The organism is Curtobacterium sp. MR_MD2014, assembly GCF_000772085.1.
Classification (GTDB): domain Bacteria; phylum Actinomycetota; class Actinomycetes; order Actinomycetales; family Microbacteriaceae; genus Curtobacterium.
Genome location: NZ_CP009755.1, coordinates 224950 through 337308, shown reverse-complemented (window position 1 = coordinate 337308; position 112359 = coordinate 224950). Strand labels below are relative to the sequence as shown.

The following is a 112359-nucleotide window of genomic DNA, read 5'->3' as shown; positions in this document are numbered from 1 at the left end:
CAGCACACGGACCGTCACCCGGGTGGAGACCAGGCGCAGGGCGCCCGCGTCCGGCCCGTCCGCGTCGACCTCCGCCCGGAGCAGGGCGCTGACGCGCCCACGGCGACCGAGGTGGTCGACGAGCCCGTGCGGTTCGGCGGTGATCGCGTCCACCATCGTGCGGGGTCCGGTCCGGAAGCGGAAGGTGCGGTGCGCGCGGACGGCGACCCGTGCCTCCCGACCGTCCACGGCGCCGCGGCCGACGTGAGCCGGACGGTTCTCGACCGTGAAGGGGACGTCCCGCTCCCACACGGGGAACACCACGGCGTCCCGGGCCAGGACGGCCAGGAGCGGCCAGATCCAGCGCCGCGGCGTCCCGACGACCGCGAACACGCCCTCGCCGCGGCCGACGTGACCCACCGGGACCGCACCGAAGTACGTGCGCAGTCGTGGGTGCAACCGTGCGAGCACGGCCGACGGTGTCGTCAGCTCGTAGGGCGACCGGGTCACGACGCCGATCCTGGCACGGTGTCGGCCTCGTTCCCTACGATCGAGGCATGGGACACGACCACGCGCACGGGCACGCCGGCGCCTCGGAGCGCGCGCTGCTCGTCGCGTTCTGCATCTCGGCGGGCATCCTGCTCGCCGAGGTCGTCGGGGCGGTCGTCACCGGCTCCCTCGCACTGCTCGTCGACGCCGGGCACATGGTCGTCGACACCGGTGGCCTCGGCATCGGCCTGGTCGCCACCCGGCTCGCGCGCCGCTCGCCCACGGCCCAGCGGACGTGGGGCTACCAGCGTGCTGAGGTGCTGGGCGCCACGGCGCAGGCGGCGATCCTGCTCGCCGTGGGGGTCTTCGTCGTCGTCTCGGCGGTCCAACGACTGTTCGTGCCCGCCGAGATCCACGCCGGCCCGCTGCTCGTGTTCGGTGTGGTCGGGCTCGTCGGCAACCTCGTCGCCTACACGGTGCTCGCGCGGGCCTCGGGCGGCGGCTTCACCTCACGGGCGGCCCGGCTCGAGGTGCTGAACGACACCCTCGGGTCCGTCGCGGTGATCGCCGCCGCCGTCGTCCTCGCGCTCACCGGGTGGGAGCGGGCCGACTCGATCGCCGCGATCCTGATCGGGCTGCTCATCCTGCCGCGGGCCGTCCGGCTGCTCCGCGAGACCGCGAACGTGCTGCTCGAGTCCACACCGCCCGGGCTCGACCTCGACGACGTGCGCGCGCACATCCTCGAGCTCGACCACGTGATCGAGGTGCACGACCTGCACGCGACGCTCGTCGCCACCGGCGTGCCGAACCTGACGGCGCACGTCGTCGTCGACGACCACTGCTTCTCGACCGCGCACGCGCCCCGGATCCTCGACGCGCTGCAGCAGTGCGTCGCGGAGCACTTCGACGTCCCCGTCGAGCACTCGACCTTCCAGCTCGAACCGGTCTCGCACCGGCGGCACGAGCACGAGGTGCACGCGTAGGCACGAGGTGCACGCGTAGGCACGAGGTGCACGCGTAGGCACGAGGTGCACGCGTCGGGACGGGTCGGCCGGGCCTGCGCACCGGTCCGGTGCGGTCAGCAGCCGCCGTCGTCGGTGGGGAACGCCGTGATCACCCGGTCGGTCGTCTCCGACACGATCACCCGCACGTTCGGCTCCGCCGACGGACGCGAGCCGTCGTCGAAGCGGACCGGCGCGGCGTAGCAGACCTTGCCGTCCCCGGCGTCCTGCGGGTAGCCGGCGGGCGGTGCCTCGAGCACGGACCGGACGGCGGTGAGCATCGCGTCGTCCCAGTCCCGTGAGCCGTGGCCCCGGACGACGTCCTGCCAGTCGGCGGTGTGCCGGACGCGGATGTGCTCGTAGCCCTGGCCGGACGTGCCGCACTGCAGCTCGACCCGTCCGAGCGCGGCGGTCTCGTACCGGGCGACCACGGCCCGGCGATCGACGTCGCAGCGGTCGAGCACGTCGCCGCCGGGCAGGTCGGGGCCCGTCCGCTCGATGGTGACGGTGCCGTCGCGCGTCGTCCCGTCGGCGGCGGTCGCGCTGGGCGAGACGGTGGACGCTCCGCCGCCGATCACCGGGTCCTCGCCGCTGCGCTGCGCCGTCAGGGCGAAACCGCCGGCGACCAGGCCGGCCGCGATGACCGCGGCGACGACGGTGACGGCCGGACGTCGGCGCTGCTGGGGCATGCGCTCCAGTATGCCGGGAGACGACCTGCCGAACGGCTGGCCGGGTGGTCGGCTGGTCGCGGCGGACTACGCCGCGCGGGCGGCCAGACGCGGGCCGGCGACCAGTGCGAGTGCGACGACGAAGGCCACGTACGCGAGCAGCACCGGGAGCGTCGGCACGACGAGGAGCGCGGCGCCGACCGCCACGACGGGCACGGTCAGTCCTGCGTACGCGACGAGGAACGTCGCCGCGAGCACCCCGCCGCGCTGCTCCGGCCCGACGAGCGACCCCGCGCGGGCGATCGCGGCCCGGAAGAGCAGCCCGACACCGGCACCCGCCACGACCCCGCCGCCGATGAAGCCCGCGACCTGCAGGAGCACGGCGGCGATCGCGAGCACGACGAGACCACCGACGAGCAGCACCAGGCCGAGCCGGATCTGCCGACGCTGGGACAGCCTTGCGAAGACGATCTGCGACACCGCACTCGCGGCGAAGACCCCGAACGTCGTGGCGCCCGCGGCGAGACGGTCGGTGACGTGGAACGTGGTGCCGAGGAAGGTCGGGGCCACCGAGGTGAAGAGTCCCTGCACGGCCAGGGCGGCGAAGGCCGCGGCACCGGCGGCCCAGAACACGCCGGCCTGCCCCTCGGGAGCGGCCATCCGCTGCGGTCGGTACGGCACCGGCTGCTCGGGACGGTCGACGGTCTCCGGCGCGGCGAGGACGACGACGAACGCGACCGCCAGGGCGACGACGAAGACGACGTACGGCACGACGAGCGGCTGCCCGACGAACTCCGCGAGCGCGCCCCCGACCAGGGCGCCGAGCGACAGACCGCCGAGGTTCACGGCGCCGGCCGCGACGCTCGCACCCTGGGCGGACGCGGACGAGCCGGTCGCCCGGACCCGCAGTTCACCGAGGTGCGCGGTCGCCGTCGCGGTGAGGAGCCCGACGCCGAGCCCGGTGACGAACCGCGCCACGACGAGACCGGCGACGTCGGACCACAGCAGGAACAGCACGGCCGCGACGAGCTCGAGGGCGATCGACACCAGGATCAACGGGCGTCGTCCGTGCACGTCGCTGAGGTGTCCCGCCAGGAAGAGCGAGGCGACGACCCCGACACCGTAGGCGGCGAAGACGACCGTGGTCGTGAACGTCGGGAAGCCGTCGCGCGCCTGGTAGATCACGTAGAGGGGTGCCGGGACGGTCGCGAACGCCATCACCGCCAGGAACGCGAAGGCCACGGCCCAGAAGCCGAAGCCGTGCCGGCGACGGGAGTGCGTGCGCCGCCCTCGCGGAGCGGGGACGGGACGGGAGCCGGTCGTCGGGGCCGGAGCCGCGTCGGTGGTCGAGGTCATGCTCCGATGGTGCCCTGGCGCCGTCATCGAGTCCAACGGGTGTTCTTGATGAGTGTCATCGATCTGGTCGATACTCGGACGATGGAGACCCGCCTGCTCGAACAGTTCGTGGCCGTCGCCGCCGAGGGGACCGTGACACGCGCCGCGGAACGCCTGTGGGCCGCCCAGTCGACCGTCTCCGCCGGGATCGCCTCCCTCGAACGCTCGCTCGGCGTGCGGTTGTTCGACCGCACCGGTCGGCGACTCGTGCTGACCGCGGCCGGCGAGGACCTCCTCCCGCACGCCCGCGCGGTGCTCGGTTCCCTGGAGCGCATGCGGGACCTGGCGACCGTCGACGACGCCGACCTCCGCGGCCGGGTGCGGCTGGGCATCTTCACGAGCATGGACGTCGTCGACCTGACGGGGGTGCTTCGGCGGTTCCGGCGGCGGCACCCGCTCGTGGCCGTCGAGCTGATGACCTCGCCCTCGGGCACCACCGGCCTGGTGCAGGACCTGGTCGCCGGGCGGCTCGACCTGGCGTACACGGGCCTGCCGTCCGTCCCGCCCGGGGTCGTCGTCGAACCGCTGCGCGAGCTGCCCTTCCGCGTGTACACCGCCGCGGACCACCCGCTCGCTGCTCGCCCGTCGGTGTCCCTGGCCGAACTCGCCGGGGAGCCCTTCGTCGACACCGCGCACGGCTTCGGCAACCGCCTGATCCTCGACGCCGCGTTCGAGCGCCTCGGCCTCCGACGCCGGGTCGTGGCGGAGATGAACGACATGCCGGCGGTGATCCGGTTCGCCTCGGCCGGGCTCGGCGTCGGTGTCGTCCCGGACCCGGGCGTCCGGTACGACGGCGCCGTGCTCGAGCTCGAGGACGAGGTCGAGCCGCTCCGCATCGGGCTCGCGATGCGGTCGGACACCGAACCGAACCGCGCCACGCGCACGCTCGCTCGCGACGTCGTGGCCGCACGGGTGGGGTGAGGTCCGGGGGCCGTGTGGGACGTGTCCCACCGGCGGACGGGAGGCGCGGGACGGTCCCGCACCGCGCCTCCCGGCCGTCAGTCCCCCCAGATCTCCCCGACGACGGCGTCCAGCAGGCCGTCGGTCGGGAAGTCGGCCTGGTCGATCTCGACCCAGGTGTCACCGCGCGAGTACCAGGTCCGTGCCTGAGCGGCACCGGTCTCGACGTCCGTCGACGACGCTCGGCAGACGCGGGCGGGGCCCTCGACCGAGCAGACGGTGTCCTGGTCGCCGAAGAAGCTCGACTCCCGGGAGGCGAGCTGCTCGCCGTTCGCGGTCCCGACGGTGAGGGCGAGGCCCGGGCCAGGTCCGTCGCTGCCACCCCAGAGGCAGTACAGCTCGGTGACGACCCCGGATCCGGACACCGACGGAACCACTCCCCCCGGCGACGGGAAGACCTGGATGGCCTCACGCCCGCCGAACAGGCGGTCGTACGCACCCGCCGGAACAGCACCCCGGCACGACGTGGGGATCGACGCGACAGCCGTCGGATCCGCTCGGTCGGGCGGCGCGGCACCCGTCGTCGGGACCGGCGTCGGCGTCGCCGTGATCGGCGCGGAGGTCGGGGTGGTGACGGACGGCGCCGGCGCCGGCTGCTGCGTCTGCACCGGGGCCGCCACGGGACGGTCCTGCTGCGACAGCGTGAGCGCCACCGCCCCCGACGCGGTGCCCAGCGCGAGCAGGGCGACCACACCGACGACGATGCCGGTGTGTCCGCGACGCCGCTTCGGACGCGGGGTGGCGCGCTCGAGCACGCCCTGCTTCATCGTGACGAGCATGCGCTGCAGCTCGTCGCCCACGGGAGGTTCAGTGTCCATCGTGCATCACCACCTTCTTGAGTCGTCGACGGTTGCGGGAGACCCGTTGGGTCACGGCGCCCACCGTCAGCCCGAGCGCCTCGGCTGCCTCGGTGTAGGAGCGCCCCTCGAGCAGGCAGAGCTCGCAGATGCGCCGGTCGAGTTCGGGCAGGGCCGCGATCTCGGCACGGACCCAGCGCAGCGTCTCGGCGGCCTCGGTGTGGTCGACCGGTGCCGTGAGCGTCTCCGGCAGCTCGTCGGCACGGTGCCGCGTGCGCTTCCGCCCGGCGTTGCGCGCCAGGTTCCGGCACACGACGAGCAGCCAGGGCAGCAGGCTCTCCGCCGGCAGCTCCAGCGTCTCCGCCCGCTGCCACAGCACCAGGAACGCGTCCTGGACGACCTCCTCGACGTCGTGTCGATCGTCGACGATCGCCCACACGTACCGGGTCATCGTCGCGGCGTAGCGGTCGAAGACCTGCGCCAACGCGGCCTGGTCACCGGCCGCCAGTGCGCGGACGATCGTCTCGTCCGTCGTCGTGGTCGCGTCCATCGCTCACCCCCTTCACCCAGCGGTGTCGGACGGGGTGCCGATCCTGACGACGCGGCCGCGGACCGCTCCGCCCGGGCGTGTCGCCGGGCACGACGGTCGCCGGAGCGGGGTCAGTGGAAGTCGTCGCCCTCGGACCGCTCGCCCGGCGTCCTGTGGCCGCCGAGCATGTCGTTGTCGTCCTGGTCGCTCGACGCCGCGAGCTGGAGCATCGCGAGGACCACCACGACGACGATGAACGCGACACCGAGGAACACCAGGGCGAGTTCGAACTCACGCGTCGAGAAGAGCACGACCGCTCCGGTGAACACCGCGACGACCGCCGAGATCACGAGGAGCTCGGCGGGGCGCAGACGGTCGCGACGGCTGGGGGTGCTCATGCGTGTGGTGCTCCGTCCGGGGCTGCGGCAGGCGCCGTGGTGCCCCACTTGTGCGAGAGTCCGGCGATCACGTGGAAGACCGCCGCGATGGCGAGGTAGGCGCCGAGCAGTCCGACCAGGACGACGGCGGCGTCCAGGGTGCCGGTGACCTGCTCCACGCCCCCGAGCTGCTGGGAGTAGTCCGGCGGTGTCAGCAGGAACGCGACGGCGAGCAGCAGGGTGAGTCCACCGATCGTGGTCCAGTCACGGGCGAACGGCGACCGGCCGCGCGCTCGGAGTCCCTGTGCGAGTTCGAGGGCTCCCGTCAGCACGGCCCACCCGACGACCACCGTGATGAACGCGCCGAGCCCGACGCCGTTGGTCGCCAGGGCGGCGACACCGGCGACGAGGGAGACGACCGCCTGCACGAACGTGGTCGGACGCGAGCGCTCGTCGGAGGGCATGCGGCGCAGGGCGGCCCACCCGAGCACGAGGGCGTCGACGATCACGAACCCGCCGAAGAGCAGCAGGCCGTAGCCGGCGGCGTGGTTGGACGAGAAGGTGATGACGAGGGCCACGACCGCGGCTGGGACGGCCCGGAGGACGGGGATCGGCCAGTACCGCGCGCGCTGGCCGGCGTCGTCCACGGAGTCGGACACGGGACCTCTTTCGGGCATGCGGATCGTGGTCCGAGTCTACCGCCGGCGCCCCGGGCGTCGGACCGGAGCCCGTGCCGACGGGAGCCACCACCGCCGACCGGGGTCCGAGCGCCCCGACCGGCGGTGGCGCGCTCCCCGTCAGTCGGGGTCGTCGGCCGCGCGCCGGCGTCGTGCGACCCACCAGCCGCCGGCCCCGAGCCCGACGGCGGCAGCAGCCAGGGCGGCGAGGAGCCCGAGCCCCTCGGCGCCGGTGTACGCGAGGGCCCCGGCGCCGGCCCCTCCGCCGCCCGTCCGCCCGCCGCGCGCAGCCATCGGAGCGTCCGGCGTCGGCGAAGCGCTCGCGGAGCCGGCCGGCGTCGGGCCGCCCGTGTCGCCGTCGCCCTCGTCACCGCCGTCACCCTCACCGTCGCCGTCGCCGTCGCCGTCGCCGTCGCCGGGCACCGTGACGCCGATCGTGACCTCCGGGGACGGGTCGCCCCCGTCCGGATCGGTGGGCGACGTCGCGGTCGCCACGTTGACGACGTCGGACCCGTCGCCGGTGTAGCCGGGGTCGAGCACCGCCCTGATGCGGAAGGAGCGCGTCCCACCCACCGCCAGGTCCCCCTCGGACCGGCACGTCACGTGCTGTCCCTCGGCCGAACAGTCGTCCTCGGACCCCGTGAAGCGCATCGCCGCCGGCAGGTCGTCGACCACGCCCACGTCGTGCGCGGGGTCCGGACCGCGGTTCTTCGCCGTCACCAGGTACTCGACCTCGTCCCCCGGTGCCACGTCGACGGACGGGGACACCGACTTGTCGGTCTCGAGCTGCGCCTCGAGCGCCGGCGCCGCCTCGATCGGACTCGTCTCGACGGACCGGTTGTCGGACTCGTCGACGTCGGACAGCGACGCCGGAGGCGCGATGGTGGCGGTGCTCTCGAGCGCCCCCGAGGCGTCGTCCGCGACGGTCCCGGACACGGTGACCGTCGCGGCGCCGCCCGGGATCAGGTCGAGCCCGGCGTCCACGTCGCCGGTCCCGCTGGCCGTTCCGCAGGAGGATCCGTCGGTCGCGGTGCAGGTCCACGTCACGTCCCGCAGACCGTCGGGGACGTCGACGTGCAGCGCGCTGGGGTCGGACCGGTTCGGGCCGGCGTCGGACGCGGTCACGGTGTACGAGAACGGCTGCCCGGGCCGACCGGACGCGGGGAGCTCCTGGGTGACGCCGAGGTCGACGGGCTGGGAGACCCGGAGGTCGTCGACCTCGTGGACGTCGGCGAAACTGCCGGTCGCGGCGGAGAAGCCGAGCCGGAGCGTGTCCGGGAGCGGAGCCTGGGCGTCGCCGTGCAGCGGCACGCGGTCGAGGACGGTGCGGAGCAGCCCCCCGTCCTCGAGGCGCACGGTCATGAAGAGTTCCCCCGACGCCCCCGGCACGAGACTGACCCGGACCTTCCGCTTCGTCGGCCCGTCGGTCAGGGTGCCGCCGGGAGCCTGGACCCCGTCGACGTACCGGTAGCCGGTGGTGCCGTCACCCGATCCCCGGACCACGACCGAGTCCGGTCGGCGCCCGAGCCCGGACAGGTTGATCTCCTGCGAGAAGTTGCCGTAGTGGTCGACCGCCACCGCCGCGAAGCCACCCGGCACGCCGGGCAGGTCGCAGGGCCGCCCGCCGCCCTCGGTCTCGCTCGACCGGCAGGCGTACCCGAGCGCTGCGCCGTACGCTCCGACGCCCTGTGGTGCGCTGCCGTCCGCCAGGAAGAGCAGCAGCCCGTCGGCACCCTGGTCGCCCACCGTGTTGTACATGGCGTACGAGAACTCGATGTCGAGTCCGAGGTCCGAGCGGAACGTGTCGTCCGTCGACCACGCTCCGGCCTGGTCCTTCGTCTGGTCCGTGAGCCGCAGCCGCCCGTCGACGACCTGCGCGTCGCCGCTCAGGGTGCCGCCCGCGGCGGAGTCGAAGCCGTTGCGGTAGGGGAACGCGAGGTCGTCCGCCGAGGAGCTGGAGGGCAGGAGCGCCGGCGCCGCCAGGACGGCAAGGGCCACGAGTCCGGCCGTGATCGCACCCCGCGGGCGTCGACACCGTCGGGGGTGTGCGACGCGGTGGGTGGTTGTCGGGATCGAGGTGTCTGTCATGCCCCGATCGTCGCGAGCGGGACCACCCCGTCAGCGGCCGTCGAGCCCTTCTGGGGAGAACAGTCCCGAGACCAGCCGCTGTGCAGGGATGTGCGCAGCCACCCCGGCCGTACCGAACTCACCCGAGCCACACCGTGGTCTCGCCCGGGAGCATCCCCTCGCCCGCGTCGAGCGGCCCGGACGCCAGCACCACCGTGCCCGACGGCATCGGCACCGGGGACGTCCCGAGGTTCGTCACGGACCGCCAGCCCTCGTGCCGGGCGAACGCCACGACGTCGTCACCGGCGTCGAGCCACGTCAGTTCCTCGCCCTGCTGCAGCCGTCGTCGAGCCGCCGTCGCCTGCCGGTAGAGCGACAGCGTCGAAGCGGGGTCGCCGTCCTCGGCCTCGACCGACGAGTCGCCGAAGTCCTCCGGCTGCGGCAGGTGCGGTGCGACGTCGCCGAAGCCGAACGACGGCCCCGTCCGGGTCCAGGGGATCGGGACCCGGCAGCCGTCCCGCCCCTTCACCGTGTGCCCGCTGCGGATCCACTTCGGGTCCTGCAGGAGCTCGTGGGGGATCGCGGGCGCCTCGTGCAGGCCGAGCTCCTCGCCCTGGTACAGGTAGGTGGACCCGGGCAACGCCAGGATCAGCAGCGTCGCCGCACGCGCCCGACGTCCACCGCGCCCACGGTCGAGCTCGGGCTCGGTGCCGTCGGTGAGCAGCCAGGCATCCGTGTCGGTGCCGTCGGGCAGGCCGTAGCGGGTGGCGTGCCGCACGACGTCGTGGTTCGACAGCACCCAGGTCGAGGAAGCGCCGGACTCGGCCGACATGGCGAGGTTCCGCTCGATGATCTCGTGGAAGGCCCGTGCGTCGTACGGTGCCTCGAGCAGGTCGAAGTTGAACGCCTGCCCGAGCTCGGTGGGCCGGGCGTAGAGCACGCGACGCGGGGCCGGCGCCCAGGCCTCGGCGATCGCGGCGCGGGGCGGGTCGTACTCGTCGAGCACGGAGCGCCACGTCGCGAAGATCTCGTGCACCTCGTCGCGGTCGTACAGCGGGTCGGAGCCGTCCAGCGGCAGCGCCTTCTCGTTCGAGGGACGGTACGGCGTCGACAGGTCCTTCGCGAGCCCGTGCGCGACGTCGACCCGGAAGCCGTCCACGCCGCGGTCGGACCAGAACCGCAGGGTGTGCTCGAAGTCGGCGCGCACCTCGGGGTTCGACCAGTCGAGGTCGGGCTGTTCGGGCGCGAACAGGTGCAGGTACCACTGGCCGTCCGGCACCCGCGTCCACGCGCTGCCGCCGAAGTTCGACACCCAGTCGCTCGGCGGGAGCTCGCCCGACTCCCCCGCTCCGTCACGGAACACGTAGCGCGCCCGCTCGGGTGACCCTGGCTCTGCGGCGAGCGCCTGGCGGAACCACTCGTGCTGGTCGGAGGTGTGGTTCGGCACGACGTCGACGATGACGCGCACGTCGTGCTCGTGTGCGGCGCGGACGAACGCGTCGAGGTCGTCGAGCGTGCCGAGGCGCGGGTCGACGTCGCGGTAGTCCGCCACGTCGTACCCGCCGTCGGCGAGCGGCGAGGGGGTGAAGGGCGACAACCACACCGCGTCGACGCCGAGCGACGCCAGGTACGGCACACGGCTCGTGATGCCCGCGATGTCCCCCAGGCCGTCCGCGTCGGTGTCGGCGAAGCTCCGCGGGTACACCTGGTAGACGACGGCCTGACGCCACCAGTCCGGGTCGGTGGTGCGCGGGCTGCTGGCGGGCGTCCGGTGGCTGCTCACCCGGCCACCGTACCCATCGGGACCCGAGTGGTGGTCCGATCGGGAATGGCGCACCCAGCGAGCACATTGGTTGTCCCTGACACCATTCCGTGACCGAACGGTCAGGGACAGAAGGGATCCACCATGACGAACGTCCTCGCCCTCGTCGGCAGCCTGCGCGCCGGCTCGATCAACCGGAAGCTCGCCGAGGCTGCCGAGCAGCACGCCCCCGAGGGGATCACCCTCACGACGTTCGACGGCATCGTCGACCTGCCCTTCTACAACGAGGACATCGACGGCGACACCCCGCCGGCCGCCGCCGTCGCCTTCCGCGACGCCGTCGCCGCATCGGACGCGGTCCTGCTCGTCACCCCCGAGTACAACGGCACGATGCCGGCCGTGCTGAAGAACGCGCTCGACTGGGGCTCGCGGCCCTTCGGCTCGTCGCCGCTGTCCGGCAAGCCGCTCGCGGTGATCGGCTCGGCGTTCGGCCAGTACGGCGGTGTGTGGGCACACGACGACGCCCGCAAGTCGGCGGGGATCGCGGGTGCGAAGGTCCTGGAGGACGTCAAGGTCGCCATCCCGCAGTCGGTGGTCCGGTTCGCGGAGACCCACCCGCGCGAGGACGCCGAGGTCGTCGAGCTCGTGCAGGGCGCGCTCCGCGCCCTGGCCGGTGCGGCGGACGAGCGCGTCGCCGCCTGATCCGCCCGGTCGCCGTCAGGCGACCAGGAGACGGTCCGGAGGCGCGGTGCCGGCTGGCACCGCGCCTCCAGATCGTCCGGGGCAGCGCCGAGGACTCGTCCACAGCACGCGGATCCGCTAGGCAGGCGAGATACCAGACGGGTTACCCTGAACGGCATGTCGACGCAGGAGATCACGGAGGCGTCGGGGTACTGGTTCCCCGACGACGACGCCACACAGCGCGGCGTCGCCGTGCTGAACGCCCTGCGTCGCTACCGCGCCGCCGAGACCGCGATGCGGCGACGGACCCGCGACTCGATGGGCATGGGCGAGACCGACCTGCTCGCCGTCCGCTACCTGCTGCAGGCACAGCGTGCGGGTCGGATGGTCAAGCCGAAGGACCTGGCCGCCTACCTGAAGATCTCGTCGGCCTCGACGACGATCCTGATCGACCGCCTGGTGAAGTCGGACCACGTCCGCCGCGAGCCGCACCCCACCGACCGTCGCGCACTGGTGATCACCCCCACGACCGAGACCGACGACGAGGTCCGCGCCACCCTCGGGACCATGCACCGGCGGATGATGTCGATCGCCGAGGGGCTGTCCGCCTCCGACGCGCGTGTCGTCGCGACGTTCCTCGAGCGGATGCGCGACGCCGTCGACCAGGTGGACCCCGCGCTCGAGCACTGACCCCGGTGCCGTCCGCGCGTCCGACCACCCCGCGGGGGACGCCAGGGTGCACGCGCACTGGGAACGCCGAGCACGCGACCGCGTAGACCAGAAGGGTCACCGACCGCGAAAGGAGCCGATCATGCACGCATCGGACAAGCTCGCCGCCAACCTCCAGGCCGTCCTGGTGGACCTCGTCGACCTGCACCTGCAGGGCAAGCAGGCCCACTGGAACATCCTCGGACACAACTTCCGCGACCTGCACCTGCAGCTCGACGAGATCGTCGACGCCGCGCGTGAGTTCGCCGACGACACCGCGGAGCGCATGCGCGCGCTCTACGCGATCCCGGACGGCCGCTCGGCCACGGTCGCCGCGGGGACGCACCTCGACGCCTTCCCGGACGGGGAGATCGACACGCACGAGGCCATCGACGCGATCACGCTCCGGCTCTACCAGGCCACCGGCACCATGCGCGACGTGCACGACGAGGTCGACGACGAGGACCCGACGACCGCGGACCTGCTCCACGGCTTCATCGAGCGCCTCGAGCAGCTCGCCTGGATGGTCTCGGCCGAGAACCGCGAGCCGCGCACGCCGCTCGCCGCCGCCACGACCCCGGCCGTCGCCGAGGCCTCCGAGCACGAGTAGGGGACGCGACGTGGACCTCGGCATCACCGGCAAGGTCGCGCTCGTCTTCGGTGGCGACTCCGGCATCGGCTGGAACACGGCTCGCATCCTCCTGGCGGAGGGTGCGACCGTGGTCGTCACCGACCTCGACCAGGGACGACTCGACACGAGCGCCGACCAGCTCGAGGCGCCGCACGGCAAGCTCTTCGCCTTCGCCGCGGACGTGACGGAGGCCGAGTCCCTCGCCGCGCTGCACGGCAAGGTGCGCGACGCCGTCGGCGAGATCGACATCCTGGTGCAGTCCTCGGGCATCACCGGTGCGCAGGGCATGTTCCACGAGATCGACGAGCAGGGCTGGCTCGACACCATCGACGTCGACCTGATGGGCCCGGTGCGGATCACGCGCGAGTTCATCGGCGACCTGCGCAAGGGCGGCTGGGGTCGCATCGTCTACCTCGTGTCCGAGGACGCCTCGCAGCCCTACGACGACGAGCTCCCCTACTGCGCCGCGAAGGCCGGTGTCCTGTCGTTCGCGAAGGGCCTGTCGCGGTCGTACGCGTCCGAGGGCCTGCTCGTGAACACCGTGAGCCCGGCCTTCATCCACACCCCGATGACCGACGCCATGATGGACAAGCGCGCGAAGGAGCAGGGGACCTCGTTCGACGAGGCGATCTCGAGCTTCCTCGACGAGCAGCGTCCGTACATGGAGCTCGGCCGCCGCGGGGAGCCCGAGGAGGTCGCGAACGTCGTCGCCTTCCTCTGCTCCGACCTGGCGAGCTTCGTCAACGGGTCGAACTACCGGGTCGACTCCGGCTCGGTCGCCACCATCTAGGAGGACCATGAGCGACTTCCGCTACCTGATCGTCGGAGGCGGGATGGTCGCCGACGCTGCCGCCCGCGGGATCCGCGAGATCGACGCCGACGGCTCGATCGGCATCGTCAGCGAGGAGACCGAACGTCCGTACGCCCGTCCGGCCCTGTCGAAGAAGCTCTGGACCGACCCGGACTTCAGCTGGGACGAGAAGGTCGACCTGCACACCGAGGAGACCGGGGCGACGTTCGTGCTCGGGACCGTCGTGACGGCGGTCGACCGCGAGGCGGGGACCGTCACGACGGACGACGGCCAGACCCACGGCTACGAGCGCCTGCTGCTCGCGACCGGTGGGAAACCGCGCAGCCTGCCCGGCCTGTCGCCCTCGTCGCGGGTCCTCGACTTCCGCAGCGCGGACGACTACCGCCGACTCCGCGCCCTCGCGGACGCCGGAGCGCACGTCGCCGTCGTCGGCGGCAGCTACATCGGCACCGAGATCGCCGCGGGCATCGTGCAGAACGGCGCCCGGGTGACCCTGGTGACGCCCGACGAGGTCCTCGGCGGGCACATGTTCCCGGACGACCTCGCCCGGGCCTTCCAGCAGCGCTTCGTCGACCACGGCGTCGAGCTCCGCACCGGACGACGGGTCGACCAGGGCACGGAGTCGGAGGGCGGCGTCAGCCTCACGCTCGACGACGGGTCGGTCCTCGAGGCCGACGCGGTCGTGGCCGGACTCGGCATCGAGCCGCAGACGCAGCTCGCCGCCGACGCGGGTCTGACCGTGCGCGACGGCATCGTGGTGTCGTCGACGCTGGTGACGGACGACGAGTCGGTGTTCGCCGCCGGCGACGTCGCCGAGTACCCGGACCGCATCCTCGGCACGCGCCGGGTCGAGCACGTCGACAACGCCAAGCAGCAGGGCCGGCAGGCAGGCCGGAACCTCGCGGACGCGGACGAGACGTACGACCACACGCCGATGTTCTACTCGAACGTCTTCGACACGGGGTACGAGGCCGTCGGCCAGGTGTCCACCGAGCTGCAGACCGTCGAGGACTGGCAGGAGCCGCTCACCACCGGCGTCGTCTACTACCTGGACGACGACGACACGGTCCGCGGGGTCCTGCTCTGGAACGTCTCCGACAAGACGGACGAGGCCCGCGGGGTGCTCGCCGACGCCAACGGGCTCACCCGGGACATGCTGCCGGGCCGCATCACGCCGTGACCCGCGGATCCTGACGCCGGCGGCCTGGAGGCGCGGCTCGACCTGACGGGGTCGGGTCGCGCCTCCAGGCCGTCGCCGTGTGCGCGGTGCCCGGGTCAGGACCGGTCGCGCACCTCGGGTGCGACGTCGTCGACCACCTCGCGGCGGTCGTCCGGGTCCACGGGGATGTCGTCGCCGTCGGCCATCGCGACCGCGTGCGCGGACTTCGCCCGCTCCAGCTGCTCGTCGTCGCCCTTCGCCATGCCGAAGAGCTCGATGAAGCGCGACTTCACGACCAGCCAGGCATCCTTCGGACCCAGCCGGGCCAGGTCGGACGAGGTCGTGTCGTCGCGCACCCGCTGCAGCGAGCCGACGCCACGGTCGGTGATCCGCCCGTCGACGAGGGCCACCGCGAGGCGGGCCACCGCGTCCGCCTGCGCGTGCATGACCGAGTGGGCGCCGCCGACCACCTCGCGCAGGACCGCGTGCGGGAACACCCGGGCGAGGGACCGCACCCAGTCACGGGGCACCATCGCGTCGTGCTCACCGCGGACGATCAGGGTGCGCGCCCGCACCTCGGCGGCGCGGTCCTCGATCGGGAACGCGATCATCTCCGGCAGCACCTTCCGGAACCAGTGCCAGCCGCAGAGCGCGTAGGCGGTGACCCCGTGCCAGCGGACGGCCGCGGGCTCGTGCAGCGCCGACCGCAGGAAGCGGAGCGCCGAGATCGGGATGCTCCGGGCTCGGCTGTCGACGACCGGACTGATGAGCACGAGGTCGCGGATGTGCGGGTTGCGCGCGGCGACCTCGGTGACGACCTGGGTGCCCATCGAGTGCCCGACGAGCACCGGGTCCTCGAGCCGCAGCTCGCGGATGACCTGCTCGACCGCGTCGGCGTAGCGCTCGATCGACACGGCGCCACGGAAGCGCGGGACCCCGGCGAAGCCCGGCAGGTCGAGGGCGTGCACCGGGCCGTTCTCGTTGAGGTGCGGCGCGAGCCGCTCGTAGTAGGTGGCGGCGATGCCCAGACCGGCGACGAGGACGAACGCACGGTCACCCGGCTGCCCGATCGAGCTCACCCGGACGTAGGTGCCGTCGACGGCGATCCGGTCGACCTCGACCTGCACGTCGGCGTCCTCGGCACGCGCGAGCGCACCGGCCGGGTCGGGTGCGGGCGACGGGGTCCGGTCGTCCTGGTCGTCCTGTTCGGTCACGGGGCCTCCTGGGATCGGCGACCTCTCACGATACCCGCCGTTCAGCCGCCGAACGCGGAAGCGGGTGCGCCGTGCACTCGGGTGGGGACCGCGAACACCGCCCCGGAGTGCGGGTACTGCTCGAGCTGTTCCTCGGTGCTGTTCTCGCGCGCCGTGGCGACGAAGAGCGTCGACGTGTCCGGTCCGCCGAAGGCCACGGAGGTCACGTTCGGCGCGGGCACCTCGACGGTCTCGAGGTGTCGGCCCTCGGCGTCCCAGCGCTCCACCCGTCCGGCGCCGTAGACCGCCGTCCAGAAGCAGCCCTCGTCGTCGCGGACCAGCCCGTCGTGTGCGGCGCCGCTGACGAAGGGCTCGAGTTCGCCGAGCACGCCGTCGGGGCCGTACGAGCCGCGGTAGATCGTCGAGGTGCTCGTGTCCGTGACGTACATCACGCTGCCGTCCGCCGACCACTCGATGCCGTTGGTCACGCCGAAGCCCCCGCGGAGCACGCGCGTCGTACCGTCGGGCTCGACCGAGTACAGCGCTCCGGCCGGGTCCTGGTCGGAGAGGTCCATGCTGCCGACGAGGAACCGACCGAAGGGGTCGCACTTGCCCTCGTTGAACCGCATCTCGGCGGTCGCGTGCTGCACCCGCACCAGCTCGCGCTCGACGACGCCGCGCTCGTCGGTGAGCACGACCGTGTCGCCCAGGGCCGCGACGAACCCGCCGGCGGCGCGTGGCTGGAAGCTCGCCAGGGGCGGCGGCAGTGCGACGCTCGACTCCACCGTGCCGTCCGCGCGGGCGGTGGTGAGCAGGCCCAGGGTGATGTCGGTCCAGCGGAGCCGCTCGGCGGTCGGGTCCCAGACGATGCTCTCGGCGAGGACCGCCTGCTCGTCGCAGAAGACGGTCACGGGCCCGGTCACGGCGTCGGTGTGCATGTCCTCCCGTCTACCGGGGCCGGCGTGCACGGCCTGCCAGCGAGACGCGGCGGACTCGGTCGGACCGCGGGCGCCGGAGACCGCCCGAGACACCGGCGTCGGACGGAGACGCCTTCATCCCGGCGAGACGCCGTCGGATCCGGCGGCGTCTCGACGACTCGGGTGCGTCCGGTACCGACGCCGGCGTCTCACAGCGGTCCTTACGGACCGACGCCGGCGTCTCGCGCGAACCGCACCGACCGACGCGGGCTCGGGTCAGAGGCGCGCGAACCGGGCGCGGAAGAAGCTGTAGACGCCGTACGCCAGGAACCCGATGCCGACCGCGACGAGCACCACCGATCCGGCGGGCAGGTCGCGCAACGCGTCGAACGCCCCGTCGAGCCCCGTCGCCTGGTCCGGGTCGCTCCGGACGCCGGCGACGACGATCAGCACCCCGACGACCGCGACGGCGATCCCCTTGCCGACGTACCCGACGGTCCCGAGCACGGTCACGGCACGGTCGAGGGGCTGCCGCGGCCGGACGAGCTGCTTCCAGAAGGAGCGACGGCACCCCTGCACGACCAGGGCCGCACCGATCGCGATCGCCACGGCACCGACGGCGATCAGCAGGAACACCCCGCCGGGCGTCGCGAGGGCCTGGGCCGCCGCGCTCCGGGTCGACCCGCTGGAGCTCGTGCCGGCCCCGAGCGCGAACGACCCGGCCGAGTACGAGACGACGCCGTAGACGACCGCCTTGCCGACGTCCTTCGCCCGTGCCGCCCACCCGCGGGCGCTGTCGGACCGGCCGCCGACGACCGCCTCGAGCAGGAGCCGCAGGGCCAGCGCCGCGGTGCCGACGGCGACGACCCAGAGCAGGGCCACGCCTCCGGGGACCTCGGCGAGCTGCCGCAGCGCTCCCGACTGGTCCGTCTCGCTGCCCCCGGACGCGTTCCCGATCCCGAGGAGCACGACGAGGTACCCGATCAGCAGGTGGACCACACCGCTGCCGACGTACCCGGCCCGCGCCGTCAGCTCGAACCACCTGCTGTCGGCGACACGCTTCGCCTGTCGTCCGGTCTCGCGTGCTGCTCGTTCCGCCTGGTCGCTCATCCCTCCGAGCGTGCCCGACGCACGGACCGCTGTCCGCAGCGGGGCGTGCCGCGTGTCGGGACGAGCGCCGGACGGGGAGGCACGTGGCGGACGGCCACGCGCCTCCCCGTCCGCCGGACGGGGAGGCACGTGGCGGACGGCCACGCGCCTCCCCGTCCGGTGTCAGTCACCCTTGACGTTGACGACCTGCCGCAGCGTGTGCCGGACCGTCACCAGGTCGACGGCATCCGCCATGACCTGGTCGATGGGCTTGTAGGCCGCGGGGATCTCGTCGAGGAACGCGTCCGTGTCGCGGTACTCGATCCCCGCCATCGCCTCGCGCAGCTGCTCGTGGGTGAAGGTCCGCCGGGCAGCGGACCGCGAGAACAGCCGACCGGCGCCGTGCGGCGAGGACTCGAGCGACGGCTTGTCACCGAGCCCCTCGACGACGTAGGAAGCGGTCCCCATCGATCCCGGGATGAGACCGGGCTGCCCTGCCTTCGCCTGGATGGCACCCTTCCGGGACACCCACACGCTCTTGCCCCAGTGCGTCTCACGCTGGGTGAAGTTGTGGTGGCAGTTGATCCGCTCCTGCTCGTCCACCGGCTGGCCGAGCACCTCGGACAGCTGCCGGACGACCCGGTCCATCATCTCCTCGCGGTTGAGGAGCGCGAAGTGCTGCGCCCACCGGAGCTCGGCGATGTAGCGGTCGAACTCCGGGGTGCCCTCGACGAGGTAGGCCAGGTCGGGGTCCGGCAGCTCGATCCACCAGCGCTGCATCATCCGCTTGGCGACGGCGATGTGCCGCTGGGCGATCTTGTTGCCGACGCCGCGCGACCCGGAGTGCAGGAAGAGCCAGACCCGGTCCTGCTCGTCGAGCGAGACCTCGATGAAGTGGTTGCCCGAGCCGAGCGTGCCGAGCTGGTTCCGCCAGCCGCCGTGTGTTCCGGCCGGGTCGAACCCGGCGGCCGCGGCCATCGCCTCGAGCTCGGCGATCCGCGGCTCGGCGGTGGCGACGACCTTCCGGTTCGACGCCCCGGCGGACAGCGGGACCGCGCGCTCGATCTGCTCGCGGAGGGGCTGCAGGTCGGCGGGCAGGTCCGCGGCAGCGAACTGCGTGCGCACCGCGATCATGCCGCAGCCGATGTCGACGCCGACGGCCGCCGGCATGACGGCGCCGAGGGTCGGGATCACGGAGCCGACGGTGGCGCCGAGACCGAGGTGCGCGTCGGGCATCAGCGCGAGGTGCGGGAACACGAACGGCATCCGGGCCGTCGTGCGGGCCTGCTGCTCGGTGTTCTCCTCGAGCATCGAGGCCCAGCTGAGCAATCGGTCGTTGATCTTCTCCACGGTGTTCGTCCTTCGTCGTGACGGTCATCGACGGCCGGGCGGCCGTCGTGGTGACGGCCGGGTGGCCGTCGTGGTGACGGCCGGGCGGCCGTCGTGGTGACGGTCCGGGGCGGACGGATCCTGCGCCTCCGGCTCGGTGCAGTGCACCTGTGGAGGAACGACGGGAGGGACGCCCCGGGCCGGGTGGGCACGGGACGTCGGGGACGGCGCGTGCCTACGCGGGTTCGCGGAGGGACGGGTTCGCGTACTGCACCGCGGGCAGCACGACGAGCGCATCGAGCTGGCGCTCGAGGCGGCTGCTGTGCTGCTGGGCGTGCATCGCGGTCCCTCCGTGGGTGCCCGGGGCGGGCGGTCCTGCCCGACGGGCAGGAGGACCGACAGTAGTGCGACACGCCCGGGCCGCACAACTCACCCGGGCGTGTCGCGGTTCTCTCAGCCGTTCCTGCACGGTCGGGAGGCACACCACGACCGTCCACAGCGGGGTACGCCCGGCTGATGGTCGCCCCGCCGGGCCGGGCAGGCTGGTGGTATGACCGAACGGACCCGCGACACCCCCGACGCGAACGACAACGAGGAGCGCACCGACGGCTACGTGCCGCTCCGCTCCTACGGAGCCATCGGTGACGGCCGCACGGTCGCGCTCGTCGCACGCGACGGCCGGATCGACTGGCTACCGATCCCCTCGATGGACTCCCCACCGGTCTTCGCGAGCATCCTCGACGCCGAGCACGGGGGGCACATCGCACTCCGTCCCACCGGCGACGCCAGCGTCGAGCGCGAGTACCTGCCGGGCACGAACGTGCTCGTCACGACGTGGACGACCGACAGCGGGTCCTGCACGGTCACGGACGCGATGGTCACCGGCGTCGCCGGTCGGCTGCCGTGGGCCGAGATCGGCCGCTGCGTACAGGGTGTCTCCGGCACCGTCGAGATGGAGTGGGCGGTCGTCCCCGGCACCCTGCTGAACACGGCGGAGCCGCGACGCATCGACACGGCCAACGGCACGGTGATCGGTATCGACGGCGTGACCATCGGCATCGTGCAGCACGGCTTCGAGCCCGTGCACGACGACGGGCCTCGGTTCTCCGGACGCTTCACCACGAACGAGGGGTCGAAGTCGATCCTGACGATCGTCGGTACCGAGAACGAGCCGATCTTCATGCCCGAGCCGGAGCGCACGCTCGACGCGGTCGACCGGACGATCGAGAACTGGTCGACCTGGTCGGAGACCTTCTCGTACGACGGCCCGTGGGCCGACGCCGTGCAGCGCAGTGCGCTCGCGCTGAAGCTGCTCATCTACTCGCCCACGGGTGCGATCGCGGCGGCGCCGACGACGAGCCTGCCCGAGGACCGCACGGGCGGCAAGAACTGGGACTACCGGTTCGCCTGGGTCCGCGACCTGTCGTACACCGTGCACGCCCTCACCCGCTTCGGGCTCCGCGAGGAGACGCACGCGGCGGTGTCCTGGGTGATGCGGACCATCGCCGAGCACGACGAGACCATGCCGATCTTCTACGACCTGAACGGCGAGAAGACCGACGGCGTCGAGGAGCGCGACGTCCCCGGGTGGAACGGCATCGGTCCGGTGACGATCGGCAACCGTGCGGGCGACCAGCTGCAGCTCGGTGTCTGGGGTGACGTCTTCGAGATCCTCCGTCAGTACGTCAAGGCGGGCAACGTGCTCGACCGCCAGACCGCGAGCGTGCTCGAGCGGCTCGCGGACGACGCCTGCCACCGATGGCCCGAGCAGGACTCCGGTATGTGGGAGCTCCAGGAGGCGCAGCACTACGTGTCGAGCAAGGTCGGGTGCTGGCAGGCGCTCGACGCTGCGGTGGAGCTCCACGACGCCGGCATGATCGACGGACCGCGCGAGAAGTGGATCGAGAACCGCGAGCTCATCGAGCAGTGGGTCGCCGAACACGGGTGGGACGAGGAGCGCGGGTACTACGTGATGTACCCGGGGTCCGACGCGATCGACACCTCGATCCTGCTGCACGCGATGTCGTCGTTCGACCGCGGCCCGCGCATGGCGTCGACCATCCGCGCGATCGAGGAACAGCTGCAGCACGGCCCCCTGGTCTACCGGTACTCCGGCATGGACCAGGAGGAGTCGCCCTTCGTCGCGTGCTCGTTCTGGCTCGCGGCCGCCATGGCGTGCACCGGTCGGGTGGACGATGCCCGTTCCCTGATGGACGACATGGTGGCGCAGGCGAACGACGTCGGCCTGTTCAGCGAGATGCTCAGCGCCGAGGACGGGGCGTTCATGGGCAACATCCCGCAGGGGCTGTCCCACCTCGCGCTCATCCAGGCGGCGCTGACGATCGAGGAGGTCGCCGCCGAGTCGTGAACCGGGCGCGGACCCGGTCGGGCGGGTCGGTGGTGCCCGCCTGACCGCGACGGTCGTACGCTGCTCAGCCCAGGGTGATCGCCACGAGGCCGGCGACCCCGACCAGGTAGAGCACGACCACGACGAACGAGTCGACGCCCATGCCGATGATCCGCCGCCCCGGCCGGAACACCAGGCCGACCGCGTAGACCAGCGTCAGCAGCGCGGCGAGGGCCGTCAGGTACACATCACTCGCGTTCGCCTGCGGCAGCACCGCCTTGCCGGACAGCACCGTGGCGACCAGGAACAGCACCGGCAGGAACGCGTTGCCGCCGAAGATGTCCGACATCGCGAGGTTGTCGTCGCCCTGCCGGACGGCCTGGATGCCGGTGGAGATCTCCGGCAGACTCGTGGCGAGGGCCAGCACCGTGGCGCCGAAGAGCACCCCGGACAACCCGATCTGCTCCGACGCCGCATCACCCGCACGTTCGAGGACGACACCGGCGACCAGCGTCGCGAGGGCCGACACCGTGAAGACGACCGCCGCCTTCCGGGTGCTCATCCGCGGTGGGTCCTGCTTCCGTGTCCGGTGCCCCGACGCGTGCGGTGACGCGTCGGGCGCCCGGCCGTCCTGGTGCCACGGCAACCCCTTGCCGGCGCGCTGCACGAGCAGGAGCCCGACGACCCAGATGGCTGCGATGAGCACCACGTCCGGTGTGAGTCGTGCGACCACGAGGTCGGGCGGGAGCTGACTGCCGGCCACGACCACGGCGAGCACCGCGACGACGACGACCGCCTCGAGCACGAGGGTCAGCGACGCAGCACGGTAGGTGAGCGGCCGCACCCCCTTGCCCCGTCGGCCGAAGGCGTCGAGGATCGCGATCACGACGGTCTGCAGGGCGATGCCACCGAGGATGTTGCCGGCAGCGACCTCGATGTTGCCGGACAGGCCCGCGCTGACCGTGATGGCGATCTCGGGCAGGTTCGTCGCGACGGCCAGGACGATGAGCCCGCCGAGCGCGCTCCCGAGGTGCAGCCGGTCGTCGAGGACGTCGGTGGTCTTCGAGAGCTGGATGCCTGCGACCCAGATCACCGCGGCACCGGCCACGAAGATCACGACGAGCATCCAGAGCGGCAGGGATCCCATGCCCTCACCGTGGCCCCCGACGGCCGCGACCGCTCCGAGGTGTGCGCCGAACGGCTCGACGGCGACCGGCCAGCGTGGACGGCCGCTGAGCACACCGTCGGCGGTGCGGCGCATGATGGACGGGCGATGAACGACGTCGATGCACGGATGGACCGGCTGCGGCGAGCCGCCCGGTACCGGTACCAGCAGCTCGTGGACAGCGAGATCGAACGCGGCTCCCTCGACCCGGACGAGGTCCGCGAGGAACGACGCCTGCTCCGGCTGCAGGACGTCGAACGGCACGCTCGTGCCCGCATCGAGGAGGCCGAGCGCCGCGGGGTCTTCGAGGGGAACCCGTACCACGGCAAACCGCTGCCGGGGAACGACGGACGGCACGACCCCGACTGGTGGATCAAGGCGAAGATCGAGCGTGAGGACATCCGCGGCATCGCCCCGCCGGCGCTGGCGCTGCGGACCGAGGACGCCGAGCTCGACGACCACCTCGACGCGCTCACGACCGAGGACGACGTCCGCGCGGTCCTCGTCGACTTCAACGCCCGCGTCAAGGAGGCCCGACGGCAGCTGCTCGGCGGACCGCCGGTCGTCACGCCGATGCGCGACGTCGACGTCGAGGTGGAGCGGTGGCGCGAGCGGCGGGACGCCCGCCGCGCCGCGGACGAGCGGGCGACCGCCGACCGTGCGGCTGCGGAGCAGGCGGCACGGCCGCGTCGGTGGTGGCGTCGGGCGTGACCTGGGAAGCACGAGGCGCGCACCGTGTCCTCGTCCGCCGTGCCGGACCGCGGCCGGTGTCGCGGCGCTGGGCCGTGCCTCCAGGCCGACCCGATCGACCGCACCCGCCTGCGCTGCCGGCCCGGACGTGCAGAAGGCGCCGCTCCCGTGGTGGGGAGCGGCGCCTTCTCGTGGTGGTGCCGGTGCGGTGGTGTGCCGCGGGGTGTTACTTGATCTGCGCGGTGATGGTCGCGGTGCCGACGAGCAGCCCGCCCTTGACGGCGTCGGTCTTGAAGGTGCTGTTGAGCAGCTTCGCGGCGTCGTCGGAGACGTGGACGGTGGTGCCGGTCAGGATGGCGTTGTCACCCTCGAGCTGCAGCGGCTTGAGCGTGCCACCGTGCAGCGAGAACAGGTAGGCGTTCGAAGCGGCGACCTCGCCGTTGACGAGGACGTCACCGTAGAGCTTCGACGAGCCCGGGTTCACGACGAAGTTCTCGAGCGTGACCGTGGTGTCGCCGGCCTTGAGGGTCAGACCCGAACCGTTGTGGTCCAGCAGGCCCTGCACGTAGGGGCGGTAGTTGCCGTCCGGGCTCCAGTAGGTGACCGAGCCGGCGGTGATCGGGAACGACACGGAGCCGTCCTCGAGCTTCGCGTCGCCGGAGACGCCCGGGGTCAGCCCGAGGGAGGTGAGGGCGTCGGTGAAGCCCTTGTCGAGTGCGACGGCGGTGTTGCCACCCTTGACCTCGGGGACCGATGCGACCGGGGCCGGGATCTTCGAGGCCTCGGACGAGGACGAGACCGTCTGCACGTTCGGGGTCGCGGCGTTCGCCGTGCTGATGCCGAACGCGGCACCACCGAGGACGAGGGCGCCGGTGGTGGCGAGGGTGATCGAGGTCTTCATGGACTTGCGCATGAGTGGGTTCCTTCCGTTGTCGCGCTCGGCGCGATTCCCTGTGTGCGCGCCGAACACACCCCGAAGAGGGGTGGAGAACCAGCTACTTGCGGCTGGTGAGCGCTCCGGGTGTTTCCCGGCTGATGCAAGGGATTCGGGGCCCTCGCCCGATCGGATTGGACGAAGTTCCTGGGGAACTCCGGCCCCCTGCTCCGTAGCGTGGAGACATGGCCCCCGTACACATCCCGAGCACCGACCGGATCCGGGCGATCGACGCCTGGTGGCGCGCCGCGAACTACCTCACCGTCGGGCAGATCTACCTCCTCGACAACCCACTGCTCACCCGTCCCATCGACCCGGACGACGTGAAGCCGCGCCTGCTCGGGCACTGGGGCACCTCCCCCGCGCTGAACCTCGTCTACGCGCACTGCAACGCGCTCATCGCCGAGACCGACCGCGACCTCCTCTACGTGTGCGGGCCCGGGCACGGTGGCCCCGCGATGAACGCGAACGCCTGGCTCGAGGGGACCTGGGGCGAGCTGTACCCGGACATCACGCCGGACCCCGAGGGGCTCCGGAAGTTCTTCAAGCAGTTCTCGTTCCCGGGCGGCATCCCGTCCCACGCCGCCCCGGAGACGCCCGGATCCATCCACGAGGGCGGCGAGCTCGGCTACTCGCTCGCGCACGCGTACGGCGCGGCGCTCGACAACCCGGACCTCGTCGTGGCGTGCGTCGTCGGTGACGGCGAGGCCGAGACCGGTCCCCTGTCCGGCTCCTGGCAGGCGCACACCTTCCTCGACCCGGTGTCCGACGGAGCCGTGCTGCCGATCCTCAACCTCAACGGCTGGAAGATCGCGAACCCGACCGTCCTCGCGCGCATCCCCGACGAGGACCTCACCGCGTACTTCCGTGGCCTCGGGTACGAGCCGATCGTCGTCGACTCCGCACGCGTGGACCACGACCCGTTCGCGGTGCACGCGCTGTTCGACGGTGCCCTCCGCCGCGCGCTCGCGAGCATCGACGACATCCAGGCCGCCGCTCGGGCCCAGGCCGAACGGGCCGCAGCCGGACAGCCGGCAGGCGCAGCCGACCTGCGTCCACGCTGGCCGATGATCGTGCTCCGTACCCCGAAGGGCTGGACCGGCCCGCAGGAGGTCGACGGCGAGCGCGTCGAGGGCACCTTCCGCGCCCACCAGGTCCCGCTGCCGGCCGTGCGCGAGGACGCCGGACACCGCGAGCAGCTCGAGGAGTGGATGCGGAGCTACCGCCCGGACGAGCTGTTCGACGCCGACGGCCAGCCGACCGGGATCCTCACGACCATCCGGCCGCAGGGCGACCTCCGCATGAGCGCCACGCCGCACGCCAACGGCGGGCGCATCCGCACCGCGCTCGACCGTCCGCCGCTCGAGCCGTACGCGGTCCCCGTCGGCGAGGACGCCAGCTCGACCGCGACCCTCGGGCCGTGGCTCGCTGAGCTGACCTCGCGGAACGGGTCGTCCTTCCGCCTGTTCGGTCCCGACGAGACGGTGTCGAACAAGCTCGACGCCGTGTTCGACGTGACCTCCCGGGTGTGGCGTGCCCGTCGCGCGGCCGGTGACGAGCACCTCGGCGCTCGTGGCCGGGTCATCGAGGTCCTGTCGGAGCACCTGCTCGAGGGGATGCTCGAGGGCTACGTGCTCACCGGCCGCCACGGACTGCTCAACACCTACGAGGCGTTCGCGCACATCATCGACTCGATGGTCGGGCAGTACGCGAAGTGGCTCGAGTCGTCGACCGACATCGACTGGCGCGCGCCCGTGTCGAACCTGTCGATCCTGCTGTCGTCGCACGTGTGGCGGCAGGACCACAACGGCTTCTCGCACCAGGACCCGGGCTTCCTCGACGTCGTCGCCTCGAAGCAGCAGGACCTCGTGCGCATCAAGCTCCCGGCGGACGCGAACACCCTGCTCGCCGTGGCAGCGCACGCGTTCGAGACCACGGACCGCATCGAGGTGATCGTCGCCGGGAAGCACCCCGAGCCGGTCTTCCTGTCCCTCGAGGACGCCGTCGCGCACGCGGCTGCCGGGCTCGGCGTCTGGGACTGGGCCGGAACCGAGCAGACGGTCGGACGCGCCGACGTGCTCCTCGCGAGCGCCGGTGACGTGCCGACGGTCGAGGCCGTCGCCGCCGCGGACATCATCCGGAAGCACGCGCCCGAGGTCGGGGTCCGCTTCGTGAACGTCGTGGACCTGCTGTCCCTCGGCGACCCGCGGAAGCACGAGCACCCGGTCAGCGACGAGCGCTACGACGAGGTCTTCCTGCCCGGCACGCCGACGGTGTTCGCCTTCCACGGCTACCCGTCGCTCGTGCACCAGCTGACGTACCGCCGGAACGGCCACGACGACCTGCACGTGCACGGCTTCCTCGAGCAGGGCACCACCACGTCACCGTTCGACATGCTCATGCTGAACGAGATGGACCGCTTCTCGCTGGCGCACGACGCACTGTCGCGGGTCGACGCCGACGCGCACGCTGACCTGCTCGCGAAGCTCACCGAGGCGCGGGACACCGCGCGGACCTTCGCCTACTCGAAGGGCGAGGACCACCCGTCGCTGTCGGGCTGGGAGTTCCGAGGGTGGCCGCAGGACGAGCCGACCGACGGCGGGACCGGGGGCGACCCGGGCGCCGGCGAGACGGAGGGCGCCGCACCCGGCAACTGACGTCCCGCGTCTCCTGCACGCTCCTCCTGCACAGCCTGGAGGCGCTGCACACCGTCCACAGGACCGGTCACGCCCGTCGCGTGGCCGGCCCTGTGCCGTGAGGCTCGGGGCACGGACGTCGGATGGGTCAGCGCGGTGTCACCGACGAACCCGACGACCTGTTCAAGCGACGGCTCGCCAGGGTCGAGCGGGCTGTCGAGATCCTGCTCGCGGACCCGCACTACGGCCCCCTCGTGGAGCCGGAGGGGCGGCTGGAGTTGCTCGAGGACCTCCGGCAGGAGTCGCGGGAGCGCCAGGAGCGGGCACGCGCGCGGGAGCAGCACGATCTCCACGAGGACGCCTCGCTCGCCGAGAGTCGACGTGCCAGGCTGGGCACGTGCAGGACCTCGTCATCCCCGCTCCGGACCAGCCCACGCTGCCGACCACGGCCGGCGGTCGGTTCCCCGTCCGTCGGGTGTACTGCGTCGGTCGCAACTACGCAGCCCACGCCCGGGAGATGGGCCACGACCCTGACCGCGAGCCGCCGTTCTTCTTCACGAAGCCGGCCAGCGCCCTGGTCACCGACGGCGCCGACACCCCCTACCCGCCGGGTACGGACCGCCTCGAGCACGAGGTCGAACTCGTCGTCGCGCTCGGTCGTGGCGGGTCGGACGTCGCCGTGACGGACGCCCTCGACCTGGTGTGGGGCTACGGCGTGGGCATCGACCTGACGCGTCGCGACGTGCAGGCCGAGGCCAAGCGGCTCGGTCGGCCGTGGGACCTGGCGAAGGGCTTCGACGCCTCGGCCCCGGTCGGGACGCTCGTCCCGGCCGCCGGGGTCGACCCGACCACCGGCGCGATCGGCCTCCGCGTGGACGACGCACTGCGACAGTCGGGCGACCTGGCCGACCAGGTCTGGTCGGTGGCCGAGACGATCGCCGAGCTCTCGCGGTGGGTGACCCTCGCCCCGGGTGACCTGCTGTTCACCGGGACCCCGGACGGCGTCGGGCCGCTGCAGCGCGGCCAGGTCGTCACCGGCTTCGTCACCGAGGTCGGAACGGTGACGACCCGTATCGTCTGACCTCCGGGCGCGGTCGGACGGTGCGCGACCACGCACCGCTGGGAACGTCCGCAGGCCCGAGGCGTACACCGGTCGGTGACGCCGGGGGACCATCGGCGCCAGACCACGGGACACCGCGAGCGTGCTCGACGCCGAGCGCGCCGGGGACGGGTGCGTGTCCCGACCGAGGAGGTGCGCCGTGCAGGAACACGACCTGCTCGCGACGTCCTGGACCTGGGCGGGCGACGAGCCGATCGCCGACCGGGTCCGAGCCGTCGGGGATGCCGGGTTCTCCGGCCTGTCACTGTCGCTCGACGACCTCCACGAGGTGCGGGCGACGACCGGGTTCACGGCACTGCGACGTGCCCTCGACCGAGCCGGGATCGTCTGGGTGCAGCTCGGCCCCCTCGACCGCTGGTGGAGCCACGGCGGACGCTCGACGGACGACGAGGCCGACCGTGGGGTCGTGCTCGAAGCGGCAGCGACCCTCGGCGCCTGGCAGGTCGTCGTCCGTGCCGACACCGGTGTCCACCCGGTCACGCCAGCGGCGATGACCGCGGACTTCGTCGACCTCGCCGCGCAGGCCGAGAAGGTCGGTGCCCGCCTGGTCCTCGAACCGGAGCCCTGGTCGAACCTGCCCACCGTCGAGCGGGCATCGCGCTTCGTCGCCGCGGCCGGCCACCCGAACGCCGGGCTGCTCCTGGACGCCATGCACACGCTGCGCGGCGGCTCCACACTCGCCTCGATCGCCCAAGGCGTCGCGCCGGAGGTGCTCGCCGCGGTGGAGCTCAGCGACGGCCTGCTGCACACCCCGTCCGGACTCACCCTCGCCGAGGAGTCCCGCAGTGCCCGACACCTGCCGGGATCGGGCGCATGGGACCTGCCCGGGCTCGTCCGCGTGCTCCGGGGGCTCGGACACGAGGAGCCCTGGGGTGTCGAGGTCCGGACGGCCGCGCACCGGGCGATGCCCCTGGCCGACGCGCTCCGGACCGCCGTGGCCGCGACCCGGGCCGTGCTCGACGCCGCGGACGCCGCGGACGAGCCCGCTGCCCCGGCGATGCCGACCACGCCTGCCCCGACCTCCGCCGTCGACTTCGACGCCGCCGCACCTCCGCTCGATCGACCGGTGCCCCGGACCGACGCGGGTACAGGCGCACCCGCGTAGCGTCGGGCGCATGACGGATCACGCAGCAGACGACGACCTCCTCCGGCGCTCGCAGGAGTCCATCGACGAGGCCAAGGCGGCAGCCGCCGAGGTCGACCTGCCCGAGCAGGAGGACCTGATCGACGAGGACCTGCCCGCCGCGGACACCGCGAAGCCCGCCGACGGTCCCGCGCCGGCCGCCTGAACGGGCCGACCGAGGACCACCGGAGACCGTCCGGGAGCCGAGCTCCCGGACGGTCTCCTCGTGTCCGCAGCGGCTCTGCAGGAAGAAATCCGACGAACAGCGTGACGAACCCCGGAGTCGACCCGTCACACCAGTGGGCCCCGGAACCGTGGGGGTTCCGGACGCCCGGGCTCTGGTGATCCCGGGCCGTGGACGCGCCGTGGTCGGCCACCCCTGATCGCCGACCGCGGTGCACCGGCGGCGGTCCGTGCGTCCCCTGATCCGGCGCACGGACCGCCTCTGCCCGTGATCGCCGAGGCCGACCAGGTCAGGACTCGCGGACGACGTCCTCGGGCCCCTTGTCGGGCCGCCACCCGCGCCACGACGGCTGCCGGAGCCGACCGTCCGCCGTCCACTCGGCGAACTCGACCTCACCGACCCGACGAGGTGTGACCCAGTGGGCGTCGCGGGCATCCGGGCGAGGGACCTCGACGAACGGCGAGGTCTTCCGCTCCGTCTTCCCGAGGGCCTCCCCGATCTCGTCCAGGTCGCGGTCGCTGAACCCCGTCCCGACCCTGCCCACGTACTCGAGTCCGTCCGGGCCGGGTACGCCCAACAGCAGCGATCCGACGCCACCGGCCCGGCGCCCCCTGCCGGGCCGCCACCCACCGACGACGACCTCCTGCGTGGCGTGGTGCTTGATCTTCACCCAGGCCTCGGAGCGGCGGCCCTCGGCGTACCGCGACGACCGTTTCTTCGCGACGACGCCCTCGAGCCCCCGCTCACGCGACGCCGCCACGGCATGGTCCAGGTCACCGTCGACCGCCTGGGGCACGTCGATCACCCCACCCGGCTCGACGACGGTCAGGAGCGCCTCGCGCCGGGCGTCGTAGCCGAGCCGGGTCAGGTCGTGTCCGTCGGCCTCGAGCACGTCGAAGAGCAGCAGGCGCACGGGTGTCCGGCGCCGAGCAGCCTCGACGTCACGAGCCCCGGTCAGTCCCATGCGGTCCTGCAGCAGGCCGAATGACGGACGCCCGCGCTCGTCCAGCGCCACGACCTCGCCGTCGAAGACCCCGTCGACCCCGGCCCGCTCGCCCAGCTCCTGCAGCTCCGGGTACTGCGCGGTCAGGTCGTTGTCGTTGCGGCTGCGCAGGGTGACCCGTCCGTCGCGCACGGTCGCCAGGGCACGGACGCCGTCCCACTTCATCTCGAAGGCCCAGGCCGCCGGGTCGAGACGCGGCTCCCCCTGCACGGGGCTCGCGAGCATGGCCCGACGCTCGGCGGGCGGCGTCGTCGCGGGCGCGGCACGGCCGATCCGCTGCCGTTCCGCAGTGCTCGGCGTCGGGGTCGGTGTCCGGGAGGCTCGAGCCGCATCCGCCTCGCCACCCCCGTCGGCGAGACGGTCCGGTTGGTCCTTCGTGCGGTGGATGAGCCAGTTCTGCTCGTCGCCGTCCTTCCCGCGGCCCCGCCCTCGGGTGTGCAGGAGCGCCAGCCGACGGACGCCGTTCGTGCGGCCGTGCAGCGTGACGATCACCTCTTCGCCGTCGCGCCACTTCTCGAGCTCGTAGGTGCCGTCGTCCCAGATCGTGACGGTCCCCCCGCCGTACTCGGCCTGCGGGATCGTCCCCTCGAACGAGCCGTACTCGAGCGGGTGGTCCTCGGTCTGCACCGCCAGGTGGTTCTTCCCGGGGTCGGTCGGCTCGCCCTTCGGCAACGCCCAGCTCACGAGCACACCCTCGTGCTCGAGCCGGAAGTCGTAGTGGTCCCGGGTCGCGTGGTGCTCCTGGATGACGAACGTCGGCGTGCCGTCCTTCCGCACGGTCGGTGCGCCCTCGGGCACCGGCTCCGGCGTCCGCGACGCATCGCGCTTCGCGCGGTAGGCCGCGAGGCGGTCGCGAGCCGGTTGCTCTGCCTCGTTCGCACGCTGGGTCCGGTCGCCGTCCCAGTGGCCGTGGTCGGTCCTGCCCACCGCCAGCGAGGCGGAGGCGACCGGGTGCAGGAGGTCGCCGTGGGCCTCCAGGCGGTCGAGGACCTCCTCGAACTCCAGCTGGGCGAACCCGCGCTCCTCGAGCTCCCGCCAGGTCCGCGGCGCGGCGACGGTCGGCCGGTCACGGCCGCGCAGGGAGTACGGCGCGATCGTCGTCTTGTTGCCGTTGTTCTGCGACCAGTCGACGAAGACCTTGCCCCGTCGCTCGGCGCGGCTCATCGAGGAGAGCACCAGGTCGGGCAGGTCCTGCTCCAACGCCCGGGCGAGCTCGTGCGCGACGTCGGACACCTGTGCGGTCGTGGCGCGCCCGTCGAGCGCCGCGTACAGGTGGATGCCCTTCGAGCCGCTCGTCACCGGGTACGGGTCGAGCCCCATGCCGTGCAGGATCTCGCGTGCGGCGAGCGCCACCTCGACGCACTCCGGCAGCCCGACACCCTCGCCGGGGTCGAGGTCGAGCACGAGCCGGTCCGGACGTTGCTGCGCGCCGCGGGGACCGAACCGCCACTGCGGGACGTGCAGTTCGAGCGCCGCCTGCTGCGCCGTCCAGACGAGCGTCGGCAGGTCGTCGACGATCGGGTACTCGGTGTCGTGCTCCTTGTGCGCGATCGTGTGGTGACGGACCCAGTCGGGCGCCGAGTCGGGCAGGTTCTTCTCGAAGAAGACCCCGCCGTCCACGCCGTTCGCCCAGCGCTTCCGCGTCACGGGGCGGTCCTTGACGTGCGGGATCATCCACGGCGCCACCCGCTCGTAGTAGGCGATGACCTGGCCCTTGGTCGTCCCGGTCGCCGGGTAGAGCACCTTGTCGGTGTTCGTCAGGGCGATCCGACGGTCGCCGACCGTGACGGTGGTCTTCCGGGCGACGGGGCTCACAGCGCGACCCCGGTCGCTCCCGCCACGGTCAGGGTGCTGCCGGACGTGTACGAGGACTCCGGGCCGGCGAGGTGGACGTAGGCGCTGCCGAGCTCGACGGGCTGCGCCGGACGGCCGAAGGGGGTGTCCTGACCGTAGGCGGCGATCTCGTCACCGGGGTAGCTGATCGGCTGCAGCGGCGTCCACACCGGCCCCGGCACGACGCAGTTCGCCCGGATGCCCTTCGCCGCGAGCTGGCGGGCGAGACCGTTCGTGTAGGTGATGATGGCGGACTTCGTGGCGGCGTAGTCGATCATCCGGTCCTGCGGTTGGTACGCCGAGACGGAGCTCGTGGTGACGATCGCGCTGCCGGGCGCCATGTGCGGGACGGCCGCTCGCACCAGCCAGAACATCGAGTAGAGGTTGACCTTGATGGTGCGGTCGAAGTCCTCGGTCGACTGCTCGGTCACGTCCTCGTGCACCTGCTGGTGTCCGGCGACGAGCACGAGCGCGTCGAGGCCGCCGAGCTCGCTGACGGCGTCGCGCACGAGGGTGTCGCAGAACGCCTCGTCGGTCAGGTCGCCCGGCAGCAGCACGGCCCTGCGCCCGAGGTCGCCGACGACGTCACGCACCTGTTCCAGGTCCTCGCGTTCCTCGGGCAGGGCGTTCAACGCGACGTCGGCCCCTTCCTTCGCCATCGCGATCGCGGCAGCTCGCCCGATGCCGGAGTCGGCTCCGGTCACGAGCACCCGGTACCCGGGCATCCGCCCCGTCCCGAGGTAGGTCGTCTCGCCGTGGTCGGGCGCCGGGTCCATCGCGCTGGCCAGCCCGGACCCCTGCTGGGTCTGCGGCGGGAACGGCGGCCGGGCGTACTGCGAACGCGGGTCCTGCTTGTCGAGCTGGCTCATGGGCCCATGGTGCTCGCCGTGGCGGCACGACGGTTCAGGACCGGGCTGTTCCGTGGACGGGTCGTCCTGACACAGGAGCTGTGCAGGGACCGGCGGCCGTCAGGCCGTCGTCCGCACCGGGGCGGCGAGCAGCTGCTCCGCGCCGACCCGGTCGCCGCGTCCCTGCACGAGGGTGCCGACCCCGAGTACGGCCCAGACGACCGCGACACCCCAGTCGCCCGCGGTCCCGGACGCCGCGAGGATCGCCCACAGCGCGGCCAGCCCGACGAACACGCACCCGCTGGTGCGTCGCTGCCGGGCGTCCGCCAGCCACCGTTGCACCCGCGGACGCCAGACCGCGTCCGGGACCTCGGCGGGGACGCGTCCGTCGTCCACCCACCGTCGCGTCGCGACGACGGCGGCACGACCGCCCCGTCGCGCCCAGGACCAGACCTGCAGCGCGGGGAGCACGACCGCCAGCGCGAGGCCGAGCACGACGACCGCGACCCAGGGGACCGGTCGCGGTTGCAGCGCGAAGAACACCGCCGGTGCGACCGCCCCGCCGACCGTCAGGGCGACGAGCTGCCACCACCCCGACGCGCCGATCCGATCGTCGTCCGTTGTCGCCGTCGCCGTCGCCTCGCTGGCCGTCGTCGTCTCGTGGTCCCCCGTCATGTGCGGCACGATACGCCCTCCGGTGTCGTGCGCGGCTGGCGATCCGCCCGGAACTGAGGGCCCGTCGCCGCACTCGCGGGCATCATGTGCCCATGAGGTCGATCTGGAAGGGCTCCATCGCGTTCGGGCTCGTCAACGTGCCCATCAAGGTGTACGCGGCGACCGAGACCCACGACGTCTCCCTGCACCAGGTGCACGACGAGGACAAGGGCCGCATCCGGTACAAGCGCGTGTGCGAGTTCGGCCACGAGGTCGAGTACGCCGACATTCAGCGCGCCTACGACGACGGCGACAAGACCGTCGTGCTGACGTCCGACGACTTCAAGCAGCTCCCCGAGGAGCAGTCGCACGAGATCGAGGTGCTCGAGTTCGTGCCCGTCGACCAGGTCGACCCGATGATGTTCGAGAAGTCGTACTACCTCGAGCCGGACTCCCGCTCGCCGAAGGCCTACGTGCTGCTCCGCGAGACGCTGTCGAAGACCGACCGGCTCGCGATCGTGCAGTTCACCCTGCGGCAGAAGACCCGGCTCGGCGTGCTGCGGGTGAACGAGGACGTCATCCTGCTGCAGGGGCTGCTCTGGGGCGACGAGGTCCGGGCTGCTGACTTCGCGGCTCTCGACGCGTCGGTGAAGGTCAGCGCGAACGAGCTCAAGATGTCGTCCTCGCTCGTCGAGAGCATGTCCGCCGACTTCGACCCGGACCGCTACACGGACTCCTACCAGGAGGAACTGCAGCAGCTCATCGACGCGAAGCTCGAGGCCGGCGACGACGTCGACACCGCGGAGACGTTCGGCGAGCGCTCCGAGGACGAGGAGGACGGCGACGGCGGGGACGTCATCGACCTGATGGCGGCCCTGCGGGCCTCGGTGGACAAGAAGCGGTCCGGTCCATCGGGGTCGTCGCGGTCCTCGTCACGGTCATCATCACGGTCCGGAGGCTCTGGGTCGCGCTCGTCGTCCGGCGCACGGTCGTCGTCCGGTTCCGCTGGTGCGGACGACGAGGGGGACGCGGAGGCGGCACCGGCCGAGAAGGCACCGGCAGGCAAGGCGCCGGCGAAGAAGACCCCCGCGAAGAAGACCCCCGCGAAGAAGGCTCCGGCGAAGAAGGCTCCCGCGAAGAAGACCGCTGCGAAGAAGCAGGCCAGCTAGCCGTCGCGTCGGGTCCACCGCCGCCCACCGTGGGCAGCGCACCACGGTGCCGTCACGAACCGGAAACACGACTCCGCGAGACTGTCCGCATGACTCCACAAGAGCCAGGGAGCCTGCAGTCGTCATCCGTGACCGCAGGCCCGCCCGTCACCGTGTCCATCACCCGCCTGGTCGAACCCGACCGCATCCCCGACGCCACCGCGTGGGTGCAGTCCGGCGTCAACCTCGCGAACCGCTACCCGGGCTTCCTCGGCTCCGGGTGGGTCCGGTCGCACGCCACCAGTCGGGAGTGGCACATGCTCTACCGGTTCGCCGACCACGAGCAGCTCGCCACGTGGGAGAACTCCGACGACCGGCTCCGCTGGCTCGACCAGGGGCGTGACCTCGTGGTGGAGTCCCGGGTGGAGAAGCGCACCGGCATCGAGGGCTGGTTCGACGCCCCGCAGGACGCCCCCGCGTCGAGCGCCCCGCCCCGCTGGAAGCAGGCCGTGAGCATCTGGCTCGGGTTCTTCCCGGTCAACCTCGCCTTCACCTACCTGGTCGGCTGGCTCGTCCCGGCGTTCGGGCACCTGGCCGTGCTGCCCCGCGTGCTCGTCACGACGCTCGTGCTCACGCCGATCATGACGTTCTGGGTGCTGCCCGTCGTCACGGGGCTGATCCGCCCGTGGCTGCTCGCTCCCCCGCGACCCGCCCGGCAGCGCTAGGCCCCGTCCGAGCCCGACCGCCCGGCCGGGTCCGGTCGGGTCTCAGCCGAGCACGGAGAGCTGGTCGAGCCGCTCGAGGATCACGCCCTCGCGCAGCGCCCACGGGCAGATCTCGAGCGCCGGCAGGTCGAAGATGTCCAGGCAGGCCTCGGCGACGAGCGCTCCCGGGACGACCTGGTGCGCCCGGCTCGGCGAGACGCCCGGCAGCTCGGCCAGCTGGTCGAGCGACATCGTCAGGAGCGACGGCAGCCGCTCGCGGAGCACCGTACCGTCGAGGGACCGCGGCACGAGCGGTCCCGCGGCCGAGGGCGCGGCACCGCAGATCCGGGCGATCGACCGGAAGGTCTTCGAGGTCGCCACCGCCCGGTCGGGCCGCCCGGCGCGCAGCAGCAGTCCGGCGTCGCGGGCGATCGCGACGCGGATCTCGTGGCGGATGCGGCGGACGTCGTCCTCCGAGGGCGTGCCCGCGGCGAAGTACCGGCGCGCGAGTCGGGCTGCTCCGATCGGCATCGACCACGCGACGTCGGGGGCCTCGTCGGCACCACCGGCGATCTCCAGGGAGCCACCGCCGATGTCGAACACCGCGAGGCGTCCGGCGGACCACCCGAACCAGCGTCGGACGGCCAGGAAGGTCAGCCGCGCCTCGTCCTCGCCGGACAGCACCGCGAGCTCGACACCGGTCTCCCGCTCGACGTGCGCGAGCACCTCGTCGGAGTTCACGGCGTCGCGGACGGCCGAGGTCGCGAAGCCGAGCATGTCCTCGCAGCCGCGCTCCTCGGCGACGCGGACGGCGTCGGCGACGAAGGTCGTCAGCGCGTCGACCCCGACCGCGGTCACCGCGCCCGACTCGTCGAGGTGCTCGGCGAGCCGGAGGGCCTGCTTGAACGACGACGCCGGCAGGGGCGCGGCTCCGCCGTGGGCGTCCACCACGAGCAGGTGGCCGGTGTTGGACCCGATGTCGAGGACTCCGACGCGCATGCACCAACGCTAGCGGCCGATGTCCCCCGTAGGACGCAACCCCGGCGACACCTCGCAGCGTTACAGCGCTGCGAGCAGCCGCCAGGGTTGCGTTTCGCGGGACGGGACGGGACGGGCGAGCGGGAGGCCCGGGCTACGGCCGCAGGAACGACTCCAGGTCCGACGTGGTCGGGTAGGAGGCCTGCGCACCCGGCTTCGTCGCGGCGTACGCGCCGACGCCGACGGCGAAGCGCGCGGCCTCGAGCAGGGAGTCACCGGCGTCGAGTCGGAGCGCCACCGCCCCCATGAACGCGTCGCCGCAGCCCGTGGTGTCGACGGGCTCGACCCGCACGGCGTCGACGTCGACCGCCGCGGCATCCCCGTCGTGCACCGTGCAGCCAGCGCCGCCCCGGGTCACGATCGAGCGTGCGACGCCGTGGTCCCCGAGCTCGGCGGCCTCGTGCTCGTTGACCAGCAGCACGTCGGTCAGGTCGAGGAGCTCCTGCGGCACGGCGCCGAACGGCGACAGGTTCGTGAGCACCGTCGCTCCGGCGGCCCGGCCGGCCCGCGCGGCGGCGAGCACGACGTCGATCGAGACCTCGAGGCAGAGACCGAGCACCCCGGCGCCGTCGAGGGCGTCGGCGGGTACGTCGTCCGGGGTCAGCGTGGCGTTCGCGCCGCCCGAGATCACGATGGTGTTCTCCCCCGCGGCGTCGACCGTGATGACGGCCGTCCCGGTGGCGACGCCCTGCCGGACCGACACGTGCGTGGTGTCCACGCCGGCCGATGCGACGGACTCGCGCAGCAGTGTGCCGTTCCCGTCGTCGCCGACCGCACCGATCATGCGGACGGTGCCCCCGAGCCTCCCGGCTGCCACCGCCTGGTTGGCGGACTTGCCACCGGGCAGGATCGCGAGGTCGGACCCCTGCAGGGTCTCCCCGGGCTTCGGGAAACGCTCGGTGCGGACCACCAGGTCCGCGTTGAGGCTGCCCACGACGACGATGCCGCTCATGCGGTGGCTCCTGTCTCGGCCGAGGCCGGGCGCGGGATGAGGAAGGACGTGGCGAGTGCCGCGCAGGTGATCGCGGCACCGAGGAGCATGCCACCGGAGTAGCCGGCGGTGCCCGCTGACCCGCCGGTGCCGAGTGCGATCTGCAGCGCCGGGAGGACCGCGAAGCTGATGCCCGCACCGAGGTTGAACGCGCCCGCGTTGAGGCCCGGCAGGAAGCCCGGGTTCGAGTCCGGCGAGAGCACGATGCCGAGCCCGTTCAGCACGATGTTCGCGATGCCCGCGTAGGTGATGCCGATGAGCACGGTGGCGGCGACGAGCACGGGCAGCGAGTGGACGCCGACGAACGCCATGACGAGCGTCGCGACGATGCTGCCGACGAGGCCGACGCGGAGCACGGCGCGGTAGCCGAGCGTCGGCGCGAGGCGGCCGGAGAAGGGTCCGACGACCCAGCCCACCAGCGCGTACGGCACGAGGAACGCGAGCGATGCGACGTCCGCCTCCATGCCGAAGCCGACCTCGTCGTTCTGGGCCAGGCTCGTGACCAGCCCGTTCACGACGGCGAAGACCCCCGTCATGGTGAGCAGCGTCGTCACGAGGAGCGCCCAGGTCCCGCGACGCCGCAGGTACCGGGTCTCGACGAGCGGCTCGCGGACCCGCGACTCGACCGCCCAGAAGACCGCGAACGCGACCAGGGCGACGACGATCCCGCCGACGACGAGCGCCCGGTCGGCCTGGGCGAGCTTGCCGGCCTCGTTGAACGCCGTGAGCAGTGCGCCGACGCTGACGACGAGCGGGAGCACGCCCCACCAGTCCATCCGGGTGCCGGCGGACGGCTTCGACTCGACGCCCCACACCGCCACCATGAGCGCGGCGAGGACCGTGACGACCGCGATCACCCAGAAGATGCCGCGGAAGCCGAAGTGGGTGGCGATCCAGCCTCCGGCCAGCGCGTCGACACCGGCGATGCCACCGTTCACGGCGGTGAGCAGGCCGAGGGCTGCACCGTAGCGCTTGGGGTCGGCGATCTCGTTGCGCAGGATGAGCAGGCCGATCGGGACGACCGGCCCGGTGACGCCCTGGATCATGCGGCCGGCGAAGAGCATCGGCACGTTCACGGCGAGGGCGGCGACCACGCTGCCGACGAGCATCACGAGGAGCATGCCGAGCAGGACCCGCTTGCGGCCGACGATGTCGGACAGCCGGGGCAGGAACAGCGAGAACAGGGCGGCGATCGTGAAGAACAGCGTCTGCGAGAGCCCGATGGTCGCGTCGTCGGTGCGGAGTTCGTCCGCCATCGTCGCGAGCGCCGGGCTGAGCATGCTCGCGTTGAGCTGGAACGCGACGCACGCGGCGAGCAGGGCGGCGGTGAGGGCGCCGATCGACTTCTTCGTCGAGGTGGTGGTCACGGTGCTCAGGCCTCCGGGGTGACGGTGGTGTCGGCGGACTCGACGGCCCGGGCTGCGGCGCGCGGGGACCACCCGGTGTCGGGCGTCTCGCCGATCCGCTCGAGGGCGTCGACGACCAGGTCCCAGAAGCGCCCGTGGTCGAGCTCCATCGCCGCGGACGTGCGGCAGTCCTCGGGCGCGGGACCGCGGAGGTCGGCGACGGTCATGCCGAGCGTGTGGGTGCCCGTCGTCTCGATCGCGATCGGCATCCGCACCGCGCGGACGATCGTCGGGTCGATGACGTACGCGACGGCGCAGGGGTCGTGCACGGGCGGGGCGTCGAACCCCTGGGCGTCCTCGTAGGCCTTGCCGAAGAACTCGAGCAGCTCGCCGACGAACGCTGCGGGCCCGGTGCCGACGGCGGCGATGCGCGCGGCCACCTCGGGGGTGGCGAGTGCCTGGTGGGTCAGGTCGAGCCCGACCATGACGACGTCCCACCCGGCGCGGAACACGATGTCCGCTGCCTCGGGGTCGATGACGATGTTGAACTCGGCGACCGGGCTCCAGTTGCCCACGTGCACGCCGCCGCCCATCAGGACGACCTGCTTGACGCGCTCGACGATGCGCGGTTCCTTGCGGACGGCGAGGGCGATGTTCGTCAGGCCCGCGGTCGGCACGATCGTCACGGTGCCGGGCTCGTGCGCCATCACGGTGTCGATGATGAGGTCGACCGCGTGCCGCTCGTCCAGGCCGAACGACGGCTCGGGGAGCATCGGCCCGTCCAGGCCGCTCTCGCCGTGGATCTCCGGGGCGACCTCGATCTCGCGCAGCAGCGGCCGGTCGGCGCCCGCGGCGAACGGCACGCCCGTGATGCCGGCGATGCGCGCCACGGCGAGGGCGTTGCGGGTGACCTTCGGCAGGGTCTGGTTGCCGACGACGGTGGTGACGGCGAGGAGCTCGATCGTCGGGTTGCCGTGTGCCAGCAGGATGGCGACGGCGTCGTCGTGGCCGGGGTCGCAGTCGAGGATGATCTTCTGCGTCGTTGCATCGGGCACCTTGGGCGCTCCACTTCGTCGGGGATCGGCGTCGGCGGGCCGCTCGCAGCCCGTCGTGTCCGGCAGCGCCGGACGGAGGTATGTGCTCGACGCGGTGGGGTCCGCACTGTGGAGGAACCAACTCCAGCGCGGCGCGTCAAGCGTTTGACATTCGAACACGTCAAACGCTTGACGTCAACTCCGAGCGATCCTCGTCCGACCGCGTGCCCTCGCCGGTCGGTAGGCTCGTCGGGTGCCCTCCCCCGCCGCTCAAGGCCGTCGCGTGACCGCGGCGATGGTGGCCGAACGCGCGGGGACGAGCATCGCGACGGTCTCCCTGGTCGTCAACGGCAAGGAGCGCGGGCGGGTGTCCCCGCCGATCGCGGAGCGGGTGCGCGACGCGGTGGAGGCCCTCGGGTACGTCGTCGACCACGCGGCGAGCACCCTCGCCCGCGGCACCGGCGACCTGGTCGTGCTCATCGCACCCGACCTGTCGAACCCGTTCTTCGCCGAGGTGATCCGCGGCGTGCGCGACACGCTCGGCGACCGGTACCAGCTCGTGCTCTCGGTCACCGAGCGCGGCGCACAGCCCACCGCCGCCGACCTCCGGCGCTTCGAGCGGCTGCGGCCGGCGGGGATCCTGGTCGACGCCCCGGCAGCCGGCGAGTCGATGGACGCGAGCGTGCCCGTCGTGCTGCTCGACGCCCCCGACGCCGCCGAGGGCACCACCGCCGTCGACTACGACCTCGCTCCGGGCATCGACGCGCTCGTCGCCCACCTGCGGGACCGCGGACACGACCACGTGGCGTACCTCGACGGCACCGCTCGGGTCGCCACGTTCGGCATCCGCCACCGGATGTTCGACGAGGCCTGCGCCGCCGCCGGGATCACGGTCTCGGAGATCGGTGCCCGCGCGGACCTGACGGTGGACGCCGCCGCACTGGCGACCGAGCACGTGGTCGAGGCGTGGCACGAGGACGGCGTCACCGCGGTCGTGGCGGCGGCGGACACCCTGGCGTACGGCGTGCTCCGGGTCGCGGGCGCGATGGGGCTCCGGGTCCCCGAGGACCTGGCGGTCGCGGGCTTCGACGACCTGCCCTCGTCGTCGGTCACGGCGCCGGCCCTGACGAGCGTCGCCCTGCCGGGAGCCGAGCTCGGCCGCACCGCCGCCCTGCGCCTGCTCGCGACGATCGACGGCACCGCGGTGGAGCCCGTCGACCTGCCGGCCCGCCTGGTCCCCCGCGCCAGCACCGGCGCCTGACGGCGCCTCCGCACGATGCACCGGACGGGAGGCGCGGGACGGGCCGGCACCACGCCTCCAGTCCGACGCGGCGCACGTCCGGCGGCGCTTCCCGGTGTCGGCGGCGAGACGCGCTGCAGACCGCGAGACGCCGGCGTCTGCCCGAGACGCACTGGAACACGCGACACGCCCCCGGTTCCGGAGGCGTGTCGCACGCGCGGGGGCGTCTCGCACCGACGCCGGCGTCTCAGCGCACGGAGCGCCCGCGTCAGGCGGAGGTGTCCCGCCCCGACACCGGCGTCTCGCCGCGCTCCGACGCCTGGCCGGGCGACGGAGCCGCGGCCGACCCGGCCGTCCCGGCCGTCCCGGCCCGCTGCGCACGCTCGAGCTCGTCCGCCTCGGCGCCGCCGACCGCCTCGCCACGGGCGACCATGCCGGCCGTGTCCGACAGGCGGATCTGCGGCAGGAACAGTGCGAGCAGGAACGCGATCGCGATGAACGGCAGCAGGTACCAGAACACGGGCGCGAGCGAGTCGGCGTACGCGTTGACGATGCCGTCCTGCACTGCCTCGGGCAGCTTCGCGACGGTGGCCGGGTCGATGCTGCCCGCGGAGGACGCCGCGTCGGTGGCGGACCCGCCGGCCGAGGTGAAGACGTCGGTCAGCGCGCTCGTCAGCCGTGCCGTGAACAGCGCGCCGAAGACGGCGGTGCCCAGTGATGCGCCGACCTCGCGGAAGTAGTTGTTCGTCGACGTGGCGGTCCCCACCTGCTCAGCGGGCACGGCGTTCTGCGCGACGAGGACGACCACCTGCATGATGAGCCCGAGCCCCGCGCCGAACACGAACAGGTAGGCGCAGATGAGCCAGATCGGGGTGTCCGCGGCGAGCTGCGTCATGGCGAGCATGGCCAGCGCCACGAGCACCGTGCCGACGATCGGGAACGCCCGGTAGCGGCCGGTCTTGGTGATGAGGTTGCCGGACGCGATCGAGGTACCGATGAGGCCGACCATCATCGGCAGCATGAGCAGGCCGGACACCGCGGCCGAGGTGCCCGACGCCATCTGCAGGAACGTCGGGACGAACCCGATCGCGGCGAACATGCCGATGCCGAGCACGAGACCGATGCCCGTCGCGAGCAGGAACGTGCGGTTGCGGAAGAACGACATCGGCAGCACCGGGTCCTCGACGCGCGACTCGACGAGCACGAGCAGCGCGGCCGAGACGACGAGTCCGGCGAACCAGGCCCACGTCTCGGGAGCGTCCCAGCCGTGGTCCCTGCTGCCGCCGAACTCGGAGAAGAACACGAGGCAGGTGGTCGCGGCGGACATGAGCACGACGCCGAGCACGTCGATCCGCTTCTCGGCCTTCTTCGTCGGCAGGGTCAGCGCGAACCAGGCGACGAAGAACGCCGCGATGCCGACCGGGATGTTGATGTAGAACGCCCAGTTCCAGGTGAGGTGGTCGACGAAGAATCCACCGAGCAGCGGGCCGCCGATCGCCGACAGGCCGAAGATCGCGCCGAGCGGGCCGAGGTACTTGCCGCGCTCCGAGGCGGGGACGATGTCGGCGATGATCGCCTGCGACAGGATCATCAGGCCACCGCCGCCCAGGCCCTGCATCGCGCGGAAGACGACGAGCTGCGTGAAGTCGCCGGCGAAGGCGCAGCCGGCGGACGCGATCGTGAACAGGGCGATCGCGACGAGGAACAGGTTGCGGCGCCCGAGGACGTCGCCGAACTTGCCGTAGATCGGCATCACGATGGTCGATGCGAGCAGGTACCCGGTCGTGAGCCAGGCCTGGTGCGCGACGCCGCCGAGTTCGCCCACGATGGTGGGCATCGCCGTCGACACGATCGTCTGGTCGAGGCTCGACAGGAGCATCCCGGCGATGAGGGCGGAGAAGATGATCCAGATGCGCCGCTGCGTCAGCAGCAGCGGTCCGTCGGATCCGGGTCGGGCACGCTTCGTGCCCTGCGCGGTGGCGCTCATGCGGTGTGGTCCTGTCCGGTGGTGGTGATGGCCGCCCTGAGCTGGCGGAGGTTGTCGGTGAGCAGCGCGTCGAACGACGGCCCGGTCGACTCGTCGAAGGCGTCGTCGAAGTAGGTGCCGGCGGTGACCTTGAGCAGGCCCGCGGCCGCCTCGGCGACGAGCTGGGCCCGTCGATCGTCCGGGTCGGTCCACCCGAAGCGCTCCCGCACGGCCTGTCCGACCGCGGCGAGCTGGACGTCCGCGGCCGCCAGGAACTTCGCGACCATCAGTGGCTCGGCGTCGAACACCCGACGGACCAGTGCCTCGTCGGCGCGGTCGAGCCCGACGACGTGCATCTGCTCGATCGCGAGCGCGACGATCGACCCGAGCGGGTCGAGGTCCGTCGGCACGAGCGAGCCGTCGGCGTACGCCGCGAGCAGTTCCGACATCGCGCCCTGCTCGATGCCGAGCACGGCGTCGTCCTTCGACGCGAAGTGGTTGAAGAACGTCCGCCGTGAGACGCCGACCGTCTCGCAGAGCTGCTCGATGGTGAAGCCGTGCAGACCGTGCTCGATCGTGGCCCGGCGTGCCTCGACGACCATGCGTCGGCGCAGCGTGCGGGTGCGTTCGGTGGGGCTCACCGAGCAAGAATTGCACTCTGATGCTGAGAGTGCAACAGGAGGACGGGTTACAGCGCCTTCGCGAAGCAGAACGACCAGGGCATGGTCGCGGCGTACGGCTCGTAGACGTCGATCTGCTGCCACCCCGTCTTGCGGTACAGCGCGACGGCCTCGGGCTGCTTGTCGCCGGTCTGCAGGATCACGCGGGACACGCCCTGCTCGCGTGCGACCTGCTCGCCCTCGGTGAGCAGCGCGGTGGCGGCGCCCTTGCCGCGGGCGGCGGCGAGGACGATCAGGCGCTTCAGCTCGACCTCGTCGCCGAGGTGCCGGACGGCGATGTGCCCGAGGGCGGAACCGTCCTCGTCGATCGCGAGCAACGAGGTGATCACGGTCGCCGGGTCGACGGCCAGCACACGGTTCCGCTCGGCAGTGACGGCCGGGTCCTCGTCCGCGTGCCCGTCACCGTAGCGCTCGTGCATCTCGTCGTCCATGGTGGCGCGGAGGGCAACTCCACGAGGGTCGTCCCAGGCAACGCGCTCGATCGTGATCACGATCGTCCATCCTCGCACGCACCGGGGCGGGACTCAGGCCAGCGCGGCGATCGGCCCCTCGCCCGCCCGGAACGCGGCGAGCACGGCGGCTGCGTCGTCGTACACGGCCGCGGCTCCCGCTCCACGGAGTTCGTCGCCGCCGATCCCGCCGGTCATGACACCGACGCAGGGCAGCCCGACCTTCCCCGACGACTCGACGTCCCACATGGCGTCACCGACCATCACCGCGCGATCCGCAGCGACGCCGACCTTGTCGAGCGCGACCTGGATGATCCCGGGGTCCGGCTTCGCCTGCTCGACGTCCTCCGAGCTCGTCTCGGCCGTCACCCACGCGGATGCGTCGAGCAGCTCGCGCAGCACCGACAGCTCCGACTCGGGCGCACTCGTCGCCAGCACGACCGCGTGGCCGGCGTCGGCGACCGCCTCGAGCAGTTCCCGCGCCCCGGGCAGCAGCCGCAGCTGCGGCATGTGCTCCGAGTAGTAGGCGGTGTGGAACTGCTTCGCGGTGTCACGGACCTCGTCGGAGGCGTCGGGCAGCAGCTCCTCGAGCAGGCGCCCGGAGTCCATGCCGATCGCGCGGTGGATCCGCCACGCGTCGACGGACTCGCCGGCGGCGCGGAACGCTCGCCACCATGCGTCGACGTGCGCGTAGTTCGAGTCGGCGAGGGTGCCGTCGATGTCGAAGAGGACGGCGGTCGAGGGAGCATCAGGCATCCACCCAGCCTGCTCCCACGACCACCGGTTCGACCCAGGGTCGCGCGATCAGACCTCGATCGACGAACCGACGGGCAGGATCGACGCCGGGACGCCACCGAGGCCCTCGGTGCCGAACATCCGGACGTTCATCTCCTGACCACCCTCGCTGAGGAGCAGCTCGTGGATCTGCACCACGTGCTCCGGTGCGACCGCGCGGACGTAGTCGACACCTTCGCCGGTCTTCGCCCACGGCCCGCTCGTCGGGACGAGCAGGGTCCGGACCGGGACGTCCGGCACGAGGTAGGCGTCGCCCGGGTGGAAGACGGCGTCGTTCACCAGGTAGCCCACGTTCGCGATGGTGGGGATGTCGCGGTGGATGACCGCGTGCTCCTCCCCGAAGACCCGGGCACGGAAGGGCCCGACCTCGACCGTGTCGCCCGCGGCGACCGCGCGGACGCGGCCGTCGTGGTCGCCGAGCTGCTCGACGACCGACGCCGGACCGTGGACGACGACGTCGGCGCTGCGCTCCAGACCCGCACGGATCGCGTCGACGGCGAAGTGGTCGGCGTGCTCGTGCGTGACGAGGACGACCGTGGCCCCGGCGACGAGGTCGGCGGACTCGGGCGTGAACGAGCCCGGGTCGATGACGAGCGAGGCGCCGTCCTGCTCGAGGACGACGGTGGCGTGGTTGTACTTCGTCAGCTGCATGTCGCCAACTGTACAACACTGTTGTACAAATGGGACCGGTTGTCGGAGGGACCCTCAGCCAGCCCGGCGCGCCAGACGCTCGAGGATGTCGGGCAACCGGGCGAGGAGCGCGCGCTCGTCGTCGTCGAGCTCCGCACGCACGGCCGTCGCGAGCCAGTCCGCGCGCCCGTCCATGTCCCGCTGCAGCGCGGCGCGGCCGGCATCGGTGATGCGGATCACCGACGCCCGTCGGTCCGTCTCGGACACGGTCCGCTCGACGTACTCCTGGCTCGTCAGCTCCGCAACGGTCCGGGACTGCCCCTGGTGCTTCACGCCGCGTCGCCGGGCGAGCTCCGCGATCGTCATCGGCCCCTCGCGTCCGAGGAACCCCAGCGTCGTCGAGTGCGCCGGCGGCAGGCTGTCGCCCTCGCGCCGGGCCGCCCGCACGACGCGGCCGATCGACTGGCGCAACTCGGCGGCGAGTTCGTCGATCGGGTCCATGGGCCCCGACGCTACCGCGGAACGGACGGGAGGCCCGTGGCGGCGTCGCCACGGGCCTCCCGTCCGTCACGGGGTGACGTCAGCTGCTGCGCACGTCGTCCGCAGCACCCTTCGCGTGCTCCTGGACGTCGGACGCGGCGCCCTGCGCCTCGTCCTTGACGGTCTGCGCGGCATCCTGCGCGGTCCCCTTGAGGTCCTGCGCGTGCTCCTTCGCCACGTCGCCCAGCTGCGAACTGACGTCCTTCGCCTGGGACTTGACGTCCTCGACGAGGGGCGCCGCCTTGTCCTTGAGCTCACCGGCGAGCTGCTCCTCCTTGTCGGACGTCGGGATGAGCGACGAGGCGAGCCACCCGGCGCCGAACGCGATGAGCCCGACCGCGAGCGGGTTGCCCTTGGCCTTCTCGACACCCTTGTGCGCAACGTCCTTCGCCTGGTCGGCCGTCCCGGACGCCGACCCCGAGACGCTCGAGCCGGCGGAGTGCGCCGAGCCCATCACCGAGTCGCGGACGCCCTGGAAACGGTTCTTCACCCGGTCGGTCTGGCGGTGCGCGATCGACGACGGGTTGACCTTGTCGGCCAGGGCGTCGACGTCGGACCCGAGGGCACCGCGGGTGCGCTCGATGTCGGCACGGATCTCTTCTGGGGTGCTCATGGCTTCCTCCCGGTGTTCGGCTTCAGTGCTTCGGGGACTTCCTTGACGGTCTCGACCGTCTGCGGGGCGCCCTGGATCTCCTTGATCTCCTTGCGCCCCCGGACGGCGAGGATCGCGGCGACGATCGCGTAGACCACGGCGATCACGACGGCGGACCACGCGTTGCCGATGAGGTACCCGAGACCCCACCACGCGGCGATCGACAGGAACAACAGGGCGAACAGGGCGGTGAGCCCGGCGCCGCCGAACATGCCGCCGGCCTTGCCCGCCTTCTTGGCGGACTCGGTGAGCTCCGCCTTGGCGAGGGCGACCTCCTGGCGGAACAGCGACGACAGGTCCTTCGACACGTCGGTCAGCAGTTCGCCCAGGGGCGTCGTGGCGGCGCGTTCCTCGGGCGTCGGCTCACCGAGCGGGGTCGCGCCCGGGACCGTGTGGCTCATACGCCGCTCCCCGTGCCGGTCGAGGTCTCGCCGGCCTCCTTCTCGTGCTTGACCTCGGTGGCGAGGGCCTTCGTCAGGCGTCCGGCGAGGATGCCGGCGCCCGCGGCGAGCGCGATGAACGTGCCGGGACGCTTCGCGGCGAAGGACTTCGCCTCGTCGAGGAGCGAGCCGGGGTCGCGGTTCTCGAGGTACCCGGCTGCGGAGCCCGCGCGGTTCGACAGGTCGCGGACGACCTTCGCGGCGATGCCCTGCTCGTCGTCCTTGTCGGCCATGCGGCCGAGCTGCTCGCCGAGGCTGCGGAGCCCTCCGGCGGCGCGCTCCTGCTGCCCGGCCGCCTGCTCCTTGAGCGTGTCGGAGGCCTGGGAGTAGAGCTGCTTGGCGTGGTCGGTCGCCTCGGAGGCGACGTTCGACGCCTGCTCCTTCGCGGTGCCGGCCACGTCCGCGGCCTTGTCCTTCGCGTCGCCGGCGACGTCCTGCGCGGCACCCTTGGCCGCGTCGGCCTTGCCGCCGTCACTGCTGCCGCCGCCGGCACCGGCACCGGTGCTCGTGGCGGTGGCCCCGCCGACGGGCGGGACGGAGCCGGTGCCGGTGCCCGTGCTCGTCGTCGTGGAGTCGTGCAGCGGTGCCGACGCGCCGGCGGCGGACGGCGTCGCCGGGAGCTGCTCGTCGGCGGGCAGCGCGTCGAGCGGCTCGACGTCGTCGAAGCCGTCGGGCCGGAGGACGTCGTCGAAGTCGCGGTCGGTGTCGCGCGGCGCGGGGACGCCGGTGCCGAAGGAGGGCACCGTCACGCCCGGGTGCACCTCGTGTCCCTCGGCAGCCGCGGTGCGGTCGTGGATGGGCGTCCCGGAGTCGTTCCCGGGTGGGTTCGTGGTCATGGTCGGCCTTCCGGTTCGGTCGCGGCGGGTACGGCACCCGTCGCGCTGGCCCTGACCGTGCGCGACCGGCGCTGCGTCGCAGCACAGGAACGTCGATCTGCGCGGTCGGTCCGTCCACGGAACGCGGAGGGGCGGCCGTGGTCGACCGCGGCAGCGGGGCCGACGGTCCGCCCAGCGCGCCTCCGGCAGGATCGGCAGGGTGCCGCAGGTCTCCGTCGTCGTCCCCGTGCTCGACGATGCCGAGCACCTCGCACGCTGCCTGGAGGCGTTGGCCGCGCAGACGCACCCCGTGCACGAGGTCCTCGTCGTCGACAACGGCAGCACCGACGACAGCGTCGAGGTCGCCCGGGCCGCGGGCGCGACCGTGTTGCACGAACCCGTGCGCGGCATCGCCTCGGCCTCGGCTCGTGGGTACGACCGCGCCTCGGGGGACGTCATCGCGCGGCTCGACGCCGACTCGGTGCCGCCGCCGGGATGGATCGCCGAGTCTGTGCGCCTGCTCGGGACACCGGGCGTCGTGGCCGTGACCGGCCCGGGCCGTCCGAGTCAGGGTGGCCGGGCCCTCCGCCGCCTGTGGGACGCGCTCTACATGGGGCCGTACTTCGTGCTGATGTGGTCCGCGCTCGGACGGCCGCCGCTCTTCGGGTCTGCGACGGTGATGTTCCGCGACACCTGGACAGCGGTGCGCGGCCGCGTGCACCGCGACGACCCCGAGGTGCACGACGACGTCGACCTCTCGATGCAGCTCGACCCCGCCTGGCGCGTCCTGGTCGATCGTGCGCTGACCGTCGAGGTGTCCGCGAGGCCGTTGTCCGGGGCGACCTCCGTCGCGCGGCGGACCCGGCGCGCGTTCCACACCTTCCGGGTCAACGGCCGACGGGCGAACCCGGTGCGGCGCTGGGCGCGACGGGGCCGCGTGGCCCTCCGGGCCCGGGTCCGCGCTCGCTGGACCCGCCGGCGCTGACCGGCGCACCGGATCCGCGGAACACCGATCCGCGGAGCACCAGGCAGGGTCGACGACTACCGTCGGCACCACGAGGTCGGGTGGACACCTGACGATGCACCCGGGGGAACGATGCGGCACACACGCACCACGACACTGCTCGCCACGATCGGACTCGGGGTGGGCCTCGCGCTCACCCTGTCGGGGTGCACCGGCGACGGCGGTGACGGCGCCACCCCGACCGCGAGCACGTCCACGTCCGCGTCGTCGAGGACGTCGGGTGCGCCGACCCCGGCCGACGGCGCCACCCCGGCACGGACGCCCGACACCGGGGCGACGCACACGTCGTCACCGTCGTCGAGCACCGCACCGGCCTCCGCGACGGGCACGGTGCCGGAGACGTGCGACGACCTCGTGACACCGGGCGCGTTCGAGTACACCGACGAGGCAGCTCTGAACGACCCCGCCGTCGTCGGTGACCTCGAGGTCCCCCGCACCGCACTGACCCCGGCACGGCAGTCGAGCGGGCAACGGTTGTACTGCGTCTGGCGTGACCCCGAGGCCGACCTCACGAACCTCACCATCCAGGTCGAGAACGTCGTCCCGTCGCGTGCCACGGAGGCGCTCCGCGGACTGTCCGGCTTCGACTGCGCGTCCGTCGACGACGGGCTCCGGTGCCAGAAGGTCACGCAGAACCCGCAGTACCCCGTGACCGACGGCGACACCTACTTCACCCGCGGCGACATCGGCATCCGCATCGCCCAGTCGAACGTGCCGACGGACGGGCTCCTCGAGGACGTCGTCGGGCACGTGTTCGGCTGAGCCTCAGCCCGCCGGCCGTGACCGCACGTGGGCCCGCTCCCCCTGCGGCCCGTACAGGCAGAGCACCTCGGTGACCTCGTCCGTGGTGTTGCCGACCCAGTGCGGGGTGTGCGTGTCGAACTCGACGACCTCGCCCGGCCCGAGGTCGAAGTCGCGGTCGCCGAGCAGCAGGCGCAGGCGTCCCGACAGCACGTAGAGCCACTCGTAGCCCTCGTGCGTCTTCAGGCTCCGGTCGCCGTTCGCCGGCATCGGCGGGATGAGCTGCTTGAACGACCGCACGCCCCCGGTGCGCTTCGTCAGCGGGATCACCACGCGACCGCCGTGCCGCTCGGGCTGCAGGTGGACGCGTGGGTCGCCGGTCTGCGGTGCGCCGACGAGGTCGTCGAGCGGCACCTGGTACGCCCGGGCGAGGGGCAGCAGCAGCTCGAGGGTCGGTCGACGCTGCCCCGACTCGAGCCGCGAGAGCGTCGACACCGAGATGCCGGTCTCCGCGGCGAGCGCCGCGAGCGTGACCTGTCGTCGCTCCCGCAGCGACCGCAGCCGCGGGCCGACCGCGTCGACGACCTGCGCCGTCGTCGGTGGGGTGATCCGTTCCTCCCGGCCGTGCACCATGTCGCCATGTTGCCACACCGGCAAGATTCGTTGCCGTTGTCGCCGACCACTGTCCATGATGCGGTCATGCGTGATCACTACGACGTCATCGTCATCGGCGGCTCGGCCGCCGGCCTGTCCGCCGCACTCATCACGGGGCGGTCGCGCCGTTCCGTCCTCGTCGTCGACGCGGGTGAGCCCCGGAACGCGCCCGCCGAGGGCGCCCACAACTACCTCGGGCGCGAGGGCGTCGCACCCGCGGAGCTGACCCGGATCGGCCGTGAGGAGGTCGCCGCGTACGGCGTCGAGGTCGCGGCCGGGAGGGTCGTGGCCACGTCCGCCACCGAGGGCACCGGTGTCGACCCCGTCGGCTTCTCGGTCACCCTCGACTCCGGAGCGGTCGTCACGTCGCGCCGGTTGGTCGTCGCCTCCGGCGCCGTCGACGTGCTGCCGGACGTCCCCGGCCTCGCCGAGCAGTGGGGACGCGGCGTCGTGCACTGCCCGTTCTGCCACGGGTGGGAGGTCCGCGACGGCCGCATCGGTGTCCTCGTCACCACACCGAACGGTGCGCACCACGCCCAGATGTTCCGCGCGCTGAGCGACCGGGTCACGGCGTTCGTCACGGACCCCGCACTGGTCGACGACACCGCGCTCGCCGGTCTCCGGGCCCGCGGCGTCGAGGTGGTCGAGGCGTCGGTCACGCGGGTCCACTCCTCGGACGGCGTCCTGACCGGTGTCGAGCTCGACTCCGGGGAGGTCGTCGCGCTCGACGCGCTCGCGGCGTCGAGCACGGCGGAGCCACGCGTCGGGTTCCTCGAGGGGCTCGGGCTGCACGCGGAGGACGTCATCGTGAACGGCTTCCGGTTCGGCGGTGGGCTCACCGTCGACGCGGTCGGCCAGACGGGTGTCCGCGGGGTGTACGCCGCGGGCAACGTCACGGCACCGATGGCCACCGTCATCGCGTCGGCGGCTGCGGGGACCCAGGCCGGTGCCGCGGTGCACGGCGACCTCGTCCAGGCCGACATCGCGGCGGCGCTGGCCGCCGACGCGGAGCCCGCCGGTCACTCCACGCGGTAGCCGGCCTGCGCTGCCAGGAGCGGCGCGAGGGCGAACAGCTGGTCGGTGCCGATCGTCGCCCCGCGGAGGCCCTCGAGCCGCTCCACCCGGTCGAGGTCGGCGTCGCGCAGGTCCACGTGCTCGATGCGGGTGCCCGAGCCCTCCACGGAGCGGATCCGGGTGCCGGGGAAGGCCACGCGCAGCAGCCGGGCGTCGGCCACGTCGAGCTCGTCGACCACGCAGTCGCGGAACACGACGTCGGTGAGCGTCGAGCCGCGCAGGTTGACGAACCCGAGCTTCATGCCGACGAACTCGACCCCGTTCAGCGTCGCGTCGTACAGCTCGGCGGAGCCGACCCGGCCACCGGCGACCCGGACCTCGCGCCAGGCGCTGCTCGAGGCGCGGAACACCGGCGCGTCGAGCGTCTCGACCACCGAGTCGCGGATGCGCAGTCCGCGCAGGTCGGTGCCGTCCGCCCGGAGCGTGTCGACCACGCACTCCTCGAGCTCGAGGTCGGGCAGGCGCTCGCCCGCGAGGTCGAGCACGTCGATGCGCCTGCCGTCGATCCGGTCCCCGGTCAGGACGTCACCGGGCGCCGGTGCCCAGTCGTCGAGATCCCGCGGGTCGATGGGGGTGATCCGTGGGGCGGCGGTACCGGTCGAGGAGCGTGCCATGCGCTCAGTCTGCCGTGGTGGACCGACGCTGCAGGACGCTGTCGAGCCGGTGGTCCTTCGCCGGGCCGCGTGCCCGCCACCGGACGGTCCAGCGCTCGGCGTCCCCGTCGAGCACGCCCGTGTAGTCGTCGGGCGCGCACGCGTGCTCGACCGTGGTGCCCCACACCCAGTCGTGGAAGACCCGGCCGTCGGCGAAGTGCACCGTCCACCGGCCGTCAGGGCCCCGGCGCACGACGAGGGTCCGGGACACCGGCACCACGCGGCCGTCGAACGTCATGGTGCCGGACTCGTCCCAGCGCACCTCGTCCGGGGTCGTCAGCGTCAGGGTCGTCGACCCGGTGACGGTGCCGGTCACACCCGCGAGGCGGTCGTCGACCGTCCGGCGGAGCGTCCAGTCGCCCAGCAGGTCCGTCGGCAGCAGCGGGCTCGTCGGCGACACCCGGCCAGGTTACGCGCGGAGCGCCTCGGCCCGGGCGTCCCGGCGCTCGTCGTCGGTGATGAGGCCCCTGCGGTGCAGGTCGTCGAGCTCGGCGAGCCGGTGCTCTCGGGAGACCGCCGGAGCGAACGCTGCGCTCTGCGCCGCGCGGTACGCCAGGTCCTCCTGCAGGGTCAGGGGGTCCTGTCCACGAGCGGCCATCCGTCGGGACCGGTGCACGACGAGGACGATCACCGCGACGACGCCGAGGAGCGTGACGATGCCGCCGACGGCCACGAGGGTCCAGACCAGGTCGTACACGGGCGGGATCAGCGGGTTGTGGGTCTCCCCGCCCGGGGCCCCGAAGTCGTCGATCGCCATGTCAGCTCCTCCCCCGCCGGGCACGGTCGCGCCCTGGGCTGGAGCGTAGCGCGCCCGGTGCTCCCCGGAACAGGTGCCATGGCAGGGTTTTCCGGGCGTACCTGGTGGAACCGTCCCACCAGGTACGCCCGGTTCCACCAGGGACGCCCGGTCCCACCAGGTACCCCGGGTCCCGCCACGGGCCGGGCCCGCGTCCCTCAGCCGCGCAGGGGCCCGGACGCCTCGACGTTCGCCCCGTCCGCGAAACCGCCGACGAGCTCGCGCAGCGCGTCCTCCGCCGTGTGCTGCGGCACCCACCCGAGCTCGCGCCGAGCCCGGTCGGTCCGCATGATCGGCACGCCGGCGGCGATGTCGAGCCACCCGGCGTCCGTCGGTTGGAGCCGGAGCCGCCAGGTCAGCGTGACGATCCCGCGCAGCAGCCGGAGCGGTACCCGCACCGCCCCGAGCATCCCCGCTGCCCGGGCCATGCGTGGCGGGGTGAGCACCGGCGTCGCCGCGATGTTGAACGCCCCGGCCGCACGTCGGTCGATCGTCCGCCAGAACGCGTCCGCCAGGTCGTCGGCGTGCACGGCCTGGAACACGAACGGCAGCGGCAGCGGCAGCACCGCGAACCGAGCCGCCCGGACGATCGACATCGGCACGAGGTGCCCGAGGAACAGCCCCCGGAGCTCGGCCGCGACCCCGCGCTGGAACACCAGTCCGGGTCGGAGCCGCGTGACGACGACCCCGGGGTGCTGCGACGCGAACACGTCGAGAGCGGCTTCGTTCTCGGCCTTGTGGATCGAGTAGGTGGCGGTCTGGATGCCGGTGGCGGGGAACGACTCGTCCACCGGGGTCCGCTTGCCCTCGACGTCGACGCCGCGGTAAGCGCCGACCGACGAGGACACGACGACCTGCCCGACGCCGGCCCGGGCGACCGCCGCGAGCACGTTCGCCGTCCCGGTGACGTTCGTTCGGTGCTGCGCCGGGATGTCGTGCGTCGGCTGCAGTGCCCACGCCAGGTGCACCACGGCGTCGGCACCCTGGAACACCGCCGTCAGCTCGTCCACGGCGCGCGGACCACCGACGTCGACCGCGTGCCACACGGCGACGTCGTACGGCGCGACCCGGGCGTCCGGCACCCGGCGGGCGACGCCGACGACCCGCAGGCCGTCCTCGTCGCCCGCGCGGCCGTCACCGGTGAGCCGCGCAGCCGCGAGCCGTCGCAGCACCGCGGTCCCGACGTTGCCGGTCGCCCCGACCACGACGACGCGCATCAGCGCACCCGCAGCGGACGGGCGGTCATCAGGCCGCGGCCATCGACGGGTCGAGCACGACCTTGATGCAGCCGTCCTCCTTCTTCTGGAAGACCGAGTACATCTCCGGGGCGTCCTCGAGCGAGACCCGGTGCGTGGTGAGGTCGAGGGTGCCGAGCGGGTCCGAGGGGTCGGACACGAGCGGCATGAGGTCGTCGACCCAGCGGCGGACGTTGCACTGTCCCTCGCGGATCGTGATCTGCTTGTCGAAGAGGGTCATCATCGGCATCGGGTCGGCCATGCCGCCGTAGACACCGGACAGCGAGACCGTGCCGCCTCGGCGGACGAGGTCGATCGCCGCGTGCACCGCCGCCAGGCGGTCGACGCCCGCGGTCTCGATGGCCTTCTGCGCGAGCTTGTCGGGCAGCAGCCCGGCCGCGCGCTGCGCGAACCCGGCGACGGGGTTGCCGTGCGCCTCCATGCCGACCGCGTCGACGACGCCGTCCGGGCCGCGCCCGTCGGTGAGGTCGATCAGCTTCGACACCATGTCGTCGTCGAGGTCGAACACCTCGATGCCGTGCTTCGCCCCGAGGTCGCGGCGGACCTGCTCGGGGTCGACGGCGAGGACCCGGTACCCGAGGTGCTTGCCGATGCGTGCGGCGAACTGGCCGACCGGACCGAGACCGAGCACCGCGAGCGTGCCGCCCTCGGGGACCTCGGCGTACTGCACGGCCTGCCACGCGGTCGGGATGATGTCGCTCATGAAGAGCCACTGGTCGTCCGCCCCGGTGTCCGGCACCTTGATGGGCCCGTAGTCGGCGTGCGGCACGCGGAGGTACTCGGCCTGGCCACCGGGGACCTGGCCGTACATCTTCGTGTACCCGAAGAGCGAGGCACCGGTGCCGTACTCCTTCACCTGGGTGGTCTCGCACTGCGACTGGAAGCCGTGCTGGCACATCCAGCAGTGGCCGCAGGAGATGTTGAACGGCACGACGACGCGGTCGCCGACCTTGAGGTTCGTGACGGCGGAGCCGACCTCCTCGACGATGCCCATGGGCTCGTGGCCGAGGACGTCGCCCTTGTCGATGTACGGGCCGAGGACCCGGTACAGGTGCAGGTCGGAGCCGCAGATCGCCGTCGAGGTGATCCGCACGATCGCGTCGGTCGGCTCCTGGATCGTCGGGTCGGGGACGGTCTCGACGGACACCTTCTCGGTGCCCTGCCAGGTGAGTGCGCGCACGTCGCGTTCCTCTCGTCGTTGCTTCGGGCCGGCCGGGAGGCACGGCTCACGTGACCTCCTCGGTACGCGCCCGCCCCGTGGTGGCCTCCCAGCCCCGTCCTCCACGCGCGCTGCGGGCGGCGGTGGGGCGGGCCTCCCGTCCGCACCGGTGGCCGGTCGGCCACCGCGACTCCTCCGGCGTGCGGATGCGCCGGCGCCCGCCCGGTCGGCAGGCTGGGGCCGATGGACCACAGCACCACCCGCCGGACGATCCTCGCCGGGGCGACCGGCACCCTGGCGGCCGCGGTCCTCGCTGCCTGTTCCGGTGGTGACCGGCCCGCGAGGCCGACGTCTGCCACCCCCACGCGCTCGACGGCCGCCCCGACCCCGACACCGACACCCACACCCACACCCACGCCGACCCCGACCCCGACGAGGCCGGCGCTGACGCGGGTCCCCCTGCCCGGCGGCACGATCACGGGTCTGCCGGAGGGCACGCCGGGGATCGCGTGGACCGTGGACGACGGGGCATCACCCGAGGTCGTCGAGGCCTACGCCCGCTTCGCCGCCGAGACCGGGACGCGCCTGACGTTCTTCGTGAACGGGGACCGACCGTCGTGGACCGAGCACGCCGACCTGCTGCGGCCGCTCGTCGACTCCGGGCAGGTGCAGCTCGGCAACCACACGTGGAGCCACCCCGCGCTGACGAAGCTCGGCGACCAGGCGATCCAGGACGAACTGATGCGCAACCACGCGTTCCTCGAGCGGACGTTCGGCGTCGACGCCCGCCCGTACTTCCGACCGCCCTTCGGGTACCACGACGCGCGGGTGGACCGTGCCGCGGCGGCCGTCGGCTACTCGACCCCGCTCCTCTGGTACGGGACGCTCGCGGACTCGGGCGACATCACGGCGGAGCAGATCGTCGGCTTCGCGGAGCAGTGGTTCCAGCCGGCACACATCGTCATCGGACACGCGAACTTCCCCGGCACGATCGGGGCACTCCCGAGGCTGCACGAGCTGCTCGAGGAGCGCGGCCTGGCGACCTGGACGCTGGACGACGTCTTCGCGCACTGAGGCCCGGCGACCCGGCGGCCCGGCCGGGTTCCGCCGGTTCCGCAAGACGCAACGTCGGCGGCTGCTCGCAACGGTACAGCGCTGCGAGCAGTCGCCGTCGTTGCGTTTCGCGAGGGTGCGTCGTCAGCCGCGCAGGCGGTCCCGTTCGGCCGGCGGCAGGTGCTCGGTCGCGGTCGCCCGGGCCGCCGTCGACAGGAAGCGGCCGTTCCGCTCGAGGAAGGCCACGAGCGCCGGCTCCGAGGCGCGCTTCCCGGTTTCGCGGAGGACCCACCCGAGCGCGGACTGCACGGTGTCGCTGCGCTCCCGGACCAGCCGACCGGCGATCGCGAGCGGCACCTCGGCGTCCCCCTGCTTGACGAAGGCGAGCGTCGCGACGACGGCGATCCGGCGGACCGTCGCCACGTCGGACTTCGCGAGCGCGAACAGCGGGCCGGTCGAGGTGCCGACGAGCGGGACACCGACGAGCTCCTCGGCCGCGACGTCCACCAGGACCGTGTCCTCGAACCGCTCGGCCTTCGCCGCGGCGAGGTACTCGTCGGTCAGCTCGGGGTCGGGGTGCGCGCGCATCGCCTGCACCAGCAGCAGCACGGCGACCAGCCGCGCTCCCGCGTCCTCGCTCCACAGCAGCGCCGAGCGCTCCCCGGCGTCGACGTCGGCGAACCGTCGGGCGACGCGCCGGGCACCCGCGACGTCACCCGGGGTCCTGGCGAGGGCGGCGAGGACCGACTCGGCGTCGTGGCGCTGCATCCGCCCAGCCTAGGTCCGCGCAGAGCGGGGCTCAGCGGAACGAGAGCAACGACAGCGGGTCCTTCAGCGTGCCGTTCACGCGGGTCTCGACGTGCACGTGCGGACCGGTGGACTGCCCGGTGTTGCCCGACTTGCCGAGCTGCTTGCCGATGCCCACCATCTGGCCCTTGGTCACACCGATCTCGCTCAGGTGCGCGGTCAGGACGGTGGTCAGGCCGTAGGAGACGACGACGTAGTTGCCGTAGCTCGGGTTGTCGCGGACCACCGTCGTCACCGTGCCCCGACCTGACGAGTACACCGGGGTGCCGACCCGCACGGGGGCATCCGTGCCCTGGTGGTACCGGGGGACGTGCCCCGCCCCGCGGTCGTCACCGTAGCGGCCGGAGATGGTCGTCCCGTTCACCGGCCAGAGCAGACCGGTCACGGGCTTCGTCGACCAGGTCCGCGTGTCGGAGCCGCCGTACAGGACGACGTTCGAGTCGACCTGGACGAGCAACTGCCCGGCACCGCGCCCGTACGTGCGGGACGACCAGAGCGCTCGCCGCCCGCCCGCTGCGTAGACGACGAGGTTGCCGTCCGCCTGCACGGCGGCCCTCGCCCCGGGGTTGCCGAAGGTCTGCGACGACCAGACCGGCTTGCCGCTGACGTACTGCACCAGGTTGCCGTCCGTCTGCATCGTGAACGTCCGCGCCGCGCCCGGGTTCGATCGGAGCACGGTGCCGGGCAGGATCTCGTTGCCGGACCGGACGCTGCTCTGCGCGACCGTGATGCGCCAGAGCATGCCGTTGTCGGTCCTGCGCATCCGCAGCTCGCCGTCCGCGCGGACACCGAAGTCCTTCGACGCCCCGGCGGACCCCCACTGCGCCACGAGTCGACCGCTCCGGACGAGCGACAGGCGGCCGTCCTTCTGCACGACGGCTGCTGCGCCGTACTGCTCCGGGGTGTTCGACGCCCAGAGCACGACGTTGCCGATGCCGTACTCGACGAGGTTGCCGTCGCCCTGCATCACGAGTCGGAACTGCCCGTTGGTCGAGGTGATGGTGTCACCCGGCTGCAAGGTCGTGCCGGCCTTCACCGAGCCCTTGTAGGTGGTCGCGGCCTGCGCCGGCGACGCGGTGGCGACGAGTCCCGCGGCCGCGATGACGACGGCGGTGACGGCCGCAGCGAACTTCGCCCGTGCCCTGATCATGTGGTGGAACCCCTGCTCGTGGTGCCGCGGGCGTCGGACGCCGGCGCGGTGCGTGTCTCGGAACGGCGGGCCCCTGAAACCCACCGAGGGTCGATGTTCGCAGGAGGCCCTCGGTCGGGACAGCCCCCGGACCGGGGGCATGACACCGGGCGGGAATCGTGCAGACGAGCGCCGGCGGTCGGCGGAACTGTTACACACCGGAAACACACTGTGTACAAACGAGCGCTGTCAGTCGTGATTGTATGCAATCACCGCACTCCTGAGCGTGACCCCACAAGAGTCACCACGCACACCAGCAGCTCCAGGAACACGATGTCCCAGACTCCCGCTCGACGCCGCCGGACACTCCTCGCCGTGCCCGCAGTCGCCCTGGCCGCCTCGCTCGCGCTCACCGCGTGCGTGCCGGTCCAACGCTCGAAGGCCGGTGGCGCCACCGCCGGTACCGTCACGACCGTCGCGATCGGCGACCAGCAGGTCCGCGAAGGCGGTGACCTCGTCATGGCGCTCTCCGCCGAACCGGACCGGCTCGACCCGACCACCTCGTCGTCGCTGTACACCCGGTACGTCATGGAGACGATGTGCCAGAAGCTCTTCGACATCGACGCCGAGGGTGCGATCATCCCGATGCTCGCGACCGAGCTGCCGACGGTGTCGGACGGCGGGAAGACCGTCACGTTCCCGGTGCACACCGGCTACCGCTTCGCCGACGGCACCCCGTTCGACGCGGACGCCGTCGTGACGACGCTCGAGCGGAACCTGACGAAGGACGACTCGAGCCGGAAGAGCGAGATGGGTCCGGTCTCGGGCATCGACGCGGTGGACGACCACACCGTCCGCATCCGCTACTCGACCCCGTTCGCCCCGATCACCGCGGCGCTCGCCGACCGTGCGGGCATGGTCATGTCGCCGACGGCACTGGAGCAGGAGGGCGACGGGTTCGGGGACGCCCCGGTCTGCATCGGCCCCTACAAGTTCGTCGAGCGCGTGCCGCAGACCTCGATCACCGTCGAGCGCGACCCGATGTACCACGACCCGGCGAGCGCCCACTTCGACCGGATCACCTACCGGATCATCACCGACGCCAGCATCCGCGCACAGAACCTGAAGTCCGGGGACGTCCAGGTCGCCGACACGATCTCCACGCAGGACGTCGACGACCTGATGGAGCGGAAGGACCTGGAGGTCCTCCGCACCGGCTCCCTCGGCTACCAGGGCATCACGATCAACCTCGCCAACCAGGACGGCGTCGGCACCGACCCGGAGCCGCTCGACACCCCGCTCGCCACCGAGCGGAAGGTCCGGCAGGCCCTGTCCATGTCGATCAACCGCGGCGAGCTCGTGCAGAGCGTGTTCCGCGGGTGGGCGGACGTCGCGTGCTCCCCGATCCCGGACACGAGCGCCTTCGCGACCGACGCGAGCAAGGCGTGCCCCGAGTACGACCCCGACCGCGCGAAGGAGCTCCTCGAGGAAGCGGGGGTCGAGCAACCGTTCCCGATCGAGATGGAGGTGACGAACACCCCCGACACCGTCCGGTTCGCCCAGGCACTCCAGGCCCAGGCCCGCGCCGGCGGCTTCGCGATCACGATCACCCCGGTCGAGTACACGACGCTGCTCGACGACCAGACCCGCGGCGACTTCCAGGCGCTGCAGCTGGGCTGGTCGGGCCGTGTCGACCCGCACGGCAACATCGGCTCGTTCCTCGGCACCGGCGGCGGCAACAACTACCCGGGCTACAGCGACCCCGAGGTCGACGACCTCATCGCCCGGGCGGCGCAGGCCACCGACCAGCAGGAACGCGCCGACCTGTACGGCCAGCTGGTCACGAAGGTGCAGCAGGACGACCCGATCATCTACCTCTACCGGACCCGCAGCATCACCGGCGTCAGCTCCGACGTCGCCGGGGTGTCCACCTACGCCGACGGCGTGGTCCGGCTCAGTCAGGCGGCGTTCGTGGAAGGCAGCGACAAGTGACCCGGTACGTCCTGACACGGCTCTGGCAGGCGGCGCTCACGCTCGTCCTCGCCTCGATCGTGGTCTTCTTCGGGGTCCGGCAGCTGCCGGGCGACCCGGCCCTGGCCCTGGCCGGCGAGGAGGCGAGCCCCGAGCGGCTCGCCGCCGTCCGCGCCGACCTCGGCCTCGACGACTCCCTGCTCGTGCAGTACTGGCGCTTCGTCGTCAACGCACTGCAGGGCGACCTCGGACAGTCCACCCGCACCGGCACCCCGGTCACGGACCTGCTCGGCTCGACGCTCCCCGTCACACTGTGGCTCGCGCTCTACGCGATCGTGGTCGCGGTCGTCGTGGGGGTCGCCCTCGGCACCCTCGCCGAGCGCTACCGCGGCCGGTGGCCCGAGTGGATGGCGAACGCCGCCGCGCTCGTCGGCCTGAGCGTGCCGAACTTCTGGCTCGGCATCCTCGCGATCGTCTGGCTCGCGGCGGGCCTCGGCTGGTTCCCCGCCTCGGGCTACGTCCCGGTGACGCGGGACCCGCTCGGCGCGCTGCACCACCTGACGCTCCCGGCGCTCATCCTCGGCACGTCGCTCGCGGCCGTCATCATGCGCCAGACCCGCGCGTCGATGATCGAGACGATGAAGACCGACTTCGTCCGGACCGCCCGCGCGAAGGGGCTCAGCCGCCCGCGGGTGCTCTTCCGCTACGGCCTGCGCAACTCGATGATCGTCGTCGTCACGATCGTCGGCCTGCAGCTCGGTGGCCTCATCTCGGGCGCGGTCGTCACGGAGCGCATCTTCGCCCTGCCCGGGTTCGGCAAGCTCACGCTCGACGCCGTGTTCACCCGCGACTACCCGGTCATCCAGGCCGTCGTGCTCGTGATCACCCTGGGCTACGTCCTCATCAACTTCGCCGTGGACGTCCTGTACTCCGTCATCAACCCGAAGATCCGCGTCGGAGGCACCGCATGACCACCATCACCGCTCCCTTCGACCTGGGCTCGAGCCGCGGTCGCATCTGGAAGCAGGTCCGGACGAACCGGCTCGGCATGACGGGCGGCATCATGCTCGCCGTCGTCGTGCTCGCCGGGATCACCGCACCGCTCGTCGCACCGCACGACCCGACCGCGACGCACTTCGACCTGCCGTTCCAGGTGCCCTTCACCGTGGGCTTCGGGTTCGGCACCGACGACCTCGGCCGCGACATCCTGTCCCGCACGCTGTACGGGATCCAGGTCTCGCTCGTCGTCGGCGTGCTGTCGGTGCTGCTCGCCGTCGTGGTCGGCACCCCGCTCGGTCTGCTCGCCGGGTACTGGCGCTGGCTCGACGCGATCATCTCCCGCCTGACCGACGTCGCCCTCGCGTTCCCGTTCCTCATCATCGCGGTCGGGCTCGCGGCGATCAGCGGGCCGAGCCTGTCGAACGCCGTGATCGCGATCGGCATCTCGCACGTGCCGGCGATGATCCGCATCGTCCGCGGTGAGACCCTGCGGATCACGAGCGCCGACTTCGTGACGAGCGCGAGGACGCTGGACGCCGGCGGCGCGCGCATCATCGCGCAGCACGTCCTGCCGAACTGCGTCTCGGCGATCATCGTGCAGGCCACCGTGATCATGCCGGTCGCGGTGATCGGCGAGGCACTGCTGTCCTTCCTCGGGCTCGGCATCCAGCCGCCCACGCCGAGCCTCGGCATCATGCTCTCGGACGCGCAGCAGTACCTCGGCCAGGCGCCGTGGGCCGCCGTCGTGCCGGGGGTCGCGATCGCCGTCATCTGCCTCGGCTTCAACCTGTTCGGGGACGCCCTGCGCGACGCCCTCGACCCCACCGCCTCGGACCGGAAGTAGCACCAGCACCATGAGCACCAACCCCGCCTTCACCACCCCGCCGACGGAGACCACCCGTCCGGACCTGCAGGGCACCTTCGGGATGGCCGCGTCGACGCACTGGATCGCGACCGCGACGGCGCAGTCGGTCCTCGAGCGCGGCGGCAACGCCTTCGACGCCGCCGTCGCCGGCGCCTTCGTCCTGCACGTCGTCGAACCGCACCTGAACGGACCCGGTGGCGACGTGACCGCGATCTTCGCGACGGCGTCCGACAGGGCACCGACCGTCCTCGTGGGCCAGGGACCGGCCCCGGCCGGCGCGACGCCGGAGCACTTCCGGTCCGAGGGCCTGGACCTGGTCCCGGGGGCGGGCGCGCTGGCGGCCGCCGTCCCCGGTGCCGTCGACGCGTGGCTGCTGCTCCTCGCCGAGCACGGCACGTGGGAGCTCGCCGACGTCCTCGCCCCCGCGATCGGGTACGCCCGTGACGGCCACCCGGTCGCGCCCCGCGTGGTCGCAACCATCGCGACCGTGCAGGACCTGTTCCGCGACCACTGGCCGTCCTCCGCCGAGCGGTGGCTGCCGGGAGGCTCGGTGCCGGCCGCCGGGTCGATGGTGCGCAACGAGACCTGGGCCTCGGTCCTGGAACGGCTCGTGCAGGCAGGGTCCGGCACCGTGGACGGCGAGGGCGCGCGCGTCACGCGTATCGAGGCCGCCCGCACCGAGTGGGCCGAGGGCTTCGTCGCGCAGGCAGTCGACGCCTTCGTCCGCGCCCCGCACCGCCACGCGTCCGGCACCGACCACGCCGGGGTGGTCCGCGCGAGCGACCTCGCGGCGTTCCGCGCGTCGACCGAGCCCGCGACGACCGCGGAGTTCCGGGGCCACACGATCGCGAAGACCGGGCCGTGGGGCCAGGGTCCGGCGCTCCTGCAGACCCTCCGCCTGCTCGACCCACTGGACGACGAGCGGCTCGATCCGTCGACCGTCCTCGGCGCGCACACGATCGCCGAGGCGCAGAAGCTCGCGCTCGCCGACCGCGAGGCGTACTACGGCGACGGCGACGTCCCGATGGCCGAGCTGCTCTCCGACGCGTACTCCGACGCGCGTCGCGCCCTGATCGGTGACCGTGCGTCGCACGAGCTGCGACCGGGGTCGGTCTCGGTGCCCGCGGGTGCGATGCCCCCGCTGCGTGAGACGTACACACCGCGCGGCGAGTCGATCGCCGGTGTCGGCGAGCCCACCGTCCCCGGCGCCCGCGGCAACGCGGTGGCCGCACCGGCCGAGGATGCCCCCGTGCACGAGGACCGCGGTGAGCCGATCGTGATGGAGACGGGCGAGACCCGCGGTGACACGTGCCACATCGACGTCGTCGACCGCTGGGGCAACATCGTCAGCGCGACGCCCTCCGGCGGGTGGCTGCAGTCGTCGCCGACGATCCCGGAGCTCGGGTTCTGCCTCGGCACCCGCATGCAGATGACCTGGCTCGAGGAGGGCACGGCGTCCACGCTCACCCCGGGCGCTCGACCCCGCACGACGCTCACCCCGACGCTCGTGCTCCGGGACGGCGAGCCGGTGGTCGCGATGGGCAGCCCGGGCGGCGACCAGCAGGACCAGTGGCAGCTGCTCTTCCTGCTCCGCACGATCGTCGGCGGGTGGTCCCCGCAGCAGGCGATCGACGCACCCGCACTGCACACGACGTCGTTCCCGGGGTCGTTCTGGCCCCGCACCTGGACCCCGGGCGGCCTCGTCGTCGAGGACCGCCTCGGTGACGACGTCATCGCCGGGCTCGAGGAGCTCGGCCACGTCGTCACCCGCGCCGGCGACTGGTCGCTCGGCCGTCTGTCGTGCGTGACGCGCGACCCCGACACCGGCGTCATGGGCGCCGCCGCCAACCCGCGAGGAGCACAGGGCTATGCCGCAGGACGCTGAGGACCGGACCATGCACGACGGCGACACGACCACCGGGGCCGCACCGCGCCTCCAGACCGACCGGACCGACACCCTGCTGTCCGTCCGCGACCTGCGGGTCGCCTTCGGTGACCGCGAGGTCCTGCACGGCGTCGACCTCGACGTCCGCCGCGGCGAGCGCGTCGCGATCGTCGGCCAGTCAGGCTCGGGCAAGTCGACGCTCATCGCGGCCCTGCTCCGGCTCCTGCCGGGGGCCGGGCACATCACCGGTGGTGGGATCCGCCTCGGCGACGACGACATCGCCCACGCCGACGAGGCGCTCATGCGACGCGTGCGTGGCGCACGGATCGGGCTCGTGCCGCAGGACCCGTCGACGAACCTCAACCCGTCGATGCGGGTCGGCGCGCAGATCGCCGACGCACTGCGGGCCGGTGGGCTGCGGGGACGCGCGGCGATCCGGCAGCGGGTGGTGGCGCTGATGACCGAGGCCGGGATCCCCGAGGCGTCGCGGCGGGCGGACCAGTTCCCGCACGAGTTCTCCGGCGGGATGCGGCAGCGCATCCTCATCGCCGTCGCACTCGCCCGCCAGCCCGAGCTGCTCATCGCCGACGAGCCGACCAGCGCGCTCGACGTGACCGTGCAGCGGCAGATCCTCGACCACCTGCAGACCCTCGTCGACCAGCACGGCACGACGCTGCTGTTCGTGACGCACGACCTCGGGGTCGCGGCGGACCGGACCGACCGCGTCGTCGTGATGCTCGACGGCGAGATCGTCGAGCAGGGTGCGCCCGAGGCGATCCTCCGCGACCCGCAGCACGAGTACACGAAGCGGCTCATCGCGGCGGCGCCCGCGCTGTCCGGGGTCGCGCCGGAGCCCGTGGCCGCGGGCGAGCCGATCCTCGTCGTGTCCGACCTGGTGAAGGAGTACCGGCTCCGCGGTCGTGGTGCCGGAACGCTGAAGGCTGCCGACGGGGTGTCGTTCGCGGTGCGTCGCGGCACGACCACCGCGGTCGTCGGTGAGTCCGGCTCGGGCAAGACGACGGTCGCGCGGATCGTGCTCGGACTCGAGACGCCGACGTCGGGCACCGCCCTGGTCGACGGGAAGTCCATCGGGACCGCCCGTGGCGCCGAGCGGCGGGAGATCCGACGCCGGGTGCAACCGGTGTTCCAGGACCCGTACGGGTCGCTCGACCCGACCTCGACGATCGAGCGGATCATCGACGAGCCCCTGCGCGTCTTCGGCATCGGTGACCGGGCGTCGCGCACCGAGCGGGTCGCGACGCTCCTCGACCAGGTGGCGCTCCCCCGCGAGGTCGCGCAGCTCCGGCCGAACGAGCTGTCCGGCGGGCAGCGGCAGCGCGTCGCGATCGCCCGGGCGCTGGCGCTCGAACCCGAGCTGATCATCCTCGACGAGGCGGTCTCGGCGCTCGACGTCCTGGTGCAGGAGCAGATCCTGGCGCTGCTCGAGGAGCTCCAGGACCGGCTCGGGCTGAGCTACCTCTTCATCACGCACGACCTCGGGGTGGTCCGGCGGATCGCCGACGACGTCGTGGTGATGCGCCGGGGTGAGGTCGTCGAGCGGGGATCGGTCGCCGCGGTGTTCGACGACCCGCAGGAGCAGTACACGAAGGACCTGCTCGACGCCATCCCGGGCAGGGCCCTCGCCGAGGCGGCTGCGTGACGGCGTCCCGGGTGGGCGACCGGCGCGGTGTGGCACGATCGGCACCGTGCTGAACGGGACGAGCGTCATCGACGCCATCCGCCACGACATCGTGACCGGCGCCCTGCAACCGGGCACCCGGGTGACCGAGGCGTTCCTCGCGGAGCGGCACGGGGTCTCCCGGGTGCCGGTCCGCGAGGCACTCCGCGGGCTCGAGGGCGAGGGCTTCGTGGTGTCGCGCCCGAACGTGGGCTCGCGCATCGCCGACATCCCGTTCGACGAGGCCGACGACCTGTTCGCGGTCCGCGAGTCGCTCGAGACCGCCACCGCCCGCCGCGCCGCGACCCGGGCGCGCACGCTCTTCGACGCGGAGGCCCCGCCGGAGGACTGGTGGCGCGTGCGCCGCGAACTCGGGGCCGTCCTCGACGAGGGTGACGCAGCCGTCGAGCGGGACGAGCTCGACCTGCTCGTCGACCTGAACGAGCGCTTCCACCTGCTGGTCGCCGAGCTCTCCGGCAGCACGACGCTCGCGACCCTGCTCCGGCAGCTCTCGCGGAAGATCGAGTGGCTCTACGCGCTCGACACCTCGTCGCGCGGCAAGCGGCTGTGGCCCGACCACCGGCGCATCCTGGCCGCGATCGACGCGGGGGACGTCGAGCAGGCCGCCGAGCGGATGGCCTGGCACGTCCGCGAGAGCCGCATCGGGTACGCGGCGCGCTCCTCCCCGGAGCAGGCCGACGCCCTGCGGACCGCCGGCCCCGCGGTCTGACCGGCGCGACCCGCACGGGCCGCGCGGCCGAGGCTCGCGCATGCGGACACGTTCGCGGCCCAGTGGCCGCGAAACCGTCCGCCCAGCCGAGCCTCGGGCAGCCGCGGCGGCCGCCGCCGCCGCGGCCGCGGCGGCCGCGGCCGCGGCCGCCGCTACAGCGTCGGGACGACCACCGCGCGGCCGGACAGCTCGCCGGCCTCGAGCTTGCGGTAGGCCTCGAGCGCGTCGGACAACGCGAACCGCTCGACGTCGGGCTCGATCTGCCCCGCTCGGTACATCGCGACGACCTCGTGCAGGTCCTCGATCGTGCCCCAGTAGGTGTTCGTGATCGTCGACTCGTACGGCGTCGTGAAGAAGTCCCACTCGACGGTCCCGCCGGCGATCCCGACGACGGTCAGCCGTCCGCCGATCGCCATCGAGGCCTTCGCGGTCGCGATCGTCGGCGTCGCACCGACGAAGTCGAACGCGGCATCGACGCCCTTGCCGCCGGTGAGCTCGCGGATCGCGGTGGCCTGGTCCGGCCCGGCGGGGACGGTGACCGCACCGCGGGCCGCGGCACGGTCCATCGCGTCCTGCTTCGTGTCGGTCGCGATGACCGTGGCGCCGGTGAGCGCCGTGAGGATCTGCACGGCGATCTGCCCGAGACCGCCGAGCCCCACCACGAGCGCGTACCTGCCGCCGCCAGCCAGGTTCGGCATCGCTGCCTTGATCGCGTGGTACGGCGTGAGCGCGGCGTCGCTGAGCGGTGCCGCCGCGATCGGGTCGGCGTCACCGAGCGACACGAGGTTGCGCGCCGGGACGGTCACGTACTCCGCCATGCCGCCGTCCCGACCGAGACCGATGGCCGCGTACGGGTTGGTGGCGGCGTTCTCGCAGTAGGTGTCCTGGCCCTTCGAACAGGACGCGCAGTGCCCGCACCCGACCGGCCCGTAGACGAGGTAGGCGTCGCCCTCGGTGAAGCCGCTCACCCCGTCACCGACGGCCTCGACCCACCCGGAGGTCTCGTGCCCGAGGACGAAGCCGGGGGCCTGCGCGCCCGGCTGCCCCTCCTGGAACTCGCGGTAGACGGCGACGTCGGAGTGGCACGCCCCGGCACCGGCGACCTCGAGGAGCACCTCCCCGGGTCCCGGGACGGGCTTCTCGACCTCGGTCAGGACGGGGAACGTCCGGAACTGCTCGAACACGACGGCGTGCACGGGTTCTCCTTCGATCTCCGTCAAAACTACACCTGTTGCGCATCTCGGTCGCCGGACATCCTGCGTCTTCCCCGAGAGCCGGTTGCGAGAACGGTCGTTCTCCGGTTGACTGGCGTCGGCCCTGAACGGGGCCTCCCCCACACGAAAGGAGCGGCTATGCCCACGCGCACCGCACGCACCGCCTGGCAGGGCGGCCTCAACGACGGTTCCGGCCAGGTCGAGCTGTCGAGCTCGAAGGTCGGCACCTACGACGTCTCCTTCCCGAAGCGCGCCGCGGACGAGGCCGGTGGCACCACCAGCCCCGAGGAGCTCATCGCCGCGGCCCACTCGGCCTGCTACGCGATGCAGTTCTCCGCGATCCTCGGCGAGGCCGGCGGCACCGTCGAGGCCCTCGACGTCAAGGCCGACGTCTCGCTCGGCCCGGACAGCGCCGGCGGCTTCAAGCTCACCGGCATCACCCTCACCGTCAACGGTGAGGTCTCCGGCATCGACGAGGCCGCCTTCCTGAAGGCGGCCGACGAGGCCAAGGCGACCTGCCCGGTCTCCAAGGCGCTCACCGGCGTCGACATCGAGCTCAAGGCGACCTTCGAGCAGTAGTCGCGACCCCGGTACGGACTGGAGGCGCGGTGCCAGCTGGCACCGCGCCTCCCGTCCGTCCGTCGGTACGGTGGGGCGCATGCGCCGCCTCTTCCGCACCCGCACGCACGTCGTCACGTGGGTGGGCGCACTCGTCGCCCTCGTCGGCGTGGTGTTCCTGGCGGTGCGGCGACTCGACTCGTCCGGCTGGCTCGCGGGTACATCGGGCGGTGACTTCGCGTTCGTCAGCGGGGACCGCCCCGGACAGCTCGTCGCGGGGGCGGTCCTCGCCCTGCTCGGTGGGATCGTCGCGGCCGCCTGCGCAGCTCGCCTCGCCCGCACCTGGACGCTCCGGGGGCTGCTGGTCAGGATCATCGTGCTCGTCGCCGGCGTGGTCCTCCTCCTCGCAGCCCCGAACCCGTCGTTCGGGTGGTTCGCCTACGCGCCCCTCGCCGGCGAGACGATGCTGCCGATCCGGTCCACCGGACTGCAGCTGACCGGGCAGGTCGTCGTGCTGGTCGGCGCGGCCATCACCGCCTTCGCAGCCGGACGACTCAGCACGCAGGGCCGTCACTGACCCGTCATCGGCAACGTCCAGCGGACGTCCGGACTCGGGCACGAGCGGCTGGCACCATGGTCTGATGGCCGAGCAGTTCCTCCCCGGCGTCCCGCGGCCCGGGCGCCCACCCCGGCCGCGCGTCCGCAACCTCGCACAGCACGACATCCGCGACGCCCGTGCCCGCCTGCGCGGCACGATCTACGAGGACGTCACCCCGGACACCCGCCCGCGCGAGCAGTACTCGCCGGTGCAGATCGTCGACTTCTGCCTCGACCTGGCCGAGGTCATGCTCGCCTCCGGTGCGGACACCCGCAGTGTCGAGACCGCCGTCGTCGCGGTGTCCACGAAGTGGAACCTCGCGCCCCTCGACCTCGACTTCTCCGGCAGCTCGGTCACGCTCCAGTACGCCCCGGCCGACCACCCGCCGCTCGTCAAGGTCCGCACGGTGCAGTCCGACGGCTCCGACCTCGACCGGCTCGCGCGCGCGAACCAGATCGTCGACGACCTGGTGCACGGCGAGCGCGACATGACGAGCGCGGTGAGCGCCCTGGTCGCCGTCCTGCGGCTGCCGACCCGGTGGCCGACCTGGCTCGCCGACGTGGGCCTCTCGGTGCTCGGCACCTCGATCGCGATGCAGGCCGGCGGTGGTTGGCGCGCCGGTGTCGGCGCGTTCGTGCTCATGTTCGGGATCATCCTGTCCGGCCGCTGGCTGACCGGGAGGGGCTTCCCGCAGTTCTTCGTCTCCGGTGCGCAGGCAGCCGTCGCCTCGGCCATCGGCACCCTGGCGATCTGGGCCGACGTCCTGACCGCGACGGGTGCGGCCACGATGGTCGCCGCACTCGTCGTCCTGCTGCTGCCCCACGTGTCGCTCGTCACCTGGGCCCAGGACGCGATCTCCGGCTTCCGGGCCATGGCCGTCGCCCGGGCGTTCTACATCGTGCTCGTGATCGCCGCGATCGTCGTGGGGGTCCCGGCCGGCATCGCGGTCCTGCAATGGCTCAGCATCGAGGTCGACCCGTCCGGCATCGTGCTGCAACCGCTGCCGCTCTGGGCCTCGTTGTCGCTGACGGTCGTGTCCGCGGCGGCGAACTGCTTCGTGCAGCAGGCCAGTGCCCGGGTCATCCCCGTCGCGGTGGTGTTCTCGGTCACCGCCGGCGCGTTCCTCTGGGAGCTCCGGCACCTCGGCATGCCGCTGCTGGGAGCGACGTTCATCGCGTCGGTGCTGCTCGGCGTGCTGTCGACCATCGCAGCAGCCCGGATGCGTACGGCCGTGGCGGCGATCGCGGTGCCGGCGTTCTGCGGTGCACTGCTGCCCGGTGTCGCGGTGTCCGATGCCCTGCTGCACTTCATGTCGGGGGCGTCCGGCGCCGCGCTCGACTTCGTGGCGGCCGTCTCGGTGGCACTCGGCATCGGCGCGGGGCTCGTGCTCGGCGGTCTCGTGGCGACCCCCGGCGCGCGACGGGCCCTGCGGCGGGCGCGTCGGGTGACGGTGCACTCGGTCCACAACGACACGACGGCGATCCCCGTCCTGCGGGACACCGGGTACGACCCGGGCAACGGCTCCGTGCCGCGGGGCCACCGCCCGCGCTGAGGGACCACCCGGACACGAGACCCGGGCTGGGCGACCGCTCTCGTGCCCGGGAGCACGAGGAACGTCGCCCAGCCCGGGTCTCGGGTGGTGCGAGGGCCTCAGCCCTTGTCGGAGACGGCCTTCGTCACCGCGGTGGGGGCGTCGTAGTCGCCGTCCGGGATCCCCTTCAGGGCGTCCAGGACGTCACCGGGGGCGTCCTCCTTCTCGGCGGTCGCGACGATGTCCTCCTTCGAGGCGGGGTAGTCGATGCCGCTGAGGTACTTCTGGACCTGGATCGGGTTCGGTGCTGCCATGTCGGTTCCTTCCGTCGGAGCCTCCACGACTACGCCCGTGCGGCTCCGGGTCGACCCGGGTGACGCGCCTCGCGGCCAGGGGTCAGATCTCCCAGCTCCCGCTGTCGCTCCACGTCGAGAAGCGCTGCGCGGCCTGCGGCTCGTACCGCTCCATCCATCCGCGCTCGAGTCGGGCGACCGCACGGTCGAACGCCGGCACCAGGTCGAGCTCCGCGCGGAGCATCGCCTGCAGCTGGAGCCCCTCGTACAGCGCGATGAGCTGCTCGGCACCGCGACGGGGGTCCATCGTGTGGGGCGCGCGGCCGACGGCGATGTCGTGCTCCAGGCCGCGCCGGACCTGCGAGAAGAAGAGCTGGTAGCGCGACCGCAGGTACGTGGCCATGGGGTGCGCAGGGTTGCCGGCGACGGAGAGCAGTGCGACGAGCAGCCGCATGAGCGCGGGGTCCTCGGCGTTCGAGGCGACGATCGCACGCAGCAGGTCGACCGTGGGGCCGTCCCCGACCTCGTGTGCCACCGCCTCCAGTCGCGCGCCGTTCCAGCGGTCGACGGCGGCGAGCACGAGGCCGTCCCAGGACGGGAAGTGCTGGCGGAGCTCCTCCGTCGTGATGCCCATCCGCTCGGCGACCATGCCGACGTGGGCCTCGTGGAAGGGCACGTCGCGGAGGACGTCGACCGTGGCGCCGACGATCGTGATGCGCAGGTGCAGGGTGGCGGCCGCGGCGGCTGCCGCCTGCGTGTCGGCGCTGGTGTGTTCGAGCATCGTGCCCTCCGTCGTGCGGCGGACGTCCTGTCCGCACCTCCATCCAAGCGCAGTGGCGGGGGACACAGCATCCCCGGTACGGGTGTCAGCATGTCGGGGGACAGGCGACGACCCCGGAGCACGCACGCGGGCTGCCGTGCGACGATGCCGGGATGACCTCCGAAGACCCCGTCGCACAGGGCCTGGCCACCATGGCCTCCGCCGGCTACGAGTTCGGCGGCGACGACGAGCAGGTCGCGCACGACGTGCGGACCATGTGGGAGCAGCTCGGCTCCCCGGAGGGCGCGTTCGACGCCGCAGCACGCGCGATCGCCCGGCTGCCGCAACGCCCCGAGGTCCCGATCGCCGACCAGGCCCGCCGCCGCGCGTTCGAGCGCGCGATCGGGATCAACCCGGTCGAGGTCGAACTGACCGCGGCGATGTCCGCACGGGAGCTGCTGGAGCGGATGGCGCGCTCCGTCGCCTGCTGAGACGACGGACGGGCGCGCCCCGCTGAACGGCAACACGAAGCGTTGCGGGGCGCCCCGACCGATCCTGTGAGGGAGGCGCGGTGCCAGCCGGCACCGAGCCAGTGAGGGAGGCGCGGTGCCAGCCGGCACCGCGCCTCCCGTCCGTCTGCGGTGTGCGCGCGTCAGGCGACCCGTCTCACGGGGTCGGCATGCCGCCGTCGACGTGGAGCGTCTCGCCGACCACGTAGGACGACTCGCCGCTCGCCAGGAACACGAACGCCGGCGCGAGCTCGGCGGGCTGGCCCCAGCGGCCCAGGTAGGTCTGCTCACCGGCGGACGGGAGCGCCTCCGGCGGCTGGCCCCCGGCCGGCTGCAGCGGGGTCCAGATCGGGCCGGGAGCGACGGCGTTGACGCGGATGCCCTTCGGCGCGAGCTGTGCCGCGAGCCCCTTGGCCATGTTGTTCACGGTCGCCTTCGTGGCGGCGTAGTGCACGAGGTGCGGTGACGGCGCGTACGCCTGGATCGACGTCGTGTTGATGATCGTGGAACCGGGCTGCATGTGCGGCACGGCCGCCTTCGTGATGCGGAAGGTCGCGTAGGCGTTCGTCTTGAAGGTCTCGTCGAACTCCTCGTCCGAGATCTTCGTGATGTCGTCGACGTTCTGCTGCTTGCCGGCGTTGTTCACGAGGATGTCGAGCCCACCGAGGCCGTCGACGGTCTTCTGGACGAGTTCCTCGCAGAACGCCAGGTCCTTGATGTCACCGGGGATCGCGACGGCCTTGCGGCCCGCTGCCTCGATGAGGCCGACGATGCGGTCGGCGTCCTCCTGCTCCTCGGGCAGGTACACGATGGCGACGTCGGCACCCTCGCGGGCGTAGGCGATGGCGACGGCGGCGCCGATGCCCGAGTCGCCGCCCGTGACGAGCGCCTTGCGGCCCTGCAGGCGGCCCGAGCCGCGGTAGGTGTCCTCACCGTGGTCGGCGGGCACGTTCTGCGCCATCTCCTCGTCGGTGCCGGCACCCTGCAGGTACTGCTCGTCCGGCTTCTTGTCGGCGTACATCTTCGTGGGGTCCTGCATCGCGTACTGGTCGAGACCCGCCTGGTCGTTCTGCTGCTCCGTCATGGCCTGGACGGTACGCACCGGGGTACCGCTGTCCGTCCAGCCGGGTGTCCCCCGCGACGCGTCCGTGACACATCCCCAAGATCACGAACACGTGACGACCGGGCTGCGATTCGGTAACACCTGTCGTCCTGTCCGGCTCCGGGCCGTACGGTCGACTGGTGACTTCCCGCACTCTGCTCGCGCTCGGCGCTGCCGTGCTCGCCTTCGCGGCCGGCACGGTCGGGTCCGATGCCCTCGCGGCGGGGGGCGTGGCACCGGCTGCGGCAGCGGAGGACCGCAGCGACGTCGCGGACCCGGTCCAGCCGCTGATCCGGGTCACCGACCGCGAACTGCGCCGGGTGGACACGGTCGAGCTCGACGCCGAGTCCCTGGTCCTCCGGCACGCGGACGACACCGTCGCGGACGTCCCCATGCGCGACGCGAGGTCGACCGTCTCGCTGCTCAACCGGCTGCTCGGGACCCCGTCGCGCACGCAGACCGCGGTCGGTGACGGCGGCGCGTGCTTCCCGGCGGGGACGACCTACACCTGGGGCGGGGCGGTCCGCGTCGCGGCGCTCCGCACACCGTCCGCCGTCGGCAACGCGGTCGAGATCCGTGTCCTCAAGGACTCGGTACGGGGCCGGACCGGCGACCGGGTCGAGCTGACCGGTCCTGACGGGGTCCAGGTCGGCGACGACGTCGCGGACGAGATCGCGACGGCTCCACGCTCCGACAAGGTGTCGTTCGGGTCCGGCGACTCCCGGGCGTGGCAGCTGCTGCTCGAAGCCGGTTGGGCTCCCGACGAGCGTTCGACCGGCGACGACCCGACCGGTGACGACCCGACCGGGGACGACCCCCGCGCGGAGCACGACGACGCGACCGACGGTCCGACCCACGACACGGGCGAGGACGCGCAGGGCACGAACGGCGTCTCGGCGCTGACGAACGACACCGAGGTGACGGTCATCGGCTCCCCGATGCCGGTGCACGCGCGCCGGTCCTGCTGACGCGTCCTGCACTGCACGACGGCCGCACGGTCACGACCCGCGCGGCTCAGGCCACGCGGCTCAGGCCACGCGCAGGGACGCCACCACCGGGAAGTGATCACTCGCGGCCCACGTCTCCGGGCCGTCGTGGTCCATCACGACGCGCTCGGCGGTGACGTCGCCGCGGGTCAGCACCCAGTCGATCCGCTCGCCGGAGTCGACCGGTGCCTGCCACCCGTTGAAGGACGCGGTGCGGTCACCGGGGTCACCGGCGTCGGACCAGGCGTCCCGGTACCCGGCATCGGTGAAGACCCGGGACGCCGGACCCGCGCCCCACGGTTCGTTGCAGTCACCGGCGAAGACGACGGGGCCGTCGACCGGGGCGAGCCGCTCGACGACGAGGGCGGCGCTGCGCCGACGGACCTCGTCCCCGTGGTCGTTCTCCTCGTGGTCGAAGTGCGCGGTGAGGAGCGTGAAGGCGGCCCCCGCGGCGTCGAGGAAGCGCGCGTGGTTGGCGACCCGTGGGTACAGGCTCCCCCAGGTGTTCGACACCGGCTCGTCCGGGGTGTCGGAGAACCAGAAGGTCCCGACGTCGACGGGGCGCAGGCGGTCGCGGCGGAAGAACACCGCGGCGTGCTCCCCCGCGGATCCCCCCTCGCGGCCCTGCCCGACGGCGTCGTGGTCGGGCAGCCCCTGTCGGAGGGCGTCCATCTGGTGGTCGAACGCCTCCTGCACGCAGAGGACGTCGGGGTCGTGCCGTCGGATGACCTCGAGCACCAGCGGCAGGCGCGCTGGCCAGTCGTGCCGCGGATCCGGGTTCTTCACGTTGTAGGTCATCAGGGTGATCGGACGCGCGACGTGGCTCACCGGTCGACCCTACCGACACGCTCCCACGGGCGACCCCAGGGTGGTGAAGGGTGCGTCAGTTGATGCAGACGCCTTCCTCGCCGTAGGTCTTCACGTCGGTGGAGCTCGGCGTCGGCTCGGACTCCGCCGGCTTCGACGCCTCGGCCTCGGGCGCCTCGTCCGCCGGGGTGGAGGAGGCGTCGCCGGGGGCGGCCGGGGCGGTGACGGTGATGCCGTCGGACCCGAGGACGAGCGTGACGCCCGACACCGTCGTCGACCGCACGGCGACCGCACCGGGCACCACCGCGGCGACGGCCTTGGCCTGCGCCTCCTGCCCGGCGGGGTACTGCACCTGGGTCTTCTGCGTCGTGTCCGAGGACCCCGGCGTCCCGACCTGGAAGCCGCGGGCCGTCAGGTTCGCGGTCGCCGTCGCGGCGGCGCCGGTCGTCCCGCTGCCGTTCAGCACGGTGACCGTCGTCGCGGCGGGCTCGGCGGCCGTGGCCTTCGTGTACTCCTCCGGCTCGCCGACGAGTCCCTGCACGAACGCGGGCAACCCGACGGTGTCGACCTCGACGATGGACAGCGGCCGGCCACCCACCGTGATGGTCGGGGTGCCGAGCGTCGGGATCGTGGCGGACTGGATGTTGCCCGGGCGCAGGTTCCGCATCTGGCTCGCCAGCGACACCAGGTCGGTGTCCGTCTGGATGGAGCTCCCGACGGCGCTGAGGATGTTGTTCATCTTGATGGGGTTGAGCAGGGTGCCCGCGGAGAGCACCTTGCGGGCCTCCTGCGACAGGAAGTACTGCTGGCGCACGTTCCGGTCGAGGTCACCGTTCGGCAGCCCGTGCCGCTGACGGACGAACGACAGCGCCTGCTTGGCGTCGAGCTCCGAGGTGCCGGCCGGCAGGTCGACACCCGAGTACGGGTCGTTCACCGCGTTGTTCAGGCACACCTCGACCGGCCCGAGCTCCTTGACCACCTGGTAGAAGCCGAGCAACGACACCCGGACGTAGTGGTCGATCGTCAGGCCGCTGAGGTCCTGGATCGTCTGGATGAGCAGCTTCGCACCACCGGTGTCGCCGCCGCCGTTGAGCGTGCCGTAGTAGAACGCGCTGTTGAGCTTGCCCTTGCCGACGCCGGGGATCGGGACGTACGAGTCGCGCGGGAACGAGATCATCGTCGCCTGGGACCCGTCGGCGTTGATGTGCAGCACGATCATCGTGTCGGTGTTCGTCGCACCGCCGTCGTCCTCGGTGCTCAGCTCGGCCATCTGCTCGGGCGTCGCGTTGTCCGGACGGTGGTCGTCACCGACGAGCAGGATGTTCTGCGCCTGACCGTCCACGTCGTCGTCGTCGTCCGACCGCGGACTGATCGCGTCGATCTTCGTGACGCCGCTGTTGAGGCTCGTGAAGGCGAACGCGGCGTAGCCGCCGGTCAGCACGAGGCCCATCGCCAGGACGCCGGCGACCGCGGGGAGGACCACGCCGCTCCCACGCTTCTGGCGCCCGTGGCGCGGCGGCACGTGGCCGCGGCGGGCACGGCGCGTCGTCTGCTCGGGTTCGATGCTCACCCGGAAACCATAACGGCACAGCGTGGAACGGACAGGGAGATCCCTGAGGGTCCGTGCCCGACGCTGTACGCCCGGCGCTCGGTCAGTCGCGCGTGGGCAGGAGGTGGATCGCCTCCATCGCGAGTTCCGCGTCGATCGGCTCGCCCGCGGCGACGGCGTCACGGAGCTTCACGATCTCGGGTCGGATGACGTCGGTCGGGACGAGCTCGGTGAGCTCGGGCACGCGGAGCCGGAAGGCAAGACCATCGGTGGTCGAGCGGCACAGCTGCGCGAGCGAGGCGTTGCCGCAGGCCTCCACCCACATCGAGTAGATGTCCGCCCCCTCGCGCGCGACCTCGGCCTGCTGGTCGGCGTCGAGCCGCGCCAGGACGTCGTCGAGCACGGCGGTGACCCGCTCCCGCTCGGCGTCCGAGAACCGCGGGACGGCCAGGCGGACGACCCCGCCGTAGATGACGCCGAGCGTGCGGTAGGCGTCGAGCAGCTCGGCCTCGGTCGGTGCGGCGACGCGGGTGTAGCGGTTCGGCGCCATCTCGATGAGTCCGGCCCGTGCGAGTTCCGCCAGTGCTTCACGGATCGGGGTCCTGGAGACGCCGAGCCACGCGATGAGGTCGTCGTCGTTCAGTCGTTCGCCCGGTTCGAGCGTGCCGTCCATGATCGCGTCGCGGATCTTGTCCTGCACGGTGTCACGGAGCAGCTTGCGCTCTGCGGCCGGCTGCGTGGAGGGAACTGGCATGCCACCAGCGTGTCACATGTGACGCGCTGCGCGCGAGAGGCGCGACGGCCACCACGCCCGGCGCCCCAGGTCGATCACGAGCGCGGGGACGAGCAGCGACCGGACCACGACGGTGTCGAGCAGGACGCCGAACGCCACCACGAAGGCGATCTGCGCCAGGAACAGGATCGGGATGACGCCGAGCGCCGCGAAGGTCGCGGCCAGCACGATGCCCGCCGAGGTGATGACTCCCCCGGTGGCCGCGAGCCCGCGCAGGACACCCTCACGCGGGCCGTGCCGCAGGGACTCCTCGCGCACCCGGGTCATGAGGAAGATGTTGTAGTCGACGCCGAGCGCCACGAGGAACACGAACGCGTACAGCGGGACGGACGGGTCGACCCCGGGGAAGTGGAACACGTGGTCGAACACCAGTGCGCCGACGCCGAGTGCGGCCGCGAAGGACACCACGACACTGCCGACGAGGACCAGCGGGGCGACCACGCTGCGGAGCAGCAGCACGAGGATCAGCAGGATGACCGCGAGCACCACGGGGATGATGACCGAGCGGTCGCGGATGCCGGTGTCGTTCGTGTCGACGGCGGTCGCCGTGACGCCACCCACGACCGCGTCGGGGTCCACCCGCTCGACGGCGACGCGGAGGTCGCGGACGGTCCGTTCGGCGGCGCTCGAGTCGGCGGGGTCGGCGAGCGTGGCCTCGAGCAGGACGTCCCCGCGCGACACCGTCGGCTCCGCCGTGCCCGGGGCGGTCCGGGCGGCGGCGTCCGACCCCACGGGGACGGTCCCCGAGGGCGAGTCGGTGGAGGCGGCCACCACCCCGTCGACCCCGCGGACCGAGCGGACGGCGTCGACGAGGGCGTCCAGGTCACGCTCGGCGCCGATGACCTGGGCCGGGCTGCCGGAACCCCCGGGGAAGTGGTCGGCGAGGACCCGCTGGCCGTCCCGCGCCTGGGACGACCCGATCACCAGGTCGCTCTGCGGGACGCCGTCGGCACGGAGCCCGACGAGGCCGCTGCCCATCGCCAGGAGCGCCACGGTGCAGACGATCCAGACCGTGCGGGACCGACGCGCGACGAGGTGCCCCACCCGCGCCCACAGTCCGGTCGCGTCCGGACCGGTGGCCGGGCGGCCACCGGAGCCGAAGGCCGGGCGCAGGGGCCAGAACGCCGCCCGACGGAACGCCAGCAGCAGGGCGGGCAGCAGGGTGAGGGCGGCGAGCAGGCTGAAGGCGATCCCGATCGCGGCGACCGGCCCGAGCGCCTTGTTCGAGTTGAGGTCCGACAGGAGCAGGCAGAGCACCCCGACGATGACGGTCCCGCCCGAGGCGACGATCGGCTCGAACGCGCCGCGGAGAGCGGCCCGGGTCGCCTCCCAGCCGGTGCGGTGCTCGCGCAGTGCCTCGCGGTAGCGCGCCGTGTAGAGGAGCGCGTAGTCCGTCGCGGCGCCGATCACGAGGATCGACAGGATGCCCTGCACCTGCCCGTTGACCGTCACGACCCCCGCCTTCGCCAGGGCGTACACCACGAGGATCGAGGCGCACAGGGCGAAGGTCGCCGTCCCGAGCACCAGGAACGGCAGCAGCGGCGACCGGTAGACCACGATCAGGATGACGAACACGGCGGCGAGTGCCACCCCGAGCAGCAGGCCGTCGATGCCCGCGAACGCCTCGGTCAGGTCGGCCGTGAAGCCCGCCGGACCGGTGACGTACCCGGAGACGCCGGCGGGCAGCGCCTCGTCCACCGTGGCCCGGATGGCCGAGATGGCGTCTCCGGTCTCCGCGTCCTCGGTCAGTGTCGCGACGATCTCGGCGGCGTCGCCGTCCTCGCTCGTGATCACGGGGCTCGTGCCCTGCACGTCGTCGCGCTCGCCGATGGTGTCGGCGATCCGACGGGCCGCAGCGAGGTCGTCGGGCGTCAGGCCGCCGTCGCGGTCGAGGACGACGATGGCGGGTGCCCCCGAGGCCTGTCGGAAGTCGGCGGCACGCTCCTGCACCTTCGTCGCGTCGGCCGAGGCCGGCAGGAACGACGTCTGGTCGTTCGTGGCGACCTCGGAGATCTTCCCGAAGACGGGACCGCCGACGCCGGCCACGACGAGCCAGACGAGGATGACGAGCGCGGGCAGGACGATGCGGAGGAACCGGGACACGTCGGTGAGCGTACACCGATCGTCAGCATGCTGACTATCTCCGTGTCGACGCCGCCCGGAGGACCCGCCCGTAGACTCCGATCATGCACGAACCCGCGGAGCAGTGGCCGCTCGGACGCCTGCTCTCCGCCGCGGCGCGTGCCGTCGAGCGGGAGTGGGACGAGCGACTCCGGGCGATCGGGCTGACCCACGCCGCCCTCGTCGCGATCGACATCCTGCTGCGGACCGGCCCGACGGGCGCGGACACCATCGCCAGGACCGCTCGCGTGCAGCCCCAGACCATGTCGCGGACCCTCGAGCGGGCCGAACGGGACGGTCTGGTCGAGCGGACCGCCCACCCGGAGGACCGCCGGCGTCGCGTGGTGTCCGTCACCGACGAGGGTCGCCGCGCATGGGAGACCGCACAGCACATCGAGCGGGAGGTCCTCCCCGAGGACGCGGAGCTCCGCCGGCAGCTGACCGGCGTGCTGCACCGCTCGTGACACTGAAATACCAAATGCTGTAGACTCTCCGGGTCGGCGCAGGGCCGACCCGACCCGAGGAGTCCCGATGTCCGAGCGTCGCGCCGCCCGAGCCGCGGCAGCAGCAACAGCAAGAACGGCCCGGAGGCGGCGCAGGCACCCCGCGCTCGTCGCGCTGGTCGCCACCACCGGCACCCTGGTCGGCATCGCCACCCTGCTCGCGGTCGTCGCAGCGGTCTTCGTCGGCAGTCTGACCCGGAGCTTCGACGACCACACCGAGGCGATCGCGGACCCCTTCCCCGCCGGCGACCGGCCCGCACCTTCCGGCGGCGCCGAGGACATCCTGCTCATCGGCTCCGACTCGCGGGCCGGACTGGCCGACGGCGACCAGACCGCCGGCGGGCGGTCGGACACGCTGATGCTCGCCCACGTGCCCGCCGACCGCCGCCACGTGTACCTCATGTCGATCATGCGCGACTCGTGGGTCGAGGTCCCCGGCCACGGCCGGGCCAAGATCAACGCCGCGTACTCCTGGGGCGGCATCCCGCTCACGGTGCAGACGGTCGAGCAGCTGCTCGACGTCCGGATCGACCACGTCGCCGAGGTCGACCTCGCCGGGTTCGCCGACATGACGGACGCACTGGGCGGCGTGACGGTGCAGTCACCGCAGGACTTCACGGCGCGGGGCCACCACTTCGTCAGCGGTGCGAACCGGCTCGACGGCGAACAGGCCCTGGCCTTCGTGCGGGAGCGGTACGCGTTCGCCGACGCCGACCACACACGCGTCCGGAACCAGCAGGCGTTCCTGCGCGGGGTGTTCGACCAGGCCCTGTCGCGCGGCACCCTGACGCACCCGGGGCGACTGCAGGAGTTCGTCACCGCGACGAGCGAGCACCTGGCGGTGGACCCCGGGCTCGACGCGGCGACGATCGTCCGTCTCGGGTGGTCCCTGCGCGGGGTCCGACCGGACGACCTGGTCACGTTCACGATGCCGACCGCGGGCAGCGGGACGACCCCCGACGGCCAGTCGTTCGTCCGGTTGGACGACCACGACCGCGCCGCGATCTCGAGCGCCCTGCGGTCCGACGACCTGCAGCGGTGGCTCGAGGATCGCCCGAGCTGACGGTCGCGCCGGCGAGTCCCGGACAGCACGAGACCCCCGCGGCAGGTGCCACGGGGGTCTCGTGTCGGATCGGGAGGTCGATCAGGCGGGGAGCTGGAGCTCCTGGCCGGCGTAGATCAGGTTCGCGTCGTCGATCGTCGATGTGTTCGCGGCCCACAGCTTCATGTAGCCACCGTCGATGTTCAGCTTCGTCGCGATCTTGTCGAGCGTGTCGCCCGACTCGATCGTGTACGTCTTGCCGCTCGTCGCGACCGCGGCCGGCTTGCTCGACACGGCCGCCTTCGGAGCGGCCTGCGTGGTCGCCTTCGGTGCGGCCGGCGTGGTCGCCTTCGGTGCAGCCTGCTGCGGCGCGGCCTGCTGCGGTGCAGCCTGCTGCGGCGCGGCAGGGGCCGGAGCGGCGGCCTGCGGAGCGGCACCCGTGGTCCCGCTCAGTCCGAGCTTCGCGGAGCAGGCCGGCCATGCACCCCAGCCCTGGGACGCGAGGACGCGCTCGGCGACGGCGATCTGGGCCTCGCGGCTCGCGGAGGCCGGGTTGCCGGCGCCGCCGTTCGCCTGCCAGGTGCCGAGGTTGAACTGCAGGCCACCGTAGTAGCCGTTGCCGGTGTTGATGGCCCAGTTGCCACCGGACTCGCACTGTGCGAGGGCGTCCCAGGTCGAACCGGATGCGGCGTTCGCGGGCGCTGCCGCCAGGCCGACACCGGTCGCGGCGATGCCGGCGAAGGCCAGGCCACCGACGATGGTGCGGGTACGGGAAAGCTTCTTCATGGTTGATCGCTCCACCGGGACCACGGACCTGGCGCCCGCCTGAGCGGACCCGGTCGCCACTGCCCGTCCCGACCGATCGCGGTCATGTTGTGGGGTGCGCCGCCGGGGGCAGTGGTCTCGTGCCGGTGGCGCTGGTCGGCAACCATAGGAAATTCGTGACTGTTATCAAACCGAGACAATGAGTTCTACCCGTGAGTGCTATGTCCCCCACCGGTCTTCCTGAGTGCCCCGATCACCATGGGCATGCGAATCGGTCTGTACCCGGGTACGTGACCTTGGCAGTTTCCTGGCAATGCTGCGGACGGGAGGCCCGTGGCGGCCTCGCAGCGAGCCTCCCGACCGCTGGCTGGTCGCGTCCTGGTCAGCGCCTGGACAGCAGCGTCACGGCCTCGAGGTGGCCGGTCTGCGGGAACATGTCGAGCACGCGCGCCCGCCGCAGGCGGAGCGACGGCATGCGCGCGAGGTCCTTCGCGAGGGTGACCGGGTTGCAGCTCGAGTAGACGACGTGCTCGACCTCGGACTCCTCGAGCCAGGTCGCGAGCGTCTCGCCGATGCCCCGGCGCGGCGGGTTCACCACCACCAGCTCGGGCAGCGCGTCCGGTCGGGCCCGGAGGGCGTGCTCCGTCGCGTCGTCGGCGGCGAAGCGGACGTCGGTCAGCCCCGCCTCGCGCGCGGACTGCTTCGCGGAGCGGATCGCCTCCCGGCTCGTCTCGATCCCCGTGACGGCACGACCCGCGCGCGCTGCGTGCAGGGCGAACCCGCCGACACCGCAGTACAGGTCCCACATCGAGGCCGGCCCGACCTCGTCGATCCAGGCCGACGCCTGGTCGTACAGCTGGCTCGCGACGCTCGTGTTCGTCTGGAAGAAGCTCTGCGGTCGGAGGTGCATCGCGATCGAGCCGAACCGCATCGGCAGCGTCTCCTGCTCGGTCAGCACGACCTCGCGTTCCCCCTCGGTGACGGCCTTGTGCTCCGGGAGCAGGTTCGCGGTGACCACGACCGCCTCGGGCAGGACCCGCCGCAGGTCGTCGAGGCGCTCACGCAGTCGTGGCAGCTGCCCTTCGGAGCGCAGCACGAAGCGCACCATGAGCTCGCCGTCCGGGGACTCGGTCACGAGCACGAACTTGAGCTCGCCCCGACGTGCGGCCACGTCGTACGGGATCAGCCCCGTGTCGGCGACGAAGTCCGCCAGGACCGGGAGCGCCCGTCGGATGCCCGGCGTGCAGATGCCGCAGTGCCGCAGGTCCACGCCGCGCTGCCGGTGGTCGAGGATCCCCACCGTGGGGCGCTGGACCGTGCCGCCGACGACCATCTTCGCCTTGTTGCGGTACCCGGACTCCGGGCTCGTGATCGCGGGCAACCACTCGACCGCCCCCGGGCCCCCTGCGGCCTCGACGGCGTCCCGCAGGAGTTCCCGCGTGCGGATCTCCTTGTCGAGCACCTGGTCGCCGTAGGGCTGTCCCATGAGTGTGCACGAGCGGCACACCCCCCGGTCGAAGTAGTCGCACTGCATGGCCGGGTCAGGATACGGCAGCGGCGTCCCGCGTCGTCGTCGCGATGCGGTACAGCGAGGTCGTCGCGGTCACGAAGAGCGTCGTGCCGTCGTCGCCGCCGAAGCACAGGTTCGACACGACCTCGGGCACGGCGACGTCGCCGATGCGGGCGCCGTCGGGTGCGAAGACCGTCACGCCCCGGTGGGTCGAGGACCACACGTTGCCGTGGACGTCGACCCGGATGCCGTCCGGCACGCCCTCGCCCTCGCCGAGCCGGGCGAACACCCGGCCGTTCTTCACGCGGTGGCCGTCGACGTCGTAGGCGCGGATGACCGGCTCGTGGGCGGACGAGCTGGCGACGTGGAGCACGCGCTCGTCGGGCGAGAACGCGAGACCGTTCGGTTCGTCGACGTCGAGCACCACGGGGCGCAGGTCCTCGCCGTCCGGTCCGCACCGGAACACCCAGTGGTCGCCGTACTCCCGCTCGCCCGGGTGTCCCTCACGCGGCTGGGTGATGCCGTAGGCCGGGTCGGTGAACCAGATCGTGCCGTCCCGCGTGACGACGACGTCGTTCGGCGAGTTCAACCGACCGTCCGCCCAGCCGTCGACGACCGCGGTGACGACGCCGCCCCGGTCGCGCTCGACGCGTCGCCGCCCGTGCGAGCACTGCACGACGGAGCCGTCGCGGTCCAGCGTGCGGCCGTTCGTGAACTCGACGTCCGACGCGTACACGGTCGTACCGCCGGTCTCCTGGTGCCACTCGAGGATCCGGTCGCCCGGGATGTCCGACCAGCGGACCGTCCGGTCGGACGGGATCCAGCACGGTCCCTCGGCCCAGGTGCTGCCGGTCGCGAGGCGCTCGACGGCGTCGGGGTCGGGGACGAGTTCGGTGAGGCTCGACACGGGTCCTCCTTCGGACGGTGCCCTCCACGCTACGGCGTCAGGCGGTCGCAGCGGCCTCGGCGCGGCGCCGCACGGCCTTCTCGACCGCGGAGATCGCGAGGCCGAGCAGGATCGACGCGACCACCGCGAGGGTCGTCACGAGGAACGGCTGCTCCCGGCTCCAGTGCCCGGTGGCCGCCGCGATCCCCACGCAGTAGGCCGCCCACACCACGTCGGCGACGAGGCAGCTGACCAGGAAGCGCCGGAGGTCGAGCCCGCTGTCCGCACCGACCAGGTTCGTCGTGAGGCGCCCCATCGGGATGAAGCGGCCGAGGACGGCGATGCGTCCGGGGGCCTTCCGGTACCTGGCGTCGATCGACTCCCGCGCCTTCCTGACCTTCGGCCGGCTGAACCACGACCGCGAGCCGAGGTCGACCGTCCGCGCCAGGTACCAGAGCGCGACGTCGCCGAGCACCATCCCGATCGTCGCCGCGACCACCAGGACGAGCACGGGCAGGAACCCACCGTCACCACCGACGAGCAGCGTGCCGATCGCGACGACGAGCGCCTGGCTCGGCAGGAACACCGCAACGCTGCCGGCGGCCAGCACGAGCCCGACCACGAGGAAGGCCCAGGGCGTCCCGACGAGCTGGAGCACCATCTCCTGCGCTGCGTCCACCGGTCACCTCCGTCGACGCGGGGTGCGCCGACCACGATCATCCCAGGTCCGGGCCCGGCCGGTGCTCGGTGCGCCGCACGATCTCGCGCATCACGTCGGCGGCCTCGTCCGACCGACCCCCGACGACCGCCTGCACGAGCGCGACGTGCAGGCCGACGTCGTGGCGGTCCGGCCGGATGCTCCCGCGCTCACGGAGCGCCTCCCCCACGACGCGGTGCAGCCGTCGGTACAGCGCGTTGCCGGACAGCTCCAGCACGAGGGAGTGCAGCCGGACGTCCGCGATCGTGAAGTCGACCCGGCGGTCCTCGGCCGCGGCGGACGCGAGCTCGTCCGCGGTGGCGAGGAGCGCCTCCCGTCCGGCCGCGCAGTCCTCGAGCGGTGCTCGTCGGGCCGCCGCGGCGGCCGCTGCCGGTTCCACGGCGACCCGCAGCTCGCGGAGCTCGACCGAGACCTGCGCCGCGTCGGGTCCCCGGAGCCGCCAGCGGACGACCAGCGGATCGAGGACGTCCCAGTCCGTGGGGTGGGCGACGACCACGCCGACGCGGGGGCGCGCACTGAGCATGCCGAGCGCGACGAGGACGCGGACCGCCTCACGGACGATGCTGCGGCTCGCGCCCGACCAGGCCACCAGGTCGTCGGTGCTCCGGCGGCTCCCCGGCGCGAAGGTGCCGGTGACGACGGCGGTCCCGATCCCGTCGAGCACCCGGTCGAAGGCGCTCGTCACCGCTGCGCGACGGGTGACAGGACGAGCTCGTCGATGCGGACGTGGGCCGGCGCCGCGAGCACGAAGGCCACCGTGCGGCCGACGTCGTCGGGCTGCAGCATCCGAGCGCGCGCCGCCGCGTCGGGGACCTCGGGACGCTGGTCCAGGAAGTCCGTCGCGACGTCGCCCGGGCACAGGTGGGTGGCTCGCACGCCGTGCTCGGCCTCCTGCTGGTTGAGCGTCCGGACGATCGAGCCGAGGGCGGTCTTGCTCGCCGAGTACGCGACACCGGCACCGGGTTGGAAGGACCAGCCCGCGTAGGACGACACCACCACGACGACACCGCCCGCGTCCCGGAGCGCCGGCAGTGCAGCGTCGACCACCGCCACCACGGCGGTCGTGTTCGTGTCGATGACGGCGCGGACGTCGGCGAGCGACTGGTCGTCCCACCGTCGCGCCGGCGAGTTCAGCCCGGCTGCCAGCACCAGGCCGTCGATCCGGCCGTGCCGTCCGAGCACGGCGTCGCGTGCTGCGGGCACCGCGTCGCCGTCCGTCACGTCGAGCGGCACGACGTCCGCCGTCCCGCCGACCGCGCGGACCTCGTCCGCGACCTGCTCGAGTCGGTCCCGGCGACGCCCACTGAGCACCACCGTCCACCCGTCACGGGCTGCGGCCACCGCGCTCGCCGCCCCCATCCCGCTGCCGCCACCCGTGATCCAGAGCACCTTCGCCGTCATGCTCGAATAGTATGACGATTCGAGGCACGGGCGCCCACCGTTGCCGGGACAGACCGACGACGGGAGCGACGATGCACCTCGACCTGACCGACCGCGTGGTGGTCGTCACCGGAGCCGGCCGGGGGATCGGCCGGACACTCGCGGCGCGGTTCCTCACCGAGGGGTGCCGCGTCGTCGCGTTCGACCTCGCCTTCGACGACGCCGGTGACGACGGCGTCGACCGTGTCGTCTGCGACGTCGCCGACCCGGCCTCCGTGCGTGCGGCCGTCGACGAGGTCGTCCGCCGGCACGGCACCGTCGACGTGCTCGTCAACAACGCGGGCATCAACGTCACCGGGACCGTCGCCGAGCTCGGCTGGGACGAGTGGCGACGGTGCATGGACGTGAACCTCGGGGGCACCTTCCTGGTCAGCCAGGCGGTCGCGCCGGTGATGCAGGCGGCCGGGCGCGGGCGGATCGTCAACGCCGCGTCGTTCGCGGCGATCGTGCCGAGCGTCGGCAGCGCGGCCTACGCGGCGTCGAAGGCCGCGGTGGTCTCGTTCACCCGCGTGCTGGCGTCGGAGCTCGGCCCGTGGGGCATCACCGTGAACGCCTACGCGCCCGGCATGGTGCCGACCGCGATGAACGGGTTCGCCGAGATGCCGCAGGCCGAGCAGGACCGGCTGCTCGACACCCTGTCGCTCCGGCGGTGGGAGACGCCCGACGACGTCGCCGACCTCCTGGTCTTCCTGGCGAGCGACGCGTCCGCCTACGTCACGGGCACACTGCTGGACGTCTCCGGCGGCAAGCTCGCGACGCAGATCCCGGCACGGGCGCACGGTCGCTGAGGCCGGACGCGGAGCAGAGTGGAGGGAACGCTCGCTCCGGCTGTCCGGTCGCTCAGGAAGTTGCCATCCGCCTCTCCGTAGGCTGTGAGGGCCCAGTGAGCCGGACTGCAGCCCGACCCCGAGGAGGTGCCCGATGGTCTCCGTCCTCGTCGCGTTCGCGATCGTCGCCCTGATCGTCCCCGCCCTGACCCCGCTGATGGGGCGCCGCGTGTTCTACGTCGCCGCCCTCGCCCCCGCCGCCGCCGCGGTGCTGACGATCGCCCAGAGCGACGCCGCACTCCACGGCGGGGTCACGAGCCGGTGGCAGTGGATCCCGGAGCTCGACCTGGCGCTGTCGTTGCGGATGGACGCCCTGTCGTGGGTCCTCGCCCTGGTGGTCTCCGTCGTCGGTGCGCTCGTGCTCGTCTACTGCGCGTCGTACTTCGAGCGGGACGAGCCCGGACTGGGCCGGTTCGCGTCCGTCCTGACCGCCTTCGCCGGGTCGATGTACGGCCTCGTCGTCGCCGACGACGTGATCGTGCTCTTCGTGCTCTGGGAGGCCACGACGGTCTTCTCGTACCTGCTCATCGGGCAGGACGCCGACAAGCGCGCGAGCCGGGCCGCCGCCATGCAGGCCCTCGTCGTCACGACCGCCGGCGGGCTGGCGATGCTCGCCGGACTCGTCGCCCTGTCCGTGACCGCGGGGACCACGAGCCTGTCGGGCATCATCGCGCAGGCACCGGAGCTCGTCGAGCGTCCGGGGCCGCTCGTGCCGGTCGCGGTGGTCCTCGTGCTCCTGGGCGCCCTGACGAAGTCGGCGATCGTCCCCTTCCACTTCTGGCTCCCGGCAGCGATGGCGGCGCCGACCCCGGTCAGCGCGTACCTGCACGCCGCGGCGATGGTGAAGGCCGGCATCTACCTGGTCGCCCGCCTGGCCCCGGCGTTCGCGCTGCTGACCGGCTGGCGCGAGACGATCACCGTGCTCGGTGTGCTCGGCATGCTCATCGGCGGCTACCGCGCGCTGCGTCAGACCGACGTCAAGCTGCTGCTCGCCTACGGGACGGTCGCGCAGCTCGGCTTCCTCGTGCTCGCCGCCGGGTGGGGCGCTCCGGCCGTCGCCCTGGGCGGGGTCGCCCTGCTCGTCGCGCACGCCACGTTCAAGTCGACGCTGTTCCTGGTCGTCGGAGCCGTCGACCACGCGACCGGCACCCGCGACCTCCGGAAGCTCAGCGGTCTCGGGCGGAAGCTGCCGTGGCTCGTCGTGGTCAGCGTCCTCGCGCTCGCGTCGATGGCGGGCATCCCGCCGACGATCGGCTTCGTCGCGAAGGAGGCCGTCCTGACCGGCTTCGTCGAGGAGCTCCACGGACCGCAGGCGGCCTGGGCGTGGATCGCACTCGTCGGGGTGACCCTCGGCTCGCTCCTCACCGTCGCGTACTCGCTCCGCTTCCTCTGGGGCACGTTCGCCCGGAAGTCCGGCGTGGCCGACACCGAGCCGCACGGCCTGCACGGACTCGGTGTCGTGCCGTCCGTCCTCGCCGTCGCCGGACTCGCGTTCGGCCTGCTCACGCCCGTCGTCGCGCACGGCCTCGAACCCGCTGCCACCGCCGCGGCGCTGCCCGAGGGCGAGGTCCCGCACCTGGCGCTCTGGCACGGCCTGGAGCCCGCGCTCGGCCTCTCCGCGATCACGCTCGTCGGTGGCGTCCTCCTGTTCCTGGCACGACGCCGGGTCGAGGCCCTGCAGCACCGACTCTCCGGGTCACCGAGCGCGGCCGACACCTACCGGAAGACCATGCGTGGGCTCGACCGCCTGGCGACCGGGCTCACGGCCGGCGTCCAGCGCGGGTCGCTCCCCTACTACCTGACCGTGATCCTGTCGGTGTTCGTCGCCGGCGCCCTGGCGAACCTGGTGCTCGGCGGCCCGTGGGCGTTCCGCGTGCGCTTCGCCGACTCGTGGGGCCAGGTGCCGGTCGTCGCCGTGATGGCCGTCGCCGCGATCGCGGTGCTGACCGCGAAGACCCGGTTCGCCGCCGCCGTGCTCGTCGGCGTCACCGGCTACGGGATGTCCGTGCTCTTCGTCCTGCACGGTGCGGTCGACCTCGCGCTCACCCAGCTCGTGGTCGAGACCGTCACGCTGATCGCGTTCGTGCTGGTGCTCCGCCGGCTCCCCCCGCGGATCGCCACGGCCAACCCGTCGCGCTTCCGGATCGTGCGGGCCCTGTTCGCCGGCCTCGCGGGAGCCACCCTGGCCGTCGTCGTGGTCGTCGCGGCCTCGGCACGGAACAGCACCCCGATCTGGCCGGACATCCCGGCGCTCACGAAGTCCTTCGGTCACGGCCTGAACGTCGTGAACGTCGCCCTCGTCGACCTGCGCGGCTGGGACACGCTCGGTGAGCTGACCGTCGTCGTCGCCGCGGCCACGGGTGTCGCGAGCCTGATCTTCCTCGATTCGCGCGAGGACACCCTGCCGCGGCTGCGCGACCTGCCGGCGACCGTGACGAGCGACAAGCACCGCCCGGACGGCGAGCCCCGCGCCTGGCTGCCGACGAGCGCGGCGATCCCGACCGGTCGCTCGGCCCTGCTCGACGTGGTCGTCCGCCTGCTCTTCCACGGCCTCGTCGTGCTCTCGCTCTACCTGCTCTTCGCCGGGCACAACACGGCCGGCGGCGGCTTCGCCGGCGGACTCGTCGCCGGCATCGCGCTGGCCGGTCGGTACCTGGCGGGCGGTCCCGCGGAGCTCGGCGCCGCCGCGCCCGTCCGCGCCGGTCGCCTGCTCGGCCTCGGCGTCGCCACCGCGGCCACGACCGCGATCGTCCCGCTGTTCTTCGGGAAGGAGGCCCTGTACTCCGCGTTCTTCGAGGCGACCGTCCCCGTGCTCGGGCACGTCGAGTTCGTCACCGCGACGTTCTTCGACATCGGGGTCTACCTGGTGGTCGTCGGGCTCGTCCTCGACGTGCTCCGGAGCCTCGGTGCCGAGGTCGACCGGCAACGGCTCGAGGACTCCCGGGCGCGCATCACCGACACCACGGAGGGCGACGTCGACGACAACGCCGCCGCAGCGACCCCGGAGGGGAGTGCCGTATGACCATCACCCTGGTCCTCGTCATCGCGATGGCGGTGCTGTTCTCGTGCGGCGTGTACCTGCTGCTGGAGCGGTCGCTGACCCGGATGCTGCTCGGGTTCCTGCTGCTCGGCAACTCCCTGAACCTGCTGTTGCTCATCATGTCCGGCGCGGCGGGCAAGCCCCCGATCGGCGGCTCGTCCGAGGGCATCACCGACCCGCTCCCCCAGGCGTTCGCCCTGACCGCGATCGTCATCACCTTCGCGGTGAGCGCGTTCCTGCTCGCCCTCATCCACCGCTCGTGGAAGCTGTCCCGCGCCGACGAGGTCGAGGTCGACGAGGCCGACGTCGCGATCGGCAAGGACCGCGACGACGATCCCGCGGACGACGACCCCGCGGACGACGACCCCGAGATCGACACCGACCCCGAAGCGGTCCAGAACGAGGAGGCCTCGCGATGACCTGGCTCGTCCCCCTGCTCGTCCTCGTCCCGCTGCTCGGCGCCGCCATCGCGCTCGGCCTCCTGCGGCACCAGAAGCTCCAGCGGGCCATCACGGTCGCGGTGCTCGCGGTGGCCGTGGTCGTTGCCGCCACGCTCATGGTGCTCGTCGACCAGCACGGCACCATCGTCGTGCAGGTCGGCGGGTGGCAGGCACCGTACGGCATCTCGCTCGTCGTCGACCGGCTGAGCGCCCTGCTCCTCACCGTGAGCGCGAGCGTGCTCCTGCTCGTGCTGCTCTTCTCGATCGGCCAGGGACTCGCGGCCGACGACGAGGACGCCCCCGTCACGATCTACTACCCGACCTACCTGGTGCTGGCCGCCGGAGTGCTCGACGCGTTCCTGGCGGGCGACCTGTTCAACCTCTACGTCGCGTTCGAGATGCTCCTGGTGGCGAGCTACGTGCTCATCACCCTGGGCGGCAGCGAGCAGCGCGTCCGCGCCGGCACGACGTACATCATCACGAGCCTCATCGCCTCGGCGCTGTTCCTCGCGTCCATCGGCCTGGTCTACGGCGCGACCGGCACCGTGAACATCGCGCAGATCTCGGAGCGCGTCGCCGGGCTCCCCGAGCACGTGCAGCTCCTGCTCCACACGATGCTGCTCATCGCCTTCGGCATCAAGGCCGCGGTGTTCCCGCTCGCCTTCTGGCTGCCGGACTCGTACCCGACCGCACCGGCCCCGGTCACCGCGGTGTTCGCCGGACTCCTCACGAAGGTCGGCATCTACGCGATCATCCGGCTCGAGACGATCATCTTCCCGAGACCACAGCTCAACACGGTGCTGCTCGTGGTCGCGGTGCTCACGATGATCGTCGGCGTGCTGGGGGCCGTGTCGCAGACCGACGTGAAACGACTGCTGTCCTTCACGCTCATCAGCCACATCGGCTTCATGGTGATGGGCGTCGGGCTCGGTTCCGTCGTCGGCACCGCCGCGGCCGTGTTCTACACGGTGCACCACATCGTCGTGCAGACCACGCTGTTCCTGGTGTCGGGGGTGATGGAACGCGTGGGCGGCACGACCTCGACCCGGTCGCTCGGCGGGCTGCTCAAGGCCGCACCGCTCCTCGCCGCGCTCTACCTGGTCCCGGCGTTCAACCTCGGGGGCATCCCGCCGTTCTCCGGGTTCATCGGCAAGCTCGGCCTGTTCCGCGCCGCGGCCGAGGACGGCTCCCCGATGGCCTGGGTGACGGTCGGCGCCGGCGTGGTGACGAGCCTCCTCACCCTGTACGCGCTGATGCGCGTCTGGGACGCCGCCTTCTGGCGGCCCAAGCCGGCCGCCGAGGCGGCGGCACCGCACGCCAGCACGGCCGAGCCGCACGCGCACCTGCGGTCGCCGGAACCGGCGCCGCTGACCGTCTCTGAGGAGACGGGCGAGGCGTACCACCCGGGAGGCTCGACCACCGTCACCGACGCGGCGCACGCGAGCAGTGCCTCCGGTCCGGCCACCGGCCAGACCCCCGCGGTCGAGCCGTCGGTGCACACGCCGCTGCCCCGGATGCTCGTCGCCGTCACGACGGTGGCGGTCCTCGGGTCGGTCGCGCTCACCGTCGTCGCCGGTCCGCTCTACGGTTACGCGACCCGCGCAGCGGAGTCACTCGAGTCGCCGGACCGCTACGTGCAGGCCGTCCTGGGCAGCACGGACGGAGGCGCTGATGAGTGACACCCGCCGCATCTCGAACGCCCGACGGATCGCCCTCGCCTGGCGCTACGACGTGCCGCTCGTCGCCGGACTGACCGTGCTCTGGGCGCTGCTGTGGGGATCCTGGAGCGTCCTGACGCTGCTGTGCGGCGTGGTCGTCGCGCTCCTCGTCACGCAGCTGCTCCCGCTGCCGCCCGTCCCCCTGTCGAAGCGGTTCTCGCTGCCGCGCGCACTGTGGTTCCTGGTGGTGTGGGCCGGGCACGTCGTCGTCGCCTCGTTCCGGGTGGCCTGGGCGGCCGTCCGACCGCGCGGCGTCCGGCAGAGCTCGATCGTGCTCGTGCAGCTGCACACCACGTCGGAGATGACCTTCACGCTCGCCACCCTGGCGATCTCCCTCGTGCCCGGGTCGTACGTCGCCGACGTCGACCTTCCCCGCCGTCGCCTGCTCATCCACGTGCTCGACACCGAGCGCCGTGAGCAGGTCGACCAGGAGCGGCGGACCGTCGCACGCATCGAGGAGCTCGTCATCCGCGCCATCGGGTCGAAGCAGGACGTCTCCGAACTCGCCGAGCCGCTGCCGGAGGTGACCCGGTGAGCGCCGCGGTCGTCGTCATGGCCGTCGGGATCGCGCTCGTGCTCGTCCTGCTCGGCGCCACGCTCGCGCTGGCCGTCGGGCGGATCGTCCGCGGACCGACGATCCTCGACCGGATGATCGGCTCCGACATGGTGCTCACCACCGCGCTCGTGGTGATCGCCGCGGCGATGGTGGTCCGGCGCGACCTGACCGCCGTCCCGGTGCTGGTCGTCATCGCGGCGACGAGCGTCTTCGCGACCATCGCCGTCGCACGGATCGTCACGCCCTCGTCGGACCCGTCCGACGAGGGGATCGACGTGACCACGCCGGAGCACGCCGCCGAGGAGGAGTCGAAGTGATCGAGATCCTGCAGTCCTTCGTCGACGGGGCCGGCGTCCGTGCGTGGATCGCCCTCGTGCTGATGCTCCTCGCCGCGGGGCTGTCGTTCGGCGCCGCCGTGGGCATAGTCCGGTTCCGGGACCCCCTCGTCCGGCTGCACGCGATGGCGAAGCCGCAGGTGCTCGGGTTGGCGCTCGCCCTGGCCGCGATCGTCGTGGCGGTGTGGACCTGGACGGCGTTCTGGGTCGTGCTGCCGGTGCTCGTGTTCCAGCTCTTCCTGGTGCCGGTGTCGACCCACATGATCGCGCGTGCCGGGCTGCGGTCGAACGACTACCGGCACGAGGACCTGCTGGTCGACGACACCGAGGACTGAGTCACCCGGCGGCGCGGACGGCAGCCTCGTCGTCGTCCGAGAGGCCGGCGCCGTGCGGGTGGACCGGCTGGAGCTGCTCCCACGCGAGCGTGTCCGCCAGCGTCTCGACGAGTGGCCTCCGTGCCAAACCTGCTGCACGCGCGCGGTCCGCCGGGCGGTCGTTCATGCCTTGGTGGTCGTCGTCGGGTATCCACAGCGGCAGGGACCGCTCCCCCGCCCAGGGAGCCACCCCACGCGCGAGGAGCACCTCGTCCGACAGCGCCACGACCGGGACGTCCCCGCCCGCTGCGGCCCGTGCTGCCTCGAGGTGCTGACCCAGCGTGACGACCTCGCCGGGGACGTCGTGGACGCCCGCCCGTCCGCCCTCGGCCGCTCCGACGAGCCAGCCCGCCAGGTCGCGGACGTCGATCACCGAGGTGGGTCGATCCGTGCGCGCAGGGACCACCACCGGACGGCCGGTCACGGCGGCACGGGCGAACCGCCACGGCCAGTAGCCGGAACGTCCGGTGTGGTCGCCCGGTCCGCCGACGAGCCCGGCCCGCGCGATCGAGGCGCGCTCGGGGCCGAAGGCGTCGAGGACCGCACGTTCGCACGCCACCTTCGCAGCGCCGTAGTCGGCGGGGTCGTCCGACGGCTCGAGCACGGCGGCGTGCTCGTCGGCACCGCGCTCGGCCTGCGAGGCGTAGACGCTCACGGTCGACACGAGGACGTACCGGTCGGCGACGGGCTCGAGGTCACGGGCTGCGCGACGGACGTGCTCCGGGGTGCGGGAGACGTCGACGACCGCGTCCCATCGCTCGCTGGCGACCCCGGTCAGGGCGTCGTCGCGGTCCCGGTCGGCCCGCACGAGTCGGGCGCCGGTGGGGACGTCCGAGCCGCGCGCGACGCACGTGACGTCGTGGCCGGTGTCGAGGGCGTGCTGCACGACGGTCCGGCCGAGCCAGGCGGTGCCGCCGAGGACGAGGATGCGCATGCAGTCCAGCCTGCACCGAGCGGCGACCGACGGCGCGCGGCGACCGGCTCAGGCGGTCGCGGCCGCCGGAGCGCCCTCGCGGCGGGCGAGCAGGAGGTCCGCCACGGCAGCGACGACGACCAGCGCGGCAGCGTACGCGGGGAACGCCATCGCGGCACCGGTGCCCGCACGCTCGGCGACCTCGCCGACCACGGCCGACGCGACCGACTGTCCGACGATGACCGCCGAGCCGAGGATCGTCATCGTGGTCGCCGAACGGCCGACGGGCGACCGGTCCGATCCCAGGCTGTACTGCGCGACGAGCGTCGGGCCGATACCGATGCCCATGATCCCGAGCACGAGGACGACCGCCACGACGGAGTCCGCTCGGCTGAAGGCGATCGCGCCGCCCAGCAGCACGACCCCGAACACGAGCCAGCGCCAGGTGACACCGAACCGCTGTGGGAACGCCGCCGATCCGAGTGCGAGTGCGGCGGATCCGATCCCCATCACGCCGTACAGCAGGCCGGCCTGGGACGCCTCGCCCTGCTGTTCCGTGAAGGCCGTCAGCGAGGTCAGCGTCGACCCGAAGAAGAGGCCGATGCCGAGGATCCCGACGACGACCACGAGGAGTCGCGGACGGAGCAGCTGCCGGGCCGGGGCGCGCGTCTCCTGTGCCGGCCCACCGACGACGAGGGCGCCGGTCGGGTGCAGCGCGAAGGCGGTGACGAAGACGAAGGTCAGTACCGACGCACCGGCGACGGCCACCCACGGCGCGATCGTGCTCGCGAGCAGGCCGACCAGGAACGGTCCGACGATGAAGACGGTCTCGTCCGCGGCCGACTCGTACGCCATCGTGCCGCTGAAGACCTTGTCGCGGCGTGCCGGGGACATGCGCTGGCGGATGATCGCCACGAGTCGCGTGCGGGACATCGGGGCGACCTGCGGTGCGGTCGCGCCGATCAGGAACGACATCGCCAGGACCGCGAGGTCGGGCGCGGTGCTCGCGACCACGATCGGCAGGACGCCGAGCAGGACGGCGTTCGCGAGTCCGACGGGGACGAGGACGGCCCGCTGGCCGAAGCGGTCGGCGGCCGCACCGACGAGCGGCCCGAAGATCGCCGAGCCGATGCCGACGAAGGCGGAGTTGATGCCGCCGAGGGCGACGGAGTCACGGGACGCGACGACGAGGGTGAGGACACCGACGACCATCATCGCGAAGGGCAGACGGGCGATGAACGCGATCGGGAAGTACCACCGACCGGCGAGGGAGACGAGGGACGCGTCGGAGCGTCGAGGTTGGAGCATGAGGGGGTGTGCCTTCTGGGGCCCGGCCTGATCCGGCGGCGGGCCCATCGGGTGCCGCCGCTGTCCGTCGGTGGGGCCGACGGCCGGTAGATACACACTGCTTGCTGTTGTGTCCCTCCAGGGTACCAAGCCCGTCCGGACGGCACGCGGGGTCGGGACCTGCCACGGGTCGGCCGGGAGGCGCGTGGCGGGGCCGCCACGCGCCTCCCGGCCGTCGTCAGCCGCGTCGCAGGCCGTCGTCGATGCGTGCCAGCAGGTCAGCCGCGGCGCCGAGGCCGCTGTCGTCGCCACCGAGGGCGGCGCGGAGCCGGCCCGCCCAGTGCGCGTGCAACCGCGCGATGCTGTCGTGGGCGAGGGCGGTGGGGTGCAGCTGCACGGTCCGGGCGTCGCCCGGGTCGGTGCGGCGCTCGACCATGCCCTTTGCGACGAGCGAGCGGAGCGCGACGCTGCAGTTGCTGCGCTGCAGCGCCGTGGCGTCGGCCACGGCACTCGGGGACGCACCCGGGTTCCGGTGCACCCAGCGCATCACGAGCGCCTCGGTGCCGGTCAGCGGGACGATGTCGAGCGCGTGCGGGCCGTGTGGGTCGACCTCGCGACCGATGCGCAGGACGACGTCGGCGAACTCGGCAAGGGCGTCGTCGGAGACCGCTGGTGCCATGGCGTCACTGTACCGTCCAGCGACGATGAGTTATGGTTTCATAACCATGACGACGGACACCGGATCCATCCGCGCCACCACGGCGACGCCCTCCACCCGCCCCACGGGCATCACGACTCCCCTGCTGCTCGTGCTCGGCCTGCTCAGCGCGGTCGCGCCCTTCGCGACCGACCTCTACCTGCCGGCGTTCCCGCGGATGACCACGGAGCTGTCCGCCTCGGCGACGACCGTGCAGCTCACCCTGACGGCGTTCCTGGTCGGTGTGACCGCGGGGCAGCTCGTGTTCGGGCCGCTGTCGGACCGTTTCGGCCGCGTGCCCCCGCTCCTCGCCGGCGCCGCGCTCTGCGTCCTCGCGAGCGCCGCAGCGGTGCTCGCGCCGAACGTGGCGGTGCTCGTCGTCGCACGGCTGCTGCAGGGCCTCGGCGGGGCGGCCGGCATGGTGATCGGCCGCGCCGTGATCTCCGACCTGGCGACCGGCAAGCCCGCCGCCCGCGCCTTCTCGCTCATGATGATCGTCGGCGGGGTCGCGCCCGTGGTGGCACCGCTCCTCGGCGGTCTGCTCACCGGACCGATCGGGTGGCGCGGACTGCTGACGATCGTGCTCGGCCTGTCGGTGCTGATGCTCGTCGCCGTGCTCGCCGTCGTTCGGGAGACGCACCTGCGCTCGCGGCGTGACGCGCTCCGGGCCGAGCGCGTGGCGTCCGGTTCCCCGCTGCGGGCCCTGAGGTCGCGGACCTTCGTCGGCTACACCGCGGTCTTCGGCTTCGCGTTCGCGGTGATGATGGCGTACATCTCGGCGTCACCGTTCCTGTACCAGGGCATGCTCGGGCTCGACACCGTCGGCTACGGGCTCGCCTTCGGTCTGAACGCACTCGCGCTGATGGGCGTGAGCATCCTGTCGGCGAAGCTCACCGCGACCCGCTCGGTCGAGGGCGTCCTGACGCTCGGCATCGCCCTCGTGGTGGCGTCCACCGTGGCGTTCGCGCTGCTCGTCGTGACCGGGGCGCCCGTCCTCTGGCTCGCGGTGCCGCTCTTCACGGCGGTCGGGTCGCTCGGCCTCGTGCTCGGGAACGCGACGGCGCTGGCGCTCGGCGCGGTCCCCGGGGTCGCGGGCAGCGCCTCGGCCGTGCTCGGCGCCCTGCAGTTCGGGCTCGCGGCGCTCGTGTCGCCGCTCGTGAGCATCGGGGGCGAGGACACGGCGGCGCCGCTCGCGGTCGTCATGCTCGCGGCCGCCGTGGTCGCCGTCGTCGCGCTCGTGGCGGCGCGGCGCAGCCGGGCGTAGCAGCGCAGCGCAGCGCAGCCGGGCGTAGCGGCGTGGGGCCGCGGGGCCGTGCGCCGCTCAGTGGCGGCGCCCGAGCGGTACCGCGGCACCCTCACGCGGGCGGAGGAACGGGATGCGGGGCATCGCCCAGTCGACCCACACCACCCGGGCCGCCGGCGCGACCGCCAGCGCCCAGAGGATCGAGGCCGCCGCGTCCGTCGGGTAGTGCACGGCGTCGATCGAGACCGACAGGAACACGACCACGATCGCCACGACACCGGCGACCCGGGCGACCTGGTGCCACCGCGTCTCGCGGACGACCCACACGAGCGCGATCACGAACGCCGTGATGTAGACCGTGTGCCCGCTCGGGTACCCGGGGTCGGGCTGGACGGGGAACGGGTGCGGCAGCAGCGCCACGTCGGGCCGGGCGCGGTGGACGATCTCCTTGACGACGGCGGACGGCAGCCACGTGATCGCGATCGTCATGCCGAAGCCGAGGGCCGGCCGGAGGTCCCGTGCCCGCCACCAGATGACACCAGCGACGACGAACGTGATCGCGATCGCCGGCACCGGGCTGATGACGTGGTAGACCGCCGTCGTGAACGCACCGACCGCGCCGGTGTGCAGCGTGTTGAACGCCTTCGCGAGCCCCGCGTCCACCGAACCGAGGAAGAACCCGATCACCGTCAGCACGACCACGGCCCCGATGCCGATCGTGACGGTCGCCAGCGGGTGGGGGTTCGGCTCGAGGATGCCGACGACGTCGGCCCTCCTGCGGCGGCGCTCGGGCTCGGTGCTCATCCGCCCATCGTCCCAGGGAGAGCCGCCCGTGCCCGGCACGCGCGGCACGCGCAGATCAGAGACCGCTCAGCCTGACGCTCGTGGCCCGGCGGAGGACGTCCCCGGCTCAGTCCTCGACGTCGAACACGACGACGCGGCTGCTGCCGGCGCCGATGTGGTCGGCGACCGGCCGGTGCTCCGGGTGCGGCAGGTACCCGGCGAGCGCCTCGCGGTCACGGAAGCGCACGGTGAGCATCCAGTCGAACCCGCCCTCGAGGCCCTCGGTGCTGATGCTCGGACCGGAGTGCACCGACTCCACCCCATCGATGCGGGGCAGGTGGTCACGGCAGAGCGCATCCGCCTGCACGGCGTGCTCGCCGACCCCGTCCCGCGCTGCGTCCCACTGCACCAGCACCACGTGCGTCACACCAGCCATGTCCTGCTCCCGTCGTCCCGGCCCACATTGCCACCCGAGCACTGGGACACCACCCCGCCTGTGCCCGCACGCAACCAGGCGACCTACCGTCGGCCGGGTACGAGACGGCACGACGAGAGGAACACCATGGCAAGCGGAGTGGCAGCGGTCTGGGTACCGGTCAGTGACATGCAGCGCGCGGTCGCGTTCTACCGCGACGCGCTCGGCCTGACGGTGAAGAGCGAGGACGACGACTGGAGCGAGATCGACGCGAACGGGCTGCTCATCGGCCTGAACGGTCGGGAGTCGGCGAGCCCGTCGAGCGACGGCGGCGCGGTCGTCTCGTTCCAGCCGGACGGCAGCATCGAGGACGAGGTCGCCGATCTCAAGGCCAAGGGCGTCGACTTCGCGGGTGACGTCAGCGAGCACCCGTGGGGCAAGATCGTGCCCTTCAAGGACAGTGAGGGCAACGACCTGCAGCTGTACTCGCCGCCGCAGGGCTGACGCGACGACCCGCAGACGGGAGGCGCGGTGCCAGCTGGCACCGCGCCTCCCGTCCTCCTGCAGCGCCGTCTAGAACGCGGGCGTCCCGCCGGCGATCGTGATGGTCGAGCCGGACTGGTAGCTCGACTCCGGGCTGACGAGGTGCACGTACGCGGCTCCGAGCTCGGCCGGCTGGCCGGGGCGGCCGAACGGCGACTGCTCGCCGAAGTGCGACACCGTCTCGGCGTCGTCGGACCCGGGCTGCAGCGGCGTCCACACCGGACCCGGCGCGACCGAGTTGACACGGATGCCCTTCGGGGCGAGCTGCTGCGCGACGGCCTCGGTGAAGGTCTTGACCGCGCTCTTCGAGATCGCGTAGTCGATCTTGTCGGGCGACGGGGTCGCGGCCTGGATCGATCCGGTCGTGACGATCGTCGAGCCGGGCTCGAGGTGCGGCACTGCGGCCTGCGTCAGCCAGAACAGCGAGTAGATGTTCGTCTTGAACGTCGAGTCGAAGTGCTCGGTGGTCAGCGACAGGATGTCGTCGTTGCTGTCCATGCGACCGGCGACCATGACGAGGGTGTCGAGCCCGCCGAGTTCGTCGACCGCCTTCTGGACGAGGTCCTTGCAGTACTGCTCGTCGGAGATGTCCCCGGGGACGAGGACGGCCTTGCGCCCCTCGGACTCGAGGAGGTCGCGGACCTGCTCGGCGTCCTCCTGCTCGTCGGGCAGGTAGGAGAGGACGAGGTCGGCACCCTCACGGGACATCGCGATGGCGGCGGCGCGGCCGATGCCGGAGTCGGCACCGGTCACGATGCCGCGGAAGCCGGTCAGCCGTTCCTTGCCGACGTAGCTCTGCTCGCCGTGGTCGGGCTCCGGGTCCATCTTCCACGCGGCACCCGGCAGGGACTGCTCCTGCTTCGGGAACGGCGGCTTCGGGTAGAGGGAGTTCGGGTCGCGCTTCTCGTACTGGCTCATGGGGCCATGGTGCTCGCGAGCTGCTCCGTGCCGGTCCAGTCGGACACGTGTCACCCGGGCACCCAGGTCGCACCCGGGCGACGGGCGTTGCCTGCTCGCGGTCACCCGATCAGCAACTGGAGGCAGCGAATGGCCAAGACCTGGTTCATCACCGGAGCATCGAAGGGCTTCGGCCGCGAGTGGGCGGAGGCCGCCCTGGAGCGCGGGGACTCCGTCGCCGGCACCGCGCGGAACACCGACGACGTGCAGGCACTCGTCGAGCAGTACCCGGACACCTTCCTGGCGATCCGGCTCGACGTCACCGACAAGGCCGCCGACACCGCTGCGGTGCAGCAGGCCGCGGAGCACTTCGGCCGGCTCGACGTGGTCGTGAACAATGCGGGCTTCGGCCACTTCGGCATGGTCGAGGAGCTCACCGAGGACGAGGTCCGCGCGCAGCTCGAGACGAACTTCTTCGGCGCGCTCTGGGTCACGCAGGCGGCGCTGCCGATCATGCGCGAGCAGGGCTCGGGCCACATCGTGCAGGTCTCGAGCATCGGCGGCATCAGCGCGTTCCCGACGGTCGGCGCGTACCACGCGTCGAAGTGGGCGCTCGAGGGCCTGTCCCAGTCCCTGTCGCAGGAGGTCTCGGGGTTCGGTGTCTCCGTCACCCTCGTCGAGCCGGGCGGCTTCTCGACCGACTGGTCCGGTCCGTCCTCGAAGCACAGCGAGGAGCTCGACGCCTACGCGGACGTCCGCGAGGCCGCCTCGAAGCGTCCGTCCGCATCGGACCCGGGCAAGCCCGAGGCGACCCGCTCGGCGATCCTCAAGGTCGTCGACGCCGAGCAGCCGCCGCTGCGCGTCTTCTTCGGCAAGGCGCCGCTCGGCATCGCCGAGCAGGACTACGAGTCGCGGCTCGCGACGTGGCGCGAGTGGCAGCCGGTCGCCGAGGAGGCACACGGCGCCTGAGCGCCCACGTCGCCCACGTCGCCACGTGACGGACGGGAGGCTCCCCACCAGCTGGTGGGGAGCCTCCCGTCCGTCGGTGGGTCGCGTCGGTCAGACGCCCGCCGTCGACCGGATCCACGAGGACGACTGCGACAGCAGTGCGTAGTTCGACCCGGCCGTCGTGTCCGCACCGGGGTCGGCGCTGTCGCCGGTGGAGCACACCGCGACGACCTTGCCGTTGACCAGGAGCGGGCCGCCGGAGTCGCCGTGGTTCGACGCGCCGGTGACGCCGGTGACGTGCTGCGCCTTGCCGCTGTAGGCGTCGCGCGTCGCACCCGTGAGCGACACGGTCGCCTGGTACAGCCCGTCCGACTGCTGCGCGTTCGCGCGGAGGCCGTAGCCCTGGATGACGCCGGTCCCGCTCGACTTCGCCGCGGCGGTCAGGTCGAGGGGGGCGTAGGTCGACAGCGCGTAGGTGCTGCGCAGGTGCACGAGCGCGATGTCCCCGGCCGGCGCGGCGCTGACGCGGTCGATCGCGACGGCGGTGCCGCGGTTCGTGGTGGAGTTCGAGTGGTAGACGTTCATCGCGCCGATGCCGTCGATGCAGTGGCGGGCGGTGACGATCCACGAGGCGTTGATCTGCTCGCCGGTGCAGTTGCTGACGTACCCGGACGGGATGGTGCCGCCGGACGCCTCGAGCTGGACGGCCCAGGTGGTGGTGGGTGCCTTCTCACCGCCGACGACCTCGGTGCCCGCGGGCAGCGCGGATGCGGGGGTGGCGGCGAACACGCCGCCGGCGACGACGGCCACGGCGGCGAACGCCGCTGCGAGGGTGTGCTTCACGGGGACTCCTCTGTTCCTGGCTCCTGCACCGTTGCAGGATGCAACTGCGGTCATCCTGACCCTCGTCCGGGGGCCGCGCCAGTCCGCACTTCCACCGACACCGGGACTCCGCGACCGCTCCCTATGCTGATCCCGTGCCCGACCCCGCCGTCACCGCCGCCGCTCCGGACGCACGTCGCCCGGTGATCGCGATCGCCGGACTCGCGATCGAGACCTCGACCTTCACGCCCACCCGGACCCTCGCGCCCGCCTTCCACCCGGATCGCGGTGACGAGGTCGTGGCGCGGTACCCGTTCCTGGCGTCGTACGCGGACTCCGCCGACTTCCGCGGGGCGCTCATCGGCCACGCACTGCCCGGCGGGGTCGTCGCCCGGCAGGCCTACGAGGAACTCGCCGACGAGATCGTCGCGCGCCTGACGGCGATCGGGCCGGTCGACGGCCTCTGGTACGACATCCACGGCGCGATGGTGGTCGAGGGGCTCGACGACGCCGAGACCGACCTGCTCGGCCGCATCCGCGCGGTCGTCGGGCCGGACGTCATCGTGTCGGCATCGATGGACCTGCACGGCAACGTCACGCGGGAACTCGCGCACCAGGTGGACCTCGTCACCTGCTACCGCATGGCCCCGCACGAGGACGCCCTCGAGACGAAGGAGCGCGCGGTCCGGAACCTGGTCGACGTGCTCGCCACCAGGCCGGTCGGAGGACAGCGCCCGGTGAAGGCGTGGATCCCGATCCCGGTGCTGCTGCCAGGCGAGCAGACGTCGACCCGCATCGAGCCCGCGGCGTCGATCTACGGGCAGGTGCCGGAGGTCGAGCAGGAGGACGGCGTCCTCGACGCGGCGATCTGGGTCGGGTACGCCTGGGCCGACCAGCCCCGCGACCGTGCCGTCACCGTCGTCACCGGGTGGGACCGCGACGTCGTGGCCGCGGGCGCCGAGCGCCTGGCCCGAGCGTTCTGGGACGCCCGCGAGGACTTCGTGTTCGTGGCACCGACGGGCTCCTTCGACGAGTGCCTCGCCGCCGCCCTCGCACCCGGGACCGCGCGTCCGTTCTTCGTGTCGGACTCCGGTGACAACCCGACCGCCGGCGGTTCCGGTGACATGACCTGGGGTCTCACGCAGGTGCTCGCACACCCGGCCTTCGCCACCCCTGACGGCCCCACCGTCATCTACGCGAGCGTCCCCGGCCCGGCCGCCGTCGCCGAGGCGGTCGCGGCCGGGGTCGGTGCGACCGTGACGGTGACGGCGGGCGCCGAGGTCGACGACGTGCACGCGGGGCCGATCACGATGACCGGCCGGGTGCACGCGGTCAAGCACGGCGACCGGGACGCCGAGACCGAGGTCGTGCTGCAGGTCGGCAGCGTCTTCGCGATCCTGACGACGCTCCGCAAGCCGTACCACCACGAGCACGACTTCACCGATCTCGACCTCGACCCGCGTCGGGCCGACGTCGTCGTCGTGAAGATCGGCTACCTCGAGCCGGAACTCTTCGACATGGCGGCCGACTGGATGCTGGCGCTCACTCCGGGAGGGGTCGACCAGGACCTGCTCCGCCTCGGGCACCACCGGATCGAGCGGCCGCTGTTCCCCTACGATCGGGAGTTCGCGACGCCGCCGGACCTGTCCGCGCGCATCGTGCCGCCGTCGAACGAACCCCTCGGAGCCGCCTGATGACCGTCGCCCTCGAGATCGCCGTGACGTCGCCCGCCGGGGCCCTGGTCGCCCGTGACGGGGGCGCCGACCGGGTCGAGCTCTGCATCGGCCTGGAGCTGGGCGGCCTGACGCCCTCGCAGGCCCTGGTCGAGGCCACGCACGAGACCGGGATCCCGGCGCACGCCCTGGTGCGCTGCCGCCCCGGGGGCTTCACGTACGACGACGACGAGCTCGCGCTCATGGAGCGGGAGGTCCGCACGGTCCTGCGCTCGGGAGCGGCCGGGGTGGTGGTCGGTGCCCTGCGCCCGGACCGGACCCTCGACGAGGACGCCCTCCGCCGCTTCGTGGCCGCCACCCGCTCGGTCTCCGCGCACGCCGAGGTCACCCTGCACCGCGCGGTCGACCACGCCGCCGACCCGGTCGCGACGGTCGCGCGGCTCGCCGACCTCGGCGTCACGCGGGTGCTGACCTCCGGCGGCGCCGCGAGCGCTCCGGCGGGAGCGACGACGATCGCGCGCATGGTCGACGCCGCCGGGCCCGTGCAGGTGATGGCGGGGGCCGGGGTCCACGCGCGGGACATCGGAGCACTGGTCGCGACCGGGGTCGCCGCGGTGCACCTCTCCGCCAAGCGGTCGGTCGTGGGCGGTCACGACGGCGTCCCGATGGGCAGCGGCGACGACGGTTCCGGCCACACCGTCACGGACGCGGCGGTGGTGGCAGCAGCGCGGACTGCCCTCGATCAGTCGGCCTGACGGCGGTCCCGGCGGAGCCGTCAGCCCAGGGCCACGACCCGGTCCGCAGCGGCGATCGCGACCGGGTCGTGCGCCGCGTGGACGACGACGACACCCGCGGCGGCCTCCGCGGCGAGCGCCGCCGTCACGAGGGCCGCCGACCCGGCGTCGACGCCCGCCGTCGGCTCGTCGACGAGCAGGACCGGCGCGCGCTGCGCGAGACCGAGGGCGACGAGCGTGCGCTGCCGCTGCCCGCCGGACAGCTCGTCGAGCGGCCGGTCGGCGAGGTCGGTGATGCCCATCCGGTCCAGCTGCGCGTCGACGACCGCGTGGTCCGCCCGTCCGAGCGGTCGCCACCAGGGCCGTGCCCGCCACCGCCCCATCGCGACGGTCGACCGCACGGTCAGCGGGAGCGCGGACGGCGGGACCGCCTGGGTCACGTACGCGACACCGCCGGACGGGAGGCCCGACACGCCTCCGCCGACGGGCGTCACCATTCCGGCGAGCGCGTCGAGCAGCGTCGACTTGCCGGATCCGTTGGGTCCGGTGAGCGCCGTGACGGCTCCGGCGGGGAACGTCGCGTCGAGACCGTCGAGCACCGTCCGGTCACCGCGTCGGACGACGAGGTGCGTGACCTCGAGGGCAGGGGGAAGCGCGGTGGTGAGCACCTGAGCACGCTATCAGTATCGATAGTCGTTTTCATGTAGCGTTTCCCAGCGTGACCTGGCTGACCGACCCGTTCTCCGTCGACTTCATGCTGCGCGCCCTCGTCGGCGGCACCCTGGCGGCGGTCCTCTGCGCGGTCGTCGGCACGTGGGTGCTCGTACGGGGCATGGCGTTCCTCGGCGAGGCACTCGCACACGGCATGCTCCCGGGCGTCGCGGTCGCCACCCTCACCGGGATCCCCGCCGTGCTCGGAGCCGCCGTGAGCGCGGGCGTGATGGTGGTCGGCGTCGGCGCACTCCGTCGTCGCGCCCGGCTGTCGTACGACACCTCGATCGGGCTGCTGTTCGTCGGCATGCTCGCCCTCGGGGTCATCATCGTGTCCTCGTCTCGGTCCTTCGCCACCGACGTCACCGCGATCCTGTTCGGGGACGTCCTCGCCGTGACCCGGACCGACCTCGGCGGGCTCGCCGTCGCGGTCGCCGTCGCACTCGTCCTCGCCGCGGCGTTCCACCGGCCCTTCACCGCGGCCGCCTTCGACGTCCGGAAGGCGGCGACGCTCGGCCTCCGCCCCCGACTGGCCGAGGTCGTGCTCGTCGGGCTCGTCACGCTCGCGGTCGTCGCGTCCTACCGCGCGGTCGGGACGCTCCTGGTCGTCGGGCTCCTGCTCGCGCCCGCTGCCGCAGCCCGGGCCTGGACCCGGCAGGTCGGCTCGACCATGCTCCTCGCCGCGGTGATCGGCAGCGCCGCCGTCACCACCGGCCTGCTCGTCTCCTGGCACGCGGGAACCGCCGCCGGCGCGAGCATCGCGGCGGTCGCCGTCGCGGGCGTCGCCGTCTCCCGCGGCCTCGTCGCCCTGCTGCCGCACCGGGGGCGGCGGACTAACACGACCACACCAGCACCAGCACCAGCACCAGCACCAGCACCACGAGAGGGAGCATGACGAACCCCACCATCACCACCACGACCCGTCGCGTCGCGGCGCGACGCCTGACCACCGCAGCGGTGGCCGCCGGACTCGCGCTCGGCCTGACCGCCTGCTCGACCACGGGCACCACCGGACCGGCTGCCGACGACGCGACCGGCACGGCGAAGCCCCACGGCTACGTCGAAGGCGCGAGCGAGGCGCAGGAGCCGCAGGTGCGCCTCCTGGCCGTGTCCGCCGCCGGCGAGACGGCGGTGCACGACCTGCTGAGCGGCGAGACCACGGCGCTCGACGACGTCGAGGCGCCGGAGCACTCCGCGACCGACGGGCGGTTCCTCGTCAGCAGCACCGAGGACCGCACCACGATCGTCGACGGCGGTTCGTGGACCGTCGACCACGGCGACCACACGCACTACTACGCGGCCGAACCGCGCGTGGTGGGCTCGATCGACGGCGGCGGGCCCGTCGAGGTGCACTCGTCGGAGACGATGACGACCATCACCTGGCCGGAGCGTGGCGAGGGTGTCGTCCTCGACCGGGCCGCACTCGGACAGGGTGACGTCGAGGAGACCGTCCGGATCGACGCGACCGTCCTGCTGCCGTTCGGCGAGCAGCTGGTCGCGGGCACCGACGACGGCGTCCGGGTGCTCGACGCCGACGGCGAGCCGACCGGCGCCGAGGCCGCGTGCACCGACCCCGCGGGCGGCATCGTCACCCGGGCCGGCGCCGTGGTCGGCTGCTCGGACGGGGCGGTCGTCCTCGGCGAGGACGGCGAGACCACCACCGTCGCACTGCCCGACGGGGCCGCACGCCCGACGGCGTTCGCCGCCCGCGCGGGTCGACCGACGGTCGCCGGGCTCGCCGGTGACCGGGGCGCGTGGCTGCTCGACAGCCGCGAGGGCACCTGGCGACTCGTGGAGACCGAACGACCCCTGCGCGCCGTGACGGCCGTCGACGACGAGGACGAGCACGTCGTCGGTGTGGACGACCAGGGTCGTGTCGTGGTGATCGCGGCGACGACGGGCGCGGTCGCCAGGACCGAACCGCTGCTCGACCCCGGCGAGCAGCCGCTCCTGCAGCTCGACGCCCAGCGCGCCTACGTCGCCGACGCCTCCGGGCAGCAGGTGCACGAGATCGACTTCGCGGACGGTGCACGCCTCGCGCGGTCGATCGACCTGGCCGCGGCGCCCGTCGCGTTCGCCGAGGTCGGACTGTGACCCGCCGGTTCCGCGCCAGCGCCGCGCTGGCCGTGGCCGCCGGACTGGTCGCGGTGACGGCGGGGTGCTCGTCCGCCGGGTCGGACCGCCCGGTCGTCGCGGTGACGACGAACATCCTCGGCGACGTCGTCACCGAGGTGGTCGGGGACGCGGCCGACGTGATGGTCCTCATGCCGGCGGGTGCCGACCCGCACTCGTTCGAGGTCTCCGCGCAGGAGGCCGCCCGGCTCCGGAGCGCCGACCTCGTCGTCGAGAACGGGCTCGGGCTCGAGGAGGGCGTCGCCCGGCACGTGGAGGCCGCCGCCTCCGACGGTGTCCCGGTGTTCACGGCCGGCGAGCACGTCGACGCGCTCGAGTGGACGACGGAGGACGACAGCGGCCCCGATCCGCACCTCTGGACCGACCCCGCACGCATGGTCGACGTCGTCGAGGCCCTCGACGACGCCCTGCGGGACGCGGGCGTCGAGCCGAGCGGGACCGACGCGTACCTCGACGAGCTGGCCACGCTCGACACGGACATGTCCGACGCGTTCGCGGGCATCCCGGAGGACCGACGGGCACTCGTGACGAACCACCACGTGTTCGGGTACCTGGCGGACCGGTACGACTTCCGGGTCGTCGGCGCCGTCATCCCGAGCGGGACCACCCTGGCATCGCCGAGCGCGGCGGACCTGCGCGACCTCGCGTCGGCGATCGACGAGGCGGGCGTCCCGACGATCTTCGCCGACCTCTCGCAGCCCGCACGGCTGGCCGAGGTGCTGGCGGACGAGGTGGACGTGCACGTGGCGATCCGTCCGCTCGCCACCGAGTCGCTGACCGAGGACGGTGTCGCCTCGACCTACCTCGGGATGATGCGGTCGAACACGGCGGCGATCGTCGACGGCCTGTCGGTTTCTAATTGAGAATGAGAATCAGTACAGTGAACCGCATGACAACTCTGCGCACCACGCTCGCGCCCGCAGCCCTGCTCGGCGCCGCAGCCCTCGTCCTCACCGGCTGCTCGACGGGCCCCGCCGACGCGGAGGCCGAGGGCACCCGCACCACGGAGGCCGCATCCGCCGAGGGCGACCGCATCGTCCTCACGTACGACGGCGGCCTGCTCACCCTCGACCAGGACCTGCGGGTCGTCGCCGACGACAGCATCGACGGCTTCACCCGCGTGAACCCCGCCGGGGACGGCCGCCACGTGCTCGTCACGGTGCCCGAGGGCTTCCGGGTCCTCGACACCGCCGCAGACCCGGCCCTGACCGACGCCGTCTTCCCGGCCGACACCGGCGGCCACGCGGTCGTGCACGGCGAGAAGACCGCGCTCTTCGCGGACGGCAGCGGTGACGTCACGGTGTTCGAGCACGACGACCTCGACGGCGCCACGCTGCCCGAGGTGGAGACCACGGAGTCCGAGGCGGCACACCACGGCGTCGCGATCGTGCTCGAGGACGGCACGCTCCTCAGCACGATCGGCACCGAGGAGGAGCGCACCGGCGTCCGCGCCCTCGACGAGGACGGCACCGAGCTCGCCCACTCGGAGGAGTGCCCGAACGTGCACGGCGAGGGAGCGGTGCAGGGCGAGGTCGCGGTCTTCGGCTGCACCGACGGCGCCCTCGTCTACCAGGACGGCGCCTTCGCGAAGATCGACGCCCCGACCGAGTACGGCCGCACCGGCAACCTGTTCACCACCGAGGACTCGTCCGTGGCCGTCGGTGACTACAACGACGACCCGGACAGCGAGGGCTACCTGCTCGACCAGGTCGCACTCATCGACGCCGCGTCGGGCGAGTACCGCGTGGCCGACATGCCCGAGGGTGTGGGCTTCACCTTCCGCGACATCGCGCGTGGTCCCGGTGACGAAGCCGTGATCCTCGGCTCCGACGGCGCCCTGCACACCTTCGACGAGCAGACGGGCGAGCCGATCGACACGTTCGACGTCCTCGACGCCTGGGAGGGTCCGACCGAGTGGCAGGACGCCCACCCCGCACTGAAGGTCGCGGGTGACGTCGCGTACGTGACCGACCCGACCGAGCGGAAGATCCACGCGGTGGACCTCACCACCGGGGAGGTCGTCGCGTCGAGCGACGAGCTGCCGGGCGTCCCCAACGAGATCGCGGTCGCCTGACGGCCGACGTCACCACCCGACGGACGGGAGGCGCGGTACCGGCTGGCACCGCGCCTCCCGTCCGTCCGTCGGTCGCGGCTCAACCGACCGCCGGTCGCCACATCGAGACCGGAGCGGCCGCCCGGAAGCCGGTGATCGGCGCACCGTCCCCGAAGCCGTGGCGACGGTAGAGCCGGCGGTTCTGCGGCGTCGAGGACTCGAGGTACGCGTGCTGCGCGAGGGCGTCGACCCGGCGCAGCGCGTGGTCGAGCAGGAGCCCGCCGACCCCCTGACCTCGGGCCGCGGCAGCGACACCGATCTCGGCGAGGTACCAGTGCGGCGCATCGGGGCGGGCGCGGTCCATCCGTCGGAGGTGCCGCAGCGCGCGGAGGGCACCGCCGGTCCCGAGGACCCGGAGGAGTGCCGGGACCTGCCGGACGAACGCCAGCGTGCCGCCGACGTGCGGCCGAGGCGCCTGCCAGAACGCGGCGCCGAGCAGCCGGCCCTCGTCGACCGCGACGTCGAGCGCCCGGGCGCGTTCGGGGACGGCCCGGACGAGCGCGGCGAAGAGGGCGCCGAGCACGACGACCCGGTCCTCGCCCGGACGCGGCGGTCGGACCTCACCGAGGACGGGGTCGGCGGCGAAGGCCTCGGCGAGCACGGTCGCGGCGGCGGGCACCTCGGACGGGGATGCGGGACGGACGGTGATCGACACGGGGACTCCTCCACTTTCGGCCAGCTGGCCAGATCAGCTTGCCGACCACTCCTGCGGACGCCCCGTACGCTTCCTGTGATGACACAGGACCAGCAGACGCGGTCGTACCGCCCCCGAGGGGAACGGCGTGACGAGCTCCTCGACGCGGCTGCCCTCGTCGTGCGCGACCACGGGGTGACCGGCCTCACCACGCGGGCGGTCGCCGAGCGTGCCGGCGTGGCGCACGGAGTGGTGCACTACGTCTTCGGCGCGCGGTGGAACCTGGTGGTCGCGCTCCTCGAACGCCAGGCACGGGACGTCCTCCCCCGCGTGCTCGCCGCTGCCGATGCGCGGCACGACCTCGCCGACGCGATCGATGCCGGAGTGGCCGCGTACCTGGACCTGGTGCGCCGGGAGCCCGAACGCTTCCGCCTCCTCGAGGCCGTCAGCGGCACCGCCCTCGACGGTGACGACGCACTCGTCGCCGCCGAGCGAGCCCTCTGGCGCGACGGGGTGGCGGCCGGCATCACCCGCTGGACCGCGCGGCACGGAGTCGAGCTCGCCGAACCGACCGCGGTGGCGGCGGAGGCGGTGCTCGCCCTGGTCGACGGCCTCGGGCGCGCGGCGTGGGGTGACCCGGACGGCACGTCGACCGATCGCGCACGCGCGGTGCTCGTCCGCGGCCTGGCGCACGCGCTCACCCGCTGAGCACCGGCGGGCCGGGTGGACGAACTCGCTCGTGATCAGCGCCAGGTCCGCGCGACCACCCAGCCGTCGCCCTCGGGGACGATGTCGACGACGACGGCGTCCCCCTCGGCGCTGACCTGGAAGCGCCACCCCACCGTGCGCTCCGGCGCGTGGGTCATCGCCGACGGCAGGAACTCCGCCGTCGCGGTCAGTCGCGTCGGACTGTCGCTCACCCGCCAGCGTCGGTCCCGCCACACCATCCGGTCCGGCACCCCGCGCTCCCACCACACCGTGGCGACCTCGTGCGTCAACATCATCCCGACCTCCCGATTCGAACGTGTGTTCGAATGGTAGGCGATCGCAGGACGACACGCACGTGCGGGGTCGACGGGTGCGCACCGCGTCCACCGACGTCGTCACCGCCGGCCCGTCGTGGCTCAGCCGCGCTCGGCAGTCTGCGTGGCGAGCATCCCGAGGAGCGCGAGGGCATCGGCGTCGGGGGATCCCGGCGCCGCGGTGTAGAGCACGAGGAACTGGTCGCCGTCGACGAGCGCGAGGCTGTCGCAGTCGACCGTGACCGGTCCGACCGACGGGTGGTGGAAGGTCTTCGTGAGCACCGGAGCCGGCTGCACGTCGTGTCGTGACCAGAGCCGCGCGAACTCCGCGTTCCCCGTCCGGAGCTCGTCGACGAGCGCGACCACCTCCACGTCCGTCGGGTGCTGCGCGAGCGTCGTCCGCAGCTGCATCACCACCTGGTGCCGGAACTCGGCGCCGTCGGAGATGCCGTACGGCGGCTCGGACGCCCCGCCCGTCCCGCCGACGGGGAAGGCCTGCCGGGCGAGGTTGCGGCCCCGACGGTCCCGCAGGGCGAAGTCCTCCAGGAGCGCGGCGGCCAGGGGGTTCCACGCGAGGACCTCGAAGTCGGCGGCGAGCACGATCGCAGCGGTCAGCGGCAGACGGTCGACGACCGCCAGGATGCTCGGCCGCACCTGACGCCGGATGCTCGCGGTCCGTGTCCGGGCGGTCCCGGCGAGCAGGTGGAGGTGGTCGGACTCGGCGTCGGTGAGGCGCAGCGTCCCCGCGATGCCGGCCAGCACCTCGGCGGAGGGCCGAGGGGCTCGTGCCTGCTCGAGCCGGACGTAGTACTCGGTGGAGATGTGGGCGAGGACCGCGACCTCCTCGCGGCGCAGCCCGGGAGTGCGCCGGCGGGTCCCCGACGGGAGCCCGACGTCCTCCGGCCGCAACCGCTCGCGCCGTGCGCGGAGGAACGCGGCCAGCTCCTGCTTGTCCATGTCCCGATCCTCCCCCGCGGGCACGTCGCCGTCCTGGTACCGGGTGTACCTGGCTGCGCGGCCACCGCGGGACGGACGCTGACGGCATGAACGATCACACCACCACCACCCATCCGAACGGCCTGCTCACCGGCAAGGTCGTGTTCGTCTCCGGCGCCAGC

At 72.8% G+C, this 112359-nt stretch carries 115 protein-coding genes (2 of these 115 cut by a window edge); 51 read left to right on the top strand and 64 right to left on the bottom strand.

Going from position 1 to position 112359, the window contains the following annotated elements; translation table 11 throughout:
* On the bottom strand, positions 1-489 hold the 5' portion of the coding sequence (locus NI26_RS01690) for a DUF4166 domain-containing protein (protein ID WP_066651755.1). The gene continues 186 nt to the left of window position 1, outside the view; only the first 489 of its 675 coding nucleotides appear in the window; its start codon is at positions 487-489; its stop codon lies off the left edge, out of view.
* 47 nt (positions 490-536) lie between these two features.
* Here NI26_RS01690 and NI26_RS01685 point away from each other — a divergent pair, with 47 nt between their 5' ends.
* A complete protein-coding gene (locus NI26_RS01685) occupies positions 537-1451 on the top strand; it encodes a cation diffusion facilitator family transporter (protein WP_066651753.1) in 915 nt (304 codons plus the stop codon).
* A gap of 95 nt (positions 1452-1546) precedes the next feature.
* On the opposite strand, the gene NI26_RS01680 is transcribed toward NI26_RS01685, so the two are convergent.
* Together NI26_RS01680 and NI26_RS01675 are read right to left on the bottom strand one after the other, a co-directional pair.
* The gene (locus NI26_RS01680; RefSeq protein ID WP_066651751.1) at positions 1547-2158 is read right to left on the bottom strand and encodes a hypothetical protein; all 612 of its coding nucleotides are present in this window, start codon (positions 2156-2158) and stop codon (positions 1547-1549) included.
* A 66-nt stretch (positions 2159-2224) separates the two neighbouring features.
* Positions 2225-3493, bottom strand: coding sequence for an MFS transporter (locus NI26_RS01675; protein ID WP_066651743.1), 1269 nt, complete (start codon positions 3491-3493; stop codon positions 2225-2227).
* An 81-nt stretch (positions 3494-3574) separates the two neighbouring features.
* Between NI26_RS01675 and NI26_RS01670 the strand changes: the two genes are divergently transcribed.
* Positions 3575-4453: a LysR family transcriptional regulator gene (locus tag NI26_RS01670; protein ID WP_066651741.1), complete on the top strand. Its 879-nt coding sequence runs from the start codon at positions 3575-3577 to the stop codon at positions 4451-4453.
* 77 nt (positions 4454-4530) lie between these two features.
* Here the strand turns inward: NI26_RS01670 and NI26_RS01665 are convergent, their stop codons facing one another.
* The 6 genes from NI26_RS01665 to NI26_RS01640 all read right to left on the bottom strand — a co-directional run bounded on the left by NI26_RS01665 (position 4531) and on the right by NI26_RS01640 (position 10722).
* Complete coding sequence (locus NI26_RS01665) at positions 4531-5310, bottom strand: hypothetical protein (protein WP_144411203.1); 780 nt, start codon at positions 5308-5310, stop codon at positions 4531-4533.
* Positions 5300-5839, bottom strand: coding sequence for an RNA polymerase sigma factor (locus tag NI26_RS01660; protein WP_066651737.1), 540 nt, complete (start codon positions 5837-5839; stop codon positions 5300-5302). The genes NI26_RS01665 and NI26_RS01660 overlap by 11 nt, the downstream gene beginning before the upstream one ends.
* 110 nt (positions 5840-5949) lie before the next feature.
* A complete protein-coding gene (locus NI26_RS01655; protein ID WP_066651735.1) occupies positions 5950-6216 on the bottom strand; it encodes a hypothetical protein in 267 nt (88 codons plus the stop codon).
* Entirely contained in the window at positions 6213-6854 is a 642-nt protein-coding gene (locus NI26_RS01650) for a DUF308 domain-containing protein (RefSeq protein ID WP_235426437.1), read from the bottom strand. The genes NI26_RS01655 and NI26_RS01650 overlap by 4 nt, the downstream gene beginning before the upstream one ends.
* 138 nt (positions 6855-6992) lie before the next feature.
* Positions 6993-8960, bottom strand: a complete 1968-nt coding sequence (locus tag NI26_RS01645) for a lectin-like domain-containing protein (RefSeq protein WP_144411202.1) — start codon at positions 8958-8960, stop codon at positions 6993-6995.
* Between the two features lie 118 nt (positions 8961-9078).
* Positions 9079-10722 carry a glycoside hydrolase family 13 protein gene (locus NI26_RS01640; protein WP_066651729.1) on the bottom strand — a complete coding sequence of 548 codons (1644 nt, stop codon included), beginning with the start codon at positions 10720-10722 and terminating at the stop codon, positions 9079-9081.
* Between the two features lie 123 nt (positions 10723-10845).
* On the opposite strand from NI26_RS01640, the gene NI26_RS01635 reads away from it, so the two are divergent.
* The 5 genes from NI26_RS01635 to NI26_RS01615 all read left to right on the top strand — a co-directional run bounded on the left by NI26_RS01635 (position 10846) and on the right by NI26_RS01615 (position 14712).
* Positions 10846-11403 (top strand): NADPH-dependent FMN reductase, encoded by a 558-nt coding sequence (locus NI26_RS01635; RefSeq protein WP_066651727.1) that lies wholly within the window; start codon positions 10846-10848, stop codon positions 11401-11403.
* 156 nt (positions 11404-11559) lie between these two features.
* Positions 11560-12072: a MarR family winged helix-turn-helix transcriptional regulator gene (locus NI26_RS01630; protein ID WP_066651725.1), complete on the top strand. Its 513-nt coding sequence runs from the start codon at positions 11560-11562 to the stop codon at positions 12070-12072.
* A gap of 121 nt (positions 12073-12193) precedes the next feature.
* Positions 12194-12700: a Dps family protein gene (locus NI26_RS01625; protein WP_066651723.1), complete on the top strand. Its 507-nt coding sequence runs from the start codon at positions 12194-12196 to the stop codon at positions 12698-12700.
* Positions 12701-12710: 10 nt separating this feature from the next.
* Positions 12711-13511, top strand: a complete 801-nt coding sequence (locus NI26_RS01620; RefSeq protein WP_066651718.1) for an SDR family NAD(P)-dependent oxidoreductase — start codon at positions 12711-12713, stop codon at positions 13509-13511.
* Positions 13512-13518: 7 nt separating this feature from the next.
* A complete protein-coding gene (locus NI26_RS01615) occupies positions 13519-14712 on the top strand; it encodes an NAD(P)/FAD-dependent oxidoreductase (protein WP_066651714.1) in 1194 nt (397 codons plus the stop codon).
* A 95-nt stretch (positions 14713-14807) separates the two neighbouring features.
* Here the strand turns inward: NI26_RS01615 and NI26_RS01610 are convergent, their stop codons facing one another.
* The 4 genes from NI26_RS01610 to NI26_RS01595 form a co-directional block, all read right to left on the bottom strand.
* Positions 14808-15905, bottom strand: coding sequence for an alpha/beta fold hydrolase (locus NI26_RS01610; protein WP_066651712.1), 1098 nt, complete (start codon positions 15903-15905; stop codon positions 14808-14810).
* Between the two features lie 41 nt (positions 15906-15946).
* Entirely contained in the window at positions 15947-16822 is an 876-nt protein-coding gene (locus tag NI26_RS01605; RefSeq protein ID WP_066651710.1) for an SMP-30/gluconolactonase/LRE family protein, read from the bottom strand.
* A 255-nt stretch (positions 16823-17077) separates the two neighbouring features.
* Positions 17078-17911 (bottom strand): DUF1206 domain-containing protein, encoded by an 834-nt coding sequence (locus tag NI26_RS01600; protein WP_081984559.1) that lies wholly within the window; start codon positions 17909-17911, stop codon positions 17078-17080.
* Positions 17912-18073: 162 nt separating this feature from the next.
* Positions 18074-19240 (bottom strand): RtcB family protein, encoded by a 1167-nt coding sequence (locus NI26_RS01595; protein WP_066651707.1) that lies wholly within the window; start codon positions 19238-19240, stop codon positions 18074-18076.
* A gap of 529 nt (positions 19241-19769) precedes the next feature.
* Here NI26_RS01595 and NI26_RS01590 point away from each other — a divergent pair.
* Positions 19770-21587, top strand: coding sequence for a glycoside hydrolase family 15 protein (locus NI26_RS01590; protein WP_066651704.1), 1818 nt, complete (start codon positions 19770-19772; stop codon positions 21585-21587).
* Between the two features lie 64 nt (positions 21588-21651).
* Here NI26_RS01590 and NI26_RS01585 read toward each other — a convergent pair whose 3' ends face one another.
* Positions 21652-22827: a sodium:calcium antiporter gene (locus NI26_RS01585; protein ID WP_235426436.1), complete on the bottom strand. Its 1176-nt coding sequence runs from the start codon at positions 22825-22827 to the stop codon at positions 21652-21654.
* A gap of 12 nt (positions 22828-22839) precedes the next feature.
* On the opposite strand from NI26_RS01585, the gene NI26_RS01580 reads away from it, so the two are divergent.
* Positions 22840-23442, top strand: coding sequence for a J-domain-containing protein (locus NI26_RS01580; RefSeq protein WP_066651702.1), 603 nt, complete (start codon positions 22840-22842; stop codon positions 23440-23442).
* A 205-nt stretch (positions 23443-23647) separates the two neighbouring features.
* Here NI26_RS01580 and NI26_RS01575 read toward each other — a convergent pair whose 3' ends face one another.
* Positions 23648-24334 carry a hypothetical protein gene (locus tag NI26_RS01575; protein WP_066651700.1) on the bottom strand — a complete coding sequence of 229 codons (687 nt, stop codon included), beginning with the start codon at positions 24332-24334 and terminating at the stop codon, positions 23648-23650.
* Between the two features lie 206 nt (positions 24335-24540).
* Here NI26_RS01575 and NI26_RS01570 point away from each other — a divergent pair, with 206 nt between their 5' ends.
* The 4 genes from NI26_RS01570 to NI26_RS16730 all read left to right on the top strand — a co-directional run bounded on the left by NI26_RS01570 (position 24541) and on the right by NI26_RS16730 (position 29400).
* On the top strand, positions 24541-27012 hold the full coding sequence (locus NI26_RS01570; protein WP_066651698.1) for a phosphoketolase family protein: 2472 nt from the start codon (positions 24541-24543) through the stop codon (positions 27010-27012).
* A 376-nt stretch (positions 27013-27388) separates the two neighbouring features.
* Complete coding sequence (locus tag NI26_RS01565; RefSeq protein WP_066651692.1) at positions 27389-28072, top strand: fumarylacetoacetate hydrolase family protein; 684 nt, start codon at positions 27389-27391, stop codon at positions 28070-28072.
* Between the two features lie 178 nt (positions 28073-28250).
* Positions 28251-29216, top strand: a complete 966-nt coding sequence (locus tag NI26_RS01560; RefSeq protein WP_066651691.1) for a sugar phosphate isomerase/epimerase family protein — start codon at positions 28251-28253, stop codon at positions 29214-29216.
* Positions 29217-29226: 10 nt separating this feature from the next.
* A complete protein-coding gene (locus tag NI26_RS16730) occupies positions 29227-29400 on the top strand; it encodes a hypothetical protein (RefSeq protein WP_158407720.1) in 174 nt (57 codons plus the stop codon).
* Positions 29401-29707: 307 nt separating this feature from the next.
* Here NI26_RS16730 and NI26_RS01555 read toward each other — a convergent pair whose 3' ends face one another.
* From NI26_RS01555 to NI26_RS01545, 3 genes are all read right to left on the bottom strand, one after another.
* Positions 29708-32236, bottom strand: coding sequence for an ATP-dependent DNA ligase (locus tag NI26_RS01555; protein WP_066651690.1), 2529 nt, complete (start codon positions 32234-32236; stop codon positions 29708-29710).
* A complete protein-coding gene (locus tag NI26_RS01550; protein ID WP_066651689.1) occupies positions 32233-33123 on the bottom strand; it encodes an SDR family oxidoreductase in 891 nt (296 codons plus the stop codon). The genes NI26_RS01555 and NI26_RS01550 overlap by 4 nt, the downstream gene beginning before the upstream one ends.
* Before the next feature lie 99 nt (positions 33124-33222).
* Positions 33223-33777: a hypothetical protein gene (locus tag NI26_RS01545; RefSeq protein ID WP_066651688.1), complete on the bottom strand. Its 555-nt coding sequence runs from the start codon at positions 33775-33777 to the stop codon at positions 33223-33225.
* Between the two features lie 92 nt (positions 33778-33869).
* On the opposite strand from NI26_RS01545, the gene ku reads away from it, so the two are divergent.
* Both ku and NI26_RS01535 read left to right on the top strand, forming a co-directional pair.
* Positions 33870-34925, top strand: a complete 1056-nt coding sequence (gene ku, locus NI26_RS01540; protein WP_066651683.1) for a non-homologous end joining protein Ku — start codon at positions 33870-33872, stop codon at positions 34923-34925.
* Positions 34926-35014: 89 nt separating this feature from the next.
* The gene (locus NI26_RS01535; RefSeq protein ID WP_066651677.1) at positions 35015-35629 is read left to right on the top strand and encodes an antibiotic biosynthesis monooxygenase; all 615 of its coding nucleotides are present in this window, start codon (positions 35015-35017) and stop codon (positions 35627-35629) included.
* A 42-nt stretch (positions 35630-35671) separates the two neighbouring features.
* On the opposite strand, the gene NI26_RS01530 is transcribed toward NI26_RS01535, so the two are convergent.
* The 4 genes from NI26_RS01530 to uriH all read right to left on the bottom strand — a co-directional run bounded on the left by NI26_RS01530 (position 35672) and on the right by uriH (position 40038).
* Positions 35672-36607 (bottom strand): Ppx/GppA phosphatase family protein, encoded by a 936-nt coding sequence (locus NI26_RS01530; RefSeq protein WP_066651676.1) that lies wholly within the window; start codon positions 36605-36607, stop codon positions 35672-35674.
* A gap of 133 nt (positions 36608-36740) precedes the next feature.
* Entirely contained in the window at positions 36741-37598 is an 858-nt protein-coding gene (locus NI26_RS01525; protein ID WP_066651675.1) for a ribokinase, read from the bottom strand.
* Complete coding sequence (gene uriT, locus NI26_RS01520; protein ID WP_066657634.1) at positions 37595-39013, bottom strand: uridine transporter UriT; 1419 nt, start codon at positions 39011-39013, stop codon at positions 37595-37597. The genes NI26_RS01525 and uriT overlap by 4 nt, the downstream gene beginning before the upstream one ends.
* Entirely contained in the window at positions 39010-40038 is a 1029-nt protein-coding gene (uriH, locus tag NI26_RS01515) for a uridine-preferring nucleoside hydrolase UriH (protein WP_066651673.1), read from the bottom strand. Before uriH ends, uriT begins: the two co-directional genes overlap by 4 nt.
* Positions 40039-40270: 232 nt before the next feature.
* Here uriH and NI26_RS01510 point away from each other — a divergent pair, with 232 nt between their 5' ends.
* Complete coding sequence (locus NI26_RS01510) at positions 40271-41278, top strand: LacI family DNA-binding transcriptional regulator (RefSeq protein ID WP_235426429.1); 1008 nt, start codon at positions 40271-40273, stop codon at positions 41276-41278.
* 247 nt (positions 41279-41525) lie between these two features.
* On the opposite strand, the gene NI26_RS01505 is transcribed toward NI26_RS01510, so the two are convergent.
* From NI26_RS01505 to NI26_RS01465, 9 genes are all read right to left on the bottom strand, one after another.
* The gene (locus NI26_RS01505; RefSeq protein WP_066651672.1) at positions 41526-43244 is read right to left on the bottom strand and encodes an MDR family MFS transporter; all 1719 of its coding nucleotides are present in this window, start codon (positions 43242-43244) and stop codon (positions 41526-41528) included.
* Positions 43241-43864 carry a TetR/AcrR family transcriptional regulator gene (locus NI26_RS01500; RefSeq protein WP_235426427.1) on the bottom strand — a complete coding sequence of 208 codons (624 nt, stop codon included), beginning with the start codon at positions 43862-43864 and terminating at the stop codon, positions 43241-43243. The genes NI26_RS01505 and NI26_RS01500 overlap by 4 nt, the downstream gene beginning before the upstream one ends.
* 47 nt (positions 43865-43911) lie before the next feature.
* Positions 43912-44394, bottom strand: coding sequence for a GNAT family N-acetyltransferase (locus NI26_RS01495; protein ID WP_235426426.1), 483 nt, complete (start codon positions 44392-44394; stop codon positions 43912-43914).
* Between the two features lie 33 nt (positions 44395-44427).
* On the bottom strand, positions 44428-45108 hold the full coding sequence (locus tag NI26_RS01490) for an HAD family hydrolase (RefSeq protein ID WP_066651668.1): 681 nt from the start codon (positions 45106-45108) through the stop codon (positions 44428-44430).
* A gap of 48 nt (positions 45109-45156) precedes the next feature.
* Complete coding sequence (locus NI26_RS01485) at positions 45157-45798, bottom strand: MBL fold metallo-hydrolase (RefSeq protein WP_066651667.1); 642 nt, start codon at positions 45796-45798, stop codon at positions 45157-45159.
* Positions 45799-45852: 54 nt separating this feature from the next.
* Positions 45853-46278 (bottom strand): MarR family winged helix-turn-helix transcriptional regulator, encoded by a 426-nt coding sequence (locus NI26_RS01480; protein WP_066651665.1) that lies wholly within the window; start codon positions 46276-46278, stop codon positions 45853-45855.
* Between the two features lie 79 nt (positions 46279-46357).
* Positions 46358-46930 (bottom strand): DUF3618 domain-containing protein, encoded by a 573-nt coding sequence (locus NI26_RS01475; RefSeq protein ID WP_066651663.1) that lies wholly within the window; start codon positions 46928-46930, stop codon positions 46358-46360.
* Positions 46927-47370: a phage holin family protein gene (locus NI26_RS01470; protein ID WP_066651661.1), complete on the bottom strand. Its 444-nt coding sequence runs from the start codon at positions 47368-47370 to the stop codon at positions 46927-46929. Before NI26_RS01470 ends, NI26_RS01475 begins: the two co-directional genes overlap by 4 nt.
* Positions 47367-48245, bottom strand: a complete 879-nt coding sequence (locus NI26_RS01465) for a hypothetical protein (RefSeq protein ID WP_066651659.1) — start codon at positions 48243-48245, stop codon at positions 47367-47369. Before NI26_RS01465 ends, NI26_RS01470 begins: the two co-directional genes overlap by 4 nt.
* A 199-nt stretch (positions 48246-48444) precedes the next feature.
* On the opposite strand from NI26_RS01465, the gene NI26_RS01460 reads away from it, so the two are divergent.
* Both NI26_RS01460 and NI26_RS01455 read left to right on the top strand, forming a co-directional pair.
* Positions 48445-49209, top strand: a complete 765-nt coding sequence (locus tag NI26_RS01460) for a glycosyltransferase family 2 protein (RefSeq protein ID WP_066651657.1) — start codon at positions 48445-48447, stop codon at positions 49207-49209.
* A 111-nt stretch (positions 49210-49320) separates the two neighbouring features.
* Complete coding sequence (locus tag NI26_RS01455; protein ID WP_066651655.1) at positions 49321-50010, top strand: hypothetical protein; 690 nt, start codon at positions 49321-49323, stop codon at positions 50008-50010.
* Positions 50011-50013: 3 nt separating this feature from the next.
* On the opposite strand, the gene NI26_RS01450 is transcribed toward NI26_RS01455, so the two are convergent.
* Entirely contained in the window at positions 50014-50622 is a 609-nt protein-coding gene (locus tag NI26_RS01450; protein ID WP_066651653.1) for a helix-turn-helix domain-containing protein, read from the bottom strand.
* 66 nt (positions 50623-50688) lie between these two features.
* On the opposite strand from NI26_RS01450, the gene NI26_RS01445 reads away from it, so the two are divergent.
* Complete coding sequence (locus NI26_RS01445) at positions 50689-51678, top strand: NAD(P)/FAD-dependent oxidoreductase (protein WP_066651651.1); 990 nt, start codon at positions 50689-50691, stop codon at positions 51676-51678.
* Here NI26_RS01445 and NI26_RS01440 read toward each other — a convergent pair.
* The 5 genes from NI26_RS01440 to NI26_RS01420 all read right to left on the bottom strand — a co-directional run bounded on the left by NI26_RS01440 (position 51663) and on the right by NI26_RS01420 (position 55602).
* The gene (locus NI26_RS01440; RefSeq protein ID WP_066651649.1) at positions 51663-52331 is read right to left on the bottom strand and encodes a pentapeptide repeat-containing protein; all 669 of its coding nucleotides are present in this window, start codon (positions 52329-52331) and stop codon (positions 51663-51665) included. The two genes, NI26_RS01445 and NI26_RS01440, sit on opposite strands and share 16 nt — an antisense overlap.
* 4 nt (positions 52332-52335) lie before the next feature.
* Entirely contained in the window at positions 52336-52770 is a 435-nt protein-coding gene (locus NI26_RS01435; protein WP_066651647.1) for a DUF6314 family protein, read from the bottom strand.
* Positions 52771-52779: 9 nt separating this feature from the next.
* Positions 52780-53127 carry a hypothetical protein gene (locus NI26_RS01430; protein ID WP_066651645.1) on the bottom strand — a complete coding sequence of 116 codons (348 nt, stop codon included), beginning with the start codon at positions 53125-53127 and terminating at the stop codon, positions 52780-52782.
* 197 nt (positions 53128-53324) lie between these two features.
* Positions 53325-54383: an NAD-dependent epimerase/dehydratase family protein gene (locus tag NI26_RS01425; protein WP_066651643.1), complete on the bottom strand. Its 1059-nt coding sequence runs from the start codon at positions 54381-54383 to the stop codon at positions 53325-53327.
* A gap of 28 nt (positions 54384-54411) precedes the next feature.
* Positions 54412-55602 carry a zinc-dependent alcohol dehydrogenase gene (locus tag NI26_RS01420; RefSeq protein ID WP_066651641.1) on the bottom strand — a complete coding sequence of 397 codons (1191 nt, stop codon included), beginning with the start codon at positions 55600-55602 and terminating at the stop codon, positions 54412-54414.
* A 222-nt stretch (positions 55603-55824) separates the two neighbouring features.
* On the opposite strand from NI26_RS01420, the gene NI26_RS01415 reads away from it, so the two are divergent.
* Complete coding sequence (locus tag NI26_RS01415) at positions 55825-56655, top strand: polysaccharide deacetylase family protein (protein WP_066651639.1); 831 nt, start codon at positions 55825-55827, stop codon at positions 56653-56655.
* 123 nt (positions 56656-56778) lie between these two features.
* Here NI26_RS01415 and NI26_RS01410 read toward each other — a convergent pair whose 3' ends face one another.
* Both NI26_RS01410 and NI26_RS01405 read right to left on the bottom strand, forming a co-directional pair.
* On the bottom strand, positions 56779-57402 hold the full coding sequence (locus tag NI26_RS01410; protein WP_066651638.1) for a DNA alkylation repair protein: 624 nt from the start codon (positions 57400-57402) through the stop codon (positions 56779-56781).
* 31 nt (positions 57403-57433) lie between these two features.
* On the bottom strand, positions 57434-58591 hold the full coding sequence (locus NI26_RS01405) for a peptidoglycan DD-metalloendopeptidase family protein (RefSeq protein WP_066651637.1): 1158 nt from the start codon (positions 58589-58591) through the stop codon (positions 57434-57436).
* Positions 58592-58945: 354 nt separating this feature from the next.
* On the opposite strand from NI26_RS01405, the gene NI26_RS01400 reads away from it, so the two are divergent.
* Genes NI26_RS01400 through NI26_RS01375 form a run of 6 tightly spaced genes read left to right on the top strand, consistent with a single transcriptional unit; the run spans position 58946 to position 66698 of the window.
* A complete protein-coding gene (locus NI26_RS01400) occupies positions 58946-60562 on the top strand; it encodes an ABC transporter substrate-binding protein (protein ID WP_235426421.1) in 1617 nt (538 codons plus the stop codon).
* Entirely contained in the window at positions 60559-61512 is a 954-nt protein-coding gene (locus NI26_RS01395; RefSeq protein ID WP_066651635.1) for an ABC transporter permease, read from the top strand. The genes NI26_RS01400 and NI26_RS01395 overlap by 4 nt, the downstream gene beginning before the upstream one ends.
* Positions 61509-62384, top strand: coding sequence for an ABC transporter permease (locus tag NI26_RS01390; protein ID WP_066651633.1), 876 nt, complete (start codon positions 61509-61511; stop codon positions 62382-62384). Before NI26_RS01395 ends, NI26_RS01390 begins: the two co-directional genes overlap by 4 nt.
* 10 nt (positions 62385-62394) lie before the next feature.
* Positions 62395-64290: a gamma-glutamyltransferase family protein gene (locus tag NI26_RS01385; RefSeq protein ID WP_066651631.1), complete on the top strand. Its 1896-nt coding sequence runs from the start codon at positions 62395-62397 to the stop codon at positions 64288-64290.
* A gap of 10 nt (positions 64291-64300) precedes the next feature.
* Positions 64301-65950, top strand: a complete 1650-nt coding sequence (locus NI26_RS01380) for a dipeptide ABC transporter ATP-binding protein (protein WP_066657628.1) — start codon at positions 64301-64303, stop codon at positions 65948-65950.
* Between the two features lie 46 nt (positions 65951-65996).
* A complete protein-coding gene (locus NI26_RS01375; RefSeq protein ID WP_235426420.1) occupies positions 65997-66698 on the top strand; it encodes a GntR family transcriptional regulator in 702 nt (233 codons plus the stop codon).
* Between the two features lie 152 nt (positions 66699-66850).
* On the opposite strand, the gene NI26_RS01370 is transcribed toward NI26_RS01375, so the two are convergent.
* Positions 66851-67894, bottom strand: a complete 1044-nt coding sequence (locus NI26_RS01370) for an NAD(P)-dependent alcohol dehydrogenase (RefSeq protein WP_066651629.1) — start codon at positions 67892-67894, stop codon at positions 66851-66853.
* Between the two features lie 156 nt (positions 67895-68050).
* Here NI26_RS01370 and NI26_RS01365 point away from each other — a divergent pair, with 156 nt between their 5' ends.
* The 3 genes from NI26_RS01365 to NI26_RS01355 all read left to right on the top strand — a co-directional run bounded on the left by NI26_RS01365 (position 68051) and on the right by NI26_RS01355 (position 70620).
* Positions 68051-68491: an OsmC family peroxiredoxin gene (locus NI26_RS01365; protein ID WP_066651628.1), complete on the top strand. Its 441-nt coding sequence runs from the start codon at positions 68051-68053 to the stop codon at positions 68489-68491.
* 79 nt (positions 68492-68570) lie between these two features.
* Positions 68571-69047, top strand: coding sequence for a hypothetical protein (locus NI26_RS01360; RefSeq protein WP_066651627.1), 477 nt, complete (start codon positions 68571-68573; stop codon positions 69045-69047).
* Positions 69048-69111: 64 nt separating this feature from the next.
* The gene (locus tag NI26_RS01355; protein WP_066651626.1) at positions 69112-70620 is read left to right on the top strand and encodes a threonine/serine ThrE exporter family protein; all 1509 of its coding nucleotides are present in this window, start codon (positions 69112-69114) and stop codon (positions 70618-70620) included.
* A gap of 98 nt (positions 70621-70718) precedes the next feature.
* On the opposite strand, the gene NI26_RS01350 is transcribed toward NI26_RS01355, so the two are convergent.
* Positions 70719-70913 carry a DUF2795 domain-containing protein gene (locus tag NI26_RS01350; protein WP_066651621.1) on the bottom strand — a complete coding sequence of 65 codons (195 nt, stop codon included), beginning with the start codon at positions 70911-70913 and terminating at the stop codon, positions 70719-70721.
* Positions 70914-70995: 82 nt separating this feature from the next.
* Entirely contained in the window at positions 70996-71673 is a 678-nt protein-coding gene (locus tag NI26_RS01345; protein WP_066651619.1) for a TetR/AcrR family transcriptional regulator, read from the bottom strand.
* Between the two features lie 152 nt (positions 71674-71825).
* Here NI26_RS01345 and NI26_RS01340 point away from each other — a divergent pair, with 152 nt between their 5' ends.
* Positions 71826-72143, top strand: coding sequence for a hypothetical protein (locus NI26_RS01340; RefSeq protein WP_066651617.1), 318 nt, complete (start codon positions 71826-71828; stop codon positions 72141-72143).
* A 175-nt stretch (positions 72144-72318) separates the two neighbouring features.
* Here NI26_RS01340 and NI26_RS01335 read toward each other — a convergent pair whose 3' ends face one another.
* Positions 72319-73245, bottom strand: a complete 927-nt coding sequence (locus tag NI26_RS01335) for an SDR family oxidoreductase (RefSeq protein WP_066651615.1) — start codon at positions 73243-73245, stop codon at positions 72319-72321.
* Between the two features lie 158 nt (positions 73246-73403).
* Here NI26_RS01335 and NI26_RS01330 point away from each other — a divergent pair, with 158 nt between their 5' ends.
* A complete protein-coding gene (locus NI26_RS01330) occupies positions 73404-74231 on the top strand; it encodes a hypothetical protein (protein ID WP_066651613.1) in 828 nt (275 codons plus the stop codon).
* 60 nt (positions 74232-74291) lie between these two features.
* Here the strand turns inward: NI26_RS01330 and NI26_RS01325 are convergent, their stop codons facing one another.
* The 4 genes from NI26_RS01325 to NI26_RS01310 all read right to left on the bottom strand — a co-directional run bounded on the left by NI26_RS01325 (position 74292) and on the right by NI26_RS01310 (position 79501).
* The gene (locus NI26_RS01325; RefSeq protein WP_066651611.1) at positions 74292-75077 is read right to left on the bottom strand and encodes an endonuclease/exonuclease/phosphatase family protein; all 786 of its coding nucleotides are present in this window, start codon (positions 75075-75077) and stop codon (positions 74292-74294) included.
* A gap of 55 nt (positions 75078-75132) precedes the next feature.
* Positions 75133-76626 (bottom strand): LCP family protein, encoded by a 1494-nt coding sequence (locus NI26_RS01320; RefSeq protein ID WP_066651609.1) that lies wholly within the window; start codon positions 76624-76626, stop codon positions 75133-75135.
* Positions 76627-76708: 82 nt separating this feature from the next.
* Positions 76709-77359, bottom strand: a complete 651-nt coding sequence (locus NI26_RS01315; RefSeq protein ID WP_066651607.1) for a GntR family transcriptional regulator — start codon at positions 77357-77359, stop codon at positions 76709-76711.
* A 12-nt stretch (positions 77360-77371) separates the two neighbouring features.
* Positions 77372-79501: an MMPL family transporter gene (locus tag NI26_RS01310; protein ID WP_066651605.1), complete on the bottom strand. Its 2130-nt coding sequence runs from the start codon at positions 79499-79501 to the stop codon at positions 77372-77374.
* A gap of 83 nt (positions 79502-79584) precedes the next feature.
* On the opposite strand from NI26_RS01310, the gene NI26_RS01305 reads away from it, so the two are divergent.
* Entirely contained in the window at positions 79585-79983 is a 399-nt protein-coding gene (locus NI26_RS01305; RefSeq protein WP_066651603.1) for a MarR family winged helix-turn-helix transcriptional regulator, read from the top strand.
* A 67-nt stretch (positions 79984-80050) separates the two neighbouring features.
* A complete protein-coding gene (locus tag NI26_RS01300) occupies positions 80051-81085 on the top strand; it encodes an LCP family protein (protein ID WP_066651601.1) in 1035 nt (344 codons plus the stop codon).
* Positions 81086-81166: 81 nt separating this feature from the next.
* Here NI26_RS01300 and NI26_RS17310 read toward each other — a convergent pair whose 3' ends face one another.
* From NI26_RS17310 to NI26_RS01270, 6 genes are all read right to left on the bottom strand, one after another.
* A complete protein-coding gene (locus NI26_RS17310) occupies positions 81167-81850 on the bottom strand; it encodes a LysM peptidoglycan-binding domain-containing protein (protein WP_066651599.1) in 684 nt (227 codons plus the stop codon).
* A gap of 361 nt (positions 81851-82211) precedes the next feature.
* Complete coding sequence (gene rlmC / locus NI26_RS01290; RefSeq protein WP_066651597.1) at positions 82212-83363, bottom strand: 23S rRNA (uracil(747)-C(5))-methyltransferase RlmC; 1152 nt, start codon at positions 83361-83363, stop codon at positions 82212-82214.
* Between the two features lie 7 nt (positions 83364-83370).
* Positions 83371-84246 (bottom strand): SMP-30/gluconolactonase/LRE family protein, encoded by an 876-nt coding sequence (locus NI26_RS01285; RefSeq protein WP_066651595.1) that lies wholly within the window; start codon positions 84244-84246, stop codon positions 83371-83373.
* Positions 84247-84283: 37 nt separating this feature from the next.
* Positions 84284-84904, bottom strand: a complete 621-nt coding sequence (locus tag NI26_RS01280) for a DedA family protein (protein WP_066651593.1) — start codon at positions 84902-84904, stop codon at positions 84284-84286.
* Between the two features lie 37 nt (positions 84905-84941).
* Positions 84942-85628, bottom strand: coding sequence for a FadR/GntR family transcriptional regulator (locus tag NI26_RS01275; protein WP_066651590.1), 687 nt, complete (start codon positions 85626-85628; stop codon positions 84942-84944).
* The gene (locus NI26_RS01270; RefSeq protein WP_066651588.1) at positions 85625-86344 is read right to left on the bottom strand and encodes an SDR family oxidoreductase; all 720 of its coding nucleotides are present in this window, start codon (positions 86342-86344) and stop codon (positions 85625-85627) included. Before NI26_RS01270 ends, NI26_RS01275 begins: the two co-directional genes overlap by 4 nt.
* Positions 86345-86415: 71 nt before the next feature.
* On the opposite strand from NI26_RS01270, the gene NI26_RS01265 reads away from it, so the two are divergent.
* The 7 genes from NI26_RS01265 (at position 86416) to NI26_RS01235 (ending at position 93634) form a co-directional block, all read left to right on the top strand.
* Positions 86416-87171 (top strand): SDR family NAD(P)-dependent oxidoreductase, encoded by a 756-nt coding sequence (locus NI26_RS01265; RefSeq protein ID WP_066651587.1) that lies wholly within the window; start codon positions 86416-86418, stop codon positions 87169-87171.
* Between the two features lie 133 nt (positions 87172-87304).
* Positions 87305-90232, top strand: a complete 2928-nt coding sequence (locus NI26_RS01260; RefSeq protein ID WP_066651585.1) for a Na+/H+ antiporter subunit A — start codon at positions 87305-87307, stop codon at positions 90230-90232.
* Positions 90229-90669: a Na(+)/H(+) antiporter subunit C gene (locus tag NI26_RS01255; RefSeq protein WP_066651583.1), complete on the top strand. Its 441-nt coding sequence runs from the start codon at positions 90229-90231 to the stop codon at positions 90667-90669. The genes NI26_RS01260 and NI26_RS01255 overlap by 4 nt, the downstream gene beginning before the upstream one ends.
* Positions 90666-92369: a Na+/H+ antiporter subunit D gene (locus tag NI26_RS01250; protein WP_066651581.1), complete on the top strand. Its 1704-nt coding sequence runs from the start codon at positions 90666-90668 to the stop codon at positions 92367-92369. The genes NI26_RS01255 and NI26_RS01250 overlap by 4 nt, the downstream gene beginning before the upstream one ends.
* A complete protein-coding gene (locus tag NI26_RS01245; protein ID WP_066651579.1) occupies positions 92362-92943 on the top strand; it encodes a Na+/H+ antiporter subunit E in 582 nt (193 codons plus the stop codon). The genes NI26_RS01250 and NI26_RS01245 overlap by 8 nt, the downstream gene beginning before the upstream one ends.
* Complete coding sequence (locus NI26_RS01240; RefSeq protein ID WP_066651577.1) at positions 92940-93281, top strand: hypothetical protein; 342 nt, start codon at positions 92940-92942, stop codon at positions 93279-93281. Before NI26_RS01245 ends, NI26_RS01240 begins: the two co-directional genes overlap by 4 nt.
* Entirely contained in the window at positions 93278-93634 is a 357-nt protein-coding gene (locus NI26_RS01235; protein ID WP_081984549.1) for a cation:proton antiporter, read from the top strand. Before NI26_RS01240 ends, NI26_RS01235 begins: the two co-directional genes overlap by 4 nt.
* 1 nt (position 93635) lies before the next feature.
* Here NI26_RS01235 and NI26_RS01230 read toward each other — a convergent pair whose 3' ends face one another.
* The 3 genes from NI26_RS01230 to NI26_RS01220 all read right to left on the bottom strand — a co-directional run bounded on the left by NI26_RS01230 (position 93636) and on the right by NI26_RS01220 (position 96552).
* Positions 93636-94607, bottom strand: coding sequence for an NAD-dependent epimerase/dehydratase family protein (locus NI26_RS01230; RefSeq protein ID WP_066651575.1), 972 nt, complete (start codon positions 94605-94607; stop codon positions 93636-93638).
* A gap of 48 nt (positions 94608-94655) precedes the next feature.
* Positions 94656-95894: an MFS transporter gene (locus NI26_RS01225; protein ID WP_066651573.1), complete on the bottom strand. Its 1239-nt coding sequence runs from the start codon at positions 95892-95894 to the stop codon at positions 94656-94658.
* 217 nt (positions 95895-96111) lie between these two features.
* Positions 96112-96552, bottom strand: coding sequence for a MarR family winged helix-turn-helix transcriptional regulator (locus NI26_RS01220; RefSeq protein ID WP_066651571.1), 441 nt, complete (start codon positions 96550-96552; stop codon positions 96112-96114).
* A gap of 46 nt (positions 96553-96598) precedes the next feature.
* Between NI26_RS01220 and NI26_RS01215 the strand changes: the two genes are divergently transcribed.
* On the top strand, positions 96599-97834 hold the full coding sequence (locus NI26_RS01215; protein WP_066651569.1) for a multidrug effflux MFS transporter: 1236 nt from the start codon (positions 96599-96601) through the stop codon (positions 97832-97834).
* A 57-nt stretch (positions 97835-97891) separates the two neighbouring features.
* Here NI26_RS01215 and NI26_RS01210 read toward each other — a convergent pair whose 3' ends face one another.
* Positions 97892-98617 (bottom strand): phosphatase PAP2 family protein, encoded by a 726-nt coding sequence (locus NI26_RS01210; protein ID WP_066651567.1) that lies wholly within the window; start codon positions 98615-98617, stop codon positions 97892-97894.
* A gap of 106 nt (positions 98618-98723) precedes the next feature.
* Positions 98724-99032, bottom strand: a complete 309-nt coding sequence (locus NI26_RS01205; RefSeq protein WP_081984546.1) for a Dabb family protein — start codon at positions 99030-99032, stop codon at positions 98724-98726.
* Between the two features lie 126 nt (positions 99033-99158).
* On the opposite strand from NI26_RS01205, the gene NI26_RS01200 reads away from it, so the two are divergent.
* Entirely contained in the window at positions 99159-99515 is a 357-nt protein-coding gene (locus tag NI26_RS01200; protein WP_066651563.1) for a VOC family protein, read from the top strand.
* Positions 99516-99584: 69 nt separating this feature from the next.
* On the opposite strand, the gene NI26_RS01195 is transcribed toward NI26_RS01200, so the two are convergent.
* Positions 99585-100472 carry an SDR family oxidoreductase gene (locus NI26_RS01195; RefSeq protein WP_066651561.1) on the bottom strand — a complete coding sequence of 296 codons (888 nt, stop codon included), beginning with the start codon at positions 100470-100472 and terminating at the stop codon, positions 99585-99587.
* 129 nt (positions 100473-100601) lie between these two features.
* Between NI26_RS01195 and NI26_RS01190 the strand changes: the two genes are divergently transcribed.
* Complete coding sequence (locus tag NI26_RS01190) at positions 100602-101420, top strand: SDR family oxidoreductase (protein ID WP_066651559.1); 819 nt, start codon at positions 100602-100604, stop codon at positions 101418-101420.
* A gap of 90 nt (positions 101421-101510) precedes the next feature.
* Here NI26_RS01190 and NI26_RS01185 read toward each other — a convergent pair whose 3' ends face one another.
* Positions 101511-102242, bottom strand: a complete 732-nt coding sequence (locus tag NI26_RS01185) for a S1 family peptidase (RefSeq protein ID WP_066651557.1) — start codon at positions 102240-102242, stop codon at positions 101511-101513.
* Between the two features lie 134 nt (positions 102243-102376).
* Between NI26_RS01185 and NI26_RS01180 the strand changes: the two genes are divergently transcribed.
* A complete protein-coding gene (locus NI26_RS01180) occupies positions 102377-103915 on the top strand; it encodes a M81 family metallopeptidase (protein WP_066651555.1) in 1539 nt (512 codons plus the stop codon).
* On the top strand, positions 103915-104649 hold the full coding sequence (locus tag NI26_RS01175; RefSeq protein WP_066651553.1) for a copper homeostasis protein CutC: 735 nt from the start codon (positions 103915-103917) through the stop codon (positions 104647-104649). The genes NI26_RS01180 and NI26_RS01175 overlap by 1 nt, the downstream gene beginning before the upstream one ends.
* Positions 104650-104669: 20 nt before the next feature.
* On the opposite strand, the gene NI26_RS01170 is transcribed toward NI26_RS01175, so the two are convergent.
* On the bottom strand, positions 104670-105296 hold the full coding sequence (locus NI26_RS01170) for a metal ABC transporter ATP-binding protein (RefSeq protein WP_066651551.1): 627 nt from the start codon (positions 105294-105296) through the stop codon (positions 104670-104672).
* A gap of 50 nt (positions 105297-105346) precedes the next feature.
* Between NI26_RS01170 and aztB the strand changes: the two genes are divergently transcribed.
* The 4 genes from aztB to NI26_RS01150 are packed head-to-tail and all read left to right on the top strand — an operon-like array spanning position 105347 to position 109546.
* Positions 105347-106234: a zinc ABC transporter permease AztB gene (gene aztB, locus NI26_RS01165; RefSeq protein ID WP_066651549.1), complete on the top strand. Its 888-nt coding sequence runs from the start codon at positions 105347-105349 to the stop codon at positions 106232-106234.
* A complete protein-coding gene (locus tag NI26_RS01160) occupies positions 106231-107433 on the top strand; it encodes a hypothetical protein (protein WP_066651545.1) in 1203 nt (400 codons plus the stop codon). The genes aztB and NI26_RS01160 overlap by 4 nt, the downstream gene beginning before the upstream one ends.
* Entirely contained in the window at positions 107430-108335 is a 906-nt protein-coding gene (locus NI26_RS01155) for a metal ABC transporter substrate-binding protein (RefSeq protein WP_066651544.1), read from the top strand. Before NI26_RS01160 ends, NI26_RS01155 begins: the two co-directional genes overlap by 4 nt.
* 26 nt (positions 108336-108361) lie before the next feature.
* Complete coding sequence (locus tag NI26_RS01150) at positions 108362-109546, top strand: hypothetical protein (RefSeq protein ID WP_066657621.1); 1185 nt, start codon at positions 108362-108364, stop codon at positions 109544-109546.
* Between the two features lie 79 nt (positions 109547-109625).
* Here the strand turns inward: NI26_RS01150 and NI26_RS01145 are convergent, their stop codons facing one another.
* The gene (locus tag NI26_RS01145; protein ID WP_066651543.1) at positions 109626-110240 is read right to left on the bottom strand and encodes a GNAT family N-acetyltransferase; all 615 of its coding nucleotides are present in this window, start codon (positions 110238-110240) and stop codon (positions 109626-109628) included.
* Between the two features lie 78 nt (positions 110241-110318).
* Between NI26_RS01145 and NI26_RS01140 the strand changes: the two genes are divergently transcribed.
* A complete protein-coding gene (locus tag NI26_RS01140; RefSeq protein ID WP_066651542.1) occupies positions 110319-110927 on the top strand; it encodes a TetR/AcrR family transcriptional regulator in 609 nt (202 codons plus the stop codon).
* A gap of 35 nt (positions 110928-110962) precedes the next feature.
* Here the strand turns inward: NI26_RS01140 and NI26_RS01135 are convergent, their stop codons facing one another.
* Both NI26_RS01135 and NI26_RS01130 read right to left on the bottom strand, forming a co-directional pair.
* On the bottom strand, positions 110963-111223 hold the full coding sequence (locus NI26_RS01135) for a hypothetical protein (protein ID WP_066651540.1): 261 nt from the start codon (positions 111221-111223) through the stop codon (positions 110963-110965).
* 120 nt (positions 111224-111343) lie between these two features.
* Positions 111344-112198, bottom strand: coding sequence for a helix-turn-helix transcriptional regulator (locus NI26_RS01130; protein ID WP_066651538.1), 855 nt, complete (start codon positions 112196-112198; stop codon positions 111344-111346).
* Positions 112199-112284: 86 nt separating this feature from the next.
* Here NI26_RS01130 and NI26_RS01125 point away from each other — a divergent pair, with 86 nt between their 5' ends.
* Positions 112285-112359, top strand: the 5' portion of a protein-coding gene (locus NI26_RS01125; RefSeq protein ID WP_066651536.1) for an SDR family NAD(P)-dependent oxidoreductase. The gene runs 711 nt beyond the window's last position; the window shows 75 of its 786 coding nt (coding positions 1-75); the start codon lies at positions 112285-112287; its stop codon lies beyond the right edge, outside the window.

Coding starts and splice junctions, on each gene's coding strand:
- rlmC (WP_066651597.1), bottom strand. CDS start 83,363: ATGCAGTGCGACTACTTCGACCGGGGGGTGTGCCGCTCGTGCACACTC.
- NI26_RS01450 (WP_066651653.1), bottom strand. CDS start 50,622: ATGGTGCACGGCCGGGAGGAACGGATCACCCCACCGACGACGGCGCAG.
- NI26_RS01355 (WP_066651626.1), top strand. CDS start 69,112: ATGGCCGAGCAGTTCCTCCCCGGCGTCCCGCGGCCCGGGCGCCCACCC.
- NI26_RS01260 (WP_066651585.1), top strand. CDS start 87,305: ATGGTCTCCGTCCTCGTCGCGTTCGCGATCGTCGCCCTGATCGTCCCC.
- NI26_RS01345 (WP_066651619.1), bottom strand. CDS start 71,673: ATGCTCGAACACACCAGCGCCGACACGCAGGCGGCAGCCGCCGCGGCC.
- NI26_RS01660 (WP_066651737.1), bottom strand. CDS start 5,839: ATGGACGCGACCACGACGACGGACGAGACGATCGTCCGCGCACTGGCG.
- NI26_RS01665 (WP_144411203.1), bottom strand. CDS start 5,310: ATGGACACTGAACCTCCCGTGGGCGACGAGCTGCAGCGCATGCTCGTC.
- NI26_RS01205 (WP_081984546.1), bottom strand. CDS start 99,032: ATGGCTGGTGTGACGCACGTGGTGCTGGTGCAGTGGGACGCAGCGCGG.
- NI26_RS01385 (WP_066651631.1), top strand. CDS start 62,395: ATGAGCACCAACCCCGCCTTCACCACCCCGCCGACGGAGACCACCCGT.
- NI26_RS01530 (WP_066651676.1), bottom strand. CDS start 36,607: ATGCGCGTCGGAGTCCTCGACATCGGGTCCAACACCGGCCACCTGCTC.
- NI26_RS01215 (WP_066651569.1), top strand. CDS start 96,599: ATGACGACGGACACCGGATCCATCCGCGCCACCACGGCGACGCCCTCC.
- NI26_RS01135 (WP_066651540.1), bottom strand. CDS start 111,223: ATGATGTTGACGCACGAGGTCGCCACGGTGTGGTGGGAGCGCGGGGTG.
- NI26_RS01425 (WP_066651643.1), bottom strand. CDS start 54,383: ATGCGCGTCGTCGTGGTCGGGGCGACCGGCAACGTCGGGACCGCGGTG.
- NI26_RS01605 (WP_066651710.1), bottom strand. CDS start 16,822: ATGCACACCGACGCCGTGACCGGGCCCGTGACCGTCTTCTGCGACGAG.
- NI26_RS01475 (WP_066651663.1), bottom strand. CDS start 46,930: ATGAGCACCCCAGAAGAGATCCGTGCCGACATCGAGCGCACCCGCGGT.
- NI26_RS01485 (WP_066651667.1), bottom strand. CDS start 45,798: ATGCAGCTGACGAAGTACAACCACGCCACCGTCGTCCTCGAGCAGGAC.
- NI26_RS01570 (WP_066651698.1), top strand. CDS start 24,541: ATGGCCCCCGTACACATCCCGAGCACCGACCGGATCCGGGCGATCGAC.
- NI26_RS01175 (WP_066651553.1), top strand. CDS start 103,915: ATGACCGTCGCCCTCGAGATCGCCGTGACGTCGCCCGCCGGGGCCCTG.
- NI26_RS01465 (WP_066651659.1), bottom strand. CDS start 48,245: ATGACCACGAACCCACCCGGGAACGACTCCGGGACGCCCATCCACGAC.
- NI26_RS01140 (WP_066651542.1), top strand. CDS start 110,319: ATGACACAGGACCAGCAGACGCGGTCGTACCGCCCCCGAGGGGAACGG.
- NI26_RS01655 (WP_066651735.1), bottom strand. CDS start 6,216: ATGAGCACCCCCAGCCGTCGCGACCGTCTGCGCCCCGCCGAGCTCCTC.
- NI26_RS01635 (WP_066651727.1), top strand. CDS start 10,846: ATGACGAACGTCCTCGCCCTCGTCGGCAGCCTGCGCGCCGGCTCGATC.
- NI26_RS01305 (WP_066651603.1), top strand. CDS start 79,585: ATGCACGAACCCGCGGAGCAGTGGCCGCTCGGACGCCTGCTCTCCGCC.
- NI26_RS01670 (WP_066651741.1), top strand. CDS start 3,575: ATGGAGACCCGCCTGCTCGAACAGTTCGTGGCCGTCGCCGCCGAGGGG.
- NI26_RS01360 (WP_066651627.1), top strand. CDS start 68,571: ATGCGCCGCCTCTTCCGCACCCGCACGCACGTCGTCACGTGGGTGGGC.
- NI26_RS01350 (WP_066651621.1), bottom strand. CDS start 70,913: ATGGCAGCACCGAACCCGATCCAGGTCCAGAAGTACCTCAGCGGCATC.
- NI26_RS01335 (WP_066651615.1), bottom strand. CDS start 73,245: ATGACGGAGCAGCAGAACGACCAGGCGGGTCTCGACCAGTACGCGATG.
- NI26_RS01455 (WP_066651655.1), top strand. CDS start 49,321: ATGCGGCACACACGCACCACGACACTGCTCGCCACGATCGGACTCGGG.
- NI26_RS01195 (WP_066651561.1), bottom strand. CDS start 100,472: ATGAGCCAGTACGAGAAGCGCGACCCGAACTCCCTCTACCCGAAGCCG.
- NI26_RS01480 (WP_066651665.1), bottom strand. CDS start 46,278: ATGGACCCGATCGACGAACTCGCCGCCGAGTTGCGCCAGTCGATCGGC.
- NI26_RS01535 (WP_066651677.1), top strand. CDS start 35,015: ATGACTCCACAAGAGCCAGGGAGCCTGCAGTCGTCATCCGTGACCGCA.
- NI26_RS01410 (WP_066651638.1), bottom strand. CDS start 57,402: ATGCAGCGCCACGACGCCGAGTCGGTCCTCGCCGCCCTCGCCAGGACC.
- NI26_RS01365 (WP_066651628.1), top strand. CDS start 68,051: ATGCCCACGCGCACCGCACGCACCGCCTGGCAGGGCGGCCTCAACGAC.
- NI26_RS01505 (WP_066651672.1), bottom strand. CDS start 43,244: ATGAGCGCCACCGCGCAGGGCACGAAGCGTGCCCGACCCGGATCCGAC.
- NI26_RS01160 (WP_066651545.1), top strand. CDS start 106,231: ATGACGAACCCCACCATCACCACCACGACCCGTCGCGTCGCGGCGCGA.
- NI26_RS01150 (WP_066657621.1), top strand. CDS start 108,362: ATGACAACTCTGCGCACCACGCTCGCGCCCGCAGCCCTGCTCGGCGCC.
- NI26_RS01580 (WP_066651702.1), top strand. CDS start 22,840: ATGAACGACGTCGATGCACGGATGGACCGGCTGCGGCGAGCCGCCCGG.
- NI26_RS01380 (WP_066657628.1), top strand. CDS start 64,301: ATGCACGACGGCGACACGACCACCGGGGCCGCACCGCGCCTCCAGACC.
- NI26_RS01190 (WP_066651559.1), top strand. CDS start 100,602: ATGGCCAAGACCTGGTTCATCACCGGAGCATCGAAGGGCTTCGGCCGC.
- NI26_RS01265 (WP_066651587.1), top strand. CDS start 86,416: ATGCACCTCGACCTGACCGACCGCGTGGTGGTCGTCACCGGAGCCGGC.
- NI26_RS16730 (WP_158407720.1), top strand. CDS start 29,227: ATGACGGATCACGCAGCAGACGACGACCTCCTCCGGCGCTCGCAGGAG.
- NI26_RS01315 (WP_066651607.1), bottom strand. CDS start 77,359: ATGCCAGTTCCCTCCACGCAGCCGGCCGCAGAGCGCAAGCTGCTCCGT.
- NI26_RS01225 (WP_066651573.1), bottom strand. CDS start 95,894: ATGCTCCAACCTCGACGCTCCGACGCGTCCCTCGTCTCCCTCGCCGGT.
- NI26_RS01625 (WP_066651723.1), top strand. CDS start 12,194: ATGCACGCATCGGACAAGCTCGCCGCCAACCTCCAGGCCGTCCTGGTG.
- NI26_RS01525 (WP_066651675.1), bottom strand. CDS start 37,598: ATGAGCGGCATCGTCGTCGTGGGCAGCCTCAACGCGGACCTGGTGGTC.
- NI26_RS01230 (WP_066651575.1), bottom strand. CDS start 94,607: ATGCGCATCCTCGTCCTCGGCGGCACCGCCTGGCTCGGCCGGACCGTC.
- NI26_RS01300 (WP_066651601.1), top strand. CDS start 80,051: ATGTCCGAGCGTCGCGCCGCCCGAGCCGCGGCAGCAGCAACAGCAAGA.
- NI26_RS01390 (WP_066651633.1), top strand. CDS start 61,509: ATGACCACCATCACCGCTCCCTTCGACCTGGGCTCGAGCCGCGGTCGC.
- NI26_RS01680 (WP_066651751.1), bottom strand. CDS start 2,158: ATGCCCCAGCAGCGCCGACGTCCGGCCGTCACCGTCGTCGCCGCGGTC.
- NI26_RS01200 (WP_066651563.1), top strand. CDS start 99,159: ATGGCAAGCGGAGTGGCAGCGGTCTGGGTACCGGTCAGTGACATGCAG.
- NI26_RS01220 (WP_066651571.1), bottom strand. CDS start 96,552: ATGGCACCAGCGGTCTCCGACGACGCCCTTGCCGAGTTCGCCGACGTC.
- NI26_RS01675 (WP_066651743.1), bottom strand. CDS start 3,493: ATGACCTCGACCACCGACGCGGCTCCGGCCCCGACGACCGGCTCCCGT.
- NI26_RS01470 (WP_066651661.1), bottom strand. CDS start 47,370: ATGAGCCACACGGTCCCGGGCGCGACCCCGCTCGGTGAGCCGACGCCC.
- NI26_RS01585 (WP_235426436.1), bottom strand. CDS start 22,827: ATGCGCCGCACCGCCGACGGTGTGCTCAGCGGCCGTCCACGCTGGCCG.
- NI26_RS01685 (WP_066651753.1), top strand. CDS start 537: ATGGGACACGACCACGCGCACGGGCACGCCGGCGCCTCGGAGCGCGCG.
- NI26_RS01270 (WP_066651588.1), bottom strand. CDS start 86,344: ATGACGGCGAAGGTGCTCTGGATCACGGGTGGCGGCAGCGGGATGGGG.
- NI26_RS01255 (WP_066651583.1), top strand. CDS start 90,229: ATGACCATCACCCTGGTCCTCGTCATCGCGATGGCGGTGCTGTTCTCG.
- NI26_RS01490 (WP_066651668.1), bottom strand. CDS start 45,108: ATGCCTGATGCTCCCTCGACCGCCGTCCTCTTCGACATCGACGGCACC.
- NI26_RS01415 (WP_066651639.1), top strand. CDS start 55,825: ATGGACCACAGCACCACCCGCCGGACGATCCTCGCCGGGGCGACCGGC.
- NI26_RS01405 (WP_066651637.1), bottom strand. CDS start 58,591: ATGATCAGGGCACGGGCGAAGTTCGCTGCGGCCGTCACCGCCGTCGTC.
- ku (WP_066651683.1), top strand. CDS start 33,870: ATGAGGTCGATCTGGAAGGGCTCCATCGCGTTCGGGCTCGTCAACGTG.
- NI26_RS01250 (WP_066651581.1), top strand. CDS start 90,666: ATGACCTGGCTCGTCCCCCTGCTCGTCCTCGTCCCGCTGCTCGGCGCC.
- NI26_RS01645 (WP_144411202.1), bottom strand. CDS start 8,960: ATGACAGACACCTCGATCCCGACAACCACCCACCGCGTCGCACACCCC.
- NI26_RS01130 (WP_066651538.1), bottom strand. CDS start 112,198: ATGGACAAGCAGGAGCTGGCCGCGTTCCTCCGCGCACGGCGCGAGCGG.
- NI26_RS01545 (WP_066651688.1), bottom strand. CDS start 33,777: ATGACGGGGGACCACGAGACGACGACGGCCAGCGAGGCGACGGCGACG.
- NI26_RS01630 (WP_066651725.1), top strand. CDS start 11,560: ATGTCGACGCAGGAGATCACGGAGGCGTCGGGGTACTGGTTCCCCGAC.
- NI26_RS01575 (WP_066651700.1), bottom strand. CDS start 24,334: ATGCGCAAGTCCATGAAGACCTCGATCACCCTCGCCACCACCGGCGCC.
- NI26_RS01340 (WP_066651617.1), top strand. CDS start 71,826: ATGACCTCCGAAGACCCCGTCGCACAGGGCCTGGCCACCATGGCCTCC.
- NI26_RS01210 (WP_066651567.1), bottom strand. CDS start 98,617: ATGAGCACCGAGCCCGAGCGCCGCCGCAGGAGGGCCGACGTCGTCGGC.
- NI26_RS01445 (WP_066651651.1), top strand. CDS start 50,689: ATGCGTGATCACTACGACGTCATCGTCATCGGCGGCTCGGCCGCCGGC.
- NI26_RS17310 (WP_066651599.1), bottom strand. CDS start 81,850: ATGAAGAAGCTTTCCCGTACCCGCACCATCGTCGGTGGCCTGGCCTTC.
- NI26_RS01550 (WP_066651689.1), bottom strand. CDS start 33,123: ATGAGCCAGCTCGACAAGCAGGACCCGCGTTCGCAGTACGCCCGGCCG.
- NI26_RS01430 (WP_066651645.1), bottom strand. CDS start 53,127: ATGGCGATCGACGACTTCGGGGCCCCGGGCGGGGAGACCCACAACCCG.
- NI26_RS01590 (WP_066651704.1), top strand. CDS start 19,770: ATGACCGAACGGACCCGCGACACCCCCGACGCGAACGACAACGAGGAG.
- NI26_RS01245 (WP_066651579.1), top strand. CDS start 92,362: ATGAGTGACACCCGCCGCATCTCGAACGCCCGACGGATCGCCCTCGCC.
- NI26_RS01440 (WP_066651649.1), bottom strand. CDS start 52,331: ATGGCACGCTCCTCGACCGGTACCGCCGCCCCACGGATCACCCCCATC.
- NI26_RS01615 (WP_066651714.1), top strand. CDS start 13,519: ATGAGCGACTTCCGCTACCTGATCGTCGGAGGCGGGATGGTCGCCGAC.
- NI26_RS01600 (WP_081984559.1), bottom strand. CDS start 17,911: ATGAGCGACCAGGCGGAACGAGCAGCACGCGAGACCGGACGACAGGCG.